The 87,353-nt window shown below is 28.1% G+C and carries 76 protein-coding genes and 1 pseudogene; 53 read left to right on the forward strand and 24 right to left on the reverse strand.

Annotated features, from left to right (window positions below):
* Window positions 1–3,030 precede the first annotated feature (3,030 nt).
* Window positions 3,031–3,468 carry a hypothetical protein gene (locus A6P36_RS01660; protein ID WP_082917540.1) on the reverse strand — a complete coding sequence of 146 codons (438 nt, stop codon included), beginning with the start codon at window positions 3,466–3,468 and terminating at the stop codon, window positions 3,031–3,033.
* A gap of 36 nt (window positions 3,469–3,504) precedes the next feature.
* On the opposite strand from A6P36_RS01660, the gene A6P36_RS01665 reads away from it, so the two are divergent.
* Together A6P36_RS01665 and A6P36_RS01670 are read left to right on the forward strand one after the other, a co-directional pair.
* Window positions 3,505–4,143 carry a YdcF family protein gene (locus A6P36_RS01665; RefSeq protein WP_242861617.1) on the forward strand — a complete coding sequence of 213 codons (639 nt, stop codon included), beginning with the start codon at window positions 3,505–3,507 and terminating at the stop codon, window positions 4,141–4,143.
* Between the two features lie 80 nt (window positions 4,144–4,223).
* Complete coding sequence (locus A6P36_RS01670) at window positions 4,224–4,877, forward strand: DsbA family oxidoreductase (protein ID WP_082917542.1); 654 nt, start codon at window positions 4,224–4,226, stop codon at window positions 4,875–4,877.
* A 39-nt stretch (window positions 4,878–4,916) separates the two neighbouring features.
* Here A6P36_RS01670 and A6P36_RS01675 read toward each other — a convergent pair whose 3' ends face one another.
* From A6P36_RS01675 to A6P36_RS08445, 7 genes are all read right to left on the reverse strand, one after another.
* Window positions 4,917–5,969: a hypothetical protein gene (locus A6P36_RS01675; RefSeq protein ID WP_066760473.1), complete on the reverse strand. Its 1,053-nt coding sequence runs from the start codon at window positions 5,967–5,969 to the stop codon at window positions 4,917–4,919.
* A 29-nt stretch (window positions 5,970–5,998) separates the two neighbouring features.
* Window positions 5,999–6,634, reverse strand: a complete 636-nt coding sequence (locus A6P36_RS01680) for a hypothetical protein (protein ID WP_066760474.1) — start codon at window positions 6,632–6,634, stop codon at window positions 5,999–6,001.
* 133 nt (window positions 6,635–6,767) lie between these two features.
* The gene (locus tag A6P36_RS01685; RefSeq protein ID WP_066760475.1) at window positions 6,768–7,481 is read right to left on the reverse strand and encodes a hypothetical protein; all 714 of its coding nucleotides are present in this window, start codon (window positions 7,479–7,481) and stop codon (window positions 6,768–6,770) included.
* A 106-nt stretch (window positions 7,482–7,587) separates the two neighbouring features.
* A complete protein-coding gene (locus A6P36_RS01690) occupies window positions 7,588–8,151 on the reverse strand; it encodes a hypothetical protein (protein ID WP_156507952.1) in 564 nt (187 codons plus the stop codon).
* A gap of 234 nt (window positions 8,152–8,385) precedes the next feature.
* The gene (locus A6P36_RS01695; RefSeq protein ID WP_066760477.1) at window positions 8,386–9,099 is read right to left on the reverse strand and encodes a hypothetical protein; all 714 of its coding nucleotides are present in this window, start codon (window positions 9,097–9,099) and stop codon (window positions 8,386–8,388) included.
* Window positions 9,100–9,172: 73 nt separating this feature from the next.
* Window positions 9,173–10,018 (reverse strand): hypothetical protein, encoded by an 846-nt coding sequence (locus A6P36_RS01700; RefSeq protein ID WP_066760478.1) that lies wholly within the window; start codon window positions 10,016–10,018, stop codon window positions 9,173–9,175.
* Window positions 10,019–10,349: 331 nt separating this feature from the next.
* On the reverse strand, window positions 10,350–10,481 hold the full coding sequence (locus A6P36_RS08445; RefSeq protein WP_255363889.1) for a hypothetical protein: 132 nt from the start codon (window positions 10,479–10,481) through the stop codon (window positions 10,350–10,352).
* 185 nt (window positions 10,482–10,666) lie between these two features.
* Here A6P36_RS08445 and A6P36_RS01705 point away from each other — a divergent pair, with 185 nt between their 5' ends.
* From A6P36_RS01705 to A6P36_RS01720, 4 genes are all read left to right on the forward strand, one after another.
* Window positions 10,667–11,623, forward strand: a complete 957-nt coding sequence (locus A6P36_RS01705; protein ID WP_066760479.1) for a D-2-hydroxyacid dehydrogenase — start codon at window positions 10,667–10,669, stop codon at window positions 11,621–11,623.
* A 336-nt stretch (window positions 11,624–11,959) separates the two neighbouring features.
* On the forward strand, window positions 11,960–13,894 hold the full coding sequence (locus A6P36_RS01710) for a DUF4214 domain-containing protein (protein WP_066760480.1): 1,935 nt from the start codon (window positions 11,960–11,962) through the stop codon (window positions 13,892–13,894).
* Between the two features lie 120 nt (window positions 13,895–14,014).
* The gene (locus A6P36_RS01715) at window positions 14,015–15,901 is read left to right on the forward strand and encodes a DUF4214 domain-containing protein (RefSeq protein ID WP_082917544.1); all 1,887 of its coding nucleotides are present in this window, start codon (window positions 14,015–14,017) and stop codon (window positions 15,899–15,901) included.
* A gap of 112 nt (window positions 15,902–16,013) precedes the next feature.
* Window positions 16,014–17,633: a DUF4214 domain-containing protein gene (locus A6P36_RS01720; protein WP_066760481.1), complete on the forward strand. Its 1,620-nt coding sequence runs from the start codon at window positions 16,014–16,016 to the stop codon at window positions 17,631–17,633.
* 6 nt (window positions 17,634–17,639) lie between these two features.
* On the opposite strand, the gene glmS is transcribed toward A6P36_RS01720, so the two are convergent.
* The gene (gene glmS, locus A6P36_RS01725) at window positions 17,640–19,466 is read right to left on the reverse strand and encodes a glutamine--fructose-6-phosphate transaminase (isomerizing) (protein ID WP_066760482.1); all 1,827 of its coding nucleotides are present in this window, start codon (window positions 19,464–19,466) and stop codon (window positions 17,640–17,642) included.
* Window positions 19,467–19,782: 316 nt separating this feature from the next.
* Between glmS and A6P36_RS01730 the strand changes: the two genes are divergently transcribed.
* The 10 genes from A6P36_RS01730 to A6P36_RS01775 all read left to right on the forward strand — a co-directional run bounded on the left by A6P36_RS01730 (window position 19,783) and on the right by A6P36_RS01775 (window position 34,721).
* The gene (locus A6P36_RS01730; protein WP_066760483.1) at window positions 19,783–23,307 is read left to right on the forward strand and encodes a S8 family peptidase; all 3,525 of its coding nucleotides are present in this window, start codon (window positions 19,783–19,785) and stop codon (window positions 23,305–23,307) included.
* Window positions 23,308–23,416: 109 nt separating this feature from the next.
* Window positions 23,417–23,908: a transposase gene (locus tag A6P36_RS01735; RefSeq protein WP_066760484.1), complete on the forward strand. Its 492-nt coding sequence runs from the start codon at window positions 23,417–23,419 to the stop codon at window positions 23,906–23,908.
* Between the two features lie 48 nt (window positions 23,909–23,956).
* Window positions 23,957–25,351, forward strand: a complete 1,395-nt coding sequence (gene radA, locus A6P36_RS01740) for a DNA repair protein RadA (protein ID WP_066760485.1) — start codon at window positions 23,957–23,959, stop codon at window positions 25,349–25,351.
* A gap of 190 nt (window positions 25,352–25,541) precedes the next feature.
* Window positions 25,542–27,599 carry a methyl-accepting chemotaxis protein gene (locus tag A6P36_RS01745; RefSeq protein WP_242861619.1) on the forward strand — a complete coding sequence of 686 codons (2,058 nt, stop codon included), beginning with the start codon at window positions 25,542–25,544 and terminating at the stop codon, window positions 27,597–27,599.
* Between the two features lie 30 nt (window positions 27,600–27,629).
* A complete protein-coding gene (locus A6P36_RS01750) occupies window positions 27,630–28,772 on the forward strand; it encodes an aminotransferase class I/II-fold pyridoxal phosphate-dependent enzyme (protein ID WP_066760487.1) in 1,143 nt (380 codons plus the stop codon).
* A gap of 117 nt (window positions 28,773–28,889) precedes the next feature.
* On the forward strand, window positions 28,890–30,077 hold the full coding sequence (locus A6P36_RS01755; protein ID WP_066760488.1) for a flagellin N-terminal helical domain-containing protein: 1,188 nt from the start codon (window positions 28,890–28,892) through the stop codon (window positions 30,075–30,077).
* 104 nt (window positions 30,078–30,181) lie between these two features.
* Window positions 30,182–31,000 carry an Rpn family recombination-promoting nuclease/putative transposase gene (locus tag A6P36_RS01760; RefSeq protein ID WP_066760489.1) on the forward strand — a complete coding sequence of 273 codons (819 nt, stop codon included), beginning with the start codon at window positions 30,182–30,184 and terminating at the stop codon, window positions 30,998–31,000.
* Between the two features lie 101 nt (window positions 31,001–31,101).
* Window positions 31,102–32,295: a flagellin N-terminal helical domain-containing protein gene (locus tag A6P36_RS01765; protein ID WP_066760490.1), complete on the forward strand. Its 1,194-nt coding sequence runs from the start codon at window positions 31,102–31,104 to the stop codon at window positions 32,293–32,295.
* A gap of 66 nt (window positions 32,296–32,361) precedes the next feature.
* Complete coding sequence (locus A6P36_RS01770) at window positions 32,362–33,531, forward strand: flagellin N-terminal helical domain-containing protein (protein ID WP_066760491.1); 1,170 nt, start codon at window positions 32,362–32,364, stop codon at window positions 33,529–33,531.
* A gap of 23 nt (window positions 33,532–33,554) precedes the next feature.
* Window positions 33,555–34,721 (forward strand): flagellin N-terminal helical domain-containing protein, encoded by a 1,167-nt coding sequence (locus A6P36_RS01775; protein WP_066760492.1) that lies wholly within the window; start codon window positions 33,555–33,557, stop codon window positions 34,719–34,721.
* A gap of 39 nt (window positions 34,722–34,760) precedes the next feature.
* Here the strand turns inward: A6P36_RS01775 and A6P36_RS01780 are convergent, their stop codons facing one another.
* A complete protein-coding gene (locus A6P36_RS01780; RefSeq protein ID WP_066760493.1) occupies window positions 34,761–35,531 on the reverse strand; it encodes a flagellin in 771 nt (256 codons plus the stop codon).
* 164 nt (window positions 35,532–35,695) lie between these two features.
* Between A6P36_RS01780 and A6P36_RS01785 the strand changes: the two genes are divergently transcribed.
* The 10 genes from A6P36_RS01785 (at window position 35,696) to sigF (ending at window position 49,616) form a co-directional block, all read left to right on the forward strand.
* Window positions 35,696–36,661, forward strand: a complete 966-nt coding sequence (locus A6P36_RS01785; RefSeq protein ID WP_066760494.1) for a sodium:calcium antiporter — start codon at window positions 35,696–35,698, stop codon at window positions 36,659–36,661.
* Between the two features lie 12 nt (window positions 36,662–36,673).
* Window positions 36,674–37,507 (forward strand): polysaccharide deacetylase family protein, encoded by an 834-nt coding sequence (locus A6P36_RS01790; RefSeq protein WP_066760495.1) that lies wholly within the window; start codon window positions 36,674–36,676, stop codon window positions 37,505–37,507.
* Window positions 37,508–37,699: 192 nt separating this feature from the next.
* A complete protein-coding gene (locus A6P36_RS01795) occupies window positions 37,700–40,795 on the forward strand; it encodes a DUF4214 domain-containing protein (protein ID WP_066760496.1) in 3,096 nt (1,031 codons plus the stop codon).
* A gap of 143 nt (window positions 40,796–40,938) precedes the next feature.
* Entirely contained in the window at window positions 40,939–44,295 is a 3,357-nt protein-coding gene (locus tag A6P36_RS01800; RefSeq protein WP_156507953.1) for a DUF4214 domain-containing protein, read from the forward strand.
* A 107-nt stretch (window positions 44,296–44,402) separates the two neighbouring features.
* The gene (locus A6P36_RS01805; RefSeq protein WP_066760497.1) at window positions 44,403–46,160 is read left to right on the forward strand and encodes an ABC transporter substrate-binding protein; all 1,758 of its coding nucleotides are present in this window, start codon (window positions 44,403–44,405) and stop codon (window positions 46,158–46,160) included.
* Between the two features lie 19 nt (window positions 46,161–46,179).
* Window positions 46,180–47,118 carry a M28 family metallopeptidase gene (locus A6P36_RS01810; protein WP_066760498.1) on the forward strand — a complete coding sequence of 313 codons (939 nt, stop codon included), beginning with the start codon at window positions 46,180–46,182 and terminating at the stop codon, window positions 47,116–47,118.
* Between the two features lie 120 nt (window positions 47,119–47,238).
* Window positions 47,239–47,895: a hypothetical protein gene (locus A6P36_RS01815; protein ID WP_066760499.1), complete on the forward strand. Its 657-nt coding sequence runs from the start codon at window positions 47,239–47,241 to the stop codon at window positions 47,893–47,895.
* 150 nt (window positions 47,896–48,045) lie between these two features.
* Window positions 48,046–48,381 carry an anti-sigma F factor antagonist gene (gene spoIIAA, locus A6P36_RS01820; RefSeq protein WP_066760500.1) on the forward strand — a complete coding sequence of 112 codons (336 nt, stop codon included), beginning with the start codon at window positions 48,046–48,048 and terminating at the stop codon, window positions 48,379–48,381.
* A gap of 10 nt (window positions 48,382–48,391) precedes the next feature.
* Complete coding sequence (spoIIAB, locus tag A6P36_RS01825) at window positions 48,392–48,847, forward strand: anti-sigma F factor (RefSeq protein WP_066760501.1); 456 nt, start codon at window positions 48,392–48,394, stop codon at window positions 48,845–48,847.
* A gap of 7 nt (window positions 48,848–48,854) precedes the next feature.
* Entirely contained in the window at window positions 48,855–49,616 is a 762-nt protein-coding gene (sigF, locus tag A6P36_RS01830; protein ID WP_066760502.1) for an RNA polymerase sporulation sigma factor SigF, read from the forward strand.
* A gap of 28 nt (window positions 49,617–49,644) precedes the next feature.
* On the opposite strand, the gene A6P36_RS01835 is transcribed toward sigF, so the two are convergent.
* The 6 genes from A6P36_RS01835 to A6P36_RS01860 form a co-directional block, all read right to left on the reverse strand.
* Window positions 49,645–49,911 (reverse strand): 2TM domain-containing protein, encoded by a 267-nt coding sequence (locus A6P36_RS01835; RefSeq protein WP_066760503.1) that lies wholly within the window; start codon window positions 49,909–49,911, stop codon window positions 49,645–49,647.
* Between the two features lie 187 nt (window positions 49,912–50,098).
* Window positions 50,099–50,449 (reverse strand): alkyl sulfatase C-terminal domain-containing protein, encoded by a 351-nt coding sequence (locus A6P36_RS01840; protein WP_066760504.1) that lies wholly within the window; start codon window positions 50,447–50,449, stop codon window positions 50,099–50,101.
* 71 nt (window positions 50,450–50,520) lie between these two features.
* Entirely contained in the window at window positions 50,521–50,868 is a 348-nt protein-coding gene (locus A6P36_RS01845; RefSeq protein WP_066760505.1) for an alkyl sulfatase C-terminal domain-containing protein, read from the reverse strand.
* Window positions 50,869–50,904: 36 nt separating this feature from the next.
* Window positions 50,905–52,725 (reverse strand): phytoene desaturase family protein, encoded by a 1,821-nt coding sequence (locus A6P36_RS01850; RefSeq protein WP_066760506.1) that lies wholly within the window; start codon window positions 52,723–52,725, stop codon window positions 50,905–50,907.
* A 185-nt stretch (window positions 52,726–52,910) separates the two neighbouring features.
* Entirely contained in the window at window positions 52,911–54,305 is a 1,395-nt protein-coding gene (locus tag A6P36_RS01855; RefSeq protein ID WP_066760507.1) for a cation:dicarboxylate symporter family transporter, read from the reverse strand.
* Between the two features lie 162 nt (window positions 54,306–54,467).
* Window positions 54,468–57,287 (reverse strand): phytoene desaturase family protein, encoded by a 2,820-nt coding sequence (locus A6P36_RS01860; protein ID WP_066760508.1) that lies wholly within the window; start codon window positions 57,285–57,287, stop codon window positions 54,468–54,470.
* Between the two features lie 169 nt (window positions 57,288–57,456).
* Here A6P36_RS01860 and A6P36_RS01865 point away from each other — a divergent pair, with 169 nt between their 5' ends.
* On the forward strand, window positions 57,457–58,452 hold the full coding sequence (locus A6P36_RS01865; RefSeq protein ID WP_066760509.1) for a linear amide C-N hydrolase: 996 nt from the start codon (window positions 57,457–57,459) through the stop codon (window positions 58,450–58,452).
* Window positions 58,453–58,487: 35 nt separating this feature from the next.
* Here A6P36_RS01865 and A6P36_RS01870 read toward each other — a convergent pair whose 3' ends face one another.
* From A6P36_RS01870 to A6P36_RS07910, 4 genes are all read right to left on the reverse strand, one after another.
* Window positions 58,488–59,789 (reverse strand): PTS sugar transporter subunit IIC, encoded by a 1,302-nt coding sequence (locus A6P36_RS01870; protein WP_066760510.1) that lies wholly within the window; start codon window positions 59,787–59,789, stop codon window positions 58,488–58,490.
* A gap of 21 nt (window positions 59,790–59,810) precedes the next feature.
* A complete protein-coding gene (locus tag A6P36_RS01875; protein ID WP_066760511.1) occupies window positions 59,811–60,425 on the reverse strand; it encodes a hypothetical protein in 615 nt (204 codons plus the stop codon).
* 129 nt (window positions 60,426–60,554) lie between these two features.
* Entirely contained in the window at window positions 60,555–60,989 is a 435-nt protein-coding gene (locus A6P36_RS01880) for a globin domain-containing protein (protein WP_066760512.1), read from the reverse strand.
* Window positions 60,990–61,066: 77 nt separating this feature from the next.
* Complete coding sequence (locus tag A6P36_RS07910) at window positions 61,067–61,414, reverse strand: YbaN family protein (RefSeq protein ID WP_242861623.1); 348 nt, start codon at window positions 61,412–61,414, stop codon at window positions 61,067–61,069.
* Here A6P36_RS07910 and A6P36_RS08325 point away from each other — a divergent pair.
* From A6P36_RS08325 to A6P36_RS08040, 4 genes are all read left to right on the forward strand, one after another.
* Window positions 61,308–61,532 (forward strand): hypothetical protein, encoded by a 225-nt coding sequence (locus A6P36_RS08325; protein ID WP_242861624.1) that lies wholly within the window; start codon window positions 61,308–61,310, stop codon window positions 61,530–61,532. The two genes, A6P36_RS07910 and A6P36_RS08325, sit on opposite strands and share 107 nt — an antisense overlap.
* On the forward strand, window positions 61,522–62,277 hold the full coding sequence (locus tag A6P36_RS01890) for a copper homeostasis protein CutC (RefSeq protein WP_066760514.1): 756 nt from the start codon (window positions 61,522–61,524) through the stop codon (window positions 62,275–62,277). The genes A6P36_RS08325 and A6P36_RS01890 overlap by 11 nt, the downstream gene beginning before the upstream one ends.
* 17 nt (window positions 62,278–62,294) lie before the next feature.
* Window positions 62,295–62,492 carry a hypothetical protein gene (locus A6P36_RS01895; RefSeq protein WP_066760515.1) on the forward strand — a complete coding sequence of 66 codons (198 nt, stop codon included), beginning with the start codon at window positions 62,295–62,297 and terminating at the stop codon, window positions 62,490–62,492.
* Window positions 62,493–62,680: 188 nt separating this feature from the next.
* Window positions 62,681–62,848, forward strand: coding sequence for a hypothetical protein (locus A6P36_RS08040; RefSeq protein ID WP_156507954.1), 168 nt, complete (start codon window positions 62,681–62,683; stop codon window positions 62,846–62,848).
* 100 nt (window positions 62,849–62,948) lie between these two features.
* On the opposite strand, the gene A6P36_RS01900 is transcribed toward A6P36_RS08040, so the two are convergent.
* Both A6P36_RS01900 and A6P36_RS01905 read right to left on the reverse strand, forming a co-directional pair.
* Window positions 62,949–63,710, reverse strand: coding sequence for a DeoR/GlpR family DNA-binding transcription regulator (locus A6P36_RS01900; RefSeq protein ID WP_066760516.1), 762 nt, complete (start codon window positions 63,708–63,710; stop codon window positions 62,949–62,951).
* Window positions 63,685–64,467, reverse strand: coding sequence for a hypothetical protein (locus tag A6P36_RS01905; RefSeq protein ID WP_066760517.1), 783 nt, complete (start codon window positions 64,465–64,467; stop codon window positions 63,685–63,687). Before A6P36_RS01905 ends, A6P36_RS01900 begins: the two co-directional genes overlap by 26 nt.
* Window positions 64,468–64,659: 192 nt before the next feature.
* Between A6P36_RS01905 and ulaG the strand changes: the two genes are divergently transcribed.
* From ulaG to A6P36_RS01975, 14 genes and pseudogenes are all read left to right on the forward strand, one after another.
* Window positions 64,660–65,721 carry an L-ascorbate 6-phosphate lactonase gene (gene ulaG / locus A6P36_RS01910; protein WP_066760518.1) on the forward strand — a complete coding sequence of 354 codons (1,062 nt, stop codon included), beginning with the start codon at window positions 64,660–64,662 and terminating at the stop codon, window positions 65,719–65,721.
* A gap of 11 nt (window positions 65,722–65,732) precedes the next feature.
* Window positions 65,733–66,185 carry a PTS sugar transporter subunit IIA gene (locus A6P36_RS01915; protein WP_066760519.1) on the forward strand — a complete coding sequence of 151 codons (453 nt, stop codon included), beginning with the start codon at window positions 65,733–65,735 and terminating at the stop codon, window positions 66,183–66,185.
* Window positions 66,186–66,199: 14 nt separating this feature from the next.
* Window positions 66,200–67,666, forward strand: a complete 1,467-nt coding sequence (locus tag A6P36_RS01920) for a PTS ascorbate transporter subunit IIC (RefSeq protein WP_066760520.1) — start codon at window positions 66,200–66,202, stop codon at window positions 67,664–67,666.
* 27 nt (window positions 67,667–67,693) lie between these two features.
* A complete protein-coding gene (locus A6P36_RS01925; protein ID WP_066760521.1) occupies window positions 67,694–67,993 on the forward strand; it encodes a PTS sugar transporter subunit IIB in 300 nt (99 codons plus the stop codon).
* A gap of 62 nt (window positions 67,994–68,055) precedes the next feature.
* Complete coding sequence (locus A6P36_RS01930; protein ID WP_066760522.1) at window positions 68,056–69,090, forward strand: hypothetical protein; 1,035 nt, start codon at window positions 68,056–68,058, stop codon at window positions 69,088–69,090.
* An 11-nt stretch (window positions 69,091–69,101) separates the two neighbouring features.
* Window positions 69,102–69,803: an L-ribulose-5-phosphate 4-epimerase gene (locus A6P36_RS01935; protein ID WP_066760523.1), complete on the forward strand. Its 702-nt coding sequence runs from the start codon at window positions 69,102–69,104 to the stop codon at window positions 69,801–69,803.
* 8 nt (window positions 69,804–69,811) lie between these two features.
* Complete coding sequence (locus A6P36_RS01940) at window positions 69,812–70,657, forward strand: L-ribulose-5-phosphate 3-epimerase (protein ID WP_066760524.1); 846 nt, start codon at window positions 69,812–69,814, stop codon at window positions 70,655–70,657.
* Window positions 70,658–70,778: 121 nt separating this feature from the next.
* Window positions 70,779–71,873, forward strand: coding sequence for a DUF871 domain-containing protein (locus tag A6P36_RS01945; RefSeq protein WP_066760525.1), 1,095 nt, complete (start codon window positions 70,779–70,781; stop codon window positions 71,871–71,873).
* A gap of 32 nt (window positions 71,874–71,905) precedes the next feature.
* Window positions 71,906–73,255, forward strand: coding sequence for a PTS sugar transporter subunit IIC (locus A6P36_RS01950; protein WP_066760526.1), 1,350 nt, complete (start codon window positions 71,906–71,908; stop codon window positions 73,253–73,255).
* A gap of 18 nt (window positions 73,256–73,273) precedes the next feature.
* Window positions 73,274–73,801, forward strand: coding sequence for a GrdB-related putative oxidoreductase (locus A6P36_RS01955; protein ID WP_242861621.1), 528 nt, complete (start codon window positions 73,274–73,276; stop codon window positions 73,799–73,801).
* 72 nt (window positions 73,802–73,873) lie between these two features.
* Window positions 73,874–74,830, forward strand: a complete 957-nt coding sequence (locus tag A6P36_RS01960; protein WP_066760527.1) for a N(4)-(beta-N-acetylglucosaminyl)-L-asparaginase — start codon at window positions 73,874–73,876, stop codon at window positions 74,828–74,830.
* A 4-nt stretch (window positions 74,831–74,834) separates the two neighbouring features.
* Window positions 74,835–75,959: a Sapep family Mn(2+)-dependent dipeptidase gene (locus tag A6P36_RS01965; protein ID WP_066760528.1), complete on the forward strand. Its 1,125-nt coding sequence runs from the start codon at window positions 74,835–74,837 to the stop codon at window positions 75,957–75,959.
* 48 nt (window positions 75,960–76,007) lie between these two features.
* The gene (locus A6P36_RS01970) at window positions 76,008–76,661 is read left to right on the forward strand and encodes a Crp/Fnr family transcriptional regulator (protein WP_066760529.1); all 654 of its coding nucleotides are present in this window, start codon (window positions 76,008–76,010) and stop codon (window positions 76,659–76,661) included.
* A 77-nt stretch (window positions 76,662–76,738) separates the two neighbouring features.
* Window positions 76,739–79,174 (forward strand): annotated as a pseudogene (locus tag A6P36_RS01975) (FAD-dependent oxidoreductase).
* Window positions 79,175–79,205: 31 nt separating this feature from the next.
* Here A6P36_RS01975 and A6P36_RS01980 read toward each other — a convergent pair.
* Window positions 79,206–80,528, reverse strand: a complete 1,323-nt coding sequence (locus A6P36_RS01980) for a 6-phospho-beta-glucosidase (protein ID WP_066760530.1) — start codon at window positions 80,526–80,528, stop codon at window positions 79,206–79,208.
* Window positions 80,529–80,729: 201 nt separating this feature from the next.
* Between A6P36_RS01980 and A6P36_RS01985 the strand changes: the two genes are divergently transcribed.
* The 6 genes from A6P36_RS01985 (at window position 80,730) to A6P36_RS02010 (ending at window position 85,528) form a co-directional block, all read left to right on the forward strand.
* Window positions 80,730–81,032 (forward strand): PTS sugar transporter subunit IIB, encoded by a 303-nt coding sequence (locus A6P36_RS01985; RefSeq protein WP_066760531.1) that lies wholly within the window; start codon window positions 80,730–80,732, stop codon window positions 81,030–81,032.
* 40 nt (window positions 81,033–81,072) lie between these two features.
* Window positions 81,073–82,473 carry a PTS sugar transporter subunit IIC gene (locus A6P36_RS01990; RefSeq protein ID WP_066760532.1) on the forward strand — a complete coding sequence of 467 codons (1,401 nt, stop codon included), beginning with the start codon at window positions 81,073–81,075 and terminating at the stop codon, window positions 82,471–82,473.
* Window positions 82,474–82,553: 80 nt separating this feature from the next.
* Window positions 82,554–82,742 (forward strand): multidrug transporter, encoded by a 189-nt coding sequence (locus A6P36_RS01995; protein ID WP_066760533.1) that lies wholly within the window; start codon window positions 82,554–82,556, stop codon window positions 82,740–82,742.
* The gene (locus A6P36_RS02000) at window positions 82,739–84,115 is read left to right on the forward strand and encodes a glycoside hydrolase family 1 protein (protein ID WP_066760534.1); all 1,377 of its coding nucleotides are present in this window, start codon (window positions 82,739–82,741) and stop codon (window positions 84,113–84,115) included. Before A6P36_RS01995 ends, A6P36_RS02000 begins: the two co-directional genes overlap by 4 nt.
* Window positions 84,116–84,553, forward strand: a complete 438-nt coding sequence (locus A6P36_RS02005) for a DUF3284 domain-containing protein (RefSeq protein WP_066760535.1) — start codon at window positions 84,116–84,118, stop codon at window positions 84,551–84,553.
* A gap of 204 nt (window positions 84,554–84,757) precedes the next feature.
* Complete coding sequence (locus A6P36_RS02010) at window positions 84,758–85,528, forward strand: TraX family protein (RefSeq protein WP_066760536.1); 771 nt, start codon at window positions 84,758–84,760, stop codon at window positions 85,526–85,528.
* Between the two features lie 16 nt (window positions 85,529–85,544).
* On the opposite strand, the gene A6P36_RS02015 is transcribed toward A6P36_RS02010, so the two are convergent.
* The gene (locus A6P36_RS02015; protein WP_066760537.1) at window positions 85,545–85,913 is read right to left on the reverse strand and encodes a DUF4180 domain-containing protein; all 369 of its coding nucleotides are present in this window, start codon (window positions 85,911–85,913) and stop codon (window positions 85,545–85,547) included.
* 154 nt (window positions 85,914–86,067) lie between these two features.
* Between A6P36_RS02015 and A6P36_RS02020 the strand changes: the two genes are divergently transcribed.
* Both A6P36_RS02020 and A6P36_RS02025 read left to right on the forward strand, forming a co-directional pair.
* On the forward strand, window positions 86,068–86,934 hold the full coding sequence (locus A6P36_RS02020) for an EamA family transporter (RefSeq protein ID WP_066760538.1): 867 nt from the start codon (window positions 86,068–86,070) through the stop codon (window positions 86,932–86,934).
* A gap of 82 nt (window positions 86,935–87,016) precedes the next feature.
* Window positions 87,017–87,283, forward strand: coding sequence for a hypothetical protein (locus A6P36_RS02025; RefSeq protein ID WP_066760539.1), 267 nt, complete (start codon window positions 87,017–87,019; stop codon window positions 87,281–87,283).
* Window positions 87,284–87,353: the final 70 nt, after the last annotated feature.

Raw genomic sequence — 87,353 nt, forward strand, 5'->3', positions numbered from 1 at the left:
ACAAACAGGAAGTGGAGCACAGGGTAGTAGTGGAACTCAAACTTCTTCAGGAGATGGAGAAAGTATTAAAGTTAGAAGTGTAGTATACAATTTTGGTAATATACCAAAGTTTACAGCTGAAGGAAGTGAAGGAGGTTCNNACAAACAGGAAGTGGAGCACAAGGTAGTAGTGGAACTCAAAGTTCTTCAGGAGATGGAGAAAGTAATTGGTTAGGTAAGGTAAATTTTGCTGAAGCGAGAAAGAATTTAAAATCAGTTTCGGGAATAACGACAGTAAAAGAGAGTGGAACTTCAAAAGGAATAGATTTAAATAAAGCAAGGAAAAATTTAAAACCAGTTTCGGGAACAACAACAGTAAAAGAGAGTGGAGCTCATAAAGGAATAGATTTAAATGAAGTAAAGAAACAGTTAAAACCAGTTTCAGCAAGTGGACAAATAGAATTGAAAGATGAGGATGGTAATACACATAGAGCAGTTTTGGTAGATGTAAAAGGAACTAGTGAAGGAGTTTCAAAAAGACCAGGTTTATCAACGATAGTTGAAGAAGGGGAGAGTTCGGAGGGATTAAAACAACAAAGTTCATCATCGCAAACAGGAAGCGGAGCAGGAGCCCAAGGAAGTAGTGGTTCATCACCAAGTGGGAATAAAGGTGCTTTATCATCAGGACAACAAGGACAAGGCTCATTATCACAACAATCAGCAAGTGGATCGGGCGCTCAAGGAGGCAGTGGAGATGGTTCAGGAGGAAAGAAAACACCATCATCACCAGTAAGTGGACAAGCAACATCATCTAGTGCACAACAAATAGAAGTAAAAGATGAGGAAGGAAAGACACATCAAGCAGTTTTGGTGAACACAAAAGGAACTAGTGGGGGAGGAGTACAAGGAAGCAGTGGTTCATCACCAAGTGGAAGTAGAGGTGCTTCATTAGAACAACAAAGTTCATCATCGCAAACAGGAAGCGGAGCAGGAGCCCAAGGAAGTAGTGGTTCATCACCAAGTGGGAATAAAGGTGCTTCATCATCAGGACAACAAGGACAAGGCTCATCGTCACAACAATCAGCAAGTGGGTCAGGCTCGCAAGGAGGCAGTGGAGATGGTTCAGGAGGAAAGAGAACACCATCATCACCAGTAAGTGGACAAACAACATCATCTAGTGCACAAATAGAAGTAAAAGATGAGCAAGGAAATACACATCAAGTAGTTTTGGTAAACACAAAAGGAACTAGTGGAGGAGGAACTTCGAAAAAACCAGGTTTATCAACAATAGTTGAAGAAGGAGAGAGTTCGAAAGCGATAGGAGAACAAGGTAAAAAAAGTTCATCGACACAAACAGGAGGAGCACAAAAAGGAAGTGGGGCAGGAGCACAAGGAAGTAGTGAAGTTAATAAAGGCGGAAGTAAAACATCTTCAACATTGGTAAAACAACAAAAGCAATGGGATGGGTCAGGCAAGGTAGATTTTGATGAAGTAAAAAAATCGTTAAAACCAGTTTCAGGAACAACAACGGGAAAAGAGACTCAAGGTTCAGAAGGAATAGATTTAAATGAAACAAGGAAAAATTTAAGACCAGTTTCAGGAACAACAACGGGAAAAGAGACTCAAGGTTCAGAAGGAATAGATTTAAATGAAGCAAAGAAAAATTTAAGACCAGTTTCGGGAACAACAACGGGAAAAGAGACTCAAGGTTCAGAAGGAATAGATTTAAATGAAGCAAAGAAAAATTTAAGACCAGTTTCGGGAAGTGGAGCAGGAACACAAGGAACTGATGGAGATAATACGGCAGGAAAGAAAACATCGCCATCACTAGTAAGTAGTAGAGGAGAAGTAGAATTGAAAGATGACGACGGTAAGATATATAAAGCAGTTTTAGTGGATGTAAGCGAAGATGAAGTAGAAGTTTCACCAAAACCAGGTTTATCAACGATAGTTGAAGAAGGGGAGAGTTCGGAGGGATTAAAACAACAAAGCTCATTAACACAGATAGGAAGTGGAGATGGTCATGAAACAACAAGAATGGTACCTGGTGTTTCTACAGCTAAACTTGTAAGATCAGTTGTAAAAATTGAACAAGCAAGTAGTGAAGCTGTAGCAGGAAATAAATCATTTGCATCATTACTAGGTAAACAAACGCAACAAGGAAGTTCATCAGAAACAGTAGTTGAACAAAAACAATCATCTTTAAAGAAAGGTTCAACAACAACTACTACTGATAAATCATCTGGAAGTTCTGGAGGAATAGATTTTGATCAAGTAAAGAGTTTGTTGAAAAAAGTTGAACAAACAAAGACTGAAGAAAAATCTAGTAGTTCATCAAGCAAAGATTTTGATGAAGCGAAGAAAAAATTAAAACCAGTTACACAATCAGAAAAGAGTGGTGGAGAATCTTCTGGTGCTGTTACTCAAACGGAGTTACAATTAGCTATAGCTAATTTGAGGAAATCTCCTCCTATTGGAACGGGTATGTATGAAGATGAGGATGGTAATGAAGATGTAAGTAAGTATATTTTAGTAGGAAGAGGTAGTTATGGAGGTACAAGAAATCAGATAGATTTTCAAAGAAATGTTAAAACTGATGAAAAATTAACAGATTTTCAAGGGGAAAAAGGTTTTGTTAAAGCTGCCGCTCAAGTTTGGCAAAAAATATCAGAGGAAGATAAAAAAATAAAAGTGTCAAATCAAACAGGAAGTATAAATATATACACTGAAACTGATGAATCAGGAGATTTAAAAATTAATACGAGTACTATTAGTAAAAACTTAGAAGATGGTATAGGTCCGTTAAATGTAGACCCTAAATTTGCAAAGACATTAGCTAGAAATATAGAAGAAGGATATCAGAAAAAACTTCAAGAAATGGAAAGTAAAGGTTTGAGTCAATAGAGCTGATTTTTTAAATTTAAAATAGAATAGAGATTGAGTTTTAAGATAGTTGAGTTTACAAAACACCCATTTAGGGTGTTTTTGTTTATTATTTTAAAATATGTAAACATAATAAAATATAATAGTATTATATTCTGATGAATATTTTTAATTTTTATGTTTTTCTGCAAAATCTTTGATGTAGGAAGATAGTTTTTCTTTGTCGCTAATTTTTATTGTGTCCACAAGGATTTGATTTGGGGTAGTTTTATTTTCATTATCAATAATTTCTTCCTCTGATTTTTCTGAATCTTCTTCTATGTTAGGTTTTTCTTCAAATGTATCGTTAGATTTAATTGAAGGAAGGGTATTGATAAAATTATTAAATTTATCAACAATTGTTTTTATAGATTCTTTGTTTATATCATGTATTATAGAATCTTTAAATTTTATTGCTGGAAGAGATTCAAGTTCATATGCGCTTATGTAAGTTTCGTTATTTTTTATATTGTGTTGTAGAAAATCAATGTTGTAATTCTTCAAAAGATTTATTAATTCATCGTTAGAATCGTTGTCTTTATCTAAATAAAGATGTATAAATGACATAATATTCTCCTTAAAAATTTTCAAAAAGATTAATTCATGTATATAGTTTTCAAAATTTTATTGGAAATTATTCTTAATTTTTCAAAAATAAGCTTAAATGCAGAAGGTGAAATGATGATATTTTTGTTGGGCTTAATTATTTTGTGTTTGGTAATGTTCTTTTTGATTTTGTACTTAGTTTTAAAATATGAAAAAAGCAATTGTGAAAAATTTTGTGAATATGTTCTTGTTTTGGGTGCAAGAATTCTGGATGAAGATACACCGTGCAAAGTTTTAGAGAATCGTCTTATTTCTGCTATAATTTATTTACACAAATTTGAAAATTCTAAGGTAATAGTTAGTGGTGGAACTGGAATTGATGAACCTATTTCTGAAGGATACGTTATGAAAAAATATTTGATTAATCATGGAATTGATAAACATAGAATTTTTGTTGAAGATTTATCTACAAATACATTTGAAAATTTAAAAAATACAAAACAAATTTTAAAAGATGTTGATGAAATTTTAATAATAACAAGTAAGTACCATTTATTTAGATCAAAAATTTTGGCTAGACGAGTGGGTTTTAGAAACATTTATTTAATTGGAAGTGAAGTTAATGCAAGTAACAGGCAAAAAAATATAATTAGAGAAATTTTTGCAGTTATTAAATCTATTTTCTTTGATTGGTAATTTTTAATTAGAGTATAAAACTTAAAATTAAACAATACTAAAGTTAAGAATAAAGATTTAGTTTTGGGGAGTGTAATAATTTGTTAAATGTCAAGTTGTTTTACGACTTTATTTGTCCATTTAGTTATGTTTGTAAAGTTATGTTTGACAAACTAGCCAAAGAGTATCCATTGAAAATTGAATATTATACAAAAGAATTACATGTGGGAATATCTAAAGATGGTATAAGGACTTCTGAACTTTTTAATGTTTTACCTAATTATAGTTTAATACTTAAAATGCTTAGTAATATAGGGAGTAATTATGGCATAAAAATTAATGATGTTAAAGTGAAGTACAATACAAAAACGGCATTGATTTTGTCTAAATTAGCTAAGAAATATAATAAAGAATCGGAATATATAAACATCATTTATAAATTAATGTTTGAAGATTTAGATGATATAAGTAATATTGAGAATATACAGCAAGTTTTTCAAATTTTAGGAATGCCATTGAATTTTAGTGATGATGAAATTAAAAAATGCTATGTTGAATACTCAAATGATGCTTCATACGCAATAGATGTAAATCTTACGGGAGTGCCGTTTGTTGTTATAGATGATAAGGTAAAAATACAAGGTTTAAGAGAAGAAAAAATTTATGTACAAAAAATAGAAGAATGTTTAAATAATTCAACCCATATTACCTCCATAGGAAACGAGAATAATTTGAAATTGATAAAAAATATTTAGAAATAAAAAGAGATGCTTATAAAAACTAAGCATCTCTTTTTATTTTTTGTTAAATTTTTCATTTAGTTCTTTAATTAGCTGATCTTGAATAGAATTTCCACCTGTATTTAATGGTTTTTTAGAACTTGTATTATTGTTAGTTTTGTTTAAGCCTGAATCTAGTTTAGATGTTAATTGATTTTGTAAACTTCCTCCATTTGAGGTGGTTGTTGTAACTGGTTTTTTATCAGGTAATGGCGGCGCTGGTGGTATTGCACCTTGAGGAAGTGGAGGAGCATCTGGAATATTAGGTGTACCTGTGTTATTATTTTGTGTTTGAGTTAATGTATTTGAAGAGCCTGGTAGTGGTGGTGCTTTTGGTATATTTGGATCAGCATTTTCAAAAGCTTGGCTAGATGATGAAGATGAATTAAGAGATAAATTTTGTTTATTTGATGATGAATTTCCATTACCAAAAATTGATTCAAGTTTTTGACTTGCTTCATTATTTGCATTTAATTTACTAGGTTTATTATTGGCATTTTGTTTTTTATTTCCACTTTGCATTGGATTTCCATTACCTAAAATTATATTTAATTTATTTTTAAATCCAGAATCTAAATTTAATTTTTTTGAAGTAGATTGTTTTTGATAAGAAGAGTCTGTTTTATTTAAACTGCTTATTGCAGAATTTACAGCACCATTTTTTGAATTTATTTTAGGACTATTATTTTGAACTTTTGCAGTCAAATTTAGTTCTGCCACTCTTTGGCTTATTGGTCCCATTGCTTTTCCGTTATGAGGTGAATTATTATTAAACGCACTAACTTTTTGTAATACATTTCCTTTTGGAGTATTTACAGTTGAAGAATTTGTTTTAGTATTTAAACTATTTACAATTTTTGGAACGTTTGTAGCTTTTGGAATGTTTGTAGGTTTTGGAGCGATAGGTGGTTTAAGTAATCCTGTTTTTATTGTATTTCCGATTTTTACTGCTGTATTACCTACTTTCATTGCTGCGTTTGCGTCTTGACATTCAGATAAAATTGGTATTATAGGGAGTCCTAATACTAGAGCGGTTACTACTAATTTTGTTTTTTTAAGAAGTTTCATTGGTATACCTCCTTTCTAAAATTTTTAAATTAATGGTCTTTAAATATCGTAAGAGTACCAGCATCAGTATTTAATATAACAACATTTTGATATTGTTCAGGTTCCGCAGTAGGTTTGTTAGGATCTTTAGGTGTAAAAATTGGTTTTGGAACAGTACCATAACCTGGGTCTGGTTTTTCTGAATTTACGCTGGTACTATTTAATTTATTAGAAGATGTTGGAGGTTGTGGAGCGGGTCTTCTTGGTTTTAAACCAAGGTCTGCAGTGATTTCTGAATTGTTTATTTTATCTACTAAACTTGAAGAAGATTTTGGAGGTTGTGGAGCAGGTCTTTTTGTTGTTACTGAAAGTGAGTTTGATTTATTGACTAAGTTTGAAGTAAAATTAGGTGAAGTACGTGTATTAGGTAGTGTAGAAGATTTATTACCAGTAGTTGTTGTTGTACCTTGTTTTTTGATAGCGTTCAATGCACCTGAAGATATTTTTACACCACCACTTGTAATATTTGGAATTTTAATTGGTGTTGTTTTTATATTACTTAAAACTTTTCCTACGGCATTTTTCATCATAGCTTTTGTTTCTTGTACAGAACCATTTAAAAATAAAAGTGCTGGTAGAATAAAAACACTCCCTGTTAAAAATGGTTTTAACTTATTTTTTTTCATAATTTTTAAAACCTCGCCTATCCATAGATTTATTTATTAAATTTTTTGAATAAATTAATACTGTATTTATCGTATAAAGTTTATTAAAATTTAAAAAAATAAAAAAGATAAGACAAAAATGTCTTATCTTTTTTTAAAATTGAGTCTGATTAAATTTATTTATTAAAGCTTTAACACCGGTATGTCCTTGATCTGTTTCATTTGATTCAAAACTAGGGTTATAATTACTTGTTGTAACATTATCACCGAAATGTACTTTTTTACGAACAGGTTTATTACCACTAGAATTACCTTCTCCTTCATGGTGTACTTGAGCTTGTATAGTTAACTTTGATCCACTACTAGTTTGTGTTGAAGTAGTTTTAACTTTTGTATAAGTAACTTTATTATTTCCTCCTAAAATAACACCTGAACCTTCTCCTAAATCTTTCAAGTCAGCATAATGTCCAGAACTATTACCTCCAAAATTTTCATACAAGCTTTCTTGCAGCCTTTTTTGCTGCTCTGTTTGTGAATTTCCAGGATTTTTGGATTTTATAACTTGTGCATAAGTTGTTTCTTGACCAGAACCGTTAGAAGGATTATTTTTTGATGAACTATTGCCACCGAACATACCCCTCACTCTACTTAATAGTCTACTACCAGAAGAAGTATTAACTTTTGTTGTAGAGCTAGATTTTGATTTAAACGGATTTGAAAGTTCCAATCCTCCAATTTTAGCTGTAAGACCACGCCAACAATTTGTAAGAGGATTAGCTTCAGCAGTTTGTGTACTTGTGCAAAGTGCTGCAGCCATAACAAGAGTTGCCACAGTTGCACTAGATAATAATTTTATCTTTTTTTGCATAAAAATTTTTAAACCTCCTTTAGTTACTTTAATATTTTTATCGTTTTGTTAATTATAAATTTTATAATTTAATGTTAAAAATTTATAGTAATTCTTTAATCTGTTTTTATTTCATAGAGTCGAGCTGTTTTTGCAGTTTTAAAATTTTATGATTATTTTCAGCTTTTCTTCTACCTGCCTCTTGTATATCGATATATAATAATTGTCCTAAAGCACTGCCTTTGTCTCTCATATTAGTAAGTTTATCTTCTAGAATTCTCTTATACCCATCATCAAAATTTACTCTTGATTGCAATACTTCAATTTTTGTTTCTATTTTTTTTGTTTTTTTTGTATTTGATGAAGTTGAACTAGAAGTAGATATATAAATTTTATTTCCGGAATTTGAACGACTTAAAGTAGTAATTGAATTATCTGAAGAAGATTCAAAACTTGAATTATTTGTTCTAAGACTTGTAAGAATAGGAGAAGATGATGGCTTTTGAGAAAGAATTGAACCAATTCTCGATACGCCTGTACGTAATAATTTCATTACTGATTTAGCTTCTTGCCCTCCTGAAGTACAAGTACCTATAACGATTAAGCCTGAAACTAATGGGTAAACAATCGCACCAGATTGTAATCTTTTGTTTTTAAAAATATTCATATTGTTAAACTCCCTAAATCTCATAATAAACTTTGAATAATGATTTAAGCAAGCTTCATGATAGTTTATTATATTATAAAATATTTTCAATGAATAAACAATACAAAAAGTTAAAATTTATTTAAAAAAATTTAAAAATATATTTACAAAGCCAACTTAATTTGTAGTTTTAGTGAAGAAAATTGTTCTAGGAAGTTGAGTTGGCTTTTAAGGTTTAGTATTTTAATGACTTATTGAACTAATAGGAGAAGAACTATTTTAATTATTATGAATGTCTACAGTAACTGTTAATTTATGTTTTTTAGGTGGAACAGGTGGCGGAGTTTTAGGATTATTTCCATTATTTAGTCTGCTGTAATGAGTCTGATTATTTTTTAAATCTTCAAAATTTCCTGTAACAAATATTTCTGAATTTTCTCCATATAAACTCATTAAAAGATTTTTTCTTCCTTCTTCTGTAGAATAGTCTTTAGTATTTTCTCTACTTGTTTGATTTGTTGTAGTTGTTGTATCTTTATCAGATTCGAATACGGGATTTATATTTCCAGAGGTGCTAATTTTAGAAGATTTAGAACCACTGCTAGTAGTAAAAAAATTTTGAATTTTTGAGAGTAAGCCACTTTTGCTTTGTTTACTATTTGAAGTTGTTGAATCATTTTGGTTTGTAGAAGTTATTATTACGTCAGAACCACCTCCAAATTTTTGTTTAAAATTTTGCCATTCAGTTGTTTGAGGAGCAGTTGGAGAAGAAGACTTTCCACTTGATGCAGGTTTGTTTAAGTTAACTGATCTACTTGTGAAAGGATTAGAAAGAGTTAAACTATTAGCAATATTTCTAATTCTTATCCATAATCCGGAAAAACAGCTAGCTGAAACTTTGGTTTTATCTGTACCAATTATTGAAATGGATATTAATGATATTGTTGTAATAGAAGATAAAAGTTTTAATCTGGTTTTTGAATTCTTTAACATAATTAAATTACTCCTTGTATTTTTGAATATTATCTCTTGTTAATTTAAAATTGAAATTTGTATAGATTTTAATTTAATTTTGAAGGCTTTGAATTAATTGTTGAATATTTTTAATTTCATTTTCTAAATTTGATATTTTCTCAATTGAAACTCCTAAATGTAAGTATAGTGATTGTTTAATATTTACATCATTTGATCTATTAATGTCTTTTTCTAGAATAGATTTATTGTTTAGTTCTTCATCAATAAGTATATTTTTAACTTCAATCTCAGATAGAAGATCTGAAATTAAATCAGAATTTATAGGATTCTTATTTGAGTTAATTTTTGTTTCTGAGCTTGATGAGGAATCTTCTGAAGAAATGGAAAGTTTGTCAAAACTCACACTTGGATTAGATGTTTTTGGTTTGTTTTTAGTTTTTATTTGTTTATTACTACCACTAGTATTATTAGAATCATCAGAAGAGATTATATTAGATGTTAAACTTTCGGTATCATCGTTATCGTATGCAGCAGCTAAACGCACTCTTTTTTGTTTTGATTTGGAAGCAGGTTTATTATCATCACCTTTTAAGGTGTGAGTTATAGTATTAGCTTTTGTATTATCTTCAGTAGTAATGTTGTAAGATTTATCACTACCTTTGGTGAAGAAACTTTTCAATCTTGAATATAAACTGCTTGAAGGTTTTGAATTGTTTGATAATTTTGCTTTTGAATTAGGCTTATTTAGTTCATTTGAACCTGAATTAGATGGTTTAAATGGATTTGAAATAGTTAAACTATTACCGGCAGTTTTGAATTTTCTCCATAAATTAGAAAATGGATTTGCTGAAGTTTTATTTGTATCTATTATAGTCAATGTAGAAGTTAATATCACGATAGCTGCGGAGGTAGATATCAATTTGAGTTTATCTGACATAAAAATATCTCCTAAATTTATTTTTAAAGTTATTACTATTTAATTATTTTTAATTTTAGCAAGTTGATTTTGTAACTTTATAGCCTTTATCAAAATCAATTTTTGATTGCGTAGTTATAATTTTTGATTGAATTTTTATAACAGAATTTGATGAAACTTTAGTTTTTACATTTTTGTTATCATTTTGAATTTTAGGATTGATTTTAAGAGTTGTTTTTTAAGGAAGATTAGAGGTAGGATTTAATGGAGTAAATTTTGTTTTTTTACTTGAATGCATTGAAGTTAGATTATATGATTTCGAATTTCCAGTAAAGTTTATTTTAAATCCACTTTATATTCCTCGTAAAAATTTCATTAAAGCATTAGAATTTTGAGCGTTTAAAAAAACACAAAAAGATGAAACTAAAGTAGAAAGTACTATAAATTTATGAACATGAAAATTTTTATTTTTATAAGTATTCATGGATATTCATCCTAATTTAACAAAAAAATATTATTTTGTTAAATTAAATTATAAAACATTTAAAAAAAATAAACAATATTTAAAAAAATTATATTTAATATAGATTGAAACAAAAATTTGAAAAAAAATATGTTACTTGTTAGTATTTTATTTGTACAATTATTTTTACTGGAGGTGTTTTAAATATGAAAAAGTTAGTTGTTTTAGATGCTTTCTCTGTAAATTCTGGGGATTTTTCCTGGGATGATTTTTCAAAATTTGTTGATGAAATTAAAATATATGATAGAACAAATAAAGATGAGGTTTTTGATAGAATAAAAGATGCTAGTTATATTTTAGCTTGTAAATCTTTAATAACTAGAGATATCATAGAAAAATGTAATAATCTTGAATATATAGGTTCTATGGCAACAGGATTTAATCACATAGATGTTGAGTTTTGTAATCAAAAAAATATTGTGGTTACAAATGTTCCAGATTATTCAACTAATGCTGTGTCTGAACTTGTGTTCGCTTTAATATTTGAAGCTTTTAGGAAAGTTTCTGAACATAATAATAAAGTTCAAAAAGGTGAATGGATAAATTCAAAAGATTTTTGTTTTTATAACAAAGATGTTTGTGAGATTGCTAATAAAACAATTGGGATCTTAGGATATGGAAACATAGGGAAGAAAGTTTCTAAGATTGCACAAGCTTTTGATATGAAAGTTTTGGTACATACAAGAACAAAAAGAGAAGATACAGAAAATGTAAAATTTGTATCTAAGGAAGAATTATTTAAAAATAGTGATATTATTACTTTGCATTGCCCTCTTAATGATGAAACAAAAGAAATTATAAATAAAGATTCAATTTCAAAAATGAAAGATGGAGTAATTATTGTAAATACTGGAAGAGGACAGCTTATAAATGAAATTGATTTAAGAGATGCTTTAAATAGTAAGAAAGTTGGATATGCACTTTTAGATGTTGTATCTGTTGAACCTATGAAAAAAGACAATCCACTTCTTAATGTAGAGAATTGTATTATAACACCACACTATGGATGGTGTCCGTTTGAAACTAGAAAGAGATTGTTTGAGATATTAATGAAAAATTTAGAAAATTTCGTTAAAGGTAATCCGATTAATGTAATTAAATAAAAAAGATTTAAAGAGAACTACGAAAATAGTTCTCTTATTTTTTTGTTCTAAACTTACTATTTATGGTAATTTGAAAAACAATTTTACTAAACAAACTTATAAAAAGTATTTAAAATTTGATGAAAAATAATTCGAAAAAATGTTTTAAAAAAGCAATAAAGATTACAAATTGTAACCATTTGGGGATTATTTTCAAATAAAATTTAAAAAAAATATAAAAAAGTATTGCAAAATTATAACAAATAAATTAGAATTATAAACAACAAGTGACTACAAGCATCGGACGGACAAGCTAAGTAAAAGTTTAAATATTTTAAAATTAAGGAGATACAAACGATGTTAAGAAAGAAATTGTCAAAATTAATAGTTGGTATTATGGCTGCTGTAATGCTTTCAGGAGGTATGAGTGGTGTAGGACAAGCTGCATTTGCAAGCTCTAATGCTAGTGTTGTTAGCGCTGAAGCTAGAACAGTTCAAAATGCTACAACTCCTCAAGAAATGTTAACTCATGTAAAGGATTCTAAAGTATCTACTATAAATGTTACTGCTCCTATAGCGTTGGATAAAGATATAATTACAGCAATAAATAGTAGAACTACTCAATTAACAATTGAAGTTAGTGGTAACGGAGTTTTAGAAATACCTACTAATACTTTTACACAAGCAGTTACTATAGATGGAAATGGTCAATCTAATCCTAGTCAATCTTTAATAACAATAGCTAGAGGAACTGGTAAAACTGGAGAATTATTGAGAATTGCTAATGGTGTTCAATCGGGAGTTGTTATAAAAAATGTAATTTTCAATAATGGAAATGATGAAACTCAATCTGCGATTATACGTAATGGACAAAATGATAAGGTTACATTGGATAGCAACCATTTAGTTGGAAAGGGTTCTTTAGTATTGCAAAATGGAGCTCTTACTGGATTTACATTAGAAAATAATACATTAGGTGAAGGAAAATTGTTAAGTCGTCAAACGTTACCAGTTACTTTTAATGCTGTTCCAGGTCCTACAGTTATTAATTTTTCTGGTAGTATAAAAGATGATGGAACTAGTGTTAATGTTCAAGTAGGAAGTACAGCTACAGTAATAGTTAAAGATGCTTCAAATAAAGAGGTTTTTAAAGATGTTACTGCTCTTGATGTTATGAATGGAACAAGTAATAGATTTAATGAAGCAAAGTTTTCTTTAGATGTTACTGGATTAGCACAGAATGCAAAATATAGTGCTGAAGTTACATTTAATATTGTTGATGAGGTTAAAAATAAATATACTAGAGTTCAAACAGTTAATAATTTAGAAACAAAAGGTACTTTTTCATCAACAGTTACAAGTACAGGTAATAATTCTGCTACTATAACTTTGAATCATGGAGATCTTGCTACAACTAGTTATCCATTAACTCTTGAGGTGTTTAATGGTAGTACATCTGTATTTGTACAGAGAGATATAAGACATAGTACAACTTCAACATCTGTTAATGCAACTGGACTTGCTTCCGGTACGAATTATACTTATGAAATAAGAGATAATGCAAACAAGGTTATTAATACAGGAACATTTACAACAACTTCTTCAACAATTACAGGTGGAGGAAGTACAGGTGGTTCAGTTACATCAGGAGATTTAACAACTAATGACATTAACAGAGCTGATATAAAAGACGTTAGTGTATCTATACCAGTTGGAAATACAACTTTAGCTAATAGCTTAAGAGATGGTAGAGATTATAAAACTAATATTGAAGGTGTAACTGTAACATACAGCAATGGTAAAGTTGAGTTTACTGGATTAGTTCCTGAGAAAGATTATAGAGATTTAACTATAACTTACACAGATAAAGACGGACGTACAAGAACAGTTAAAGTTCCTTCATTTAAAACAAAAGTAAGTGAGACTAAACTTAGACAATTTATCGTAGATGTTTATAGATATTCATTAGACAGAGTAGCAGACGAAAGAGGATTTGCTTACTGGGAAGATCAATTAAAGAATAAGAAGACAAGCCCAGCTGATTTTGTTAAGAACTTGTTAAATGAGCCAGAGTTTATTAACAAGCATAAAACAACTACAGCAAAGATTGAAGGATTGTACCAAGTTATAGTTAACAGAAAATCAGACTCTCAAGGTTTAAGCTTCTGGACTAAGAAATATGATGACTTAGTAGCAAGAGGATATTCTGAGTCAATGGCTCTTAGAGTTATAGTTGACGAAATGGTTAATGAGCAAGAGTTCAAAAATAGAGTTAGAGATTTAGGTCTTTAATAAATTTAAGGTTTACCTTTTAGGTAAGCCTTTTTCTTTTAAAAAATAGTTGCAAAATAGTTACAAATATATTAAAATATTTTTAATAAGATTAGTTGTTATATACTAAGGAGAAATTTTATGTATAAAAAATTATCAAAAGTATTTGTTTCTACTATTTCAGTTTTTTCATTAGGCTTAATGACAATTCCTGTTTGTGCTATTGAAAATGTAGTTGATAAAGTTTCAAGTGCAGAAAATTTTGAAAATTTAATAGATAAAGTTATAGTAACAAATGAACAAGAATTAATAGATGCTTTGAAGAATGAAACTGTTAAGGAAATTGTTGTTGAAGGAAATATAACAATAGTTAAAAATATTGATTTAACAAATTTATCTAGAGATGTAAAAATAATTGTTGGTTCACCAGATGTTTTAGATTCTTCTTTGGTTGTTATACAAGGTACAAAAATAAATGGAGCAGGAAAATTAACAATAATAAAAAATAATGATAAAAATAAAACGATGATAGATTTTAGAAAAGTTATGAGTTCAGGAGAACCATCACAAACTATTTTTCAAGGAATGACTATTTCAGGAAATAGTAGTGAAATAATAATGAACAATACTATAGATAATTTACTTTTAAAAAATATTACAATTCAAAATTTAACTTTATTTGCAAATGAAAAGACAGATAAGCAAGTTTTGCAGAAAGTCAATTTTATAAATTCTTCGATTAATTCAAATCAAAATAAATCCCCACAGATTATAAAAGAGAGTGTAAACACAAGTTCAACTTCAATTTTTTTCGATGGAATTGTTGATTCAAATATTTCTAAAGAAAATTTAAGTGTTGTTGCAGTAGATAAATCAGGTAAAATTATTGAATCTAAAAATGTTAATATTGATCACGCTGGAAATGTACAATCTGTAATTGAAAATTTAAAAGAAGGAACGAATTATGATTTATATCTTGTCAAATTTGAAGGTGAAGGGGAAAATAAAAATGCCTTTTTGTCTTCGCCACTTAATGTTTCAACTCTTAATTTTAAATCTTCAGTAGAATCTGAGAAAGCAACTAGTGTTCAAATAAGAATTTCTGAAAATAAGCTTGAAGATAAATATTATCCATTATATTTAATTTTAAGGCTTGGAGGAGTTGAATTTAAAAAAGTTCAGATTCCTAGACAAACAACTTCAGGGGATTTAATTTTAAATATTACAGGTTTAAAAGAAGATTTGGATTATACTTATGAAATCGTAAGTTATTTAGATGGAACAAATCCATCAATAATAGATAAAGGTAAATTTAAAACTTTAAAGAATTCTTTGATTATTGGTGAAAATAATAATTCTAGTTCTTCAGTTTTAAATTTCACTATTTCACAAGATGGTATGCAAAAATCTAATATTGAAGATACAAGTGTAAAAGTTTATTTAACTGAAAATATACAAAATTATGCAAAGAATGGGAAAAATTTCAAAACAAATTTAGAAGGTGTTAGTGTTAAATTTGTTGATGGAAAATTTTTAGTAGAGGGTCTTATACCAGGAAAAGATTATAGTAGTTTGAAGATTTATTTTGAAATTCAAAATGGAAGGAAAGTTGTTGTAAGTATACCAAAGTTTACAACTCTTGAAGAGACAACTGATTTAAATGAATTTATAAAAGATGTTTATTTTAATGCTCTCAATAGAAATCCAGATGAAGTAGGGTTTTGGTACTGGGTAGACAAGCTTTCTTCTAAAGAAATAAGTGTTGATAAATTTGTAAAAAACCTTTTAAATGAAAATGAGTTTATTAGAATCAGACCTACAACTAAAAGCAAAATAGAAGGACTTTATAAGGTAATTGTAAATAGAACATCGGATAAAGAAGGTTTAGAATTTTGGGTGAGTATGTATGAATCTTTGCTTAAAAATGGATATTCTGAGGAATTTGCTGTTAAAATAGTTGCGGATAGAATGATTAATGAAGATGAGTTTAAAAACCTTGTTAAAAATTTGAAGGTTATAACTAATTAAGTTTACCTATTTTGGTAAACTTTTTTATTTCAAAAAGTGTTTGTATTTATATAAATTTATTCTAAAATTATTACGATATTTAAAATGAGTACGAAAAAGGAGTTGAATACTGATGGATGCAAGAAAAAATATTTATTTTTACATTGTTTTTTTATTTATGCTGTGTAGTTTTTACATATGTAACGGCTTTTCTGTTAATGCTCAGATCCCACAAGAGATTAATATAGAGTATTTAAAGAATAAAGAAAATGAATATGTTGATTATTTATTTACAACAAAAGAAGTAAGTTTATCAAAAATTACAGATTCTTCTATAACTATTACTTCTGAAAATTTTAATAAAGATTTTTTGGAAAATGCTAAGAGTTTAAAAAATACGTTTGGTTATGATGTGAATTATGAAAATGGAGAATTAATTGTTTCTGGACTTATCCCAGATTTTTTATACAATTCTTTGTATATTGAAGCTGAATCATTTAATAATGAAAAATATGTTTTGGAAATCAAGAATTTTAAAACTGCAAAATCACAGGATTTAATAAAACAATTTGTTACCCAAACTTTACAATATACAATTAAGAAATCAATACTTCCTATTGATTTTTATATGTGGGAGCATAAAATTTTGATGAAAGAGGTAACACCAGAAGAATTTATTTTTAGAGTTTTACAGCATCCAAAAATTTTGTACAATACAGATACTCCTGAAAAATTTATAGAGAAAGCTTATTCTGCAATATTTTTAGATCATATAAGTAGAGACGAATTAATTAACTGGTTAAATAAATTTAATGAATATAAACAAAAATATTTTATGAAAGATGATGAAGTATGGACGTTGATTATTGAAGAAATGATTCAATCAGAAGATTTTAAAAATAGAATTGAGCTTTTAAATATTGATGAATTAGAAGTTCCTTTAAGTACTCGTTATTCAGAAGTTTATGAAAATTCAAAATTTGATTATAAAATTGATAATGAAATTAAAAATTTATATGTTATGGACTATAACGAGTTAAATAGAACTAAAATGAATGAAACTGGTGCGGTATTATTTTTAAATGAAGGCTTTAGTGATGTGCTAAATAGTAATAGTAAAATTTTTGTTGATATAGAAAATGCTACAGCTAAATATAAAAATGGGAAAATTATAATAGAAGGTCTTGCTCCTAATACAGTTTATAGAAATTTTAAAATTGTTTATACAAATAGAGGACTTGAAAAAATAATATTTGTTCAGTGGATTAAGACTACTAGAACTAAAGAACAAAAGTTATTAAAGAGCAATAAAGTAGATAGAAAATTTAATGTTTTAGATAATTTTGGATATTCTATTGATGATTTTTTAAAAATTTTCTATGAGAAGAAATATGGTTTGGAAATTAAAGAGGATGAATTAGATTGTTTAAAACTTTTATTTGTCGTTGATAGGGTTAAATTAGAAAAATTTTTAAATCTAGTTTATAAATCAGATTTTAATATTGATAATAAAATTTTAATTTCAAAATTATATGATGTTATTTTTAATAGAGCTGCCGATATTGAAGGATTAAAATATTGGGTAGAAAAATTTGAAATTTATGAAGGTTTTATGAGTAATTCCTATGAAATTGTGAAAAAAATTATTTTAGAGATGATGGATAGTGATGAATTTAAAAATAGATTTAATGATGCTGTTTTAAAAAATATTATTGAATTTAATAATAGAGATAAAAAGCTACACATTGTGTAGCTTTTTTTATTCAACAGTTACAGATTTTGCAAGATTTCTAGGTTTGTCCACATCGTTTCCACGCATAACAGAAATGTAGTAAGCTAAAAGTTGCATTGGAATTATGCTTAATAATGGTGTGAATATATCGAATGTATTTGGAATTTTTAAAATTTCATCACATAGATTTTCAATATTTTTGGAAGATTCTTTTACAACTGTTAAAACGTGAGCACCACGAGCTTTAATTTCTTTTATGTTTGAGACCATTTTATCAAATAAATTTTCTTGAGTTGCAAAGGAAATTACAAAAGTGTTCTCCTTAACTAAAGCTATTGTTCCGTGTTTCAATTCTCCAGCACCAATGGCAAATGAATTAATGTATGAAATTTCTTTAAGTTTAAGGCTTGATTCATATGCAATTTCCATATCAATATTTCTTCCCATATAAAATATTGATTCGTTATTAAATTGCATTGATGAGATTTTTTTAATTTGATCTTGGTTGTTTAAAATGCTTTCGATTTTATTTGGTATTGTTGTAAGTTCGTTAATATAAGTGCTTATTTCATCGTCATTCATTTTGTTCAAAAGTTTTGCAAAGTGTAAAGATATTAAGTAAAATCCTAGTAATTGACACGTAAATATTTTGGTGGAAGCAACTCCAATTTCGGGACCACCTAAAGTGTAAAATATATAATCAGATTCACGAGTTAATGAAGAACCTACAATATTTACAATACTTAAAATTTTTGCACCTTTCTCTTTTGCAAGTCTAAGACTTTGAAGAGTATCTAAAGTTTCCCCAGATTGAGAAATACATATAACTAAAGTTTTTTCATCAATTAAAGGGTCATTGTATCTAAATTCTGACGCAATGTCGCAAATTGCATTTATTCCAGCAAATTTTTTAAGAGCGTATTTACCAATAAGTCCAGCATTATATGCAGTACCACAACCAATAATATAAATTTTATCAAATGCTTGAAGTTCTTCTTTCGTAATTTTTAAATTTTCAAAATTTATTTTTCCATTTTTCAAATTGTGGTTTAATGTGTTTAAAACTGCTCTTGGTTGTTCATGAATCTCTTTTAATGTAAAGTGTTCATATCCTTCTTTTTCAGCAGATTCAATATCCCAAGTTACTTCAAATGGTTTTCTATCAACGGTTCTTTTCAAGTTATCATAAATTTGAATTGTATCTTTTGTAATTTCAACGAATTCATTGTTTTCAACAAGTAAAATATTTTTTGTATGTTTTAAAATAGCAGGAATATCTGAGGCAATAAAATTTTCATTTTCACCAATACCAATTATTAAAGGGCTATCTTTTCTAACAGCAATTAATTTATCAGGTTCATTTTTGCATATTACACCAATTGCATAAGCTCCCTCCATTCTGTGAACAGCTTTATAAACTGCATCAAGTAAATTTCCTTCAAAATAATAATCAATTAAATGTGCGATAACTTCAGTATCGGTTTCAGATTTTAGTTTGATATTACATTCGCTTTCTAAAAAGTTTTTTAACTCTAAATAATTTTCAATAATTCCATTGTGAATTACAGCGATTGTTTCTTCTGTGTTTGTATGTGGGTGAGCGTTTAAATCTGAAGGTTCTCCATGAGTTGCCCATCTTGTATGCCCAATTCCTAAATGTGAATTGAAATTCTTATTTTCAATTTTTTCTTCAAGATTTGTTAATCTTCCTTTAGATTTTTCAATGATAATATGATTGTTTGAGTAAATTGCAATTCCTGATGAGTCATATCCACGGTATTCAAGTTTTTTTAACCCATCAATAAGAATTGGAACTGCATTTTTTTTACCTATATAACCAACAATTCCACACATAAATTAATCTCCTTACTTTTTAAAAATTAAAATGTATTTGTCTTTTATCTTTTTGTGCTTTAAATTACTTTAAAGTTTTGTAAGATAAATTACGGTAGACATTACCGCAGGGAATCCGCCGAAAATCGATTAACCCTGTCCTCGTCAGCTAATATAGCTCAGGCGCTTTTAAAATTTTTAGTGAAATTTTTAATCACCTCCTAAAACACAAAACAATTTTATCAATTATTAATTTTAACTTCAATTAATAAATTGGAAACTTATAGACTGTAATAATATAGTTTATTAGATAGAAATAATTTAAAGTGAGAAATTCATGAATGAAATTTTAAAATTGATTTTAGATCAGGACTCAATATATGAAAGAGGAAAACTTTACAAAAATATTGTTTATAACAATTTTTCAATTACAGAAAAAATTCCATTATTGTATAAAACAAATAACAAAAGAAAAACTTTAGAAATTTTAGATCAAAACAATATTGAAAATGATTCTTTTTATGGAGATTTTGGAGCAATATATTTATTTGTTAATGAACTTGATTTAATTAACAAAATTAAAAATGAAATTGGAGATAATATTTATTTTGATTTTTCCTATCCAATAAAATTTGATGATATAAATTCAAATTTTAATTCATGCGTTTTTGAATTGAGTAATTCTAAAGATTTAACAGGAGAAGGAGTTGTAATTGCTTTTATCGATACAGGAATTGATTATACTTTGAATGCATTTAGAAATGAAGATGGAACAACAAGAATTAAGTACATGTATGATCCAAATACAAACATTCTTTATAATAGTGAGGAAATAAATATCGCATTAAAATTAGAAGATCCATTTAGTTTAATAGATGAAAATGATTTAAAAGGACATGGAACAGCAGTTGCCTCTGTTGCTTGTGCAGGTGGAAATATAGAAAAAAATTTATATGGTGTTGCTACAAAAAGTCAAATAATTAGTGTTAACACAACTACAAATATAGATTCAACGGAAACTCTTTTTCATACGGTTATAAAAGCACTGGATTTTTTATTAAAGAAGCAGAAGGAAGAAAATTTTCCTCTTGTTGTTAATATGAGTTTTAGTACAAATTTTGGAGCGCATACAGGAAGGAGTATTCTTGAAGAATATGTTAGTAGTTTTGCTATGAATCCAAATATTTCTGTTGTTGTTTCTGCTGGAAATGAGGGGGGAGCGGCTCATCATAAAAGTGGAAGAATAACTTCAGAAGGAGAAGAGATAAACATAGAAATTAGCGGAGAACATAAATCAATACCAATTTCTTTATATAAAGGAATTTTGACAGACTTGTATATAAAAATAATTTCTCCTAAAACAGGAAGTAGTCAAGTAATAAGATTATTTGAAGGAATTCAAACTATAAAACTGGGAGGAGATTCTGTAATCATACTATTTACTGGACCAAATAGCTATAATGTCCAAGGAGATATTCAGATTATTATAAATGCGGATAAAGATAACTATATAGAGCAAGGAATTTGGACAATACAAATAATATTAGCTAATGAATATGAAAGCGAGTATAATATGTGGCTTCCTATAACGGAATCTATCGGTAATAAAACAAGATTTTTAGATCCTGATAATTATAATACACTTGGATCACCTGCAACAGTTTTTAATGTTATTTCTGTTGGAAGTTATAATTACAGAACTGAAACTGTTTCTTTATTCTCAGGAAGAGGTAGTTTAAATGATTTTAATATTAAGCCGGATGTTTTGGCTCCGGGAGAAGAAGTAAGAGTGATTTATCCCGGAGGAAGAATTTCAACGGTTTCAGGAACAAGTTTTTCAGCTCCAGTTGTAGCTGGAATTTGTGCTTTATTAATGGAATGGGGAATCGTAAAAAAGAATAAAAAAAATCTTTATGGTGAAGTTATAAAATATTTTTTGATTAGAGGAGCAACAAGAATTAGAGATATAAAGTATCCAAATAATTCTTATGGATATGGATTTGTTTGTGCTTCAAGAAGTTTTAATGATATAAGTGAGAGTATTAATAATATTTTAAATTTAATAAATAGTGAATCACGAAATAAATATGACTTGAGAGAAGAAGTAAATTTATTTAATTTTGATAAGTTAAAAACACAAATATGTCCTTTAGATGTATTTAATGATCCAACAAGGATAGAATTTTTAGGAACAGTTAATAAAAATCTTGGTGAAATTGGAGATGGAGTTTGTATATATCCACTTAAGAATGAAACAGATAATGAATTTGTTGCTATAGTGTCAATTCCAATAAGTGAACTAAATGAATTTGAGAAAATTTATTTTTTGAATGAAAATATTTCAATTCAAAAATCATATTATTATGCACTTTGTAGTGAAAGTATTTCTCCCATAACAGATGCTGGTATATATCAAACTCAAAATAATGAATATTTAAATTTAACTGGAAGAGATGTAATAGTTGGAATAATTGATACTGGAATTGATTATTTGAACAAGGAATTTATTAATGAGTTAGGAGAAAGTAGGATTTTAGAAATATGGGATCAAACAATTAAAGATAATTATGATAGTGATAATTTGTTTGGAACTGTATATACAAGAGAACAAATAACAGATGCTATAAAATTAAAAGAAAATGGAGGAGATCCTTATTCGATAGTTCCTTCACGAGACATTGTGGGACATGGAACTGCTATGGCAGGTATTACAAGTGCAGCTGGATATGGAGTGGTTAAAGGAGGAGCACCTAGTAGTGATTTGGTTATTGTAAAACTGAAAGAGATTTCAAAAGAATTTAGAGAATATTTAGATTTTGAAATAAATGAAACTCCAATATATGATGAAGTTTCGATTTATTTAGCTCTTAAATATTTGAAGAAAGTAAAATCTAAATATAACAAACCTATGGTTGTTTTAATTCCATTACAAACAAATGGTGGGGATCATTGTGGAAATACAATTCTTGGAAATCAAATAACAGAATATTCAGAAAATTTAGGATTTATTGTTGTAGTTCCATCAGGTAACCAAGCTAATAAACAAATTCACACTACAGGAGTTATTCAAAAAATTGATGAAGAAGGTTTAATAGAACTTTTTGTTGATAAAGGTCAGAGAAAATTAAGAATTGATGTGTATGTTGAAAATTTTGCAAGAGCATCTTTAGTAGTTATTTCTCCATCAGGTGAGAGAACAGGTAAATTTAATTTAGATTTTGGGAAACTATATGAGTTTAAATTTTTATTTGAAGAAACAAATATGAGAATACTGTGTAAAATTGAAAAAAATTCTATTGAAATGGTGCAGTATATTGAAATATTTTTTGATAATCTAAAGCCAGGAATATGGAAAATTATTTTAGTTTCAGAAGATGAACAGATATTAAAATATGATGCGTATTTGAGTTTAAGAGAATTTTTAAGAACAGAAACTAAATTTTTAAACTCTAGTTCAAATAATACTATAACTTCTCCAGCTACAGCAAGATTAGCTGTATCTATGGCATATTTTAATCAAAATTTTACTTCTATAGTTGCTGAGTCAGGTCAAGGGTACACATTAGATGGAAGAGTTTCTCCAATTCTTGCAGCAGGGGGAATTAATGTATTAACAACAGGAAAAGGAGGAACGGAATATTTGATTAGTGGTAGTTCTGTTTCAGCAGCTGTTGCAGCAGGAGGAATTGCACTTATTTTAGAATGGGGAATTGTACGTAAAAATAGAATTAAATTAAATGCTGCTGTTATCATATGGTTACTTATAAGTGCTGCAACAATTCCAAAAGGATATGATTTTCCAAATAAATATTGGGGATATGGACTTTTAAATATTAGGAATGTATTTGAAATATTAAGATAAAAAAGTATTCACTTTCTAAAAAAATTTAGAGAGTGAATATTTTTTTGTATAAAAATTTTTAAAGCTGAAATAATCACAAATAAATATGACTACAGGGAGTTGTTTCGTTATGGATAATAATGCAAAAGTTATTAAATTTCAACAGAATATAGAAACAAAAGAAGACGTTATTAATTATTTGAAAAGTACAGATAGAATTGATTATGATGCGTTAATAAATGTTTTTAAGTCAAATGATAAAATTGTTTTGAGTAGAAAAGAGATAATTTCTCTATTAAAAATAATAAATGATAAAAGTAATAGAAAGTGTCCTTATTGCAATAGTACGTTTATATCAAGACATCAAAAACATACAAGATATAAAGATGGAGTTACTAAAGAAAGATTTAGATGTAAAGATTGTAGAAAAACTTTTTCAGATACAACAAATACAATTTTTCATAATGCAAAACTTTCATTTGAAAAAATTCAAATGTGTGTTAAAGAAGTTACAAATGAAAACACTATAAGAAAAGCAGCAAAGAATGTGGATATATCTGTTCCTACAGCATTTTATATGAAACATAAAATTTTAAATGGAAGAGAAGTAGTTGAAATGTAAGTAAAATGATATAATTGATTTACCTTTGTTTTTATTTTGGAGGTAAATTTGAAAAGTAAAATTGTATACATATGCTCTGAGTGTAAATTTGAACAACCGAAATGGACTGGACGTTGTCCAAATTGTGGTGTTTGGAATTCGTTTTTAGAGTCTGAAATTTTGAAAAAGACGAATTCAAAATCAAATTCTAATAATAGAGTAACTTCTACTTCTAAGAAAGCACAGAAACTTTCTGATATAAAAGTTTTAAATAGTGACAGAATAATAACTGATTTACATGAATTTAATCGTGTTGTTGGTGGAGGAATTGTAAGGGATTCTATAAGTATACTTGCAGCTAGACCAGGAGCAGGGAAATCTACTCTTTTGTTACAAGTTGCACATGATATATCAAAGAAAGGATTTAAAGTTTTATATGCTTCAGGAGAAGAAAGTGAAAGTCAGATTAAAAAGAGAGCTGATAGGATAATTGGTGAATGTTTAGAAGAAAATATATGGATATATTCAGATATTTCTTTGAATAATGTTTTGGAAGTTGTTAAGGAAGTTGATCCTGATTTTATAATAATTGATAGTATTCAAACATTTGTTTTAGAAGAATATTCTTCGAGACCAGGCTCACCAATACAAACAATGGAATGTGCTAATGAGCTTTTAAGAATTGCAAAGAATATAAATCGTCCAAGAGCTGTTATAATTGTTGGACAGATGACAAAAGAAGATGAACTTGCAGGTGTAAGAGCTTTAGAACATTTGGTTGATTGTGTTTTGATGATAGAAGGGGATAGTTTAGAAGAACTTCGTTCTCTTGTATGTTCTAAAAATAGGTTTGGAAGTACTGGAGAGGTTGGATTTTTTTCCATGACTGAAAAGGGAATGATATCTATAGATAATCCTTCACAGTTTTTTATGACTAAAAGAGATGAGAAAGATGAAGTTTTTGGAAGTAGTTTAAGTGTGATGAAGGAAGGAAATAGATGTATAATAGTTGAAATTGAAAGTTTAGTTTCCAATTCTATGGCTCCATATCCATCACGTATATCAGATTGTTTAAAGAAAGACCAATTAAATACTTTAATTTCTATTCTTGAAGAAAGAGGAAAAATTAAATTATTTGATAAAAATGTAGTAATAAAAGCCACAGGTGGTATAAGGTTAAGAGAACAATGTGTAAATTTGGCAGTTATTATAAGTATAGTTTCTTCATTGAAAAACAAATCTATAGATAATGGATATGTTTTTATAGGTGATGTTGGTTTAACTGGAGAAATAAAACGTGTTCCATCTATGGAATTGAGATTAAAAGAAGTTGATAGAATAGGATTTTCAAAAGTTTATGTTCCAGAAGGTGAAAATTATAAAAATTTTAAGTTTAAAAATATAGAAGTAAAACCTTTTAGATACATATATGAAGTTATAAATGATGTTTTTAAAAGTAAGTAATTACCTTTTTTTGTAGTTACTTACTTTTTTTATATTTTTTACTTAAAAAATATAAAAAAATGAGGGTTTAAATAAATAAAAATAACTAATACTAAGAAATATATTTAATTGCGTTTAAGGGAAGTGAAAATTTTATATGTCACTTAAAATTAAAGTAATTTTGTTTTGTTTAGTTGTTTTTGTGGGAGGGATGATTGGATATGCGTTAGGATTATCTATCATTCAGAAAAATTTTATTGATAGAAGAGTTGAGGAGTTAAAAGGTAAAGCACAGATTACATCTGTTGAACTTGAAAAAGATTTAGTAGGTTTGGCTTTGGATCTTCAGCTTTTAGGAACTATACCGAGCATACAAAATTTATTAACTGTTGATTACATATCACAAGAGTATAAAAATATAGACAAAGATAATGCTTATTCTGTTATGAGATCATATCAAATTTTACAACAGGGAGTTATAAGTGATGTTACTCTTGTTAATACTAAGGGTTTAATAGAAATTTCTTCGGATAAATCTGTAGAGGGAAAATCTATTAAAGATTTTTCAGATGTTATTCATAAGGTGGCTATGGAAAATGATTATAATTTTATCACGTATTTTGATGCAGATAAAAAAATTCCACAAGTTGCAATAACTATACGTTTAAAAGATTATAGAGATGAAAATATTGGTTATTTGGTTAGTGTTGTTTCAATAGAAACCATTGAAAAACTTATAACTGATATGAAAATTGATATTGTTTATGATAGTTATGTTGAACTCTATAATTATGATAAAAGGGTTTTATATACTGAGTTTATGAATAAACGAGGAGAATATTTAACAAATGAAGAACTTTTAACAAATATTGCTAAAGTTGATATTGGAAATTTAGTTAGTGTTAGTGATTTTAAATCCGGAAGAACTAAATTTAAAATGATAACTTATTACATGTCAAATTTTAATTGGAAAATTTCTTATTTTGTTCCGGTGAAATCAATAATTCAAACTATGAAAAGAGACCAATTTTTTGTTACGGTTATATTTTTGTTGTTCTTAATATTCTATGTTATAGTTTCGTTGATAACTTTAAGGATTATTGTGATAAGACCACTTTTAAGAATTGATGACCTCATACTTAAAACTTCAAATTTTAATTTGGTAGATACATTTGAAGTTCAAAAAAGTACAAAAGATGAAATGAGAAAATCTTTTAACAACATAATAAAAATGAGGCTAGGTCTTAGAGATGTAATAAAAGTTATAAAACTTATGGTAGTAGATTTGAATTCAAAATTTAATAATATTGAATTGTTATCTCAAGATCTTAAAGAGTTTACGACAATAACTTCATCAGAGACAGACAATTTGTATGCAGGTATGGAAGAAACAAACGCAACGCTTCAAGAGATAACTGCGTCATCTAAACTTATAAGTGATGAGATGTTTAATATAAAGACTAACGCAGAAAAAGGTTATGATAGCACTCAAGATATTTCAAAGAGAACAAATTTAATTAAAAGCAATATTACAGATTCAAAGGATAAGGCTATAGAAATTTATGAAAATGTAAAAAGAAATCTTGAGGGAGCTATAGAAAAATCGAAGGCAGTTGATGAAATAAATACTCTTACAGAATCTATTTTAAGTATTGCAAGTCAAACAAATTTATTAGCGTTAAATGCAGCGATTGAAGCAGCTAGAGCTGGTGAAGCTGGTAGGGGATTTGCAGTTGTTGCTGAAGAAATAAGAACTTTAGCAGAAGAAAGTTCTGTTACAGCAAACAACATTAAAGACATAGCGCAAAATGTAAATACTTCAATTGAAAATTTAACTATGAGTTCAAAACAAATTCTTGAATTTATAGATAACAAAATAATTCTTGATTATGACAGTTTTATAAATAGTAGTGAAGAGTATAGAAATGATACATTTAGAATTAATGAGTTTATGAAAGATTTCTTGAACATTTCAAATAAAGTAAGTGATGCAGTTGAAACAATAGTTGGTTCTATAATGGAAATTTCAACAACTGTAAACACAGGAACGATTGGTTTGTCTAATATTTCAGATAAGAATTTTCAAATAATTGAGAAGATAGATAGTTTGAAGAAATTTATTAAGGATAATAAAACCACAACTGGAAAATTGAATGGGATAATAAATAAATTTCAATTTTCAGAGGATTTAGATATAAAAATTTTTGAAAGCAATCAAGATTATCAAGTAGAAGATGAACATAAAAAAGACGGCTATAGTGATAAGTAGTTTTAATTTTATTGTTTGGAAGGTGAAAAAATGGAAGCAGTTAAGAAGAAAAAGGATAATTATCAATATTCAAATTTAAATACGAGCAATTATGATTTAATAATGCACGAAGTGGAGAGAATGTATTTTTTAAGTCCAAAACCTGTGATGTTTGTAATTCAAAATTATAATTTATTTGAAGAACAAATAAACAAGGGATACTATGACAAAGAATCATACAAAACTTTAATGAGTGCATATTTCATGAGAGAGTATGAGTGGGAAATTGAAAATGAAAAAATTCAGTATGTGCCAAGTGATGAGATGGCATACACACTTATATTTGAATCTTTAACAAAAGTTAATGACAATGTTGTAGTTCTTTCACCTTTGGAAAAAATACTTAGATATAAAATTTTGGCGTCTAGCCGAAATCTTATATCTATTCCTATGTTAGTTGAAGATGATAGAGTTGAGCTTGATTTTGAGTTGTTGGAAGAATACTCTAAGAATGCAAAAGTTATGGTTATAAGCAATCCACATTATCCTTCTGGAAGATGTTTTACTGAAGCGGAGTTAAAAAAACTTGGGGAGATTGCGAGAAAAAATAATCTTTGGATTTTAAGTATTGAAGAAGGCTACGAACTTACAAGAGAAGGGGTTAAATATATTCCAACGTCAAAGGCATTAGAAAATAGCAGTAATGTTATAACTTATTTGAGTCCATGCAAGACTTTAAATTTAATGGATAGTAGTATGGGGAATTTGGTTATAAATAATAAAAAGTTTAGGGAATTTATGCAGACACAACTAAATGATAATAGTCGTTTTGCAATAAATGCTATTGATGTTGAAATATTCAATATCTTTTATAGTAGGATTGCAGGTTGGACTAGAAAATTAAGAGAGTATGTAAACAGTAATTTTGATTTATTTGATAAATATTTGGAAAAAATATTTGGAAATTTAAAGCTTGAGAAACCAGAAAGTGGAAGTCTTGCATTTATAGATTTAACAAAATATGGATATATGCCAGAGGAACTTGAATACAGAATTTTGAAAACAGGAAAACTCACATTGAAATTTGGAGAGGAAATAGAAGGAAGCTTACAAGGAAAAATTGTTCTCAATATGGCATATCCAAGAGAGATGATAAAAGAAGCGTTGAATAGAATACGAATGTCTTTAAGTTAAATTTTTTGAAAAAAAAGTATTAATAAATTTTATATGGAAACGATAAATAGAGTAAATGATTGATGACACAAAAGATACAAGGATGTAAATTTTTGAAATTCAAGGAGGAATGAAATTATGATAATTAATCACAACTTAAATGCAATGAATGCACACAGAAATATGTCAGGAGCAACAACTGCACAAGGAAAATCAATGGAGAAATTAAGTTCAGGTCTTAGAATAAATAGAGCTGGGGATGACGCTGCTGGTCTTGCAATATCTGAAAAAATGAGATCGCAAATAAGAGGACTTAACCAAGCATCAAGAAACGCACAAGATGGAATATCAATGATACAAACAGCAGAAGGAGCTTTATCAGAGACTCAAGCAATAGGACAAAGAATGAGAGAGCTTGCAGTTCAATCAGCAAACGGAACTTATACAGATGAAGATAGAGCGTTAATAAATCAAGAGTTTGAACAATTAAAATCTGAGATAGATAGAATTGCTAATGATACAGAGTTTAATGGAAATAAAGTTTTAAATGGTAATCTTTCTGGAAAAGAATTTGAAACTGGAACTATTACTGCTACTGGTAATACTGGTACACAAGTAGTAGCTGGTTTAGAGGGTAAATTTACTGGTAGTGAATTTGAAAAATTAGGAGAAGGTAATTTTGAGATAAAGGTTACAGTAGGTGCAAAAAGTGGTGATAATGCTGATATAACTTTGGAATTAATTGATAAATCACATTTTAATGGTGAAAAAGAATATGTAATGGATAGTTTTACTCTCGAGGATATTGATATTACTAATGGAACTCAGGAAAGCTTTACTCTAGGTGGAGTAACTGTCGAGTTAAGTACTAATGGTTTTAATGAAAATAGATCACAATCAATTAAATTTACAAATACAGCAGAAAAAACAGGAGATGGGGTATCGCTTCAAGTTGGAGCAAATAAAGATCAAATGATAGGACTTAGCATGGAAAATATGAGAAGTAGAGAGCTTGGACTTGGAGGAATTGGAGTTGGAACTGCAGCTGATTCTCAAGAAGCAATTGAGCGTTTAGATGTAGCTATTGAAAGAGTTTCAGCACAAAGAGCAGACCTTGGAGCAGCACAAAACAGATTAGAGCACACAATAGCTTCAACAGATAACACAGCAGAAAACTTACAAGCAGCTGAGTCAAGAATAAGAGACGTAGATATGGCAAAAGAAATGATGAACTTAACAAGATTAAATGTATTACAACAAGCTTCTCAATCAATGCTTGCTCAAGCTAATCAAGCACCTCAACAAGTTTTATCTATCTTAAGATAATTTATAAAAGCTACTGAATTGATTTCAGTGGCTTTTTCTTTTTAAATTGGGTTCTATAATTTGTGTTATAATAATTTTATATCACAGCAAAAGGATTTACACAGATGAAAATTAATCAAAAAGATTTATGGGAAAATTTAACTTTAAGTAATGACTTTATGTTTTCAAAAGTTATGAGAGATAAAGAAATTTGTAGAGAAACTCTTGAGATTCTTTTAGACAAAAAGATTGGAGAGATAACTTACATAGATAATCAGAAAACTATTGATATAAATTACGATGCAAAAAGTGTTCGACTTGATGTTTACGTTGAAGATGAAAAAAGAATTTATAATATAGAAATGCAAGTAGTAAATAAAAAAGATTTAGCAAAAAGAAGTAGATATTATCAAAGTATGATAGATTTAAATGCAATAGAAAAAGGAGAAATTTATAGAGATTTAAAAGAAAGTATCGTTATATTTATCTGTAAATTTGATCCATTTGGAGAAGGACTTTCTAAATATACTTTTGAGAATATTTGTAATGAAAATAAGGAATTATACTTAAAAGATGGAACGAGTAAAGTATTTTTCAATACGAAAGATTATTATAAAGAAAGAAGTGAAGATGCAAAATCATTTCTAGAATATATTGAGAAAGAAACAACTAGCGAAAATAATTTTGTGAAAAAATTAGAACAAAAGATAAGAAATATTAAGGAAAATAAAGAATGGAGGGCTGAATATATGAAATCTTTGTTGAGAGAACAGGAAATAGCAAGAGATAATTTTGAAAAAGGAAAGATAAAGGGAAGAGAAGAAGGAATTAAAAATTTGATTGAGAGTTTTAAAGAACTTGGAATTAATGAAGAAATAATTGTACAAAAATTAATTGAAAAATATGGTTTAAGTGAGCAAAAGGCTAAAGATTATTTAAGATAATAAAATTATGAACTAAATATGAATAAATAAAGTTTAAACAAACAAACTAATTGTATATTGAATTAGTTTGTTTTTCTTTTTTGTAGGAGGAATTTTTAGATATGATAATTAACCATAATATGAATGCAATGAATGCACATAGAAATATGAATTCTTCAACAATTGCACAAGGTAAGGCAATGGAAAAATTAAGTTCAGGTTTAAGAATAAATAGAGCAGCAGACGATGCTGCAGGTCTAGCAATTTCTGAAAAAATGAGATCACAAATAAGAGGACTTAATCAAGCATCAAGGAACGCACAAGATGGAATATCAATGATACAAACAGCAGAGGGAGCTTTGTCAGAGACTCAAGCAATAGGACAAAGAATGAGAGAACTTGCAGTACAATCAGCAAACGGAACGTACACAGATGAAGACAGAGCACTAATAAATCAAGAATTTTTACAATTAAAATCCGAAATTGATAGAATTGCAACTGATACAGAATTTAATGGAAATAAAGTTTTAAATGGTTCTCTTTCTGGGAAGGAAATTAATAGCGATAGAAATACAGCTAAAGTGGTAGGAGTTTCGGGAGGAACCATAAATAATAATACGGATATTCAAGCTATTTTTGGTAGTATTGATTCAGAAGAATTAGCGAAATTAGGAGAAGGTGTATTTAATATAAAAATATCTCATAGTGATACTGATGAAAGTATAACAATTGATTTAATAGATAAATCCCACTTTAATGGTGGAAAAGAGTATATTATGGATAGTTTTACATTTATACCTGCTGGAGATAATGAGAGTTTTGAATTAGCGGGTGTACAAATAGAATTAGATGGATTAAATACTAATATAGAAAGTGGTGAAAGTGCTATAATTGAATTTACAAACGAAGTAACAAAAGATGAAGATGGAGTTACACTTCAAGTTGGAGCTAACAAGAATCAGAGTATTGGAATTAGTATAGATACTATGAGAAGCAGAGAGCTTGGACTTGGTGGAGTTAGTGTTGCCACAGCTGCAGATGCACAAGATGCAATACAACTTATTGATGATGCAGTTTCAAGAGTTTCATCACAAAGGGCAGATCTTGGAGCTACACAAAATAGATTGGAGCACACAATCGCTTCAACAGATAACACAGCAGAAAATTTACAAGCATCTGAATCAAGAATAAGAGATGTTGACATGGCAAAAGAAATGATGAATTTAACAAGATTAAATGTTTTACAACAAGCTTCTCAAGCAATGCTTGCTCAAGCTAACCAAGCACCTCAAAATGTTTTATCAATTTTAAAATAATAAATTAAAAAGAATTTGGCGTACCGTTTGCTAAATTCTTTTTAATTATTTTGGAGAGGTTTTGTTATGATAATTAATCATAATTTAAATGCAATGAATGCACATAGAAATATGAGTTCTTCAACAATTTCTCAAGGAAAATCAATGGAAAAATTAAGTTCAGGTCTTCGAATAAATAGAGCAGGAGATGATGCAGCAGGACTTGCAATTTCTGAGAAAATGAGATCACAAATAAGAGGACTTAATCAAGCTTCAAGAAATTCTCAAGATGGAATATCTTTAATTCAAACAGCAGAAGGAGCATTGTCAGAAACGCAAGCAATAGGACAAAGGATGAGAGAACTTGCAGTTCAATCAGCAAATGGAACTTATACAGATGAAGACAGGGTATTAATAAATCAAGAATTTGAACAATTAAAATCTGAAATTGATAGAATTGCAACCGATACAGAATTTAGTGGAAGAAAAATGTTAAATGGTGATATGTCTGGAAAAACTTTAAGATCTGGTCCTGTAAGATATTATGGTAATAATGCTAATAGTTCGATAGTAGCATCAGATGAACTTAAAAGGAGAAATGAAAGTGAATTAATAAAATTTGGTGAAGGCACATTTGAAATTCATGTGAGTAATGAAGGAAAAAATATAAGATTTGATTTGGTGGATATGCAAAATTTTAACGATAAAATTTATGTGATAGATAGTGTTACAATTGAAAATACAGGTAAAGACGAGGTTTTTGAATTAGGAGGTGCAACTCTTCAATTAAATCTTGCTGTATTTGCTGGAATTACTGGAAATGATAATAGATTCGAGTTAGACAATCTTGTTGATAAAAAAGAAGATGGAATTCTTTTGCAGGTTGGAGCGAATAAAGGACAAACGCTTGGATTTGATATTAATTGGATGAGAAGTAGAGAATTGGGATTAGGTGGAGTAAATCTTTTAACTTCGGAGGATTCTCAAGACGCTATGAGTTATCTTGACACTGCTATTTCTAGAGTTTCAGATGAAAGAGCAAAACTTGGAGCTGTGCAAAATAGATTAGAACACATAGTCACTTCAACAGATAACACAGCGGAAAATTTACAAGCATCTGAATCAAGAATAAGGGACGATGATATGGCAAAAGAAATGATGAATTTAACAAAAATAAATGTGTTGCAACAAGCATCTCAAGCAATGCTTGCTCAAGCAAATCAAGCACCACAAAACGTTTTATCAATTTTAAAGTAGTAGTATTTCTATAGGAGGTATTTATGGTAATAAATCATAATTTAAATGCAATGAATGCACATAGAAATATGAATTCTTCAGTAATTAATCAGGGAAAATCAATGGAAAAATTAAGTTCAGGTCTTCGAATAAATAGAGCAGGAGATGACGCAGCAGGTCTTGCAATTTCTGAGAAAATGAGGTCTCAAATAAGAGGACTTAATCAAGCTTCAAGAAATGTTCAAGATGGTATTTCATTAATTCAAACAGCAGAAGGAGCATTGTCAGAAGTACATTCAATTTCTCAACGAATGAGAGAACTCGCCATTCAATCTTCAAACGGTACTTATACAGATGATGATAGAGTTTTGATTAATCAGGAATTTGAACAACTAAAATCTGAAATTGATAGAGTGGCAAATGATACAGAATTTAGTGGGAGAAAAATTTTAGATGGAAGTATATCCGGAATAAGAATTGATGGTCAAGATTTTAAAGACTTAATAATACCCGGTGGAATGAATGGAAATTTGGATCATATTCATGCAACACCTCAAGAGTTAGCAAAATTAGGAAGAGGAGAATTTGTTTTTGCTGTATCTTCAGATAGTTATATACAAGAAGATGTTGTTACATTGTCTATAATAGATAATACTTTTGAAGAACCTTATGTCGTTGATGAAATTACTTTTGATAATGTTGCTACTAAAGATAAACCTTTGACACTTGAAGTAGCAGGAATAACTATAAAGGTTGATGGTAAATTAACTCAACTTGCAGATGGAATAATAATAAACAATACTCCAGAATTTTTAGATGATGGATTAAAATTACAAGTTGGAGCAAATAGGGATCAAATTATAGGATTTAGTATTGATAATATGAAAAGTAGAGAATTTGGGCTTAGGGGAATGGATGTATTAACTGTAGAAAATTCACAACAATCTTTAGGTGTATTAGATCATACTATAGAAAAAGTATCTGAGCAAAGGTCAAGGCTTGGAGCTGTACAAAATAGATTGGAACATACGATGGATTTAAATAATAATTCTTCGGAAAATCTTCAGGCGGCAGAGTCAAGAATAAGAGATGTAGATATGGCGAAGGAAATGATGAATTTGACAAAATTAAATGTTCTTCAACAAGCTTCACAATCAATGGTAGCTCAAGCTAATCAAGCACCACAACAAATAATGCAATTATTAAAATGAAAAAAGTATCTTAGATGTTAGTCTTAAGATACTTTTTATTTATCGTAATAAATCATCAATGTTTTTCTTTTTCATGTCTTTAACGTGATAAGTGTAATTGTCTTTTATAATTCCTTTTTTTGTTAAATCTATTAAATTTTGAATAGATTCTTTATTTGCATTACTACTTAAAGCTAATAAATTTTCGGACATTATATCAGTTAAGTTTACTCTCAAAAGTTTATCTGCGGAAGACTTTATTGCTTTTTCAGATGATAAAATATAATCCAAAGTTTCACTCATTTTTTTATCTGCAATTTCTGCGTTAATTGAATTTCTTATATTTATATTTCTTAAATTGAGTTTATTTGGATCTAATTTTGGAATTAATATACAATCGTCTAATGATGAAGAATCAAAAATTTTGAAAACTAATTCATTGTTGCTGTTGTAAAATAAATTTTCACGGATATCAATATTTAATTTACTTGATTCTTTATTAAATTTGTTGCAGAGTTCTTCAAATTTAAAATTTAAAGATTCTCTACCAAATGAAGTGTTTGATTCATTTTTACATTTTTCAAAAACTTCTCTCATTTCAAAAAGAGTTTCTTTAACTTGACTTAAAGTAGATTTTGCTATTTGTACATAAGTTATACCTATTTGAAAATTTCTTGTGATGTATTGAGATTCAACTACATCATCGATTGTACAATCTAGTTTAAAATTTTTATAATCTAAATATTTTTTCTTTTGACTATCTGTTGACGTTTTATTAACTTTAAAAATATTCATAGCTTTGCCAACGTTAGAATTTCTATTTATAAACATAGGCAGATCCTCCTTGATCAAAATTTTACATCCGTGTAATTATCCTTAATATATTAATCGAACATAATAATTAGATATTTATATACGTATTGAATAAAAAGATTTTAAGCATTATAATAGAAGTTGATTTTTTGTATAAAAAATAATTTTTGGAGGGAATGATTATGATATATTTAACTTATGTGTTATTAGCTTTAGCGGTAGTAGGATTTTCCATAAAAGCAGCTGATTATGTTGATTTAATTGATAGAAAAACAAATATTTCAGGTGCTTTTATTGGTGGGGTAATGCTTGCTGCAATAACGTCTCTTCCAGAATTTTTTACAAGTATTTCGGCAGCTCTTATTTTAAATAATTCGGAGCTTGTCCTTGGAAATATATTGGGAAGTAATATTTTTAATTTAGCAACACTTGGAGTTGTATTAATTTTATTTATTAAAGGATTTGTTAACGATACAATAAGTAAAAATCATTACATGACTTCATTATTTGTTTTATTTACAAATGTAGCGTTGTTTTTTCCAGTGTATTTTTCAAAAGATTTAAATGTATTTAATATAAGTTTAGTTTCAATTGTTATATTGATTTTTTATTTTGTATCTCTTAAATTCATGGCTAATGATGATACGGAAACAGAGAGTGAAGAGGATAATTGTAAATTATCTATAAAACAAATAGCTATAAGATTTATTTTGGCAAGTATTGGATTAGTTATTGCAAGTATCTTGATAACGTATGTAACAGAAATAATTTCTGAAAAATTAAATTTATCAGCAAGTTTAAGTGGAGCTTTATTTTTAGGAATAGCAACATCTCTTCCTGAGCTTACTTCTACAGTCGCTTTAGCAAAAAAATTAAAGTTTAATTTGGTTGTTGGAAATATAATTGGAAGTATCATGTTTAATTTATTTATAATTTGTGTTACGGATATTTTATATATAGGAAATTCTTTGTACTACACAACTCATGAACAAACAAAATTATTACTAGGATTTGGTTTTATTTCAACAATACTTGCATCAATTTTGTTACTATTTAAAAAATTAAATAACAAGAGTAAAGCTGTTTATATTATTCTAAATTTGGCAATTATAATAATGTATCTTTTGTATTTAATATTATCATTGTAAGGATGTGTTTTATTGAGTGGAAAGAGAGTATTTGAGTTAGTAACAATTTTGGTTATAGTTTTATTTTCCATTTTTCTAGTTGGTTATAGTACAAAATCTTATTATGATGCGAAAAAAATATATGATGAAGTTAAGCCAGCTGTTGTTGATGAGGAGAGAGCAAAACTTAGAGAGGAAAATGAAGTTTTAATTCTTTTATATCACAACGTTACAGATAAAAGAAGCATAAGTTCTAAAGATGATTTGTATGTTCACATTGATGATTTTCGTGATCAACTTGATTATATAGTTGATAATGGATACAATGTTGTAACTGTACAAGAACTTTATGATTTAAGACAGAATAATCAAGAGATTCCAGAAAAAACTCTTGTTTTAACTTTTGATGATGGTGATAAGAGTTCTTATGATATAGTTTTTCCTGAACTTAAGAGCAGAGGTCTAAAGGCAAGTTTTTTTGTAACAACAAGACAGTTAAATGACAAAGGATTTGTAACTAAAGAAAATCTTATAGAAATGCATAATGCTGGTCAAGATATTCAGAGTCAAGGACATAATAATGAAGATTTTATAGATTCTACAATTGCACAAGTACATAAATCTTTGTATTTAAGCAAGAAAATATTAGAGGAGACATTAAATAAAAAAGTTTTGTTTTTGGTTTATCCAAATTCCTCATTTAATTCAGAAATAATAAGAGTTGCACAAGATGTTGGATATGAATGGGCATTATCTACAGAAGCAGGAAAGTTTTATGATTACTACATGATAATGGAGCGTGTTAGTGTTCCAGGAGGAAGTGATTTAGAACAATTTATAGATAAACTAAGTGAATATGGTTATTAAAAATTTTAAATGGTCATTTTAAAAATGACCATTTTTTTTATGAAAAAATGTGAATATAAAAAAATAAAAAGTTCATAATAATTTTATCAGTATTTAATAAAAAACTGATATATGTTTATTTTTTAAAATTATTTATTTTTATAAATGCTATTTTATTTAATTAATTATTTTTTTCGGAGGTTTAAGAAGGTTATGAATAGAAAAAAGATTGCACTTCTATTGACTGGATTAGTTGTTACCTCAAGTATGTTTACTGGATGTATTTCATCAAGTGATAATAAAACATCTGAAAATAATTCGAGAGTTGCTCAAGAAGAACCAATTTTAAAGAGAGCATCTGAAAGAACAGTTACAGAATATAATCAAGATTCACTAAATCAATATCCAGATGTTGCTTATGCAGATGATATTATTGATAATTCTATAGGAAATGAAATGAGAAAAGATTTGAATTCATTTTCTACAGAAAATCAATTTGATAATGTACAAAATTATGAAAACAGCACAAATAAAAATGATATGAATTTAAGTGATGGAAATTTATTTGATACAACAACACAAGATTATCAAATGAATCCATCAGATGAAATAATAACAAATGATCAAATATATAATTTTGAAAATTCAACAACACAAACTCCAATTAACGGATTTTCAAATGTTATTGAAGATGACTATTATGAAAATAATTTAAATCAAAATGAAGTAGCAAAAGATAGTGAAAATTCACTAAATTTACAAATTAATCAAGATACAAAAATGCAAAGCAATTTATATGGTACACCAAAAGCTCCAGTAGAAGAAGGAAAATTAGTTGGACAGGTTAGTGTTGTAAAAGTTAAAGGAAGTTCAGAAATAACAGGAACTAAACCACAAGGTGTTGCAGAGGTAAGCTTTAAATTATCTGGAGATATATTAAAAGCAACTCATTCTTCTGAAGCATTAAGTACAATTTTACAGAATGCTTACGAAGAAACAAGAAAAGATGCTAATACTGGTTATGGTGGTTCACCAACAACAACAGCAAGAGAAAAATTACAAGCAGCGTTAGCAGCAATATTTGCTCCAAGTGATACTGTAGTTAAAATGATTTTTAGATCTAATGATGGAGCTGTAAGAACTATACCATTTAAAGCAACTGATATGTTTCCAAGTAATTCTACAGCACCAGATTATGTTAGACGTATAATTGACTTAGATGCAACTAGTGGACAAACTAGAGTTTCAAGAAGTGTGAATGCATCAGATATGGTAATAAAGATGATGATTAGAGTAGCTACTCCAAATGGAACTAATGAACTAAAAACTAATACAGATTATACTTTTGTAGGAACAGAAGGAGATGCTAATTTAAAAACAATTCAAGTAGACAGTACAAAACAAGAGTTAATAGGATTCACTATTCCTAATTTTAAAACAGGAAAAATACCTACTAAAATGGAAGCTAAAGATGATAGTGGTTCAGTTATATATGAAGCAACAAGTGCATCATCTGCAGGAACACAAAAGACTGATTTTTATTTGAGTCAAGCAACAGGAAACACTTATATAGATATGAAAAAATTAATAGATGCTACTAGTAAAATTGAATCACTTGGAACAGGAATAAGATTTAAATCAATAATTTTCAATGATACAGATAAAACCATTAATAAGGTGGAAGTTGAAGATGACAGGGGAACAAAATATCCTGCATCATTAGTGTCTGTTGACTCAAATAAACCAGAATCAGGTTCATATTTAGAAGTAACAGGATTAAAAAGAGATACGCCTTATATATTTACAAAACTTCATATAACTTATAAGGCTGGTAGTGAAAATGAAACTAAAACAATAGCTTTTGCAAATTTTGATACTTCAACACTGGCTATAAATAATTTACCAATAAGAACAACAGCGTTTTTAGGACCACAGTTAGCATTAGGAGCAGCTCATAATGCAAAAGTTAAACTTCCTGGTGGATTAGATGTTGAAGCTGTTAAAAATGATAGTACTGCTTTAAGATATATATTTAAAGTTGATAATCCAGAAGGATTTGTTGGAGATGTTAGAGTAAATGGATTAAGAGCTGGAGAGGAAAGTAAAGTAGAAAAAATTGTAGATGAAACATCTAAAGTTAACTACTATGTAGTTACGCTTTCTAATTTAACAAAGAATACTGATTATGGATTTGTAATACTTGAAATAGATTATAAAGATCCAGATGGAAAAGAATTAGTTGGTAGACAAGCTTTAGGTGATATAAATAAAAGTGGTACTGGAGTTACAGATAATAAAACAGAAACTACAGATTTAACAGGAACTCAGGCATTTAATGTAGTTGTAAATGAGAGTGTTACATCAAAAAATGCTAGAAGTACAGAAGTACCAATATTTATTGATGACCTTCATGATAATTTTGTAAGAATAGATTTTACAGCTCCAAAAGATAATCCAGATGCTAAAGTTGTTTATGAAGATGGTAAATTAAAATTTACAGACTTAAAACCAGAATCAAATACAGTATGTAAAGTTGATTTTGTTTATAGAAGTGAAAGTAGTGCAGAAAAAAGTACAACTTCAGAGGTTAAGGAAGAAAAAATTCCAAAATATATAAAAATAAGTACACCAAAAGTAGCAGACTTAGATATAAAAACAGCAACTGTTAAAGCAAAAGCAACTGAAGCAGAAGTTAAGTTTGAACTTTATTCAGAAGCGAAGTCACCAGTTAAAACTGTAGTTGTTAAAGAAGATAAAGAAAAAGAAATAAAATCAACATGGAATAAAGAAACAAATACTTTAAAATTAGAAGGATTAACAGAAAAAACAGAATATAAAAATTTAAAAGTAACATTTACTTTGGAAAATGGTAAGACAGTTGAGCATACTTTAGATACTTTCACAACTGAAGCTGAAGAAGTTAAGCCAACAGGAAAAACTGCTGAATTTGTATCAAGAGTTTATAAGATAGCATTAGGAAGAGAGCCAGAAGTTGAAGGATGGGAATTCTGGATTAAGAAGTTAGAGAATAAAGAGATTTCTGCAACAGAATTTATTGCAGAGAACTTAATGACTCAACCAGAATTTGTTGATAGAGAATTAAGTAAGAGAACTTTTGTTACAACAATGTATTCATTAATAGTTAATAGAGAGCCAGATGAAGAAGGACAAAAATATTGGGAAAGAAAGTATGATGAATATAGAAGAACAACAGGATCAATTGAAGAGTTGAGAATAAAAATTGCTAGAGAGATGATGGATCAACCAGAGTTTAAAGAACTTGTAACTCAATTGAATTTAAAATATTAATACTAATATAGGAAGTAAGGAGAAGGTTTAAAAATCTTCTCCTTTATTTTTTGAAATAAAATTCATAAAAGAGGAATAATTGAAAAACAAAAATATACAAATGATTATGAAAGCAATAATTTTAAGGAAATTTAAGAAAGTTTATGATAGACGATAAAAAAGATTTAAAATTTAATAAATCATCAGAGGAAGAATTGGAGTTAAATTATGAAGACACGTCAAGTGTAAAAGATGCAGATAATAATGAAGTAAATACTGGTTCACATCAAGATTTTTTTGAACCACTTAATGAAGAAACATATGCAGAGGATACTGTAACTAAGGAAGAAGTAGAAGAGGTAACAGACGCAAAAAAGTTAGAGGAAGTAGCAGAGGTAGTAGAAGCAGAGAAGATAGAGGAAGTATTAGAAGTAGTAGAGGAAATAGAAGAAGCAGTGGAATTAGAGGAATCAGAAGTAATAGAGGCAGAAGAAGTTGAAGAAAATGAAGAAATATCAGTAGAAAGCGAAGATGAGGTAGTAGAAGTAAATGATGAATTTCCTTCATCAGCATCAGGATTGGAAACTGATATGACACCGACATCAGATGAAAGTATAGAACCTCCTTCTTTAGATATGGAAGATGGTTATGAAGTTGGTACTGAATTAGATGAATATGGAAATGTTGTTGAAGTGTTTGCATCAGTAAATGGTAGAAGTGTAACTCCGTTTACTTTAAATGATACGCGTTTACCTTCTGCAGTTACAAAACCGGTTGGAACAGTTTCTCATTTCGGAGAAACAAAAGGAGGTGTGGACTTTAGTATAAGTACTACAGCAACCAATATACATGATAGATATAAATTTCAAGGAACTGCTAAACCAAGTCTTGTATTTACTGGAGAAATTTTAGATGCTAGAGCTACAGTATCTTTAGTTAGTACATTTGATGGAAGCGATATTGTTCTACGGAATACTACAGGTTCTGTTATTAGTGGTACTTTAAGAGAATTTTTAATAAGAGCTGCTAATGAAAAAATTGATGAAATAAATGGAACTAAAGTTGATTCTGTTTCATCTATTGATGACAGAACTTATTTAACACTTGCTTTAAGTTATATACTTTCAGCAAATAATGCTACTGCAAGTAATTTAGGATTATCATTAACATTTAAAGATTTAGATTCGGTTATACCTAAACAAACAACATTAGATTTTGTAGCTAGTACTATTTTTACTACTGGATTGGATATTGTAAAAAATATAGTAAATGAAGATTCTTTTGTTAGCAATAGAGATGGAATATCTAAAAATTCTAGAAATGTATCTAATATAAATTTAAATCCTGAAGGAATATCAGTTAATATTGATTTAAAAGTAGAAAAACCAGAAAACGGATTAAAAACTAATACTAGATATGAGTTTGTTGCACCAAATAGAGATTTAGTATTTTTTCCGATTGCTGATAGTACTGTTAGTCTTACAGCTAGTGCTATTAATTATGTTGAAGGACTTACAATGACTCCGTTTAAAACTGGTAAACAACTCCCATTATTTGAAACATTATCTGTTGTAAATAGTACTACTTTAGCTGTATCAGGAATGATTGCGTTAGAAGAAATTACTTCAACTACGAGTGTTGTTTCATACGTAGATTTTAATAGTATTGATGATACTACTTATTTGGATTATGATGATATGATTTCGGTTGGGGCTTCAAATGTTGCATTGAAAGTTGGTGGTACAACTGTTAGATTTAATACGTTTAAGATATATGATTTGGATTCTACAATAACTAAGATTGAAGTTGAAGATGATAGAATGGATAAATATCCAGTAACCCTTATTCCAGTAGATTCTAATGATTCTAAAAAAGGTGCAAATCCTCAAATAACAGGACTTCAAAGAAGTATGCCGTATAATTTTAGGAAGCTTCATATTACAGCTCAACCGGAGAGTGAAGTAGTAACTAAAACTTTAACATTTGCTACTTTTAGCGTTAGTGGTACTAAAGTGACAGCATTACCTACACATAGTCATGTTATTAGAACTACAGCTTTTTCTGAACCAATTTTATTTATAGAATTAGATTCAGATAAAGCTTTTGTAAGTACAACAACTGGAAATCCTTCAAGTTCATCTTCTGGTTCTGCAGTTCCAGTATTTATACCAAAGTTTGAAGTTGAATTACCAAATAAAATTAAAATGCCAGTTGTTACAAATGATAAAACATCACTTAGATATGTTATTGAAGTTGAAAAATCGGATATAACTGTTAAGGATTTGATTGTTAATGGTCTTAAAGGAAATGAAAAATATAAAGTTGAAAAGATAGACGGAAAAGATATAATTTACTTTATTGTTACTTTAAGTGAATTATCTGAAAAAAGGGATTATGGATTTTTAATATTGGAGCTTAGTTATATAGATTTAGATGGAAGAGATCTTGTTACAAGACAGGTTTTAAATAAAATAAATAATATAACTCACTTAAATATAGGTAGTCAAGCTCCGTTTGTGTTAACTCAATTTCCAGATGAGACACAAGATAATACAACAGGACCAGAATTGATGGGTAATGCAATATTTAATGTAACACTTTTTGAAGCGACAACTCTTGAAGCTAGAAAAGCAGAAATTCCATTGTTTATTGATGATATGAATGGAAGATTCTTAAGAATGGAATTTAAGAAGCCTGAAGGTAATCCAGCAGTTGAAGTAGAGTTAGAAGGAAGCATTTTAAGGTTTACAAATTTAGAGCCAAAAAGTGAAGTTGTATATAAGTTGGATTTCATATGGAAAGATAAGGATAATAAAGAGCAAACATTATCTAAATATGCAAAAATATCTACTCCAGCAGTTCCAGCAGTTGATGTAAAAGGTACAACTATAACAACAACTTCATCTACTGCAGAAATAGTATTTGAATTGTTCTCACATCCAAAATCAACAATATCTGGTGTTACTTTAAGTGATGAAAAAATTAAATTTACTTGGAATAGAGATAAATTAACTCTAAACTTAGAAAGATTAAAACCAAATACAGAGTACAAGGATTTGGAAATAACTTTCAAGTTAGAAAATGGACTAATAACAAAATACAAAATTGAAACATTTAAGACAAAAGAAGAAGTAAAACCACCAACAGGAAATGTTGCAGATTTTGTAGCTAGAATTTATGAAGCTGCACTTGGAAGAAAACCAGAAGTTGAAGGATGGAGATTCTGGGTTCAAAAATTAGAATCTAAAGAATTGTCTGTAACTCAATTTGTTTATGACTTAATGGCTCAAGATGAATTTGTTAATAGATTCTTGAGTAAAGAAGATTTCATAAAAATGATGTATATAATAGTTGTTGGAAGAGAGCCAGAAGAAGAAGGACAAAAATATTGGGAAAGAAAGTATGATGAATATAAGTTGCAAGAACCATCATTAGCAGATTTAAGAAGAAGAATTGCTACTGAAATGATGAGTGAACCAGAATTCAAAGATTATGTAACTAAAATTGGATTAAAATATTAAATTTTTGAAATAGAGAAGTATTCTTACTTCTCTATTTTATTTTTTTAAATAAAATCTATTTTTACAGTAAATACTATAATTACTATAAATTATGGAGGCTCTATGTAATGTTAGATTTTAGAAGATATGTTTTATTATTTGCGTCTATTATTTTTGTGATTTCTTTGTTTACGTCTTGTGGTAAATCAGATAATAATAATGGAAATAAAATGAAAGTTGATAATATTTATAAGGGCAGTGGAAAATTTGATAGAGATACTTTATATATAAGTGCTCTTAATGTGGATACACCAACAAATGACTCTCTTGTAAAGCATGATATTTTAAATGTTGGTATTAATTCCATAAGTAGAAGAAGTTTTAATCCGTATTTTGCAGAATCAAAATGTGATGTATATATTATTGATTCATTGTGGGAACCACTTATGAAAAGAGGGTATGATGGAGAATATTATCCCAATATACTAAAACAACTTCCAACAGTTTCGGAAGATAAAACTACATATTTATTTTCTCTTAGAGAAGATTTAGCTTGGGAAGATGGAACAAAACTTACTACAAAAGATATTGAATTTACATATAAATTTTTGATGGATAATTCTTATAGTGGTTCTTTTGATCGGGAACTTTTAAATATAAAAAATTGGTTGGAATATAAAGATGGAACGGTTGATTATATATCAGGACTTGAAATTTTAGATGATTATAATTTTAAAGTTATGGTTGAAACACCAAACGTTTATACACTGGATTTACTTAATATATACCCCCTTTCATTTTCTTATTATGGGCAGTATTATTATCAAGGAGGTTCAAATCAATTAGAAAGTGTTGATATTAGACCTTTTGGAAATGGAGTTTTTAAATTTTTAGGATATGAAGAAAATAAGTACTTAATTCTTGAGTCAAATTCTTTCCATTTTAAAGGAAAATCTAATATTAGTACTCTTACATATAAAGTCATTGATATGAAAAATTTTATCAATGACTTAACTTCTGGAAATGTTGATATAGTCAGAGATGTTTTTTTAAATGATGAAAACCTTTTAAAAATTTCTAAGGTGGAATTTTTAAGCGGATATATTTTTCCTAGTTATAGATACGCATCTATTGGAATAAATCACAGTAATTCTATTTTAAAAGATGTGAATGTTAGAAAAGCTATTAATTTGTGTATAGATAAAAGTGAAATTGTAAAAAAAATATCGGATAACAATTTAGATATATTAGATGCTCCTATTGATAGAAATTTTTATAACTTATTTTATGATAAAGATGAAGTTAACAATGATTTTAATAAAAATACTGCTATGAGTTTTCTTGAAAAATCAGGATGGAAAAAAGGATTAAATGGTTTTCGTGAAAAAGAGGGGCAAAAATTGGAGTTTAAATTTTTAATTGAGAAAGATGATTTAATTGTTTCGAAAATTTTTACTTTAGTAAAGAAAGATTTGGAAAGTATTGGAATTAGTGTTGTTAGTGAAGAAGTGGATAAAGAAATTTTTAAGCTTAATTCTAAGGATATGAAAAATATACCTGCACTTTATGATTTGTTTTTGATGAATCCAAATTTTAATTTTGAATCTAATTGGTTTAAAAGTTTTTCAACAAATGGAATGAACAATTTTTATTATTATTCAAATTCTTATTTAGATGAACTTCTTTATAATATTTCTGTTGAATTTGATATTGATAAAAGTAAAGAACTATATCAAAAGGCGTATGAAACTATTAAAGAAGATATTCCGATTGTTGCTTTATTTCAGGAAAAACAATTTGACGTATATAATGGACGAATTCTTGGCATAAATTCTGCAAATATTTTTAAGACATTTTATTATGACGAAATAATTTTGAAAAAATAGTATTTTTGGAGATGGTATTTTGAAAAAATTTGTAGCTATGGTTTTTGTGCTTTTGTTTATTGCTAACGGGACAGCAAATGCTATAGAAAAAAATTATGGAGATATTGCTTATGGGCATTTGTTAAAATTTTCGCTGCTTGGTAATAGAGCTCTTGTTACACAAAGTGAAAAAAATTCTAGAGATTACATAATAAATACGCTTCAGAAAATGGGATATAAATCTAAAAATTTAAAATTTAAAGTTGAGAATTATGATACCTATAATATTGAAGTAAATAAAAAGGGAAAAGATACATCTAAAACAATTATTTTAGGTGCTCATTATGACGGGAGAATTGAGGGAAATGCTTTTGATGATAATGGTTCAGGTATTTCTATTTTGCTTGAGTTGTGCGAAATTTTTAAGGATATAGATTCACCGTGTAATTTAAAATTTATATTTTTTGGTGCTGAAGAAATAAATATTTTAGGTAAAGGTCTTCATGGTTCATATAATTATGTTGAATCTCTAAGTTCAAGAGAGAAGTCTAAAATTAAATATATGATAAATCTTGATACTCTTGCATCTGGTGATAAAATGTACGTTTATAATTCATATAAAGATAAAGAAGTTGATGAATTTAGCAAAGAGATATTGAAGAAAATTAAAGAAGTGTCTGAAAATATAGATATTAATATAAATTTTAATTACAATGAAGAGGGAAACATAAGTTTTACTAATACAAAAAGTGATTATTATCCTTTTTTTGAAAATAATATTCCATTTTTGTATTTTGAATCAACAAATTGGGAGGCAGGAGAGAATGACGGACGTTCTCAAACAGAATTATTAGGAAGAATTATACATTCTAGAATGGATAATATGATATTTTTAGAAAATATTTTTAATGATAGAATAAAAGATAGGTTAAGAAGCTACGTTGAGCTTGTAAAAGAATTAATATTAAGTGAAGTATAAAAGGTCTTTTTAAGATCTTTTATTTTTTTATGCAAAATTATTATTGAACAAAAAGTTAAAAATATGTTACAATGATATAAATATTAATAAGTTTGGTAATATTTAAGGAGTTTAAAACTTATGAAGTACCTAGAGACAAGAAAATTATTTTTATTTAATATGGTTAATGAATATTTAAAGTTGTTAGATTATATGGAGGAAGATTATAACCATAAATTATTAATTGAGAAGGTTAATAAATTTTTCTCAAATATATCTAAGAGTTTTGTAGAGATTATTTTTAAAATTGTGGTTGAGCATACTAGTAAATTAGAGCTTAATTTTTTCGGTGATTCTAGGACAATTGGAATTAATCATATTAAAAATATTTACAGGGGTATAATAAGTAATTCTGATGTTAAGAAAATTTTAGAAAATATAAATGTTTGTGTTAAAGATTTAGATTGTAACAATAAATTTGAGATTAAAAAATATGGACAACTTGTAGATTTAATTGAAGAGTTAGATTTTTTGTGTATGTTTGAATTGTATTCTTATCTTTTAGGAGAGGATGTAGAAGGTGTTTTAAGTTTTATTTTAAATAAAATAACTGAAGATGCTGTAGATCCTGATGAAAGTAATGCGGATGTTATTAATGAAAGAGTTATGTATCAAATTGAAAGTAAGATAAGATTATTTAAAAAGCTTTATGATGATGAGGATATTGATTTAGTAGCGAAAAATGAAGATCATATTATCTATGAAATAAATGATGTTTTAAAAATAGTTTATATCTAATGATGGTGTGCAATATATGTTGCACACTATTTTTTTATTATCATATTTCGAAAAAAATTGAATATTAATATTGAATTTAGATAAATAATATTGTAAAATTTTTACATATTCAAGATATCCCAAATTAATTTTTGGAAAGGATGTTTTTTTTTGGAAGTTTTTTGTGAAGAGCAAAACAATACTATTGTAGCGTATCTTAATGGAGAAATAGATCATCATTCAGCTGAATATATACGTATAAAAATAGATTACTACATAGATACTTCCACTTCTAAAAATTTAGTTTTTGATTTTAAAAATGTTTCGTTTATGGATAGTTCAGGTATAGGAATAATTATTGGTAGACATAAGAAGATATCAGCAAAGAATGGACAAGTTTTTATAGTTAATTTAAACAAAACAATTAAAAAGGTTATTGAATTATCAGGTATTACTAAGATTGTAAAAATACATAGTGATTTAACAGAGGTTTTAAATAATGCTTAGGGGGATTTGTATGCAAAATAATATGAGTTTAACTTTAAGTAGTAGATCTAGTAATGAAGGCTTTGCTAGAGTTGCAGTTGCTGCGTTTATTGCTCAGTTAGACCCAACGCTTGAAGAAATAAGTGATGTTAAAACAGCAGTTTCTGAAGCTGTTACAAATGCTATAATACATGGGTATAATGAGGATGAGAATACAAGTATAAATATAAATGTTAGTATAGAAGATGGATTTAAAGATACTCATGGAAATGATAGTTATAGGGTGGAGATAAGTATCATAGATAATGGTTGTGGAATAGAGAATATATCTCTTGCGAGAGAGCCATTATATACTTCAAGACCTGACCTTGAGCGTTCTGGAATGGGTTTCTCTGTTATGGAAAGTTTTATGGATGAATTGTTTGTAGAAAGTAGTAAAAATAAAGGGACTCATATTAAGATGGTAAAGTATATAAAAGTAAGGTGATTGTATAATGGCACAAGAAAATATTGTCTCTGGTAATGTGCTTCGTCATGAGGAAAATGACGAGCTTCTTAGGCGTGCAAAAACCGGAGATAAAAAAGCTGAGGATTTACTCTTAGAAATTAATTTACCATTAGTTGCATCACTAAGTAAAAAGTTTTTGGGTAGAGGATATGATTATGATGATATCTATCAAGTAGGAGCACTTGGACTTATTAAAGCTATTAAAAACTTTAATAGTGAATATAATGTCAAGTTTTCTACATATGCAGTTCCTATGATTTTAGGTGAAATAAAAAGATTTTTAAGAGATGACGGAATTGTCAAAATAAGTAGAAATGTAAAAGGGATATCGAGAAAAATAATGTTTAAGCGTGATGAGCTTACAAAAGAATTAAATAGAGAGCCAACAGTTCATGAACTTGCTGAGTATACAAAACTTAGTGTGGATGACATAATTTTAGCAATTGATTCATGTTCAAGTACTCAATATTTGTATGATACTGTACATCAAGATGATGGTTCGCCAATACTTTTAATCGATAAAATTGAGGAAAAAGTTTCTGATGATTCTCTAATATTAAATAAACTTGTTTTAAAAGAAATGATAAATAAGTTAGACGAAAAAAGTAGGCAAATTATAATGCTTAGATATTTTAAAGATAAGACTCAAATCCAAGTAGCCTCCTTACTTGGAATTAGTCAAGTTCAAGTTTCTCGCATTGAAAAGAAAGTTTTAACAAAGTTAAAAGGTATTTTAAAAGAATATTAATTTTAGAGAAAAAGAAAAGGATAGATTTTTATAATCTATCCTTTTCTTTCTTTAGAGCTTCCATTTCTCTTTCAATTTCGCTTCCAGCTCCTAATGCAGAACTTACAGACACACCATGTATAACTACACCTATACCCCATCCAGCAACAGGGAATATCCACCAATTTTCTCTATTTAAATAACTTATTACAAATAAAAATAGTGAAACCACTGCAAAAGTGACTAAGTGTATTCTAAATGCCTTTCTAGCCATAACACGTCTTTTAGCCACTTTATACAATTCTTTATCGTTCATGTTTTTTCCTACTTTCTTTTAAAATAACTATAATTATAAATGTTCCTAATTATTTATAATTATACAATAAAAAATTTTAAATTACTATTGTAATTGTTAATATATATGTTGTATTTTATTATAATTTATTAAATATTTAAAAATTTATAAAAAAAAAGGTAGTTTACTACCTTTTTTTTTATTGAAGTTAAATTTCTTTATCAAATATTTTAGGCATTGAAGCAAAATTTCTAAAATTACCTTCACATGTTATAAGACCATTCATTATAGCATCTTCACCAGATAATTGATTAAAAGAAATCTTGTGCCAAGTTTCATGAGTAGTAATAAGTGTTGTGTCAACTTTTTCTGGAATTTCTGATTTTGGTAATAATTTAGCAGTTTGGTTCTTAACTTCTAAGTAAATAGGATCGTATCCTTCAAACATAAATTTATAAGTAATGTCTAATCCTTTAGCATTTTCAGGATTAAATTTTTCAACTAATCCATCAAGTAACATATCTAAGGGAAGTACTTTAGAATTTGAATAAAATTCCATATATTTTCACCAACCTTTAATAAAAGTATTTGTTATAAATTTAAATTTATACTTTTTAAAATATAGTTTTGTTAAATTTCTTTATCAAATATTTTTGGAATTGAAGCGAAATTTTTCAAACTACCTTTACATTTTACCATTCCTAAAAGCAAAGCTTTTTTTCCTGATAATTGTTTAAAACAAATTTTCTGCCAAGTTTCATGAGTTGTAGTTAATATTGTATCTACTTTTTCTGGAGTTTGAAACTTTGGTAGCAATCTAGCAGTTTGATTTTTAACTATTAAATATACGGGTTCTTTATATTCTTTGAATATGAATTGATAAGTTATATCCAAATTTTTTGCATTTTCAGGATTGAATTTTTTTATTAAACCGTTAAATAATGAGTCTAAAGGTTTTAAATTACTATTAGAATTCATAAATACCCCTCTTTTAAAAGTTTTTAATCACAATTTTTAGTTTTTATTGAAAATATTAGGTATAGAAGCAAAATGTTTTAGATTACCTTCACATTTTAAAAGTCCATCTAATAAAGCATCTCTTCCAGAAATTTCATCAAAGGAAATTTTATTCCAAATTTCATGAGTTGTAATAATTGTTGTATCGATTTTTGAAGGAGTTTCTGAACTAGGTAATAATTTAGCAGTTTGATTTTTAACTTCTAAATAAATAGGGTCATGTCCATCAAATAAAAACTTATAAGTTGCTTCAAAATTTTGAGCATTTTCAGGGTTAAATCTTGAAACAAGACCATTCATTAATTCTGGCAATGAAACTAATTGATTTGAATGATTGGTAGTAGTTGATTTTTTAGATAAAAGTCTAAGTGCACCTATAAAACCAGAATATATTGCTCCTTCATATCCTCCTCCTGGATATGACCATGAACTAACAACTATTGCATTATTAAATGGCGTTTTAAAGTATGATCTGTTAAAACCACCTTGATTAACATTTTGAGCCCATCCATATACTGCCCCATTTAAATTATTTGTGTATCTTTGCATTGTTCTAGGCGTACCTAATTCCATAATTTTTATGTGTTTTTCTATATCCGGATATATTTTGCAAGCTATATCTAATAATAATCTAGTTGTTTGTTGTTTTTTTGATTTGTATTCTTCTGTTCCTCTTTCAGGCCAGTTTTTAATAAAATCACATCGAGATATCCCTAAAAAACAAGTTTTATTCATGTTTGGATCTAATTGGTCATATGCAGTTATACAACAGTTTGTATTTTCAAACAAATTGCTATTAGATTTATTCCAGTAATCCTCTATTTTGACATTGTAAACAAATGTATGAGGATTTTTAATTCCTATATCTTCTGATTTACAATCTAAGGCTATATACAATTGTGTAATGCTCATGCTTTCTTCAAGATTGTTTAAGAAATTCATGTAATTTAGAAACTCTTTAGATTTTTCACCATCCACACGTGAAAAAATTTCAACTGGACTGCAAGCAAAAATAAATTCATCTGCTTCAAATACTTCGTTATTTTTTGTTGTAACAGAAATTATTTTATTATTTAAAGTGTTGATTTTTATTACTTCTGATGAAAGGTATACTTTACTGTTATTAAATTTTTCAATTTCTTCTTTCATTATTTTAGACATGTTACCGCTTCCACCTTCAATATACCAATGTCCACCTATAACATAAGAAGATATAATTATCATATAGTAAAATGCATTTAACTTTTTAGGAGGTAAACCCGCATATGTCCATAAATAACAGAAAATATCTATAAATTCATCATTATCCACATATTTTCTTATATAGTTATCTATTGATATGGATTCCAATTCTATTTGATATTTAGGGGCATCATGAGGAAAATTTAAGTTACATACATCTTCGTAAAATTCCTTCATGAATGAAAATAAATTTTTAATCCCTTCTTCATGTTCTGGATAACGATTTATAAATGAACTTTTCCATTCTTCGAAATCATGAGGAATTATTATGGAATCATCTAGCTTTGCTAATTTAGTATTTTTGGTATTTTTTATAAAAGGTATTTTTTCGGCTATTCCTAGATTATTAAAGACATTAAAAATTGTACAACCTTTATTCATACTGCCCAAAGAATGAAGAGAAACATCAAAGGTGTAAGTATTGCCTTCAGAATCTTTTCTAGTAAAATTTGTAGCGTAGCCTCCAGGGATATAATGTTTTTCTAATAATGCAATTTTTTTACCTGATTTAGCTAGCTTTAAACCAGCAGTTAAACCAGCCATTCCTGTACCTACAATGATTACATCATATTTCATTAATTAAAACACCTCTCTTAACAATTAATATACTTTGACTATTAAAGTACTATTATCATAACATGAAAATTAAAAAAAATAAAGATAAAATATTATTTTTTGTTTATGTTATAGTATTGTAAAAAAATTAACGAATTATTCATACATAGAAAAGAAGGATGAAACTTATGTTTCATCCTTCTTTTCTACGAATCTAATTTTAAGTTTTTATCATTGAATTTATCCATGTTTATTTGTTTCAATAATTTATCTACAATCAGTGAAATTGTTAATCCACCATTTATATTTAAACAAGTTCTACCCATATCTAAAATTGGGTCAACAGCCAAAATTGGTCCAACATATTCAAAGAATGGTGTTAAACCAATTCCAGATAATACTGAAGAAGCAACGGTATGCCCACCACCTGGTATACCAGCTATTCCAAAGGAACTAACTGTTACAACTATAATTGTCATTAAATAAAATGCAAAATTTAAAGGAGTTCCGCTCATATTTGCAACATTAATAACAACCATAGCACCAAAAACTCCGGCACATCCAGCTTGTCCTGCAGTTGTACCTAGACCCATAACAAAAGCAGAAGTGGAGTCAGTTGCACCCATTGAAGTTGTCAATGTTTCAACAGCAACAGGGAGTGTACCTAAACTTGATCTTGAAGTAAATCCAAGGAAAAGTGGTGCAATTGCTTTTTTCAAATAAATGATAGGATTAAATCCAAATAATGATAATGCTAGAAGATGAACTCCAAACATTATTATCATTCCAACATATAAAGCAATTATAAATGTTAAAACATCTAAAATTGATTTTAAACCACGTTGTGCTATTGAGTTAGCCATCAAAGGTATTACTGCATATGGAATTAAACTTATGATTGACATTGCAATGCTTATAATTATTTTGTGAAGTGCATCAATTAAACTTATAAAAGAATTAATTTGACTTTTATAAATTGAAGACATTTTTTTAGCAGCTACACCTACAAATGCGGAAAAAATAACTACAGCTATTATGTTAGTATTAACCATTGCTTCAACTGGATTTTTAGGAATTAAATTCCTTAATATATCAACAAAGTTTTTAACTTCTTTAATTTCTGCAGTTACATTTGTTGCGTTTCCAGATAAACCAAGTCTGAAAAGATTTGCAACAATTATACCAATTGTTGATGCAATTAAAACGTTGATGATATATGCAAATATTGTTTTTGATGTAAGTTCCTTCATATTTGAAGAATTTTTTATTGAAATAATAACATGAATTATTGAAACAACAATAAGAGGTATAACAATCATTCTTATTAAGTCAATGAAACCATTACCAAATAGAGAATACCATTTTGTTGTTTCGTTAATCCAAACTATATCTAATGGATTATCAGGTGTTTTAGCTACTATTTGAATAACTACACCTAGTATAATACCAATAACTGTTCCAATTATAGTTCTAATTGAAAAATTAACATGTTTTTTCTTTAAAAGGAACATAAGTGCAAATAGAATTAATAATATCGCTAAAAATGTTAGTGCTAATGGTGAACTGATCATCAAAAAATCAGTTAAAAAAGAATTGTTCATTAAGTAAAATCACCTAACCTTTTTAAAATTTATTTAAATTATTTTTATGGAATTTGACTGCAAAATAAGTATAAACAAGAGGATAATTATAGTCAATATCAATAACTTAAGTAAACGTTATAAAAAAATACACCCAAAACAATTGTTGTTTTGGGTGTATTTTTAATGTCCAAGTTTTGATTTTGGATAAAAATATGAAATTATTATACCTAACATAATTACTAAATAAGATAAGTTATTTAAAGGTGAAGGAATAACTAGCATTAAAATAAATCTAATTGCAAAGACGAGTGCCCATAATAAAGTTAAATTTCTATTTATTATTTTAAAGAGTTTTGTTTTTGTAACAGACGGATGAAAAGAAATTTTTGAATATTCACTCATGACACTTGAGTTTGTTCCTGCACTTATAAATAATGTTAAGATTAAAACTATGTCTAAGAAGAAAGGGGAAATTATGTTTTTAAATAATACAGGATTTAAAAATGATGCAAGATTATAAATTGAAAATGCAGCTAAATTTATTGATTCCAATTTAGTTATGCTTCTGAAATTTTTTGGTTTTATAAAGTTGATAAAGAATGTTGTGTATAATATTGAAAATGCAGAAACTATTGAAGGTGAAAAAATATTGTGTGTAATCCAATAAAATATCCATGGAACTAATGCTAATGAAACCCATATTACAGGATTTAATTTTAGATTTGGAGAAGTAGAATTATCTTCTTCTTCTGAAGTATTAAAAAGTGTTGGCATTAAAGCAAAATTCTTTAAATTACCTTCACATTTTATAAGTCCATCCATTAAAGCGTCTTCTCCGTCAAGTCCTTCAAAAGCAATTCTATGCCATGTTTCATGTGTAGTAATTATTGTTGTATCTATTTTTGATGGTTCACGTGATAATAATTTTGCAGTGTTATTTTTTATTTCTAAGTATACTGGTTTTTGATTATCAAACGAAAATTTATATCTAATGTCTAATCCTTCAGCTTTTGAAGAATCAAATCCAGCAAGCATACCATTCATTATTGCTTTTATAGGCATAAGTTCTTTGGTAAATGTATTTTCAATTTCTTTAGTGTTATTTTCAGAAACGTTATTATCATTAGAATTTGAAGTATTGGGTTCATTTGAAGAATTATTTGTTTCATTTGAACTAAAATTATCAGGGATTTCTTTATCAAATATTTTTGGCATTGAAGCAAAATTTCTTAAATTTCCTGAACAACTTACAAGACCGTCCATTAAAGCATCTTGACCACTTAATTCATTAAATGCAATTTTGTACCAAGTTTCATGAGTAGTAGTTATTGTTGTATCTACATGTGAAGGTTCGGCAGATAATAATTTAGCGGTATTATCTTTAATTTCTAAATATATCGGATTATATCCATCAAATATAAATTTGTAAATAATATGTTTATCTACTGCATTAGCCGGATTGAATTTTGCAACCATGCCATCCATAATAACATTTAATGGTAAAATTTCATTTTTAATATTATTTGAATTTTCTTTTTTTGATAATATTCTGTTTACACCTAATATTGAACTAGAAATAACTCCTTCAAAACCTCCACCAGGATATGACCAAGCACCAATTGTTATAGCATTTGAAAATGGAGTTTTGAATGAAGGTCTGTTAAAACCACCTTGTTGTATATTTTGAGCCCAGCCAAGAATTGAACCATTTGTATTGTTCGTATATCTTTGCATAGTTCTTGGAGTTGCAAATTCAAGAACTTGAATATGTTGTTTGATTTTTGGAAAAAATTTGAGGACTTTTTCTAAAAATAATTGTGAAATTTGTTCTTTTTTTTGTTTGTACATTTCTGTGTTTCTTTCAGGCCAATTTGTAATAAAATCTGCAGATGAAACACATAAAAATGAACCATTTTTATTTAGATCACAATCCATTTGATCATAGGCTGTTAATTCAAAATTTGAATTTTCAAAATTACCAGCTTTTATGTTTGCGTATGAATCTTGATGACTTAAATTATTAATAAATAAATGAGAGGTATTTATATCTACTTCTTTAGTAGAACAGTCTAGTGCAATATATAATTGACTTGCACTTATACTTTTTTCTAAAAATTTGAGTTTATTTACGTAATCATTAATTATAGTATTATTTTTTATTAATGAGAAAATATGATTTGGATCGCAAGCAAATATAAATTCATACGCTTCAAATACTTCTTTGTTTTTTGTAGTTACAGAAATGATTTTATCATTTTGGGAATGTATTTCTATAACTTCAGAAGAAAGATGAATGTTAGCATTATGTTTTTCAAGTTCGTTTTTCATAATTTTAGTTATATGTCCACTTCCACCTTTTATATAGTAACTCCCACCCAAGAGAAAAGAAGATATAGCAACCATATAGTAAAATGCATTTAAATCTTTGGGTGGTAAACCTAAATAAGAACATAAGTATGAAAAAATTTCTATAAAATTTTCATCATCTACATATTTTTTTAAAAAATCATATAGAGATATTGATTCAAGTTCTGTTTGATATTTTGGCGCATCTGATTTTAAAATTAAATCTTTCATGTCTTCATATAAATTTTTAATAAATTCAAATAGAGAATTTATATTTGAACTAAAATTAGGAAAATTTTTAATTAACATAATTTTGAATTCTTCAAAATTATTGGGTATATCAATAGTTTCTTTTGAATTCTTTATTATGGTTGTATATTGTTTGTTTTCTAAAATTTCTATATTTTTTAAGATTCCTAAATTATCTAATGTTTTATACACGGAGCAATTTTTATTAAATCCACTTATTGTATGAATTGAAGAGTCAAATGTATAAAATTTTTCATTAAAGCCTTTTCTAGTAAAATTTGTAGCGTATCCACCGGGAATTTTATGTTTCTCAAGTAAACAAACTTTTTTTCCGCTTTTAACGAGTTGTATACCTGCAGTTAATCCAGATAGCCCAGCTCCAATTATAATAACATCATATTTCATTTTAATATCCTTTCTTAATTTTCAAAAAGTTATTTATTTATTATTGACAATTAATTAATTGATTATATCACAATTGTTAAACAATTTATTAATGAATATGTGTTTTAAAAAGTATTTGAAATATTTATACTATAATTGAAACAATATAAAATATAGGATGTGATTACATATGAATTTTGCTTGTAGTAGTTTTTCGTGGGAAACAAATGATAAAAAGCATTTATTAGGAAGAACTTATGACCAGTTTGGAGATTTAAGAGGAAATTCAATTGTTATTGTCCCTAGAAATTTTGAATTAAGTTTGTTAATTGAAAAAAATTGTATGTTTAAAACAAAATATTGTTTTGTTGGAATGGCAGTAAATGGGTTAAAAACACCGATTTTAGTTGATGGAATAAATGAAGAAGGATTAATGGGAGCGCTTCTTAGATATCCAGGATTTGCAAAATATGATACTCAAAAGGGAGCAGAGAAAGATATTAATCCAGGATTTTTAGTTACATATTTACTTGGAAAATGTAAAACTGTAGAAGAGGTATGTATTGAGATAAAAAATATAAATTTAAGTAGTGAAAAAGTTTTTGGAAATGAGATACCAGTTCATTATATTTTTTCTGATAGAACAGGGGAGACAATTATTATTGAGCCAGATGATGGGGAAATAACAATTCATAGAGATTCTATTGGAGTTTTAACTAATAGTCCAAATTATAAATGGCATGAACAAAATCTTAGAAATTATGTTGGAGTAACTCCGATTTTAAATTCTAAGCAAGAAATTTGCAATAAACAATTTAGAGATTTTGGTTTTTCGGGGTTGAAATTGCCAGGTAGTTATTCTTCAGTAAGTAGATTTGTTAAAATAGCTTTATTAAAACAGTTTTCAGTTAAAGCAGAAAATGAAATTGATGGAATAACAAAAATGTTTCATAATTTTTCATCTGTAGATATTCCAGCAGGGGTTATGTGTATGGAAACAGAAACTGGATATGATTATCAAATGACTTTATGTATGACGGCTATGTGTTCTGAAAGTTTAATTTATTATTTTAATCTTTCAAATAATAGAAGAATATGTGCAGTTGATTTGAAAAAAGAATTTGAAAATAAAGAAATAAAACATATAAATCTTCCTAATAAACAAGATATTTTATATTTAAATTAAAAAAAGCACATCACAAATAGATGTGCTAATTTTTTTTAATTTTGTGCAGATTCTTGTTTTAATATATTTTTTTCATATACCTTGAAAAATGGATAGTAAATAAAAATACTTACTATTACAATTACACAACTAAATATTACATTTCTAAAATCAAGGGACGATAAGTATGCCTGTATAAAAAATGGAGTAAATGATGGATCAACAATATGTCCGGTACCAATAATTCCAAATACCTGTGCAAAATAAGTCATACTTACAGTTACTATTGGAGTTATTATAAATGGTATTGCTAAAATGGGATTAAAAACAATTGGAGATCCAAATATAATTGGTTCGTTTATACCACAAATTCCAGGAATTGTTGATAATCTTCCTAAAGATTTTAAATGAACAGATTTACTTTTTAACATGAGAATACATAAACCAAGTGTATTACCAGCACCACCAAGAACGGTAGCTCTAAACATTTGTAAATTCATATAAATATTTGGTTCTTTTCCAGCTGCTATTAATTCGGCATTCAAACCTGTATTTGTAATTCCAAGAGTGAAAACAATTGGAAAAATAATAGATGTTCCATTAACACCAATAAGCCACAAAATATTTCCAAAAGTTACTATAAGTAAAAATCCCCAAATGTTATCAACAACAGATAAAGCAGGATTTAATAATTGTAGTATTCCTTGAGGAATGCTTACACCAAAAATTATTTTTACAATTATATTTAATCCATATAAGATTATAATGTTTGCTAGTAATGGAAACATTGAATTTATAAATGCAGTTACTGCAGGAGGGACACTACTTGGAAGTTTTACTTCAAATCCTTTTTTTTCAATGAGTCTTGTAATTTCAACAGAAATTATTCCGATTAATATTGCCAAAAATAAACCGTTTGTTCCTAAAAATTCTGTAGGAATATTTCCATCAGACATAGGAGCACATATCATTAGAAAAACTGCCATTGAAATTAATCCAGACATTGCACTTTTCATTTTGTATTCACTTGCTAAAGAGAATGCAATTGTAAATGCTGTTATAAGTCCAAGCATTCCCATTGTCATATCATATGGGGTTGTAATTAAAGAATAATTTTTTACAGCAAAATCTTTCCAAGATAAAAGAAATTTTAAAAATATATTTGTAGTATTTGGATCTATTAAATCAGGATTTATTGGAGGATTTGCTACAATTAAAAATAATGATCCTATTACAATCATTGGAAGAGTGAGCATCATACCGGTTGAAACAGCTTTTAAATGTATTTGATTACCGATTTTTGCACCAATTGGTGATAAAGTTTTATCTAATTTTTCAAACAAAGAATTAGTTTTCAATATTTAGTTCCTCCATAAAAATTATTCTTGCCATTGATTGTATTTGAAAGTTGATTCAACAGTATTATTAGGATCGTAAATTTTTAAAATTTCTAAGTAACGTTCTTTATAATCATTTTCTACAGGAAGTTGAGGAATAACTTTACTAGCTTCTGTTAAAAAGTGGAAAGAATCTCTGCCCATTTCCATTCCTCTAACAGTGTGTTTGTCTAAAGCAAAATCAGGAATTTCTGGAACAAATCCCATTGCAAAATTTTTAATTATAATATTTTTTAATAGATCACTGGATCTATCTTTTTTACAAGAACATAGGTATCTAATTGCATGAATAAAAAAGATTGGACGATCTCCGTCTGCATAAGCATAATTTTTTCTCATTTCATTTAAATTGTTTATAAGTATTGGAGCGTTTGGATCTCCCATTCCAATATCTTCAACGGTTATAGTTATAAGTCTTCTCCAAAGTTTTTCTTCCATTTGAGGAGAAGTTATGTACATTTCATATGCAAATTGACATGCTTCTTCAACTAAACCTCTTCTAATACATTTTTGTAGCGATGATATAACTTCGTCTCCAGCTAATCCATTACGTGTAGTTACTTTTGCCCACGGATCTTGTATAAATTTTTTCGACATGTTTAATTATCCTTTCTAAATGAAAATTAATTTATTTTATAGATTCTACAACAAAAAAATTTTAAATGATTTAAAAGTTTATTACATAAAAATAAGCACACTAAAAAGTGTGCTTATGTTTTGAAAAAATTATGCTGTCTCGTATAATTTCTTTTCAACATCTATAAAAATTTCAGCAATAACTTCATATGCTTTTCCCCAAGCTTCTAAAACTTCATCTGTAGCAGCATCACCTAGAACCTCTTTTATTGCAAGTAATAAATTTTTTCCAACTATAGGATAATGTTCAGGTTTAACTTTTGAATCAACATGAACTTGACCTATTTTAGTAACAACAGGCATAATTTTTTCTAAATTGTCTATGTTTTGTGCGGCAGCTAAAATTGACATAGCTAAAGCTTTTGCTTGTTCACCACTTTTTTGTTTATCTTCACTAAAAAGAGGTTTAACCTCTGGATTATTTTTGAACATTAATCCATAAAAAGTTTTAGTTATATCTAAACCATGTTCCTTTAAAGCAGGAACTGTACTTTTTACAATGTCTATAACTTTTTGATCTAACATAATAAAAATCTCCTATTTATATAAATGATAATAATTTTCATTTATAATATTAACATAATACAATATTTTTTTCAAATTTAAAAATTTTTTATTTTAAAAATGAAATAGTAGTATAGATAAATTAGTAGTAATATTATTAAAATTTTTATTATTATTGCATCTAAAATTATTAAAGGAAACATTAACATTGATGTAGCTAAGCACAATAAAAAAATTTTTCTTCCAATAGAAAGACGTCTATGTTTAACAAAGTCTTCAAGATATTTTTTGTATATTTTTGAATTTATGAGTTTTTGTTCAAATTTAGGTGATGATTTTGTGAAACAGAACAGTGAAAAAAGTAGAAAAGGTGTTGTTGGTAATATTGGTAAAAATACACCAATAAAACCAAGAGTAAAAGAAAGAATTCCTAATACTAAAAATATAAATTTCATAATTTTATACCTCAGAAAATTATGTATATATTATACTTTAAAATGTTTACATTTTAAAGTATTGTATTTATATAAAAATTTTTGTAAGAGAGGTTTATATGAAGAATAAAAAATATATTTTGGAATGTTGTGTTGATAGTGTAGAATCTGCAATTAATGCTTCCAATGGTGGAGCTGATCGTTTAGAATTGTGTGGTAATCTTATAATCGGAGGGACAACTCCAAGTTTATATTTATTTGAAGAGATTAGAAAAAATTGTGATATAAAAATTCATGTTCTTATAAGACCAAGATTTGGAGATTTTTTGTATACGAATTATGAAAAACAAATTATGAAAAAGGAAATTGAATTATTTAGAGATGCAGGAGCGGATGGAATAGTTGTAGGATGTTTGGATGAAAATGGTGATATTGATTTTGAATTGATGAAGGAGTTTATTGATTTATCTGGAGAAATGAAAGTTGTTTTACATAGAGCGTTTGATGTGTGTAAAGATCCTTTTGTTGCTTTAGAAAAGTTAATCTCGCTAGGAATTGATACAATATTAACTTCAGGGCAACAAAATAATTGTTTAGATGGGATTGATCTTATAAAAGAATTAAATGATATTGCTAATGATAAAATTAGTATTATGGCAGGGGGAGGAATGAATTCAAATGTAATTGAAAAATTTTTAAATGAAACTGAAGTTAAATCTTTTCATATGTCAGCTAAAAAGGTATTGGAAAGTAAAATGAAATATCGTAATTTAAATGTTAATATGGGGATGCCAGGTTTAAGTGAATATGAAATTTGGAGAACTAATGAAGATGAAGTAAGAAAGGTATATGAAATTTTAAAAAAATATAGTTAGTATAAGGAGTTAATTTTATGAAATTTAAAATTTATGATTTGAAAAGATTTATGAATTATAATAATAAACCTAAGAGAAATGTTGTTTACAAAATAGGGTATGATAAATTTTCGTTCAAAAAATTTATTAGAGATGCTAAAAATTATATTTCAAGTGATGAAAATAAAAGAAAGATTAAAGATGTTGCAAGAGCAATTAAAAATTTATTCAGATAATTTTGAAAATATTTTTATGAGGAATTAAATTATATGATTGAAAATGATGTAGATTTGTATATCAAAAATTTAACCGACGTACAAAAGGATTGGATAATATTTTTTGTTGATTATATGCGAAAACATCATTCAGATATTGAAGAAGTATTTCATATAAGATACCAACATATAAGCTTGGAACTGGGAAAATGCGAAATTATATTGCGTTTTCAGTTTCTAAAAATCATTTTTCTATGCATTCTATGGATTTTGAATATATTTTGTATTTGAAAGATAAACTTAAAAATCCCGGAAAAGGTAAGGGTTGTGTTAACGTGCTTTATTCTAACATAGATGAAAGAAATGTACTTATTTAATGCAATTGAAGAGATTATCAAGAGAAATTCTCTCAGAAAACTTAAATAATTTTGAAAAAAGAGTGTAGATAAATAGGATTTCCTACACTCTTTTTTAATTTTAAGTATTAATTTGTACAACTTTAACTCCTCTTTTTTGTATGTTTATCAACTCTTCAGATATTGGAGCGTTTGTTATTAATGTATTTATTTTTTTAATTGATCCACTTAGAAAACTATATTCGCGACCAATTTTTGAACTATCTGCTATGATAAATACATCTCCTATACATCTTTCAAGCATACATTCATTTATAGCAACTTCTTGTGGAACAACAGTTGTAATTCCATTTGAATTTATACCGCTGCAACCTAAGAAACATTTTGTTGCACTAACCTTGTTTAAATTTCTCAACGCAAATTCCCCAGTGAAAGATTTTTTGATTGGATTAAATTCTCCACCTGTTGCAAATATTGAAACATTAGGATTACTTTTTAGTAGAAAGATTTTACAATTGTTGGTGATAACAGTTACATTTTTGCTGTTTATGTATTGAATTACATAAAGAGCAGTTTTGCTTGAATTAATAAAAATAGTGTCGTTATCTTCGATATAATTTGCAGCACATTTGGCAAGTGAGTGTATTATGTTGTCTTCGTAAATTTCATTATTATCTGTGTTTTTGTTTTCTTTAAATCTAGCTCCTCCATAAAATCTTTCAACAAATCCATCTTCTTCAAGAAATTGTAAATCCCGTCTTATTGTAAGTGGAGATACATTTAATTGCTTTGATAACTCGTTTACCCAAACTTCATTGTGTGTTTGAATTTCTGATAATATTTTATTACGACGAGCGTTAATTATTTTTTTGTTTATTTTCAAAATAATCACCCTCTTTAATTTTTTTGATTTTGTATTTAATTTTTTTAGCCTGTTCATTGAGATTTAATTTTAGCAATAAATCTTCGTATTCAGAAAAATAATAAAGTAATTCTAAATTATTCATATTAGTTGTGTTTGTATTTTCAAAAAAGTGTTTACTTTGTTTTAAATTATAGATGGCTTTGAAATATATACCATCAATAAAATCCCAATTATATAGAGGAGAAAGTCGTCCCTTTTTTATTTTTGAAGTTCTAAATTTTTGTAAGTCTCTGTAATATTTTTCAATTTTTTTTATGTCATGGAGTTTGTAATAACAGAAAAAATAGGTGTATTTTTGTATTAATAAATTATCAAGTGATGAACGAAAGAATTTATTATTTTCATCTAGTATTTTTAAACATTCTGTATAATTTTTAATTGACATATTGTGTAAAATTTTGAAAATTAAAAATGTTTTTGAATAACTTTTAAAAAAGTCTTTTTTATTTAATTTTTCAAATATTTTCAAAGATGTTTTTGGATCTAAATTAATATTTAAAGTTAATATGGCAGATTGATATAAAAAACGTAAGTATTCAGACCAAATTGAAATTGAAATAAAAATTATCATTATTGCTAGGAAAACTAATTTTGCATAAAAATTTTGTTCATTTGTTATTAAGTTTATAGTGTATAAACAAAAAATTATGTAAATTATAGTTACTAAGAATAGACGAAATTTTTCTTGAATTGAATAATGTTTTATAACATTCATACTTGATACCTCAATTTTACTAAATTAAATTGTTATTAAGGAGTAGTATAATCTTTTTTTAAGAATCATTCAACAAACGAAAATAAAAATAATCATAAAAAAGTTCAAAAGTTCATAAAAAATGTTGAAATATGTAAACGTTTATAATAAAATTAAATCATATTATTAATCATAGTAAAGGGGATGTTATTTATGGGAAATAAAATTGATAATATAACTAGAGAATCTTGGATATTAGGTGCGTTTCCTGAATGGGGAACTTGGTTAAATGAAGAAATAGAGGAAGAAATAGTTGAAAAAGGTACATTTTCAATGTGGTGGATTGGTTGTACTGGAATATGGATGAAGACTGAAAATAATACAAATATTTCTATTGATTTGTGGTTTGGAAATGGTAAGAGAACAAAGAAAGTTAAAGAGATGGACAAGTTTCATCAAATGAGAAATATGACAGGTGGAAGAATGACTCAACCAAACTTGAGAGCTGCTCCAGTTGTTTTTGATCCATTTGCTGTTAAAGATGTTGATGCAGTATTATCAACACATTATCATAATGATCATATTGATCCATTTTATGCAGCTGCTGTAATAAAAAACGTTCAAAAAGAAGTTCCTTTTATTGGACCGAAGAAGTGCGTAGAAAAATGGATATCATATGGTGTTCCAAAAGAAAGATGTAAAGAAGTTAAACCAGGAGATGTAATTAAAATTAAGGATATAGAGATTGTTGTTTTAGATAGTTTTGATAGGACTTGCTTAGTGACAGCTGATGAAGATATAAGAGGAGTTTGCCCAACTGATATGGATGAGAAGGCAGTAAACTATTTAATTAAAACTCCTGCAGGAAGTGTATATCATAGTGGAGATTCACATTATTCTGTTTACTATGCAAAACATGGAAAAGATCATGAAATTGATGTGGCACTTGGGTCATTTGGAGAAAATCCGATTGGAAATCAGGATAAAATGACTTCTATAGATATTTTACGTATGGCAGAAGCTCTTCAATGTAAAGTTGTTATACCATTTCACTACGATGTTTGGACAAATTTTAAAGCAGATCCACAAGAAGTTAATATGCTTTATGAATACAAAAAAGATGTTTTACAATATAAATTTAAACCATTTATATGGGATGTAGGAGGAAAATTTGTATATCCAAACGATAAAGATAAAAGACAATATCATTATAGAAGAGGGTTTGAAGATTGCTTCACTGACGAGCCAAATGTTCCATTCCGTTCAATTCTATAGGAGATGATTTAATGTTAAAAGAAATTTTTAAAAAATCTTATTATGTTTTTGAGGAAGGTTTTGAAAATTGGAGAGATGCAGTTTGGGCAAGTTATAAACCATTACTTAGAGAAAAAATTGTGAATGAGGATTACATTAATTCGGTAATAGATTGTATAGAAAAATATGGACCGTACATTGTAATTGCACCAAATATAGCTATGCCTCATTCAAGTGAAGGAGCAGAAGGGTGTAATGGTACAGCGATTTCATTTATGAAAGTTAATACACCAGTTAAGTTTGATTTAGAAGACGAGGAGAAAGATGCTGTACTGTTTTTCTCTCTTGCAGCTGATAATCATGATAAACATGTGAAAAATATTCAATTGCTTATGGAAACTTTAGTTAACGAAGAGATGGTGGCAGAACTAATGAGTATTAAAAATGAAGAGGATTTAAAGAAAATTTTAGAAAAGTATAGTTAAAGCGAGGAATATGTATGGATATTTTAATAAAAGTTTGGGGATTTTTTACTGATAATATATTAACTAAGCCAGCGTATTTAATAGGTTTTATGGTATTGATAGGATATTTATTGTTAAGGAGACCTATTTATGATGCTTTTGCAGGATTTATAAAAGCAACTGTTGGTTATATGATTTTGACAGTGGGATCATCTGGACTTGTTAATAATTTTAGACCTATACTTGTTGGCTTGAGAGATAGATTTAATTTGAATGCAGCTGTAATAGATCCGTATTTTGGTCAAAACGCTGTTACTGAAGGATTATCTCAAGTATTTGGTAGAACATTTTCTAATGTGCTAATTTTGTTATTGATTGCTTTTGTCATGAATCTTTTGTTAGTTAGATTTAAAAAGTATACAAAAATGAGAGCGGTGTTTACTACAGGTCATGTTCAAGTTCAACAGGCGTCTACAGCTTTTTGGTTGATATTATTTTGTTTTCCAGCTCTTAACGATACTTGGATTTTGATTGTTATGGGGATTATTTTAGGACTTTATTGGGCTGTTGGATCAAATTTAACGGTTGAGATTACACAAGAGCTTACAGAGGGTGGAGGATTTTGTATTGCTCATCAACAAATGTTTGGAATAGCTATTTTTTCTAAATTGGCTGAAAAGTTTAAGAAAGATGGTAGTAAACGTTTAGATGATGTTAAGTTCCCGGGATTTTTATCTATATTTAATGAAAATATGGTTGCTACATCTTGTTTAATGTTCTTGTTTTTTGGAATTATATTGGCCATTTTAGGTAAAGATTATTTGGTTCAAGCTGATTTTATGAAGTCATCGGAGAACTTTTTCTTTTACATAATGACAACTTCTTTAAATTTTGCAGTTTATTTAGCGATACTTCAGCTTGGGGTTAGAACTTTTGTTACAGAACTTACAAATTCATTTCAAGGGATTTCAAATTCATTTTTACCAGGTTCTGTACCAGGTATAGATTGTGCAGCAGTGTTTGGATTTGGATCATCAAATGCTGTTACGGTTGGATTTTTGATGGGAGCACTTGGACAATTTTTAGCAATATTAACGCTGATTTTGTTAAAATCACCAACATTAATTATTGCAGGATTCGTTCCATTGTTCTTTGATAACGCAGTTATTGCAGTTTATGCAGATAATCGTGGAGGAATTAAGGCGGCGATGATATTCCCATTTATATCTGGTTTAATTCAAGTTTTTGGTTCAGCACTTATTGCAGGATGGGTAGGACTTGCTGATTTTGGAGGATATTTAGGAATGTTTGACTGGGCAACTATTTGGCCAGCATTTACAGTAATTATGAAGTATGCAGGTTATGTTGGAATTGGTATAGTGATTTTGATTTTGATTGCTATTCCACAAATACAATACAGAAGAAGACCAGATACTTACTTTTTAATAACTGAGGATTGGGATGCTTATCAAGAAAAGATGAATGAAAAAGCTAGTTGTTAATTTTGAAATTTTAGGAGGATGAAATTTATGGCTGGAAAATTAAAATTATTAGTTTGTTGTGGAAATGGTGCAGGAACAAGTATGATGATAAAATTAAATGTTGAAAAAGTTATAAAGAAAATGGGTATTGATGTTCAATCAATTTATCACTGTGCTATTTCAGAAGGAAAATCTTTAGCATCACAATATGATGTGGTGTTATGTTCTAAGAACTTTGTTCCTATGTTTAAGCAAGCAGAGGAAAAAGGAACAAAAATTGTTGGTTTGAAAAATGTTATGTCAGCTAAGGAAATTGAAGAAGGACTAATAGCTGCTGGAGTTAATTAATAAGAAGCTACCATGTCTGGTAGCTTTCTTTATATTTTTAAAATGTTTGGGAGGAATTTTGTATGAATATTTCCAAAATTAAATTGGATGATATAAAAAGGTGTTATGCTGTAAGTAATATTTTCTATGATGATGAAAACCATTTAATTTTTGCGAGTGAAGATCCAAATGTTGTTTGTAAAAGTTTTTCAGGAAGAAATTTTGAGGTTCAAGAAGAATTGTGGAAAGAGCCAGGCGGATGTATGTCAATAATTCAAATTCCAAATAAAGAGAAAGAATTTTTAGCTATACAAGAATTTTATATGAAAGTATCACCATCTCTTGCAAAAGTTGTTTGGGGTAAGAAAACTGAAAATGGTTGGGAATACAGAGATATTTTAAAAATTCCATATATACATAGATTTGATATTTATAGAGTTGGAAATATTAATTATTTTATTGGTGCAACCATTGCGACTACAAAGCAGAATAAAGAAGATTGGAGTGTTCCAGGAAGAATTTATGTTGGAAAACTTCCAGAAACTCCAGATGAAGAATTGAAAGTTGAAATTCTTAGAGATGGAATGTATAGAAATCATGGTTATTATCGTGATTATGATGGAAGTGGAAATGTTTGTGGATATTTTGGTTGTGATGATGGATTATATAAAGTTATTCCACCTGAAAATGAAAATTTAGATTGGAAAATAGAGAAGATTTTAGACGGATATATTGGGGAGGTTTCCATAATTGATATAGATAACGATGGTGTGAAAGAAATTATGACTATTGAGCCTTTCCATGGAAATGAGATTCATATTTATAAAGAAATTGATGGCAAATGGTCAAGAGTTTATACGTATGAAAATGAAATAGATTTTGCTCACTCATTGGTAGCTGGAACATTAAGAGGAGTGCCAACTTTTATTGCAGGAGTTAGACGAAAAGATGCAGAGTTATTTTATGTGCAATTTAAAGATGGAAAATTTGTAACTAAGATTATAGATAAAGAAGTTGGACCAGCAAATTTATATTTAATTAACGAAGAGGGAAGAGATTTAATTTTAAGTGCTAATCATACTGCTAACGAGGCTGCTGTTTATATAGTTGAGGATTAGGAGGGAAAAATATGGACTTTAAAAAACTAAGAGAAAGAGTTTTAAAAGCGAATTTACTTTTACCTAAATATGATCTTGTTGTTTTAACTTGGGGAAATGTTTCTGAAATTGATAGAGAAAAAGGAGTTATAGCAATAAAGCCGAGTGGTGTTAGCTATGACAAAATGGATGATAAAGATATAGTTATTTGTGATCTTGAGGGAAATGTTGTAGATGGAGATTTAAAACCAAGTTCAGATTTAATGACTCATGTTGAATTATATAAAGCTTTTCCTTCAATTGGAGGAATTGTTCATACTCATTCAAGATGGGCAACTTCTTGGGCACAAACTGGACAAGATATTCCATCTTTAGGAACAACTCATGCAGATTATTTTTATGGAAGCATTCCTTGTACAAGAGATATGACTGAAGATGAAATAAATAGAGATTATGAAGCTGAAACAGGGAAAGTTATCGTTGAAACTTTTAATAGCCGAAAAATTGATCCAATTGAGGTTCCGTCAGTTTTAGTTAAAAGTCATGGACCATTTTCTTGGGGAAAAAATGCTCTTGATGCTGTACAAAATGCTTTAGTTCTTGAAGAATGTGCAATGATGGCATTTACAAGTAGACAACTTTGTAACAATGATATAAATATTATGGATGATGTATTACTTAATAAACATTTTAAGAGAAAACATGGTCCAAATGCTTATTATGGGCAGAGGTGATGTGATTTATGAAAAAATATTTATTGGGACAATATGAAAAGAGTATGCCTTCAAATTTAACTTGGGAAGAGAAACTTACATTAAATAAAGAATTCGGTTTTGATTATTTAGAAATTAGCATTGATGAAAAAGATGAAAAATTATCGAGATTAGATTGGACAAAAGAGGAAAGAAAAAATGTGTTAGATGCAATTTTTAAAACTGGTCAAAGAATAAACACCATGTGTTTAAGTGGACATAGAAGATTTCCTTTAGGACATTCAGACAAAGAAGTTCAAAATCGTTCCCTTGAAATAATGAAGAAAGCGGTTGATTTATCAAGTGATCTTGGAATTAGAATAATTCAACTAGCTGGGTACGATGTTTATTATGAAAAAGGAAGTGCTGAAACTAAAAAAATATTTGAGGAGAATCTAGAAAAATGTGTTTACATGGCTTCTCAAAAAGGAATAATTTTAGGTTTTGAAACTATGGAAACTCCTTTTATGGATACGGTTGAAAAGTCTATGGAATATGTGAATAAAATAAATAGTCCATACTTAGGAGTTTATCCAGATATAGGTAATCTTAAAAATGCAAGTCTTTTGTACAATAAAAGTGTGAGTGATGATATAAGAACTGGTAAGGGACATATTTTTGCAGCTCATTTGAAAGAAACAATTCCTAATCATTATAGAGAAATTGAATATGGAACAGGTCACACAGAATTTATAGAAAGTATAACTGCTTTAAAAGAAATTGGAGTTAGAATGTTCACAGGAGAATTTTGGTATGTAAACAATGATGATTGGAAAGATGTTTGCATTAATGCGGTGAAATTTTTGAGAGATAAACTTAATAGAGTATTTGGATAAATATTTAAAAAGATTGGAAAAATTTCCAATCTTTTTTTTGAAATTAAATGTTTATAGATTTGTATTTATATTTAATGTATAATTTTTATATGATGATAAAAAATTTTAAGGAGTTGGTAGTTTGTTTAGATTAGGAATATCTGTTTATCCAGAACATTGTAAAAGAGATGAAAATTTGGATTATATTGAGAAAGCAGGTAAATTGGGATTTAAAAGAGTATTTACTTGTTTGTTGAGTGTTAAAGATAAAAATAGAGATGAGTTAGTTCAAGAATTTAGAGAAGTGTGTGATATGGCACATAGATATGGGATGGAAGTTATTTTAGATATTAATCCAAATGTTTTTAAAAAGCTTGGAGTAAGCTATGATAATTTGGATTTATTTAAACATATGAATGCTGATGGAATAAGAATTGACGAGTGTTTTGATGGAAGAAAAGAGAGTTTGATGTCTTATAATAAACAAAATTTAAAAATAGAATTGAATGCTAGTATGGGAAGTAAATATTTAGATTGTGTTATGTCTTATTATCCAAACTTACAAAACATAATGACTTGTCATAACTTTTATCCACAAAGGTATACTGGATTGAGTTTAGAACATTTTGATGAATGTAATAAACAGATGAAAACGTATTCCTTAAAAACAGCAGCTTTTGTTTCAAGTCAAAATAAAAACTCTTTTGGACCTTGGCCTGTATATGAAGGATTACCAACTTTAGAAATGCATAGAGGATTACCAATATCTATTCAGGTGAGACATTTATTTGCAACAAGAATGATAGATGATGTAATTATAGGTAATGCTTTTGCTCTAGATGAAGAACTTTTTGAATGTTCGAAAATAGATCCGAGAATATTAACATTTGATATTGAATTTGAAAAAGAGCTTACGGATATTGAAAGAAATATTTTATATTTTGAGGACATGCATATAATTAGGGGAGATTTTAATGAAAATGTGGTACGTTCTTTAAAAACCAGAGATGTATTTAAAAATGAAAATTTAAAGCCAGCAAACACTAGAGATCTAAAAAGGGGAGACGTTGTTATATTAAATGATAATTATCCAAAATATAAATGTGAATTTCAAATAATTTTAAAAGATGTAGAGAATGATGGAAGAAGAAATGTTATTGGGAAAATACCTGAAAATGAACATATTTTATTGGATTATATAAAGCCATGGAGACCACTAAAATTTTTGGAAAGATAATTTAATTAATAAAAAAATAGGAGGAGAGAATTATGTTTAAGAAGATGGAATCATTTTTTATGTTTCTTGCTGAAAAGGTAGGAAGAAATAAATATTTATTATCTATAAGAGATGGTTTTCTTGTATCGATGCCATTATTGATAGCAGGGTCATTCTTCTTATTAATTGCCAATTTTCCTATACCAGGTTGGACAGAATTTTGGGGAAGAATTTTTGGTGAAAATTGGACAACATTTATGGTGAAGCCAACAGAGGCTACATTTAACATAATGGCTATAATTGTTGTAATGGCTATAGGTTATTCTTTTGCAGGTCATATGAAAGTTAATAAAATTTTTGGGGCTGCAATAAGTGTTGTGTCGTGGTTTTTATTAATGCCATATGAAGTTTTAGTAAAAGGAAGTCTTTTAATTTCAGGTGTGGATACGAATGTTTCTGGTATACCATTAAAGTGGGTTGGGTCTAGTGGATTGTTTGTTGGTATGATTGTCGCATTTTTAGCAGTTCACATATATGCTTTTGCGAATAGTAAAGGTTGGATAATAAAAATGCCAGATGGAGTGCCTCCAACTGTTATTCAAAGTTTTGCAGCTTTAATACCTGCTACGTTAGTTATTACAGTATTTTTCGTTATAAATATTATTTTCTCATTTACGCCTTTTGAAAATGCCTTTAATTTTGTGTTTGAAATGTTACAAATTCCATTATTAAATCTTGGAAATACAGTTTGGGCTATGGTAACAGCGTATATATTTGTTCATATTTTCTGGTTTATTGGAGTAAATGGTGGATCAGTTGTTGGGGCGGTTTATAATCCAATTTTACAAACTCTTGCAGCACAAAACTTAGAAGCATTTAGAACTGGTGAGCCTATACCTAACATTATTTCTCAACAATTTCAAGACTTGTTTGCAACTTTTGGAGGAGCAGGATCAACTTTATCATTATTGATAGCGATGCTTTTATTTTGTAGATCAAAGAGGATTAAAAATTTAGGAAAGTTATCTCTTGCTCCTGGAATATTTGGAATAAATGAGCCGATTATATTTGGACTTCCAATTGTTTTAAATCCTATTATGTTTGTTCCATTTTTACTTGTTCCTACATTTAACATTGTTGTTTCATATATCGTTATGAAAATAGGTCTGGTTCCATATCCAAGTGGAGTGCCTATAACTTGGACGACACCAATTATTGTTTCAGGATTTTTATCAACAGGATGGACTGGAGCTGTGCTTCAAGTTTTACTTTTAATAGCGGGAGTATTTATTTACATGCCATTTATAAAAATTATGGATAAACAATTTATTAAAGAAGAAATGAAGGAAATTGAGGATAAAGATACTATCACAGAAGAAGATTTATCTTTTGATGATGTTTAAATATAGGGGGTTGTTATTTTGATAAAAGTAATTATGTTTTTTGACCAAATACAATCTGGATTTGGAACAAAAGATGATAAAATGATTTCTCTAGGAGGAAGTAAGGAGCTTTTAGGACCCGCCGTTACTTTATCTCCAATGTTAAAAGAGATAGATGCAAAAGTTGTTGCTTGTTTTTATTGTGGCAATGGAACTTATTTTGAAGACCCAGAAGAAATTAGTAGAAAAATTTGTGCTAAGTTAGATAAGTTAAATCCAGATATAGTTATTTGTGGACCTTCATTTAATTACGAAGATTATTCAAAGATGTGTGCAAAGATTTGTTATGATATAAATACTAAGACTAAAGTTAAATCTTTTGCAGCTATGTCAAAAGAGAACGAAGAAATTATTTCTGAGTATAAAGATAAAATTTTAATAGTTGAAACTCCGAAAAAAGGAGGAGTTGGATTAAATGATTCTTTCAGAAATATTGTAAGCGTTGTGAAAAAATTACATGATGGTAAGGATTCCGAAACTATAAGAAATGAATCTTGTTTTAAATAAAATTTTAAATGCCATTTTGCTTTAAGGTGAAATGGCTTAAATTATATGATTTTAATTCTAGGAGGAAAAAATATGTGGGGAATGATTGCGACTTGGAGAATGGCACTAGAAGGAATAACAAAAGGAGCAGAGCTTTTAGAAAATGGAAAATGTGCAGGTGATGCAATAGAGGAAGCTATTAAGGAGGTTGAAGATTTTCCTTATTATAAATCTGTTGGATATGGAGGGCTTCCAAATGAAGAAATGGAAGTTGAACTTGATGCAGCTTATATGGATGGAGATACTTTAGATGTTGGATGCGTTGCGGCTATAAAAGATTTTAAAAATCCAATATCAATTGCTAGAAGATTGAGTATTGAAAAAGTTAACAGTATGTTAGTTGGAGCAGGAGCTGAAAAGTTTGCTCATAAAGAAGGCTTTGAGAGAAAAAATATGTTAAGCGATAGAGCTAAGATTCACTATGAAAACAAAATTAAAAAATTAAAAAAAGAAGATATTGTTCCTTATGATGGACATGATACTGTTGGAATGGTTTCGCTTGATAAAAATAGAAAGATGGTTGTAGGTACTTCAACAAGTGGACTTTTTATGAAGAAAAAAGGAAGAGTTGGAGATTCTCCAATTGCTGGCTCAGGTTTTTATGTTGATAGTGAGATTGGTGGAGTTACGGCTACGGGACTTGGAGAAGATCTTATGAAATGTTGTATTTCATATGAGGTTGTTAGGCTTATGGGGGAAGGATTTTCTCCTCAAGAAGCTTGTGATAGAGCAGTTAGTAAATTTGATGCGAAACTTAAAAGTAGACGAAATAAAGCTGGAGACATGTCAATCGTTGCCATGAATAATAAAGGTGAGTGGGGAGTTGCTACAAACATTGAAGGATTTTCTTTTGCTGTTGTAACAGAGAATGAACCTCCAAAGGTATATTTAACAAAAATTATTAATAATAAATGTGTGCATGAAGTTGCAAGTAAAGAATGGTTAGATGATTATATGAAAACAAGGACAATGCCATTAGAAAGGAAATAATTTTATGGAAGAGAAGATTTTATCAAAAGTTGATGAGTTGAAGGATGAAATCATAAATGGAATTTTGGAAGTTGTAAAAATTCCAAGTATAAAATCACAAAAAGAAGAAGATGCTCCTTTTGGTGTGGGAATTAGAGATTCTTTGTTAAAAGCATTGGAGATTAGTGAGAGACTTGGTTTTCGTACGAAAAATCTTGAAAATTATATTGGATATGCTGAGTACGGTGAGGGAGAAAAATATATTTGCTCTATTGGTCATCTAGATGTTGTTGATGTTGGTGAAGGGTGGAAAGAGCATCCATTTAGCGGATATTTAGAAAATGGTGTTATATATAGTCGTGGAATTTTAGATAATAAAGGTCCTATTATGAGTTGTCTTTATGCAATGTACGTACTCAAAGAATTGGAGGTTGAGCTTGAACTTCCAATAAGAATTATTTTTGGATGTGATGAAGAGTCTGGAGAGTTTGAAGATTTAAAATATTATCTTAAAAATGAAAATCCTCCTATAATGGGGTTTACTCCTGATTGTAAATATCCCGTTGTGTATTCTGAGAGAGGTAGAGCTATTTTAACAATTTTTACTGACAATAAATACACAGATGAGTTTTTTGAATTTTTAAATTTATATTTTTTAAATTCAAAAAATTTAGGAGAAAGACTTGGAATTGATTTTGAAGATGAGGAATATGGAAAATTGGAATTTAGAAATTATAAACTTCAAAGTGATGAGGGAAAAATTAAATTTGAAGTTGTAATAAGTTATCCTTTTGGAACTGATTGTGAAAAAATTATTGAAAAGGTAAATGAAAAGATTGAAAAATTTAGTGGGCTTAATGCTAAAATTTTAAATAAATTTCTTCCAGTTAAATTTCCAAAAGAAAACTATATGATAAAATCTCTTCAAAAAGCTTATGAATATGTTACAGGCTTAGATGGAACTCCTGTAACAACTTCCGGAGGAACTTATGCGAAGATGATGCCTAATATTGTTCCTTTTGGTCCAAGTTTTCCTGGACAAAAAAATATAAGTCACAATCCAAATGAATATATGAGTATCCAAGATATTTTGACGAATGTAAAAATTTATGCTATAAGTTTTTATAAATTAGCTGGAAAAAAATTATGATTTGAGTTTTGAAAACTTATATCGTTCCTTAAAGTTTTGGAGTATGAAATGAATTTTAAGTTATTTTTACCATTTTGGAATCGACTTAGTGCTCTTGATCAAAAAATTATTGTTGAAAATTCTAGAGAAATTTTATATGAGAAAGATTATTTGATTTTGAGTGATGAGAATTATGGTTTTCTAATTGCTAAAGATGGCAAGTTTAGGGTATATATTATGAATGAAGGAAAAGAAATTACATTATATCGCTTATATCAATATGATATGTGTTTTTTATCTGCAAATTGTATTTTTAATAGTATTAATTTTGAAGTGATGCTTAAGACACAAGAAAAGAGCATTGCTATTTGGATTCCTTCAAATATATACAAAAATATTATGAGTAAGTATGTTTGTGTCTCTAATTATACAAATGAGTTAATGGCAAATAGATTTTCAGAAGTTATGTGGCTTCTTAATCAGGTTTTGTACAAGAAAATGGATCAAATAGTTGCTACCTTTTTGTTAGAAGAATTAAATTATTTTGAAAATAATAAGCTAATGATTACTCATGAGCAAATTGCAAATCATTTGGGAAGTGCAAGAGAGGTTATAAGTCGATTGTTAAATTATTTTCAAAAAGAGGGAATTGTTAAAAGCTCTAGAGGAATTATAACTATAATTGACAAAGAAAAGTTAATGAAAGTATCTAATGGGAAGTAAGTGTATGTGATATTGTCACATACACTTTTTAATTTTTGTGATATTATCTACGAATAGTTTTTGAGAAAGGGTTGTAGATAGTGAAAGTAATAATAATTGGAGGAGTTGCTGGTGGAGCAACTACGGCTGCAAGATTAAGGAGAGTAAATAAAGATGCTGAAATTTTAGTTTTTGAAAAAGGTTCGTATATTTCTTATGCAAATTGTGGATTGCCATATCACATTTCTGGTGTAATTGAAAATAGAGAGAATTTATTATTGACTACACCAAGAGATATGAAATTGAGATTTAATATTGATGTAAAAGTTGAAAATGAAGTAATTCAAATTTTGCCAAATGAAAAGAAGGTTAAAATTAAAGATTTAAAAAGCAATGAAATTTATGAAGAAAATTATGATAAATTAGTTATTTCAACAGGGTCTACTCCATTAAAACCTCCAATAGACGGAATAAATAGTGATAGAGTTAAAACTCTTTGGACAATTCCAGATATGGATAATATCAAAAAATTTATTTCAGATAAAAATGTGAAGGATGCAATTGTTGTTGGTGGTGGATTCATTGGAGTTGAAATGGCTGAGAATTTACATCATTTAGGAATTAATGTCAGTATTGTTGAGAAAAATAATCAGCTATTAAGTAATGTAGATTTTGAAATGGCACAATTTGTTCATCAAAATATTAATTCTTATGGAGTGAATTTATATTTAGGAAAGGGCGTTACGAAATTTGAAGATATTAATAATGGGATAAATATTTTTTTAGATGATGGAACAATTATTAAAAGTGATATGGTAATTTTGTCTATCGGAATTAAACCAAACAGTAAGCTTGCAGAAGAGGTCGGTATAAATTTAAATAATAGAGGAGGAATTATTGTTGATGAATATTTAAGAACTAATATTGAAGATATATACGCAGTTGGTGATGTAATAGAGGTAGATCATTTTATAGATAAGGAAAAGACGATGATTCCATTAGCTGGACCAGCAAATAAACAAGGAAGATTATTAGCTGATACAATAAGTGGAAATTTAAAATCTTATAGAGGAACTCAAGGAACTAGTATTGTTAAAGCTTTTGATTTGGTTGTAGCAGGAACTGGATTAAATGAAAAGCAATTAACTTCAAAGGGATTTGTTCTTCATAGAGATTATGAAACTGTTATTATTCAACAAAATTCTCACGCTGGATATTATCCAAATGCAACTCCATTAACAATAAAGGTTATGTTTGATAAGAGAGAAAATATTTTAGGTGCGTCTATTGTTGGAATGGATGGAGTTGATAAAAGAATAGATGTTATTTCAACAGTAATAGGTTTAGGTGGAAAATTTAGAGATTTAATGAATTTAGAATTGGCATATGCTCCACCATTTTCATCAGCCAAAGATCCTGTTAATATGGTTGGATATGTTGCTGAAAACATTATAGATGGAAAAGCAACATTCATTACACCCAAAGAATATGACGAAATAAAAGATGAGGTAATTGTTCTTGATGTTCGTGAAAATATAGAGAGAGAAGTTGATTATATAGAGAACTCAAAACATATTCCATACGGAGAATTGAGAACAAGGTATAATGAACTTGATAAAAATAAATTAATTATTGTTTATTGCGCAGTAGGTGTGAGAGCGTATAATAGTGCGATAATTTTAAATCAAAAAGGTTTTACAAATGTGAAAATATTAAGTGGTGGATTTGGTTTTTATAAAAATTATAAGTTTAAGGTTAAAAATGAAATGAAAAATAATTTTGTTCAAGAAAGTAAAATAAAAGAGAAAATTTTTTTAGATTGTAGTGGTCTTCAATGTCCTGGTCCAATTTTAAAATTAAGCGAAAGCATTAAAAGCTTAAAAGATGGTGAAATTATAAAAGTTGCTGCAAGTGATATGGGATTTTGCAGTGATGTTGAATCTTGGTGCAAGAAAACGAACAATTTTGTTTTGAAAAAAGAACGAGATGGTTTTAAAAATATTGTATATATTCAAAAAGGATCTTTGGAAAAATCTCCAGATAAATTTGAAATTGTCCAAAAGGATGAGGGACAAACGATTGTTGTATTTAGTGGTGATTTAGATAAAGTGTTAGCATCATTTATTATTGCAAATGGAGCTGTGTCTTTAGGAAAACAAATAACTATGTTTTTCACTTTTTGGGGACTTAATGCTTTAAGGAAAAATCAAAAAGTTAATGTAAAAAAATCTTTCTTAGATAAAATGTTTTGTATGATGATGCCAAGAGGATCTAAAAAATTAAAATTATCTAAAATGAATTTTGGTGGTTTAGGTACAAAAATGATGAGAAAAGTTATGAATGACAAAAATGTAGATTCTTTAGAAAATTTAATGAAGTCAGCAATTAAAAATGGTGTTCGTATTGTAGCTTGAACAATGTCTATGGATGTTATGGGAATCAAAAAAGAAGAGTTGATTGATGGCATTGAGTATGCGGGAGTTGCTAGTTATTTTTCAGATGCACATGACTCTAAAGTAAATTTATTTGTATAAAAAATGTAGATCATATTTGAGCTACATTTTTTTATTTGAACTGTGGTAAATAGTCTTTGTGAGCTTCTATAAGTTCATCAATAACTACATTTGCAATTTTATCACTTGGACATAGAGGATTTAAGTTTAATGCTGCTATAGCTAAATTTTTATCTCCTGTAACAGCTGCTTCAGCAACCATTCTTTCAAATGATTTTATCATGTGAACGTAACCACTTATCGGAAGTTTTAAATTTCCAGTTGATAATGGTTTAGGTCCGTCAGAAGTAATGCGACAAGCAATTTCAACAGCACTATTTTGTGGTAAATCTGAAATAGCTCCATTATTTTTTACATTTACATATTGAATGTCACCAGTATTATTATAAATACTTTGAATTAAATTACATGCTGCATCAGAATATTTTGCACCACCACGTTGTGAAAGTTGTTCTGGTTTTTCTTGAAGCTCTTCTTGTTTATAAATTTCAAAAAGTTCTTCTTCGGTTTTGTAGACAACCTCTCCACGAACAGTTCCTGTTTTAAATTGTTCAAGTTCTTCTTCTAATTGTTCTTTTGTGAAGAAGTAATAGTTGTGATAAGGACAAGGTATTGCATTTAAACCTTTTATAAAAGATGGTGAATATGGCAATGATACAAAATTTTTCATTTGAATTGTATCTTCTTTAGTTAGGTTTGCATATTTTTCTAGCAGTTCTTCAAATCTAGATTGTCCTTTTACAAATACATCTGTTGCAAAAATAAAATGGTTTGTTCCTTGAATCTCCATAGTGACATCGTTTTCGTCAGCGTTAAGCATCTTGGAAAAACCTTCAATCATATTAACAGGAACATTACAAAGTCCAATTGCTTTTTTAAAGTTTGTATACTGTAAAATTGCTTCAGTTATTATACCAGTTGGATTTGTGAAATTAATAAGCCAAGCCTCAGGACAAAGCTCTTCCATGTCTTTTACTATATCTAAGATAACTGGGATTGTACGGAAAGCTTTAAACATTCCACCAGCTCCATTTGTTTCTTGACCAATAATGCCATGACTTAGAGGAATACGTTCATCAAGTATACGAGCAGGCAAACGACCAACACGCATTTGAGTAGTAACGAAAGTTGCATTTTTAAGTGCTTCTCTACGATCGTAGCTTAAAATTATATTCATAGGAATTCCTGCTTTTTTAACCATACGTTTTGCAAGAGCTCCAACAATTTCTAATTTTTCACGTCCAGCTTCAATATCTACAAGCCACAATTCATTAATAGGTAAAGAATCATATCGTTTTATAAATCCTTCAACTAATTCTGGAGTATAACTACTTCCTCCACCTATAGTTACAATTTTAATGAAATCTTTTTTCATAAGAAGTACCTCCTGATGAAGAAAAAATTAAATAATATCTATTTATCGTTATAGCACATAGGCATAAGTGTGTCTATAAATTTTTGTAAAAAAGAAAGAGTTTATAAACTTTCGAATTAGAAAACGGTTGCAAAAATAAATGAAATATGGTATTTTGTAGTCTATGGGTGGTTTTGCCACAAAAAAAGGAGGAATGTTATTATGGTTAAAATTTTACTTGTATGTTCAGCGGGAATGTCAACTAGTTTGATGGTTAATAAAATGAAAGATTCTGCGAAAGCGAAAGGAATCGAAGCAGAAATTTGGGCAGTATCTGATGCGGAGGCTGCTGATAATTTGCCAAATGCAGATATTTTAATGTTAGGACCACAGGTTCGTTTTTTGGAATCTAAAATGAAAGAAATTGCTGGAGATAAACCTGTTACGGTTATTGATATGCAAGCTTATGGAACAATGAATGGAGAAAAAGTTTTAGAACAAGCTTTAGGTTTACTTGGTAAATAAATTGTATAGTTATGGTTCATAAAGAAAGGATTATAATTTTATGAATGGTTTTTTAACATGGATGGAAAAACATTTTATGCCAGTAGCAGCTAAAATAGGAGGACAAAAACATTTAGTTGCTATTCGTGACGCATTTGTTTCCATTATGCCTGTTACTATGGTTGGTAGTATAGCGGTATTATTGAATGTATTTTTAAGAGATCTTCCAAATACTTGGTTTGGTACTGGAAATAAGTTTGTACAGTCTGTACAGCAATTAATAAATATAAATGGTAATATTTATTTTGGGTCTATTTTTGTACTCGGGTTAGTTTTTACGTTTTCCTTGGGTTATCAGATTGCAAATATATATGGTGTAAATCCTATAGCAGGTGGGGTTGTAGCTTTTTCTGCTGTAGTTACAACTATGAATCAAAGTATCATATTTGATTATGTTTTACCTGGGGTTAGTGCATCTTCGCTTGATGCTTTAAAATCTTTAGGATTGAATGTAGGGTTAAGTGTTGATAAAACAGGTGTTTCACTCTTGGGAGTTAGTGATTCAGGGTACTTAAGTCAATCATATATAGGTGCCTCTGGGATATTTACATGTCTTATTGTAGGATTTATATCTTCAATGATATATGTTAAATTGATGTTGAAAAAAATTACTATAAAGCTTCCATCTTCTGTTCCGCCAGCAGTAAGTAATTCTTTTGCAGCTATTATACCTGGAACGATAGCTATTTATACTTTTGGAGTTATAACACAAATTTGTATAGCAACCACAGGATTATATCCAAATGATTTAATTGTAAAATGGATTCAAGAACCACTACTTTTTTTATCACAAGGATTTTTTAGCGTTGTTTTAATTGCGTTTTTGATTCAGTTGTTTTGGTTTTTTGGTCTTCATGGTCATAATGTTCTTGCGCCCATACTTGAAGGAATATATTCAACTGCATCGTTAAGGAATTTAGAGCATTGGAATTTATTCCAAACAGTTAATGATATGCCTTTTTCGTGGACTAGGGGATCGTTTGATGCCTATGCACAGATGGGTGGGGCCGGAGCAACATTAGGACTTTTGATTGCAATATTTATTTTTTCTAAGAGGAATGATGTTAAGACTATTGCTAAATTGTCTGCACCAATGGGTGTATTTAATATCAATGAACCCATAATTTTTGGGTTACCTATAGTTTTAAATACTCTTTATATGATACCTTGGCTTATTGTACCACCTATTTGTGTAGCTGTAGCGTATTTATTTACTACTGTTGGAATCATTCCTCCAGTCTTTGTTCAAGTTCCTTGGGTAATGCCTGTAGGAGTATATGCTTTTTTTGCGACAGGTGGAAATATTTTAGCAGCAGGGGTTGCTATTTTAAATTTATTTATTTCATTTTTAATATGGACACCATTTGTTTTACTTGCAAATAGAATGGAGAATAAGAAATAGTTAGTAAGAAATATTTTTGCAGGTTGGAGTAGTCCTTCCTGCTTTTATATTATTTTGATGAAATTTTGAAAGGTTCGTTTATGAGTAAACAGGAAAAGCAACAAGGTTCGTGGAAGTTGTTTTTAATAAGTATAGGATTATTGTTTATAATGGTTGCTCCTAAAACTCAAACTCCAATGCTTATGATTATTGGAGGATTAATTATTGTTCTTATGGGAGTTATTATGCTTAGGAAAGATAGAGTTAAAGAGAGGAGAAATAAAAAATGATAAAATTTCCAGAAGGATTTTATTTTGGAAGTGCTACAAGCTCAACTCAAAGTGAAGGAGCTCACACTGATGATTTAAAAGGAAAAGATATTTGGGATATTTGGTATGAGGAAGAGCCTTATAAATTTTTTGATGGGATAGGGCCACAAGACACTTCAACATTTTATAAAAATTATAAAAGTGATATTCAATTATTAAAAAAGGTTGGACATAATTCTTTTAGAACTTCTATTAGTTGGTCAAGATTATTTCCTCAAGGATTTGGAAAAATTAACGAAGATGCAGTTAAGTTTTATAGAAATGTTTTTGAAGAATTGAAAAGAAATGATATAGAACCATTTGTAAATTTATTTCACTTTGATATGCCATACGAATTACAAAAAATTGGTGGTTGGGAAAATAGAAAAGTTGTTGACTATTACAGAGAGTACGCTAAAAAATGTTTTGAGTTGTTTGGTGATATCGTAAAAAGATGGTTTACTTTTAATGAGCCAATTGTACATGTTGAGTGTGGATACTTGCTTTGTTATCATTATCCATGTAAGGTTGATCCAAAGGCAGCAGTTCAAGTTGCGTACCATACAGCTTTAGCAAGTGCTTTTGCAATCAAAGAATATCACGAATTAAATCAGGGTGGAAAAATTGGAATTGTACTTAACTTAACGCCAGCTTATCCAAGAAGTCAAAATGAAGCTGATGTTAAAGCATCAAATATTGCAGAATTATTTGCTAATAAAAGTTTCTTAGACCCAGCTATAAAAGGTGAGTATGATCAAGAACTAATTGACATTATAAAGAAACATAATTTAATGCCTGAGTATACTCAAGAAGATTTAAGTATTATAAAAAATAATACGGTAGACTTTTTAGGAATTAATTATTATCAGCCAGTTCGTGTTTGTGCAAAAGCACATCTTCCAAATCCAGAAGCTCCATTTATGCCAGATTATTATTATGACCACTATGTAATGCCAGGAAGAAGAATGAATCCTTATCGTGGTTGGGAAATTTATCCTAAAGGAATTTATGATATTGCCATAAATATTAAAAACAATTACGGAAATATTGAGTGGATGATAACAGAAAATGGAATGGGCGTAGAGAACGAAGAGAGATTTAGAAAAGATGGAATGATTCATGATGATTATCGTATAGATTTTTACAAAGAACATCTAACTTGGCTTCATAAAGGAATCGAAGAAGGAAGTAATTGTATTGGATATCACGTTTGGACATTTATTGATTGTTGGAGTTGGATAAATGCTTATAAAAATCGTTATGGACTTATAGAGCTTGATTTAGAAACTCAAGAGAGAAGAATCAAAAAATCTGGACAATGGTTTAAAGAGTTGAGTGAAAAGGGCGGTTTCTAAATGATTCAAGTTAAAGAAAGATTGTATGTTGATGTAAATGAATTTTTTAATCAACTTGAAATATCAATTGCATATGATATTGAACAGGCAACTGGTAAAAAGATAAAGCCTTATAAAGGATATAAATATAAGAAGGTTATGAAAAATAAAGTTGGACGTAAAGGTGAAGTTGAAGTTGTAATAACAGAATTAAATCCTCCAAAATGTTATAGCGCATCTTTTAAATCAATTAACGGAATTAATAAAATTAGCTATACTATTGAAGAAATTGAAGAGTATTGTATTGATGTAACTTATTGTGAAGAATTTGAAGGAAACTCAAAAAGTATAGATATGAATTTTAAATTCATGCAATTTTTCTACAAAAGAAGGGCAAAGAAACGTGCTTCAAAAATTTTAAGAGCAATTGAAAGTTATCTTAGACAAAATAATAATTGAGATTTAAACAGAAAATCATTAAGGTTTTCTGTTTAATTTTTTGTTTGAAATTTTTGTAGTATTTGAAATTTTTGTAGTATAATATTTTAGTATAAGAAATTGTATCCCTACAAATGATAAAATGTATTTTTATATGAAAATATGATTTAGAATATATTTTTTTGGACGATAAAGTAAGATATAGAAATTAAGGAGGAATACCTAATGGATAATATAACGACAGAAAGTGGCAGGGTGTTTGAAACTACGGCCTTTCAACTTAGAATTATAGCAATATTTGCTATGATTATGGATCATTCTTACAAAATTGCTGGAATTGGTGGAGAATTTATGACGATTATAGGAAGATTGGCTTTTCCTATATTTGCTTTCCAAATAGCTGAGGGGTATGCGTACACTAAAGATTTTAAAAGTTATTTAAAAAAGTTGTTGTTTTTTGCGATTATATCAGAAATACCATTTAATATTACCTCACCATTTGGGGCAATATTTGATCCTTTCCATCAAAATGTTTTATGGACTTTTCTTATAGGATTAATTGTTTTGAGAGTAATAGATATAATAAAAAATAATAATAAAAGTAATATATTGATAGCTATACAAATTGTTTTAGTATCTATGATAGGATACTTTGTAGGTAATATTTTAGCGGTTGACTATTCAGGTATTGGAGTTTTAACAATTGTAGTATTTTCTTTAACTAGAAATTGCAGATACAAATATATAATGCAGTTAGTCGCATTTGCAGTTTTAAATTCATTGTTGCTAGGCCATAGTATACCAGTTAATATTTTTGGTTTGATGATTGCGATTCCAATACAATTATTTGCATTATTTGCATTGATACCGATTTGGTTATATAAAGGTAAACAAGGATATTATTCTAAGAATTGGTCAAGATTTTGTTATTGGTTTTATCCAGTACACCTCATAGTTTTATTTTTAGTTACTTATTTTGGTCACTCGTTTTTTTAACGAGTGATTTTTTTATTTATAAATTTTGTTTTAGCTTTTTTATAGCTTCTTCTTGTGTATTTACAAAAAATATATTTTTTCCTGAGTTACTTTCATATATAAAATCTTTTAGTGGTTTACTTGTGTATTTTGAGTAATCTCCATAAATTGCAATTTTGAATCCATAGTTTATAAATTTTTGCAAAATTTCTCCAGCTATGCCGGTACTTAGTATGAAAAAATCTTCACATATATTATCTTTATTGATTATGATTCTGTTAGATTTTGTTTCATATTCTACAGTCATAATTAAATCTAGAGCTGATTGAGCATCTGTTATTAATTTTTCATTACTTGAAATAATTGCTATGTTTATTTTGTTTTCTGTTATTGTTGTAATATTCATTTGTTCTCTCCTAAAATAAAAATTTTGTTTTGTATTTTATGATTATTTTTAATGATTGTCAATATTAAAAAGGCACACATTTTATATGTGTGTTTTTTTGTTTTAAATATTATGTGATAAAATTTATATGTTATAAATTTGGTGGAGAAGTTTTATGTGGATTGTTATGTCAATTTTATCAGCGTTTTTTGGTGGAATAAATTCAATTTTAGCAAAATGTGGAATTAAAGAAACAGATTCAGATGTTGCGACGGGAATAAGAACAATAATAGTATTGCTGTTCTCATTTATTATAGTTTTAATTACGGGTTCAATAAATTCAATTAAATTTGTTAGTTTAAATGATTATATATTTTTAATTTTATCCGGCGTTACAACTGGATTTTCTTGGATCTTTTATTTTAAAGCATTATCAATTGGAGATGTTAACAAGGTTGTTGCTATTGATAAATTAAGTGTAGTTTTAAGTATAATTTTTGCTATTGTTTTGTTTAATGAAACAAATAATATTTTGATTAAGTTATTTGGGATAATTTCTATTTTGATTGGAACAATTTTTATGATAGAGATGAAAAGTTCTATGAATAATTTTAAAAAGCAAACTGGTATTATTTATGCATTTTTATCTGCAATTTTTGCATCTTTAACTTCAATACTCGCAAGGTTTGGAATAAATGATATTGATTCAAATTTAGGAACTTTTATTAGAACCATTATTGTTTTGATAATATCATGGATTATTATTTTTAATGGAAGAAAACAAAAGGAAATTCATAAAGTTAATAGGAGAGAATTTTTGTTTATTTGTTTATCAGGAGTTGCAACTGGTTGTTCGTGGTTATGTTATTATTATGCTATAAAACATGGTATTGTTAGTGTTGTTATTCCTATTGATAAGTTAAGTATTTTGGTTTCCATACTGTTTTCATTTATTGTATTTAAAGAAAGATTGACTAAAAAATCTTTATTGGGTTTGAGTTTAATAATAGTTGGAACATTTGTAATGACTATATTTTTTTGATACATACAAAAAAGTAAGTAATTTATAACGATTCAAATATTTTTTATAATAAAGATGGAAGGTGATTTAGGAGGGATTAGAATTGAAAATTTTAGAAGCTATTATGTTGATTTGTTTTGGTATGGCGTGGCCATTTTCTATTATTAAGTCATTTAAATCTAAGTCAACCAATGGTAAAAGCATAGTATTTCTTATAGTGTTAATTATTGGATATGTTGCAGGTATTATTAATAAAATTCTCTATAGTAATGACATTGTTTTGTATTTATATATTTTAAATTTATCTATGGTTTCTATTGATGCTATTTTGTGGTTTAGGAATAAAAAATATGAAAAATTGAAAAATTAATTTTCACGACTTGCCAATTTTGGTAAGTCTTTTTTATTTAGAAATACTTTAAATAAATTTTCATATAAAA

The organism is Candidatus Arthromitus sp. SFB-turkey (assembly GCF_001655775.1).
Taxonomy (GTDB): Bacteria; Bacillota; Clostridia; order Clostridiales; family Clostridiaceae; genus Dwaynesavagella; species Dwaynesavagella gallinarum.

Excerpts from the sequence above, each read along its gene's own strand:
- A6P36_RS01815 (WP_066760499.1), top strand. The coding sequence starts at position 47,239 with ATGAAGTACCTAGAGACAAGAAAATTATTTTTATTTAATATGGTTAAT.
- A6P36_RS08040 (WP_156507954.1), top strand. The coding sequence starts at position 62,681 with ATGCGAAATTATATTGCGTTTTCAGTTTCTAAAAATCATTTTTCTATG.
- A6P36_RS01920 (WP_066760520.1), top strand. The coding sequence starts at position 66,200 with ATGGATATTTTAATAAAAGTTTGGGGATTTTTTACTGATAATATATTA.
- A6P36_RS01940 (WP_066760524.1), top strand. The coding sequence starts at position 69,812 with ATGAAAAAATATTTATTGGGACAATATGAAAAGAGTATGCCTTCAAAT.
- A6P36_RS01925 (WP_066760521.1), top strand. The coding sequence starts at position 67,694 with ATGGCTGGAAAATTAAAATTATTAGTTTGTTGTGGAAATGGTGCAGGA.
- A6P36_RS01905 (WP_066760517.1), bottom strand. The coding sequence starts at position 64,467 with ATGAATGTTATAAAACATTATTCAATTCAAGAAAAATTTCGTCTATTC.
- A6P36_RS01775 (WP_066760492.1), top strand. The coding sequence starts at position 33,555 with ATGGTAATAAATCATAATTTAAATGCAATGAATGCACATAGAAATATG.
- A6P36_RS01960 (WP_066760527.1), top strand. The coding sequence starts at position 73,874 with ATGTGGGGAATGATTGCGACTTGGAGAATGGCACTAGAAGGAATAACA.
- A6P36_RS01765 (WP_066760490.1), top strand. The coding sequence starts at position 31,102 with ATGATAATTAACCATAATATGAATGCAATGAATGCACATAGAAATATG.
- A6P36_RS01795 (WP_066760496.1), top strand. The coding sequence starts at position 37,700 with ATGAATAGAAAAAAGATTGCACTTCTATTGACTGGATTAGTTGTTACC.
- ulaG (WP_066760518.1), top strand. The coding sequence starts at position 64,660 with ATGGGAAATAAAATTGATAATATAACTAGAGAATCTTGGATATTAGGT.
- A6P36_RS01850 (WP_066760506.1), bottom strand. The coding sequence starts at position 52,725 with ATGAAATATGATGTAATCATTGTAGGTACAGGAATGGCTGGTTTAACT.
- A6P36_RS01750 (WP_066760487.1), top strand. The coding sequence starts at position 27,630 with ATGGAAGCAGTTAAGAAGAAAAAGGATAATTATCAATATTCAAATTTA.
- sigF (WP_066760502.1), top strand. The coding sequence starts at position 48,855 with ATGGCACAAGAAAATATTGTCTCTGGTAATGTGCTTCGTCATGAGGAA.
- A6P36_RS01720 (WP_066760481.1), top strand. The coding sequence starts at position 16,014 with ATGGATGCAAGAAAAAATATTTATTTTTACATTGTTTTTTTATTTATG.
- A6P36_RS01760 (WP_066760489.1), top strand. The coding sequence starts at position 30,182 with ATGAAAATTAATCAAAAAGATTTATGGGAAAATTTAACTTTAAGTAAT.
- A6P36_RS01715 (WP_082917544.1), top strand. The coding sequence starts at position 14,015 with ATGTATAAAAAATTATCAAAAGTATTTGTTTCTACTATTTCAGTTTTT.
- A6P36_RS01995 (WP_066760533.1), top strand. The coding sequence starts at position 82,554 with ATGAGTAAACAGGAAAAGCAACAAGGTTCGTGGAAGTTGTTTTTAATA.
- A6P36_RS01990 (WP_066760532.1), top strand. The coding sequence starts at position 81,073 with ATGAATGGTTTTTTAACATGGATGGAAAAACATTTTATGCCAGTAGCA.
- A6P36_RS01665 (WP_242861617.1), top strand. The coding sequence starts at position 3,505 with ATGTATATAGTTTTCAAAATTTTATTGGAAATTATTCTTAATTTTTCA.
- A6P36_RS01840 (WP_066760504.1), bottom strand. The coding sequence starts at position 50,449 with ATGGAATTTTATTCAAATTCTAAAGTACTTCCCTTAGATATGTTACTT.
- A6P36_RS01865 (WP_066760509.1), top strand. The coding sequence starts at position 57,457 with ATGAATTTTGCTTGTAGTAGTTTTTCGTGGGAAACAAATGATAAAAAG.
- A6P36_RS01985 (WP_066760531.1), top strand. The coding sequence starts at position 80,730 with ATGGTTAAAATTTTACTTGTATGTTCAGCGGGAATGTCAACTAGTTTG.
- A6P36_RS01745 (WP_242861619.1), top strand. The coding sequence starts at position 25,542 with ATGATTGGATATGCGTTAGGATTATCTATCATTCAGAAAAATTTTATT.
- A6P36_RS02020 (WP_066760538.1), top strand. The coding sequence starts at position 86,068 with ATGTGGATTGTTATGTCAATTTTATCAGCGTTTTTTGGTGGAATAAAT.
- A6P36_RS01755 (WP_066760488.1), top strand. The coding sequence starts at position 28,890 with ATGATAATTAATCACAACTTAAATGCAATGAATGCACACAGAAATATG.
- A6P36_RS01660 (WP_082917540.1), bottom strand. The coding sequence starts at position 3,468 with ATGTCATTTATACATCTTTATTTAGATAAAGACAACGATTCTAACGAT.
- A6P36_RS01700 (WP_066760478.1), bottom strand. The coding sequence starts at position 10,018 with ATGTCAGATAAACTCAAATTGATATCTACCTCCGCAGCTATCGTGATA.
- glmS (WP_066760482.1), bottom strand. The coding sequence starts at position 19,466 with ATGTGTGGAATTGTTGGTTATATAGGTAAAAAAAATGCAGTTCCAATT.
- A6P36_RS01685 (WP_066760475.1), bottom strand. The coding sequence starts at position 7,481 with ATGCAAAAAAAGATAAAATTATTATCTAGTGCAACTGTGGCAACTCTT.
- A6P36_RS01730 (WP_066760483.1), top strand. The coding sequence starts at position 19,783 with ATGAATGAAATTTTAAAATTGATTTTAGATCAGGACTCAATATATGAA.
- A6P36_RS01690 (WP_156507952.1), bottom strand. The coding sequence starts at position 8,151 with ATGAGATTTAGGGAGTTTAACAATATGAATATTTTTAAAAACAAAAGA.
- A6P36_RS01855 (WP_066760507.1), bottom strand. The coding sequence starts at position 54,305 with ATGAACAATTCTTTTTTAACTGATTTTTTGATGATCAGTTCACCATTA.
- A6P36_RS01890 (WP_066760514.1), top strand. The coding sequence starts at position 61,522 with ATGAAGAATAAAAAATATATTTTGGAATGTTGTGTTGATAGTGTAGAA.
- A6P36_RS01950 (WP_066760526.1), top strand. The coding sequence starts at position 71,906 with ATGTTTAAGAAGATGGAATCATTTTTTATGTTTCTTGCTGAAAAGGTA.
- A6P36_RS01680 (WP_066760474.1), bottom strand. The coding sequence starts at position 6,634 with ATGAAAAAAAATAAGTTAAAACCATTTTTAACAGGGAGTGTTTTTATT.
- A6P36_RS01800 (WP_156507953.1), top strand. The coding sequence starts at position 40,939 with ATGATAGACGATAAAAAAGATTTAAAATTTAATAAATCATCAGAGGAA.
- A6P36_RS02010 (WP_066760536.1), top strand. The coding sequence starts at position 84,758 with ATGGATAATATAACGACAGAAAGTGGCAGGGTGTTTGAAACTACGGCC.
- A6P36_RS01805 (WP_066760497.1), top strand. The coding sequence starts at position 44,403 with ATGTTAGATTTTAGAAGATATGTTTTATTATTTGCGTCTATTATTTTT.
- A6P36_RS01875 (WP_066760511.1), bottom strand. The coding sequence starts at position 60,425 with ATGTCGAAAAAATTTATACAAGATCCGTGGGCAAAAGTAACTACACGT.
- spoIIAB (WP_066760501.1), top strand. The coding sequence starts at position 48,392 with ATGCAAAATAATATGAGTTTAACTTTAAGTAGTAGATCTAGTAATGAA.
- A6P36_RS01895 (WP_066760515.1), top strand. The coding sequence starts at position 62,295 with ATGAAATTTAAAATTTATGATTTGAAAAGATTTATGAATTATAATAAT.
- A6P36_RS01675 (WP_066760473.1), bottom strand. The coding sequence starts at position 5,969 with ATGAAACTTCTTAAAAAAACAAAATTAGTAGTAACCGCTCTAGTATTA.
- A6P36_RS02000 (WP_066760534.1), top strand. The coding sequence starts at position 82,739 with ATGATAAAATTTCCAGAAGGATTTTATTTTGGAAGTGCTACAAGCTCA.
- A6P36_RS01695 (WP_066760477.1), bottom strand. The coding sequence starts at position 9,099 with ATGTTAAAGAATTCAAAAACCAGATTAAAACTTTTATCTTCTATTACA.
- A6P36_RS01705 (WP_066760479.1), top strand. The coding sequence starts at position 10,667 with ATGAAAAAGTTAGTTGTTTTAGATGCTTTCTCTGTAAATTCTGGGGAT.
- A6P36_RS01970 (WP_066760529.1), top strand. The coding sequence starts at position 76,008 with ATGAATTTTAAGTTATTTTTACCATTTTGGAATCGACTTAGTGCTCTT.
- A6P36_RS01780 (WP_066760493.1), bottom strand. The coding sequence starts at position 35,531 with ATGTTTATAAATAGAAATTCTAACGTTGGCAAAGCTATGAATATTTTT.
- A6P36_RS01735 (WP_066760484.1), top strand. The coding sequence starts at position 23,417 with ATGGATAATAATGCAAAAGTTATTAAATTTCAACAGAATATAGAAACA.
- A6P36_RS02005 (WP_066760535.1), top strand. The coding sequence starts at position 84,116 with ATGATTCAAGTTAAAGAAAGATTGTATGTTGATGTAAATGAATTTTTT.
- A6P36_RS01710 (WP_066760480.1), top strand. The coding sequence starts at position 11,960 with ATGTTAAGAAAGAAATTGTCAAAATTAATAGTTGGTATTATGGCTGCT.
- A6P36_RS01860 (WP_066760508.1), bottom strand. The coding sequence starts at position 57,287 with ATGAAATATGATGTTATTATAATTGGAGCTGGGCTATCTGGATTAACT.
- A6P36_RS01835 (WP_066760503.1), bottom strand. The coding sequence starts at position 49,911 with ATGAACGATAAAGAATTGTATAAAGTGGCTAAAAGACGTGTTATGGCT.
- A6P36_RS01785 (WP_066760494.1), top strand. The coding sequence starts at position 35,696 with ATGATATATTTAACTTATGTGTTATTAGCTTTAGCGGTAGTAGGATTT.
- A6P36_RS01770 (WP_066760491.1), top strand. The coding sequence starts at position 32,362 with ATGATAATTAATCATAATTTAAATGCAATGAATGCACATAGAAATATG.
- A6P36_RS08445 (WP_255363889.1), bottom strand. The coding sequence starts at position 10,481 with ATGAATACTTATAAAAATAAAAATTTTCATGTTCATAAATTTATAGTA.
- A6P36_RS01915 (WP_066760519.1), top strand. The coding sequence starts at position 65,733 with ATGTTAAAAGAAATTTTTAAAAAATCTTATTATGTTTTTGAGGAAGGT.
- A6P36_RS02015 (WP_066760537.1), bottom strand. The coding sequence starts at position 85,913 with ATGAATATTACAACAATAACAGAAAACAAAATAAACATAGCAATTATT.
- A6P36_RS01880 (WP_066760512.1), bottom strand. The coding sequence starts at position 60,989 with ATGTTAGATCAAAAAGTTATAGACATTGTAAAAAGTACAGTTCCTGCT.
- A6P36_RS01980 (WP_066760530.1), bottom strand. The coding sequence starts at position 80,528 with ATGAAAAAAGATTTCATTAAAATTGTAACTATAGGTGGAGGAAGTAGT.
- A6P36_RS01965 (WP_066760528.1), top strand. The coding sequence starts at position 74,835 with ATGGAAGAGAAGATTTTATCAAAAGTTGATGAGTTGAAGGATGAAATC.
- A6P36_RS01930 (WP_066760522.1), top strand. The coding sequence starts at position 68,056 with ATGAATATTTCCAAAATTAAATTGGATGATATAAAAAGGTGTTATGCT.
- A6P36_RS01935 (WP_066760523.1), top strand. The coding sequence starts at position 69,102 with ATGGACTTTAAAAAACTAAGAGAAAGAGTTTTAAAAGCGAATTTACTT.
- A6P36_RS01845 (WP_066760505.1), bottom strand. The coding sequence starts at position 50,868 with ATGAATTCTAATAGTAATTTAAAACCTTTAGACTCATTATTTAACGGT.